Annotated in this window: 69 protein-coding genes and 2 pseudogenes (1 of these 71 cut by a window edge); 15 read left to right on the forward strand and 56 right to left on the reverse strand. The window is 37.8% G+C overall.

Features of this window, described 5'->3' with window-relative positions; genetic code table 11:
* The 8 genes from ADICYQ_RS23195 to ADICYQ_RS23230 all read right to left on the reverse strand — a co-directional run.
* Positions 1-129 carry the 5' portion of a SusC/RagA family TonB-linked outer membrane protein gene (locus tag ADICYQ_RS23195; RefSeq protein WP_081652425.1) on the reverse strand. Its footprint begins 3,321 nt before the window's first position, so 129 of the gene's 3,450 nt are visible here — the first part of the coding sequence; the start codon lies at positions 127-129; its stop codon lies off the left edge, out of view.
* 147 nt (positions 130-276) lie between these two features.
* Complete coding sequence (locus tag ADICYQ_RS23200) at positions 277-1,299, reverse strand: FecR family protein (RefSeq protein WP_020889319.1); 1,023 nt, start codon at positions 1,297-1,299, stop codon at positions 277-279.
* Between the two features lie 23 nt (positions 1,300-1,322).
* Positions 1,323-1,961, reverse strand: a complete 639-nt coding sequence (locus tag ADICYQ_RS23205) for an RNA polymerase sigma factor (RefSeq protein WP_020889320.1) — start codon at positions 1,959-1,961, stop codon at positions 1,323-1,325.
* Between the two features lie 444 nt (positions 1,962-2,405).
* Positions 2,406-3,851: a sulfatase family protein gene (locus ADICYQ_RS23210; RefSeq protein WP_040417944.1), complete on the reverse strand. Its 1,446-nt coding sequence runs from the start codon at positions 3,849-3,851 to the stop codon at positions 2,406-2,408.
* Between the two features lie 340 nt (positions 3,852-4,191).
* Positions 4,192-4,938: a hypothetical protein gene (locus ADICYQ_RS23215; protein WP_040417856.1), complete on the reverse strand. Its 747-nt coding sequence runs from the start codon at positions 4,936-4,938 to the stop codon at positions 4,192-4,194.
* Entirely contained in the window at positions 4,871-5,584 is a 714-nt protein-coding gene (locus ADICYQ_RS23220; protein ID WP_040417858.1) for a hypothetical protein, read from the reverse strand. The genes ADICYQ_RS23215 and ADICYQ_RS23220 overlap by 68 nt, the downstream gene beginning before the upstream one ends.
* Positions 5,585-5,586: 2 nt before the next feature.
* Positions 5,587-6,993 (reverse strand): sulfatase family protein, encoded by a 1,407-nt coding sequence (locus ADICYQ_RS23225; RefSeq protein WP_020889324.1) that lies wholly within the window; start codon positions 6,991-6,993, stop codon positions 5,587-5,589.
* Between the two features lie 44 nt (positions 6,994-7,037).
* Positions 7,038-8,516 carry a sulfatase gene (locus tag ADICYQ_RS23230; protein WP_020889325.1) on the reverse strand — a complete coding sequence of 493 codons (1,479 nt, stop codon included), beginning with the start codon at positions 8,514-8,516 and terminating at the stop codon, positions 7,038-7,040.
* 654 nt (positions 8,517-9,170) lie between these two features.
* On the opposite strand from ADICYQ_RS23230, the gene ADICYQ_RS23240 reads away from it, so the two are divergent.
* The 4 genes from ADICYQ_RS23240 (at position 9,171) to ADICYQ_RS23255 (ending at position 16,008) form a co-directional block, all read left to right on the forward strand.
* Entirely contained in the window at positions 9,171-10,436 is a 1,266-nt protein-coding gene (locus ADICYQ_RS23240; protein WP_020889327.1) for an exo-alpha-sialidase, read from the forward strand.
* 180 nt (positions 10,437-10,616) lie between these two features.
* Entirely contained in the window at positions 10,617-12,641 is a 2,025-nt protein-coding gene (locus tag ADICYQ_RS23245; RefSeq protein WP_020889328.1) for an FAD-dependent oxidoreductase, read from the forward strand.
* Positions 12,642-12,973: 332 nt separating this feature from the next.
* Positions 12,974-14,392 carry a Gfo/Idh/MocA family protein gene (locus tag ADICYQ_RS23250; protein ID WP_020889329.1) on the forward strand — a complete coding sequence of 473 codons (1,419 nt, stop codon included), beginning with the start codon at positions 12,974-12,976 and terminating at the stop codon, positions 14,390-14,392.
* 20 nt (positions 14,393-14,412) lie between these two features.
* The gene (locus tag ADICYQ_RS23255; protein WP_020889330.1) at positions 14,413-16,008 is read left to right on the forward strand and encodes an FG-GAP repeat domain-containing protein; all 1,596 of its coding nucleotides are present in this window, start codon (positions 14,413-14,415) and stop codon (positions 16,006-16,008) included.
* An 85-nt stretch (positions 16,009-16,093) separates the two neighbouring features.
* On the opposite strand, the gene ADICYQ_RS23260 is transcribed toward ADICYQ_RS23255, so the two are convergent.
* The 3 genes from ADICYQ_RS23260 to ADICYQ_RS23270 form a co-directional block, all read right to left on the reverse strand.
* Entirely contained in the window at positions 16,094-17,158 is a 1,065-nt protein-coding gene (locus ADICYQ_RS23260; RefSeq protein WP_040417864.1) for a zinc-binding metallopeptidase family protein, read from the reverse strand.
* A 143-nt stretch (positions 17,159-17,301) separates the two neighbouring features.
* The gene (locus ADICYQ_RS23265; protein ID WP_040417867.1) at positions 17,302-18,360 is read right to left on the reverse strand and encodes a BF3164 family lipoprotein; all 1,059 of its coding nucleotides are present in this window, start codon (positions 18,358-18,360) and stop codon (positions 17,302-17,304) included.
* A gap of 551 nt (positions 18,361-18,911) precedes the next feature.
* Positions 18,912-20,321 carry a Gfo/Idh/MocA family protein gene (locus tag ADICYQ_RS23270; protein WP_020889334.1) on the reverse strand — a complete coding sequence of 470 codons (1,410 nt, stop codon included), beginning with the start codon at positions 20,319-20,321 and terminating at the stop codon, positions 18,912-18,914.
* Positions 20,322-20,840: 519 nt separating this feature from the next.
* Here ADICYQ_RS23270 and ADICYQ_RS23275 point away from each other — a divergent pair.
* The gene (locus ADICYQ_RS23275) at positions 20,841-23,780 is read left to right on the forward strand and encodes a PVC-type heme-binding CxxCH protein (RefSeq protein ID WP_020889335.1); all 2,940 of its coding nucleotides are present in this window, start codon (positions 20,841-20,843) and stop codon (positions 23,778-23,780) included.
* A 150-nt stretch (positions 23,781-23,930) separates the two neighbouring features.
* Here ADICYQ_RS23275 and ADICYQ_RS23280 read toward each other — a convergent pair whose 3' ends face one another.
* The 12 genes from ADICYQ_RS23280 to ADICYQ_RS23330 all read right to left on the reverse strand — a co-directional run bounded on the left by ADICYQ_RS23280 (position 23,931) and on the right by ADICYQ_RS23330 (position 41,648).
* Positions 23,931-25,430 (reverse strand): BNR-4 repeat-containing protein, encoded by a 1,500-nt coding sequence (locus ADICYQ_RS23280; protein ID WP_020889336.1) that lies wholly within the window; start codon positions 25,428-25,430, stop codon positions 23,931-23,933.
* 49 nt (positions 25,431-25,479) lie between these two features.
* Positions 25,480-26,898: a SusD/RagB family nutrient-binding outer membrane lipoprotein gene (locus tag ADICYQ_RS23285; RefSeq protein ID WP_040417870.1), complete on the reverse strand. Its 1,419-nt coding sequence runs from the start codon at positions 26,896-26,898 to the stop codon at positions 25,480-25,482.
* Between the two features lie 20 nt (positions 26,899-26,918).
* Positions 26,919-30,314 carry a SusC/RagA family TonB-linked outer membrane protein gene (locus ADICYQ_RS23290; RefSeq protein WP_020889338.1) on the reverse strand — a complete coding sequence of 1,132 codons (3,396 nt, stop codon included), beginning with the start codon at positions 30,312-30,314 and terminating at the stop codon, positions 26,919-26,921.
* 158 nt (positions 30,315-30,472) lie between these two features.
* Complete coding sequence (locus ADICYQ_RS23295; protein ID WP_020889339.1) at positions 30,473-31,564, reverse strand: FecR family protein; 1,092 nt, start codon at positions 31,562-31,564, stop codon at positions 30,473-30,475.
* Positions 31,565-31,710: 146 nt separating this feature from the next.
* Positions 31,711-31,887: a sigma-70 family RNA polymerase sigma factor gene (locus tag ADICYQ_RS30515; RefSeq protein ID WP_020889340.1), complete on the reverse strand. Its 177-nt coding sequence runs from the start codon at positions 31,885-31,887 to the stop codon at positions 31,711-31,713.
* A gap of 14 nt (positions 31,888-31,901) precedes the next feature.
* Positions 31,902-32,312, reverse strand: coding sequence for an RNA polymerase sigma factor (locus ADICYQ_RS23300; protein WP_020889341.1), 411 nt, complete (start codon positions 32,310-32,312; stop codon positions 31,902-31,904).
* A 402-nt stretch (positions 32,313-32,714) separates the two neighbouring features.
* A complete protein-coding gene (locus tag ADICYQ_RS23305; protein WP_020889342.1) occupies positions 32,715-34,406 on the reverse strand; it encodes a RagB/SusD family nutrient uptake outer membrane protein in 1,692 nt (563 codons plus the stop codon).
* 30 nt (positions 34,407-34,436) lie between these two features.
* A complete protein-coding gene (locus ADICYQ_RS23310) occupies positions 34,437-37,520 on the reverse strand; it encodes a SusC/RagA family TonB-linked outer membrane protein (protein WP_020889343.1) in 3,084 nt (1,027 codons plus the stop codon).
* A gap of 614 nt (positions 37,521-38,134) precedes the next feature.
* Positions 38,135-39,004, reverse strand: a complete 870-nt coding sequence (locus ADICYQ_RS23315; RefSeq protein WP_020889345.1) for an aldo/keto reductase — start codon at positions 39,002-39,004, stop codon at positions 38,135-38,137.
* A gap of 255 nt (positions 39,005-39,259) precedes the next feature.
* Positions 39,260-39,952, reverse strand: coding sequence for an SGNH/GDSL hydrolase family protein (locus ADICYQ_RS23320; RefSeq protein WP_020889346.1), 693 nt, complete (start codon positions 39,950-39,952; stop codon positions 39,260-39,262).
* Positions 39,953-39,965: 13 nt separating this feature from the next.
* The gene (locus ADICYQ_RS23325) at positions 39,966-40,889 is read right to left on the reverse strand and encodes a patatin-like phospholipase family protein (RefSeq protein WP_020889347.1); all 924 of its coding nucleotides are present in this window, start codon (positions 40,887-40,889) and stop codon (positions 39,966-39,968) included.
* Between the two features lie 21 nt (positions 40,890-40,910).
* The gene (locus ADICYQ_RS23330) at positions 40,911-41,648 is read right to left on the reverse strand and encodes a DUF6503 family protein (protein WP_040417959.1); all 738 of its coding nucleotides are present in this window, start codon (positions 41,646-41,648) and stop codon (positions 40,911-40,913) included.
* 1,055 nt (positions 41,649-42,703) lie between these two features.
* Here ADICYQ_RS23330 and ADICYQ_RS23335 point away from each other — a divergent pair.
* From ADICYQ_RS23335 to ADICYQ_RS23345, 3 genes are all read left to right on the forward strand, one after another.
* Entirely contained in the window at positions 42,704-44,062 is a 1,359-nt protein-coding gene (locus ADICYQ_RS23335) for a NarK family nitrate/nitrite MFS transporter (protein ID WP_020889349.1), read from the forward strand.
* Between the two features lie 89 nt (positions 44,063-44,151).
* Complete coding sequence (locus tag ADICYQ_RS23340) at positions 44,152-47,673, forward strand: nitrate reductase (RefSeq protein WP_020889350.1); 3,522 nt, start codon at positions 44,152-44,154, stop codon at positions 47,671-47,673.
* A 162-nt stretch (positions 47,674-47,835) separates the two neighbouring features.
* Positions 47,836-49,266 carry a rubredoxin gene (locus ADICYQ_RS23345; RefSeq protein ID WP_020889351.1) on the forward strand — a complete coding sequence of 477 codons (1,431 nt, stop codon included), beginning with the start codon at positions 47,836-47,838 and terminating at the stop codon, positions 49,264-49,266.
* A gap of 282 nt (positions 49,267-49,548) precedes the next feature.
* Here the strand turns inward: ADICYQ_RS23345 and cobA are convergent, their stop codons facing one another.
* The gene (cobA, locus tag ADICYQ_RS23350) at positions 49,549-50,328 is read right to left on the reverse strand and encodes a uroporphyrinogen-III C-methyltransferase (RefSeq protein ID WP_020889352.1); all 780 of its coding nucleotides are present in this window, start codon (positions 50,326-50,328) and stop codon (positions 49,549-49,551) included.
* A gap of 156 nt (positions 50,329-50,484) precedes the next feature.
* Here cobA and nirB point away from each other — a divergent pair, with 156 nt between their 5' ends.
* The 5 genes from nirB to ADICYQ_RS23370 all read left to right on the forward strand — a co-directional run bounded on the left by nirB (position 50,485) and on the right by ADICYQ_RS23370 (position 56,164).
* Entirely contained in the window at positions 50,485-52,983 is a 2,499-nt protein-coding gene (nirB, locus tag ADICYQ_RS23355; protein WP_020889353.1) for a nitrite reductase large subunit NirB, read from the forward strand.
* Positions 52,984-53,138: 155 nt separating this feature from the next.
* Positions 53,139-53,516, forward strand: a complete 378-nt coding sequence (gene nirD, locus ADICYQ_RS23360; RefSeq protein ID WP_020889354.1) for a nitrite reductase small subunit NirD — start codon at positions 53,139-53,141, stop codon at positions 53,514-53,516.
* 135 nt (positions 53,517-53,651) lie between these two features.
* Positions 53,652-54,323, forward strand: coding sequence for a type IV pili methyl-accepting chemotaxis transducer N-terminal domain-containing protein (locus ADICYQ_RS29130; protein WP_020889355.1), 672 nt, complete (start codon positions 53,652-53,654; stop codon positions 54,321-54,323).
* Positions 54,324-54,357: 34 nt separating this feature from the next.
* Positions 54,358-55,467 (forward strand): PAS domain-containing sensor histidine kinase, encoded by a 1,110-nt coding sequence (locus tag ADICYQ_RS29135; RefSeq protein WP_020889356.1) that lies wholly within the window; start codon positions 54,358-54,360, stop codon positions 55,465-55,467.
* A gap of 19 nt (positions 55,468-55,486) precedes the next feature.
* Positions 55,487-56,164, forward strand: coding sequence for a response regulator transcription factor (locus ADICYQ_RS23370; protein ID WP_020889357.1), 678 nt, complete (start codon positions 55,487-55,489; stop codon positions 56,162-56,164).
* Between the two features lie 116 nt (positions 56,165-56,280).
* On the opposite strand, the gene ADICYQ_RS23375 is transcribed toward ADICYQ_RS23370, so the two are convergent.
* From ADICYQ_RS23375 to ADICYQ_RS23415, 10 genes are all read right to left on the reverse strand, one after another.
* Entirely contained in the window at positions 56,281-57,615 is a 1,335-nt protein-coding gene (locus ADICYQ_RS23375) for an MptA/MptB family glycosyltransferase (protein WP_174779575.1), read from the reverse strand.
* A 10-nt stretch (positions 57,616-57,625) separates the two neighbouring features.
* A complete protein-coding gene (locus ADICYQ_RS23380; RefSeq protein ID WP_020889359.1) occupies positions 57,626-58,510 on the reverse strand; it encodes a hypothetical protein in 885 nt (294 codons plus the stop codon).
* A 76-nt stretch (positions 58,511-58,586) separates the two neighbouring features.
* The gene (locus ADICYQ_RS23385) at positions 58,587-59,267 is read right to left on the reverse strand and encodes a glycosyltransferase family 2 protein (protein WP_020889360.1); all 681 of its coding nucleotides are present in this window, start codon (positions 59,265-59,267) and stop codon (positions 58,587-58,589) included.
* 275 nt (positions 59,268-59,542) lie between these two features.
* Entirely contained in the window at positions 59,543-60,787 is a 1,245-nt protein-coding gene (locus ADICYQ_RS23390; protein ID WP_316929337.1) for a cellulose synthase family protein, read from the reverse strand.
* Positions 60,788-60,801: 14 nt separating this feature from the next.
* A complete protein-coding gene (locus ADICYQ_RS23395; RefSeq protein WP_020889362.1) occupies positions 60,802-62,346 on the reverse strand; it encodes a 4Fe-4S binding protein in 1,545 nt (514 codons plus the stop codon).
* Positions 62,343-63,695: an NAD(P)/FAD-dependent oxidoreductase gene (locus ADICYQ_RS23400; protein WP_020889363.1), complete on the reverse strand. Its 1,353-nt coding sequence runs from the start codon at positions 63,693-63,695 to the stop codon at positions 62,343-62,345. Before ADICYQ_RS23400 ends, ADICYQ_RS23395 begins: the two co-directional genes overlap by 4 nt.
* Before the next feature lie 325 nt (positions 63,696-64,020).
* Positions 64,021-64,767 carry a sensor histidine kinase gene (locus ADICYQ_RS23405; RefSeq protein WP_152520520.1) on the reverse strand — a complete coding sequence of 249 codons (747 nt, stop codon included), beginning with the start codon at positions 64,765-64,767 and terminating at the stop codon, positions 64,021-64,023.
* Between the two features lie 95 nt (positions 64,768-64,862).
* Positions 64,863-65,063 carry a PAS domain-containing protein gene (locus tag ADICYQ_RS30520; RefSeq protein WP_161625626.1) on the reverse strand — a complete coding sequence of 67 codons (201 nt, stop codon included), beginning with the start codon at positions 65,061-65,063 and terminating at the stop codon, positions 64,863-64,865.
* A gap of 254 nt (positions 65,064-65,317) precedes the next feature.
* Entirely contained in the window at positions 65,318-66,874 is a 1,557-nt protein-coding gene (locus ADICYQ_RS23410) for a sialidase family protein (RefSeq protein ID WP_040417873.1), read from the reverse strand.
* Between the two features lie 587 nt (positions 66,875-67,461).
* Complete coding sequence (locus tag ADICYQ_RS23415) at positions 67,462-67,905, reverse strand: hypothetical protein (RefSeq protein WP_146946857.1); 444 nt, start codon at positions 67,903-67,905, stop codon at positions 67,462-67,464.
* Between the two features lie 385 nt (positions 67,906-68,290).
* Here ADICYQ_RS23415 and msrA point away from each other — a divergent pair, with 385 nt between their 5' ends.
* Entirely contained in the window at positions 68,291-69,385 is a 1,095-nt protein-coding gene (gene msrA / locus ADICYQ_RS23420; RefSeq protein ID WP_020889371.1) for a peptide-methionine (S)-S-oxide reductase MsrA, read from the forward strand.
* A gap of 260 nt (positions 69,386-69,645) precedes the next feature.
* Here the strand turns inward: msrA and ADICYQ_RS23425 are convergent.
* Together ADICYQ_RS23425 and ADICYQ_RS23430 are read right to left on the reverse strand one after the other, a co-directional pair.
* A pseudogene (locus ADICYQ_RS23425) lies at positions 69,646-70,370 on the reverse strand (LytR/AlgR family response regulator transcription factor).
* Positions 70,367-71,440, reverse strand: a complete 1,074-nt coding sequence (locus ADICYQ_RS23430; protein ID WP_020889374.1) for a sensor histidine kinase — start codon at positions 71,438-71,440, stop codon at positions 70,367-70,369. Before ADICYQ_RS23430 ends, ADICYQ_RS23425 begins: the two are co-directional and overlap by 4 nt.
* A gap of 293 nt (positions 71,441-71,733) precedes the next feature.
* Between ADICYQ_RS23430 and ADICYQ_RS23435 the strand changes: the two genes are divergently transcribed.
* The gene (locus ADICYQ_RS23435; RefSeq protein ID WP_020889375.1) at positions 71,734-74,241 is read left to right on the forward strand and encodes a TonB-dependent receptor; all 2,508 of its coding nucleotides are present in this window, start codon (positions 71,734-71,736) and stop codon (positions 74,239-74,241) included.
* A gap of 187 nt (positions 74,242-74,428) precedes the next feature.
* Here ADICYQ_RS23435 and ADICYQ_RS23440 read toward each other — a convergent pair whose 3' ends face one another.
* The 20 genes and pseudogenes from ADICYQ_RS23440 to ADICYQ_RS23540 all read right to left on the reverse strand — a co-directional run.
* On the reverse strand, positions 74,429-75,556 hold the full coding sequence (locus tag ADICYQ_RS23440) for a glycoside hydrolase family 130 protein (protein WP_020889377.1): 1,128 nt from the start codon (positions 75,554-75,556) through the stop codon (positions 74,429-74,431).
* A gap of 4 nt (positions 75,557-75,560) precedes the next feature.
* Positions 75,561-76,979: an OmpA family protein gene (locus ADICYQ_RS23445; protein ID WP_020889378.1), complete on the reverse strand. Its 1,419-nt coding sequence runs from the start codon at positions 76,977-76,979 to the stop codon at positions 75,561-75,563.
* Between the two features lie 10 nt (positions 76,980-76,989).
* Complete coding sequence (locus ADICYQ_RS23450; protein WP_020889379.1) at positions 76,990-77,961, reverse strand: deoxyhypusine synthase family protein; 972 nt, start codon at positions 77,959-77,961, stop codon at positions 76,990-76,992.
* Positions 77,962-78,119: 158 nt separating this feature from the next.
* Positions 78,120-78,746: an OmpH/Skp family outer membrane protein gene (locus tag ADICYQ_RS23455; RefSeq protein WP_020889380.1), complete on the reverse strand. Its 627-nt coding sequence runs from the start codon at positions 78,744-78,746 to the stop codon at positions 78,120-78,122.
* Between the two features lie 184 nt (positions 78,747-78,930).
* On the reverse strand, positions 78,931-79,833 hold the full coding sequence (locus ADICYQ_RS23460) for a histone deacetylase family protein (RefSeq protein WP_020889381.1): 903 nt from the start codon (positions 79,831-79,833) through the stop codon (positions 78,931-78,933).
* A 44-nt stretch (positions 79,834-79,877) separates the two neighbouring features.
* A complete protein-coding gene (locus ADICYQ_RS23465) occupies positions 79,878-80,438 on the reverse strand; it encodes a hypothetical protein (RefSeq protein WP_020889382.1) in 561 nt (186 codons plus the stop codon).
* Positions 80,439-80,703: 265 nt separating this feature from the next.
* Positions 80,704-81,072: a phage holin family protein gene (locus ADICYQ_RS23470; RefSeq protein WP_040417877.1), complete on the reverse strand. Its 369-nt coding sequence runs from the start codon at positions 81,070-81,072 to the stop codon at positions 80,704-80,706.
* A 236-nt stretch (positions 81,073-81,308) separates the two neighbouring features.
* Positions 81,309-82,691: a mandelate racemase/muconate lactonizing enzyme family protein gene (locus ADICYQ_RS23475; RefSeq protein WP_040417879.1), complete on the reverse strand. Its 1,383-nt coding sequence runs from the start codon at positions 82,689-82,691 to the stop codon at positions 81,309-81,311.
* 387 nt (positions 82,692-83,078) lie between these two features.
* Positions 83,079-84,071, reverse strand: coding sequence for a 6-phosphofructokinase (pfkA, locus tag ADICYQ_RS23480; RefSeq protein ID WP_020889386.1), 993 nt, complete (start codon positions 84,069-84,071; stop codon positions 83,079-83,081).
* 24 nt (positions 84,072-84,095) lie between these two features.
* Complete coding sequence (locus tag ADICYQ_RS23485; protein ID WP_020889387.1) at positions 84,096-84,458, reverse strand: methylglyoxal synthase; 363 nt, start codon at positions 84,456-84,458, stop codon at positions 84,096-84,098.
* A gap of 86 nt (positions 84,459-84,544) precedes the next feature.
* Positions 84,545-84,844, reverse strand: a complete 300-nt coding sequence (locus ADICYQ_RS23490) for a hypothetical protein (RefSeq protein WP_020889388.1) — start codon at positions 84,842-84,844, stop codon at positions 84,545-84,547.
* Positions 84,845-85,192: 348 nt separating this feature from the next.
* Positions 85,193-86,161: a polysaccharide deacetylase family protein gene (locus ADICYQ_RS23495; protein WP_020889389.1), complete on the reverse strand. Its 969-nt coding sequence runs from the start codon at positions 86,159-86,161 to the stop codon at positions 85,193-85,195.
* On the reverse strand, positions 86,158-87,213 hold the full coding sequence (locus ADICYQ_RS23500; protein WP_040417881.1) for a hypothetical protein: 1,056 nt from the start codon (positions 87,211-87,213) through the stop codon (positions 86,158-86,160). Before ADICYQ_RS23500 ends, ADICYQ_RS23495 begins: the two co-directional genes overlap by 4 nt.
* Positions 87,214-87,333: 120 nt before the next feature.
* Positions 87,334-88,524, reverse strand: coding sequence for a glycosyltransferase family protein (locus tag ADICYQ_RS23505; RefSeq protein WP_020889391.1), 1,191 nt, complete (start codon positions 88,522-88,524; stop codon positions 87,334-87,336).
* A 49-nt stretch (positions 88,525-88,573) separates the two neighbouring features.
* Positions 88,574-89,644: a glycosyltransferase family 4 protein gene (locus ADICYQ_RS23510; RefSeq protein WP_040417885.1), complete on the reverse strand. Its 1,071-nt coding sequence runs from the start codon at positions 89,642-89,644 to the stop codon at positions 88,574-88,576.
* Between the two features lie 120 nt (positions 89,645-89,764).
* Positions 89,765-90,703 (reverse strand): hypothetical protein, encoded by a 939-nt coding sequence (locus ADICYQ_RS23515; protein ID WP_020889393.1) that lies wholly within the window; start codon positions 90,701-90,703, stop codon positions 89,765-89,767.
* A gap of 210 nt (positions 90,704-90,913) precedes the next feature.
* Positions 90,914-92,032 carry a glycosyltransferase gene (locus tag ADICYQ_RS23520; protein WP_020889394.1) on the reverse strand — a complete coding sequence of 373 codons (1,119 nt, stop codon included), beginning with the start codon at positions 92,030-92,032 and terminating at the stop codon, positions 90,914-90,916.
* Positions 92,029-92,688, reverse strand: a pseudogene (locus ADICYQ_RS29140) (glycosyltransferase). Before ADICYQ_RS29140 ends, ADICYQ_RS23520 begins: the two are co-directional and overlap by 4 nt.
* Entirely contained in the window at positions 92,637-93,134 is a 498-nt protein-coding gene (locus tag ADICYQ_RS23535) for a glycosyltransferase family 4 protein (RefSeq protein ID WP_020889397.1), read from the reverse strand. The pseudogene ADICYQ_RS29140 and the gene ADICYQ_RS23535 overlap by 52 nt, the downstream one beginning before the upstream one ends.
* Positions 93,135-93,157: 23 nt before the next feature.
* The coding region (locus tag ADICYQ_RS23540; RefSeq protein ID WP_235114875.1) for a TDP-N-acetylfucosamine:lipid II N-acetylfucosaminyltransferase family protein at positions 93,158-93,914 on the reverse strand (757 nt) is incomplete at its 5' end.

Raw genomic sequence — 93,914 nt, forward strand, 5'->3', positions numbered from 1 at the left:
ATCAATTGTTTTCCTTTGTGCATTACCGGTATTGGCTAGCAGTACAGTACAGAAAATCAATTGGATGGCAAAGCCATAAAACAATCTCTTGGACACCATAATAAGTTGTCTCAGTATATATTTATTCATAATATTGTATGGTTTAAGTTTTAGACGACTTAACTATTGCCTTCCTCTTTTGGTGGAAGGCTGTTCAAAGCAGGGTCTCATTCCCCCCAGAATGGGCCCTGCAATTGGCACTGCTAACTTGAATCAATGTTTGCCATGTTATTCGTTTTAATTGTACAGTTCAACTTTTCTATTTTCGATCCTGAAATTCAGACCTGAAGTAAGGTTTACTCCCCTCAATACATTTTCAAGGGATTCATTTTGATAGGTGCCAGAATAGACCCAACTTTTTCGAATCTTCCCCGATAATATTAATTCTACACCAAACCAGTTTTCAATTTTTTTTCTGCAAATCTCAAAATTGTCGGAATTAAAAACGAGTACATTGTTTTTCCATCCTGTCACCTCAAGGTTGTCAAATTCGCTTTTATATAAGTCTCCACTTTTTTCCATGATCAGCATCTCCTCTGGATGTAAAGCCACTTGATTCCCCTTTTCATCTTTTACCATTACTTTCCCCGTCAATAAGGCTACTGACAGTTTATCCTCTTCTACCTTTACATTAAAGGAAGTTCCCAGAACTTCTATTTTGGTATTCTCTATTAAAACAGTAAATGGTTTTCCATTTTTCTTTATTTCAAAAAATCCTTCCCCTTTTAATTTTACCCATCGATCTGCAGTAGCAAGGTTGGATGAGTAAGTGATTTCACTGGAAGAATTGAGATAAACCTTGCTACTGTCTGCCAAAGTAATGACTGAACGATTCCCTAAGCTCGTACCCCTTTTAATTATAAAAGCCTCGTTCAATTCAGTAGTAGGTAATGAATAAATGAAAGCATGGTAATACCCCATCCAGGCACAAAAGCCAAAGATGAAAATGGCTGCAATATTTTTTAAAAAGTTATTTTTTTTTGGATGTATAAACGTTCTACTTTTTTGCGAGTGGTCTATATCCGCATTCATTACATTCTCGAAAACATCTATATAGGTGCTATCACTCATATTTTCACCTTCCTCGTAACCTACTGCCCTAATTATGGCAATTGCTTTTAATACAATGGCTCGCTTCTCAGGATGTTCTGAAAGCCATTTTTCCCAAAAATGTTGGGTATTCTTATCAGGGTTTTTTACCCAAAGGATAAAAAATTCATCTGTAAGAAAATCTACTAACTCAAAGTCTTTATACCTCATCCTATTACTATCGCTCTTCCGAATTATTTTTGATCAACAAAGATCTCTTTTAAAGTCGCCATTGCCCTATAAACAATTTTTCTGGCAGATTTAACGTCTGTAAACTCCATCGTTTCAGCCACTTCTTTATAGCTCATCCCCTCTTCATATAATAATAATATGGCTTGACGTTGCCTTGCCGTTAATTTTTGGAGCGCTTCTCTAACCATTTCCTTATTAGCTAACTCACTTTCTCTCTGAATTAAAATAGATTCAGGGCAAATTGAAATGGGGAAAAATTGCTCATTAATATCATCATACCTCGCTTCAGAAAGTTTTTCAACTTTTAAATTTTTAACAATTTCTCTTGTTAAAATTTTAAACAAATAAGCTTTAATACACAATATCTCTCCCAAAGAACCCCTTCTACGCCTTAGGTATATAAAGATATTCTGAACGCAATCTTTTATCAATTCACCATCTTTGGTTATCTGTGAACCGTAATGAAACATCCTCTTGACATAAGTGCGATAAATAAAATTAAAAGCCAATTCATCCCCCTTATCAAAAGCCATCCATATCTCTCTGTCAGGTTTTCCTTTTATGGCTTCGAGAGGTTCTAGATGATTAGCGGGTAACTTAGGCTGAACGGAATAATTATTTTTATTAACTATTGATTTCATTTCTAGTTAGTGGTAAAGGTTGATCATAGTCCTCTATAAAAGAAGAGCATTAAAACGCTAAAAACAACCCCATTGAAAAATTATTTTTTTCATAAATGAATAAAATAAGTACATTACCCATGCTAAATTTAAAATAGCCAAATTTTATATAATTTTACGTAAAATAATGAAATATTATAGGGTACGTGCCCGAAAAATTTTATGTTAACTATAAAGTTATTGGTAAAAAATAAATAAAACTTGACATATTGCTAAAAAGTATTAAGTCCTAAAAACCGGTTTTGGGAATAAGTAATTTCAAAAAGAGTACGTTTTCAACAATTATACACCGGACTACAACACAGCAGTTGTTAATAAACCCATGGTTTTAAACAACACTAGAGACCTGAGATTAACAACAATCCATAATTCTTTTATAAGAGCGCTGCTTTCCTTATAAAAGAATTATTGTAAAATCATCTCCTGAGGAACCGGATGATCCACCCTTCCTACTGGCCTTTGCCCGGCACCAATACGATTTTCAATTCCATCGCTATCTCCCAAATCTATCCTTGCCTTTTCTGCATAGGCCATCATTTCAGATTTGAGGTGAGAATGGGATACAATCACATTATTTGTTTCTCCTGGATCATTTTCTACATTGAAAAGTTGTATATCCTGCCCTCCTTTGGTGAAGATTTTCTTCTCTAAGGGTAAGTAAAGTTTCCATGGGCCTTTCCGTACGGCTTGTAATTGTGGACCATCATAATAATAAAAGGCTTCATAAAGTGATTTGGCATCCCTTGATCCCAGCAAAAGTTCTTTGATGTCTTTACCGTCAATAATTCGGTCATTTGGAATGTCTCCACCAGCCCATTTGGTAAACGTAACATACAAATCCATGGTAGTGGCCAATTCCTTATTCACTCGCCCCTGAGGTATTACCCCTGGGCACCAGGCAATCATAGGAACCCTTTGTCCTCCTTCGGCTGTCGTATATCCCCAGCCTCCCAATGGTAAATTACTTCCCTGAACTGGATCCCTTTTAGGTGCTCCATTGTCACTTGTCCAAATAACTATCGTTTTTTCATCCAAACCCAACTGCTTCAGGGTATTGATGATTTCTCCTGCACTCCAATCCAGTTCTTCCACAGCATCCCCCCATGCTGCATTTTTACTTTTTCCTTTAAACCCAGGGCTTGAAAAAGGGGCTAAAGTCGAACCTGGCATGGATTGAGGTAGGTACAAGAAGAAGGGTTGACTTTTGTTATCTTGAATAAATTTAATGGCTTCTCCAGTTTCTCTTTGAGTCATATAATCTCGGTCAACAGGAGCCTCAATGACTTTATCGTTCCTCATAAGAGGCAATTTAGGAGCATTTGGAATCCGCTCTTTTTCGTGTTCCTGGGTCATGTCATCCGAATAGGGAATTCCAAAATAAAAATCAAAGCCATGACTGGTTGGTAAAAATGGTTTTTGATCTCCCAAATGCCATTTTCCTATGATTCCTGTTACGTATCCTAAATTCTTAAGCGATCGTGCAATGGAAATTTCATCAGGATTTAACCCCACAGGCTCTACAGGCCTCAACACTCTTCCTCCATTTCCTGAAAGGTGCAGATTGACCCTCCTGGGATAGCATCCAGTCATTAAACTGGATCTGCTAGGTGAACAGACACCTGAGGTGGAGTAAAAGTGGGTAAATAAGGTTCCTTCTTTGCCCAATTGATCCAGGTTAGGCGTTCGATTTAATACCGATCCAAATGGACCAATATCACCATACCCCAAATTATCCACATAAAACACAATGAAGTTAGGCTTTTCGGGTAGTTCTTCAGCGCTACCGAATTTTGAGCCAATAAACAAAAACATAAAAATTAAACTAGCTATTAAGTATTTTACGCTGATCATATTTTCTTGGGTTTCAAAATTGTATATAGTAGCGTGATTGATTTTGTGAATTAAACTTGAATCTTTCCTAAGACTACTCCCACAGAAATCATGATTTTTTATTTTCTTCTCAGATAATTCTTTTTTAACATAATCCAATTAACATTTCCTGTTCGGATAAGGTATCTGGTCTATCGAAGTTCTTGGTAATTTATCAGTTAGGTGTTTGTCTAACTATTGGCCAATTTGAAGTATCCACACCCAGAGAAAGTACAGAATTTATTATTTAGTCTTGCTCATAGGCAATCCTTAAATCAATACCGTAACCCTTTGATTTTGATTTTCATTTTACGAACCTTATCTATTTTGCCCAAACCTTGTTGAGTAATATCGCTGAGGTTTCTACAATTTTATATCCAGCCTCGGGCTCCAATCGTGTCCAACTGATAGGAGATCCGGAATAACCACCTCCTAAAAGTCCATAAATTGTGGGGCAATAGCCATTGTATCCATCAGTCATTCCCACTACAATGGTGCTTTTACCAGGGCTTCTCCTTTTGATATCCAAGCCGAATTGGCTAAACAATTCACATGGCTGAGTAACTATGGCAAGATCTCCTATCCTGATGCCATGCACCGGTAAAATATCAAAAGGGTTCTCTCCAAATGTTTCTTGCAGATGCACAGACCCGAAAGCCATGATCATCTCCATTCCCCGAATATTCTCCCCTTCATCGATTCTCTTTAAGATTTCTTTGGACCTGATCAGGGTTCCAGTTTCAGGTAATCGAACTTTCACTTTTAAATCATGGTATTGATGTTCCAATACTGGGTCCGTCTGGTATTCAATGTTTTTATAAAGTCTCATCGTCTCCCCAACAACCAAATTCGTGATTTTCTTCATCTTTTCTTCATCAGATTCGGATTTTCTATCCAGCATATTTTCCATACTGATATCGCCCTGGGCCCCATTTAAAAAAAGCACTGGAAGACTTTTCTTAAATTCCTTTCGAAAGGTTTTTCTTACTTCTCCAGGAAAATCAGCTGAAAAAACACCATCTGCATAAAAAATTGTGGGATGGGTAGTATTGTGGTAAAGTATAGACAAAAGGTTTCCCTTTAAAATCAGCGGCAAACATAGCCAAATGTTGCGGATCATCAGGGCCTTCCAGGCCTGCAAAGTCTTTTCTGCTTGCATCTCCATGCATAGAATGGCTACCATCTGCCCAAGTCAAACGGCGATTATAGCCTATTTGGGTCTCCCCTTCCGCCCAGCCAATTTTTCCCGGTTGTGCTGCAGCAACGGCTTCTTTGGCCAGTGCTACCATCCAGGGCAACAAGTCTTTCATATAAGCCGTATCCAGAGGCATAAGGTAATTGGTCTTAAGCAAAGAGGGACCACCATGTGTATGGGTAGATGAAATCAGGATATCTCTTGGCAAAATTCCCGTCGCAGCTCCCATGGCTTCACGCAAACGCACATTAAGATCAGGCTCAATTCCTGCAAAATCACAACTCACCATAAGCAATTGAAAATCGCCTTTTGAAAAATAGAGCCCGTTGGCTTCAAGTTCATCTCTGACGGAAGAAGCCTTTTTAGGAACTCCTGCCCCTTGAACCCAACTGTCTAATTCAGGTGTGATAATTTTAGTGGCAGCTCCTATTTTAAGTCCCTCAGATTGTGCTTTAGTGAGTATTGGATTATAAAAAGCAATGGTCCAAAGGGCCATTAGCATAAAGGCAATTCTAGTCATATTTAATGGTTTTTTAGATTGAGTTTCATTTCTTCCAACACTACTTGGTAGTCAGGATGATTTATAATATTTTTCATTTCAAATGGATCCACTTCCAAGTCGTACAATTCATCCATGTTTTCAAGGTCTGTGTATTGAATGTATTTATAGCGAGTTGACCTAATTCCCTGATAACCCATATTGACCATTCTAGGCCATACCTTATCGGAATAGTATTCCATGAAAAAAGAGGTCCTCCATCCTATTGGATCCTCCCTCTTAATCAAAGGCAATAAAGATTCTCCGTCCATCAAACTGTCCTTTCTTAGCCCTGCAAATTCAAGTAAGGTGGGTGCCAAATCTATATTAAGTGTCATTTGGTCAATTTCAAAACCTTTATTTGTAAGTGGTGGATACTGTATAAGTAACGGGATCCGTAAGGACTCTTCATAAGCCAGCCTCCTTTCTTCATTCAAACCATGTTCTCCATAAAAATACCCATGATCACTGGCAAAGACCACAACGGTATTGTTGACCAATTTTTTATTTTCCAGCCTATTAAGAATCTCTCCCAGGCCTTCATCAATAGCCATTAACATTGCTGCACGGTCCCTTATCACCCTTTCCGGCGTACCCGTTTCTTTCCCCAATTCTGGTAAATCATTAATCTCTCGCATTAAAGCAGGCTTGTCTTTCGGGGTGACAAAGGCATTGGGGCGGCGATTGAATGTGTCTTTTTCATACTTGCCCTTATGCCTTTCTGCTGGTACAAAACCTCCACCTCCAATAGTGGTCACCTTACCAGTCGCATCCTGATGCAAGTTGGGGTGCAATCCTTTATGAGAGAGGTACAATAAAAAAGGTTTAGTTCTTTCTTTACTTATGAAATCAAGGGAGTATTGGGTTAAAATATCGGTTACATAACCCTCTTTTTGAATTTCTTCTCCATTCGCATTAAAGTCTGGATCATTGGCTTTCCCCTGTCCTTTTAAAGCTACCCATTGGTCAAAACCTGGTCTTGGCGTATTGTCATTTCCCATGTGCCATTTTCCAATAAATGCGGTTTCATACCCCTCTGCTTGCAGTTTTGCGGGGAATGTTTTCAATTGGTGGCTTAAAGCACTTCTATCTGTATTGTCTATGATACCATGGGAATAAGCATATTTTCCCGTCAAAAAACTGGCCCTACTAGGTGAGCAAAGTGGTGTAGTAGCAAAAGCATTTTTAAAATAAGCAGCCTTTTCTACTAAACGATCAATATTGGGCGTTTTGATGTAATTGTGGCCGGCCAACCCAAATTCATCCCATCGTAAATCATCCACCAAAACCACGACAATATTGGGAGGCTGATTTACCAATTCGCTCTTATCTTCAACTTTACAGCCAAAAAGCATTAGCAATAGGACACTAAAAGAGTAAAATTTAATCATTGATGTTCTATAATTCAAATGGTGGCGATTCATTTTGTAGCGCTTTAAGGTAAAGAGATGCTATTTCTATTCACCATGTGATTTCTCAATAACTCAGTCATTTCGGCTACAACAGCTTTGTTTTTGGGCTTGTCCACTGTATTTTCATTTTCATCAGGATCATTGACTAGATCAAATAACATATTTGATTTTAATTGACCGTCTTTGTCATAAAACTCAGTGTAAGCATGTGTTTTAGTGATAACTGTTTCGCCTCCTAGGTTTGACCTACTGAATATTGCTTTTTTGCCTTCTGCCATTGGGTCGTCCAATATTGCAGCAAAACTTTTTCCTTGTGCATGAATCGGTGTATTGATGCCAGCCAATTCACAAAGTGTAGGATAAATGTCAACCGTCTCGACCAAGGACTGCTGTTTCACATCGGATATTTTACCCGGTATTTTGAAAATAAGCGGGATACGCGTAGAGGTATTAAAATTGGAGTGTTTACACCAAAGTTCATGTTCCCCTAGTTGCCAACCATGGTCCCCCCATAAAACCACAATGGTATTTTCATCCAGACCCAGGTTCTCCAATTCATCTAAAACCCTTCCCACCTGGGAATCTACATAGCTCACACTGGCATAATATCCATGAATGAGAGCTTTGGAAAGTTCCTCAGAAAATGGGCCTTCATTTGGGATATTGGAATAAGCCCGGAGTTCACTGTAGTTATGAAGGGATTCTTTTGGGGCGTTTTTAGGAGGATAAAAATTAGCCGGTAATTCAATGGCTTCCCTATCATAAAGGTCCCAATACCTTTTGGGCGCATTGAATGGTAAATGGGGTTTTTTAAAGCCAACAGCCATAAAGAACGCTTCTCCAGTGCTCTTAAATTTTTGCAATTTCTCCATGGCTTTGGTGGCTATTCTACCATCTTCGTAAGCCACATCTTCTATTTCCGGGTTTTCAAAAGCTGGCCCTCTGTTTGGCAGGTTTTGATTGTTCCTGGGTTTGGTATTGTATTGCCTGTCTTCATTCAGACTTTTAAAAATACTAATCCCCTCCTCGGATTGGTAATCCCATGCCGTGGTGGTCAAGGCAGGTCTCCATATATCATCCCAACTACCTTTTCCATCTTCAAAATTGTTATAAACTTTCCCTAAGGAAACAGTAGAATAATTGTTGTTTTTGAAATGCATGGGTAAACTTACCAGTCCTGGCACATCTTTGTCCTGAGAACAGTTCCAGCCATTGAAACGATTGGTACTCCCATATAAACCAGAAAGAAGAATGGCCCTACTGGGACCACAAACTGGATAGTTGACATAGGCTTGGGTAAATAATTGCCCCATTCTGGCCAGTCTGTCAATGTTTGGTGATTTAATATGCGGTTGATCATAACAGCCCAGTTCTGGCCTGAGATCGTCAACCATTATAAACAAGATATTAGGTGGTTTTAAAGATTTATTCGCCGACTGACCTTGAGCCTTTAAGTATATCCCTCCAATGATTAAAATAAGGATGATATTTCTTTTCATCATTATAGTATAAGTGTTAAATTTTTAAAATTGAGATAAGTTTTACAATATTTTTCATTTTCATAACCACCGATGACTTGACTCGAATCAAGTTGTTGCAAGGATATATCATTACCACGCCCCCTATGAAAGAAGAGTGACAAAAGATGAAATATACCCCCACAATAAATTATATTTTTTAATAATAGCTCAATAAAAAACATAAAATTTGTCATAAAACATTTATTTCAGAATTATACACTGATTTATTCGAGATATTAAAATTATAATTCATGAAGTCGATTAAATTTAAACCTCCTGGGAAATCGTAAATAATGATTAAAAGAAACCACCACTCTAATCTACCAAAACTATTGAGTTGTGGTAGTAAAAAGCTATAAGTTGTCGTCACGAAAGCCCTTGATGTCAACTAATTGATGACCACAATGACTTATACCTTTTGACAAGGTATAGGCGAAAACCAATCTACTGCTCCTGGTGCTATCATCAAATAACCCGGAAGAAATATTGTATTGTAATTTCTATATAGATTAGCTATTTTGTGACCTCCAAACACAAAATAGCAATAATATTATTGGTAAAACTTTGACATCTATACCAATAATGTTTACCCCAAAGCGCTCATTCGTGAAAAATATTAAAGTAACAACGTTAAACATGAAAAGCATAAAAAAGCATTATTTGAAAGTATTTATTGTATTGTTTTTTTTCCAAATTATTGGCTGTTCTCAGAAAAATGAAAACATTAAACCAGCGGATTACCCTGACCCGGAAAGCAACCCAACGTCCCATCTAATGTTGATGGGAGACTGGTTTGAGCATCCCCACGATATTGATTTTGATAAGCTCCCAAAAATCCCATCCGAACATGCGCTCGTAAGTGATGTGACGGCTGAAGGAGTAAACCACCCTACTTTCTCGGAAGCAAAAACAAGTGGTGGTGTCAACCAACATTCCTATATCACTTTTTACAATGACAAGTACTGGCTGATGTGGAGTGATGGCCCTGGTGTCGAAGACAGGGTTGGGCAGGTAGTGAAATATGCGACAAGTACGGATGGACTCAACTGGTCTGAACCTGATTTTCTCACTTCCTACCCAGAAGGATCCGGTCCAGAATCAGAACATTACAATACCCGAACTGAAAAAGGGAAGCGTTGGATTTCCCGCGGTTTCTGGCAAAGGGATGGAGAACTACTGGCCCTGGCATCCCTTGATGAAGCCGCAGGTTTTTTTGGACCGAGTCTGGAACTTTGGGCTTATAAATGGAATGGCACATCCAATTCCTGGGAAGAAAAAGGAGTTGTTTATAAAAATGCCATCAACAATTTCCCTCCAAAACTTCTGCCATCAGGAGAGTGGCTAATGTCCAGGAGAGCTTATGATTATAAAGAATCTGGCATTGAATTTTTGCTCGGTGGAATTAAGGGCTTTGACCAATGGGAATCCTATCCCGTAACAGGTTCTACCACTGAAATGGATCCTGAAGAGCCCTACTGGTGGGTGCTTCCTGACGGAAAAAACCTGATGGCACTCTTTAGAGACAACAGGAAAAGTGGTTACCTCTACAGGGCATTCTCCATTGATAATGGCCGGACATGGAGCAATCCTGTGAAAACAAATTTCCCTGATGCCAGGTCAAAATTTAATGGTTTAAGAATGAGTGATGGCAGGTATGTGCTGGTTTCTAACCCTCACCCTGAACGACGGGATCCGCTCACATTGGCCATTAGCGATGATGGAATGGTATTTACCAAGATGGGTTACCTGACTGGTGGCCGACACATCGATTATCCGCATGTGATAGAGCAGGATGGCCATTTACTGATTGCCTTTGCTGGTTCTGTAAAGCAAAAAATCGAAGTTTTAAAGGTAAAAATTTCCGATTTGGATAAGCTGGAAATGCCTCCTTTGAAAAAGTAAAAGGTTATTCAGTGCATGTGTATGAATAAACGGAAATTAAACAAATAACCTGGATTGCCTCGTTTTAATTCTTGGCCTGGATCGAATTATTCGAATCCTTATTGCAGATTCAAACTTGAACCAAAAATGCCTCTAATGAACACATCAAGTTTCGCTGCTTGTTAAAACATTGATTTAAAAATGAATAGAAGAAATTTCATAAGAATAAGTTCATTAGGAACCTTAATTACGGGTAGTGGAATAGCTGCTTCATGCGTAAATAAAAACGCTGATTCGGAGGGGGAAGATTATGCTGATATTGTTGTGGTAGGTGGAACGCCAGCAGGAATAATGGCGGCAATTGCAGCGGCAAGAATGGGATCTAAAGTAATTCTCACAGAATACCATTCTCACTTAGGCGGGATGACCACAAGTGGATTAGGTAAAAGTGATATAGAAAACAAAGAGGCCATTGCAGGTCTTTTTAAGGAATTCACCGAAAAGGTGCTGCAATACTATACAGAGAAATACGGAGATAACTCCAAAGAGGTCCTCCTTTGCAAAGAAGGCTATTATTATGAACCGTCGGTTGCCGAACTGGTATTTAACCAAATGATAGCGGAAGAGAAAAACATCAAGGTGTTATTCAATTACCAAATAGAGGAAGCCGAGCTGGAAGCCGGAAAGATTTCTAAGTTAAGATTTAAAGACCGTAGCAGTGGAGCCGATAAATCCCTAAAAGCTGAAGTATTTGTAGATGCTACCTATGAAGGGGATGTTTTTGCACTTGCTGGTGCCGCATTCCGATTGGGAAGGGAAGGAAAAGAGGAATTTGATGAAGCGCATGCAGGTCAAATATTCTTTGATTTCAATGAAAAGGCGTTTCTGGAAGGAGGCAGCGGAAAAGGGGATGACAGGTTGCCTGCCTATACTTACCGGCTGTGTATGACAGATGACCCCGAAAATAGTTATGTACTTTCTGAACCTCCTCATGGCTATGATAGGAACAACTATTTGGAATATTTTAACGATTTAAAGGACGGAAGATTAAGTGCTCCCAAGGTGTTTAAGGAAGGGCATGGTTATTATTCAGATCACTTTGATACAATGGTTAGGGTTTTTTCCTTCACCGAAATACCAAACCGAAAGTATGATGTCAACATCAACCCAAGACCATTGGGATTTCCATTTGTGGGAGAAAACTACTCCTATCCTGAATCCGATTGGGCTGCTCGAGAAAGAATATTCCAGAAGCATAGAGAACTGACCTTAGGCCTGATTTATTTTGTTCAAAATGATCCGGAAATCCCGGAAGCTCACAGAAATCTGGCCATGAAATACCACTTGCCGAAGGATGAATTTACAGACAACGAACATTTCCCATGGCAATTGTATATCCGCGAGGCAAGGCGACTAAAAGGGATGTACACCCTCACCGAAAATGATGTTACCCTGCGCGAGGATGCCCAAAGAACCACTGTTTTTGAAGACACTATTATTACAGGTGAATTTCCAATTGATAGCTTCCCTGTTTCCAAAGTTCCATCAAAGGACAATAAGGTATTGGAAGGCTATATAGGGATGTATGAAATATCTCCTTACCAGATTCCATACAGGATTCTGGTTCCTGAAAAAGTCCTGGGATTGATTGTTCCGGTGGCGGCATCCACTACACATGTTGCCTATTCTACCGTAAGAATGGAACCCTTATGGATGGGAATTGGCCAGGTTGCAGGCATCGCCGCTCACTTGTCCAGAGAAATGCAGGTCGAAATTAAGGATGTTCCTGTGCTACAACTCCAGAACATTCTTATCGAGAACCGTCAGATTTTGACGTACTTTAAGGACCTAGACAGAGCCGACAAGGCTTTTGATGCCGTACAGTTTTGGGGTACCAAAGGATTTTTTGATTCCTATTCGGCAAGGCCACAGGAAGATCTCTCCACCGAGGATTATAAACTTTGGCTTAGCATTTTTAAAGAATTGACGGACACTACAGGAATTATCTCTGAAACCAATTTGAAGACTACCGGTCATACTGTTAAGATTACAGCCATTAATGAAATCATTCAAACCCTAAATATGGCAGATGAAGCAGGCCTTAAGCCGGATTCCTGGCTGTATGAAAAAAGGGATACCAATTCTTTTGTATTGAGAGGTGAAGCGAGCATGGCATTGTATCAACTCTACAGAAAAGCCAAGTTAAATGTAAATCAAAACGCTTAAACGAAAAGTCTATTAATTTAGAGTTTGTTGTTCCTAATAGCATTCTATTCTAATGGCAGTATTTCTTAATTATTCAAACAATTAGCAATTGCTCTTAACCAAAGCTTGTAGTACTCAGGGGAAATTTAATCATGAAATAATGAAGTTTTGTGAAAAAAAATGGTTTCGATAACGTTTCCGGTATTATTATTAGATTTTCATTTCATTATTCTTTCTGTATTGACTATATAGTAAAAGGAATAATGTAACCATTGAAATTTCGACGAACCAAGTAACCAACATTAACCCTTCAATTTTTCTAACCTTATTTTTGACCATTAAAACTTTAAAGAATGAAAAATAACCGCAGAGAATTCATCAAAATTGCCGGAATGGCAGGTGCAGGGATAGTTGTAGGATCGGGAAGATCTCAGGCTGAAACCCAAAAGAAGCAGTTACACAAGCAATCTTTTAACATGCATGGTTATGCCGCTCCAAAAATGGACAGGGTACGGATTGGATTGATTGGAGTGGGTAGTCGTGGTTCAGGAACATTAAACCGTTTTGCAAGTATAGATAATGTGGATATTATGGCTTTGTGTGATATCCTCCCAGGCAATATTGAAAAAGCACTTAAAACAATAGAAGGTTATGGACACAACCCTGACACCTATTCAGACGGGGAAGAAGCTTACAAAGCGCTTTGTGACCGCAATGACATAGACTTGATTTACATTGCTACCCCTTGGAAATTCCATGCTCCCATCGCTGTTTATGCCATGGAAAGAGACAAACACGTCTATACTGAATTACCTGTAGGTATTACCCTCGAGGAATGCTGGCAGGTGGTGGAAACTTCCGAAAGGACAAAAAAGCATTGCTTTATGGGATGTGGCTCATGTCATGACCCCATGTCGGCTACCGTTTTGAATATGGCTAGAGATGGCTTTTTTGGTGAATTGATTCATGGAGAAGGAAACTATGTTCATGATAGGGTAAATGGTCCAGATAGGTGGGAAAGAGATGCCGACAATTGGTTCGGTTACCGACCTTGGCGCTTAAAAGAAAATGTTGGTAGGAATGGCAACCTTTACCCGCAACATGGTCTGGGACCAGCTGCCCAGATGATGGATCTCAATTATGGAGATCAAATGGAATATTTGGTTTCCATTTCTAGTGGTGATTTTACCATGGCGCCTAAAATGAAAGAGCTGGCTGAAAAAGACCCTTATTTCGAACCTTATGATGGACTTAAATTCCGTGGAAACATGAATACTACCCTTATTCGTACTTTTAAAGGGAGAACCATCATGTTGCAACATGACATAAGCTCACCTAGACCTGGTTCCAGGTTCCAAATGATCAGTGGCTCCAAAGGCATCTATGAAGCCCGACCACCAAGAATAGCGATTAGTGAGGATTATATGGAAGAAAGTGAATTCAAAGCACTTGTGGAAAAATACACCCCAAAGATGACGAGAACGTTCCAAGAGAAGGTATCACAAGCTGGAGGAATTAAGGGAAGCAGATCCTACGAAAGGGTTACAGCAAGTGATTGGCGCCTGATTGATTGCCTCAGAAATGGATTGCCTTTGGAAATGGATGTGTACGATGCTGCCTTGTGGACAGCCGTTACTCCTTTGAGTGAACAATCAGTAGCCCAACAAGGCAAAACAATGAAGGTTCCTGACTTTACTTCTGGTGCATGGAAAACAAATAAAAGAGGAATGGACATTGATTTAAAAGAAGGTGGCACAACCAATTTAATTTAAGGGTTGGAAAGTGAATTTTCATGAACAATAAAAGCATCCTACCACTGAAGTTTATTTTCTTTTGCCTCTTGCTCAACTTTTCCTGCAATGGTTCTGGGGAAAAGAAAGTTATCCAAAAGCTTGAGTCTGAAAATGCCATCTCCGGGAAGGAACTGTCAGAAAACCATTGCCAAAGCTGTCATTTGTATCCAGATCCATCTGAACTGGATAAAAAAACCTGGGAACGGTCGGTATTGCCGCTGATGGGAAGGTTGTTTGGAATTTATGAAGCAGAGGTGCCAAGAATTAAAATCCTAGAAGGCGCTATTAACAAAAAGGCCGTTGAGGAGCTTCATATGTTTCCTGAAAAACCCAGCATTTCTGCTGTCCACTGGGAAAAGATAAAAGCTTTTTATTTAGCGGAAGCACCTGAGGCGTTAGACCAAACCCTTTGGGAAGAAAGTAAAATTGGCCATTTGGAAGGTTTTGAAATGGTGGAGCCTAAAGAAAATGGGAAGCTTCAGAACATAACGTTCTTAAAAACAGATTCCAATCTTAAGGGCATCTATGTAGGTGGTGCTTCTGGGGAGCGGGGTTCTCTGGCCATTTTAAATAATGACAACAGGATTTCTCAAATGATCCCTCTTCCTTCTGCCCCGACAGATGTAGCGTTTGGAAAGGACGAGCTCTCCATCACACTGGCTGGTTCGCTCAGGCTTTCCCCAGGGAAAAACAAATTTGGAGATTTGATCACCTTGTTCAGAAATCCTGGAGACCTTCAATATTCGTCTTTCAGGAAGTTTTTGAGTCAATTGAACCGTCCTGTTCAAACAGTTTTTGAAGATATAAATGGCAATGGGCTAACCGATATTCTGATAGCAGAATTTGGGTATTATACCGGAGCCCTTACTTTGTTTCAAAACACAGGAAAACCGGAACAACCTTATAAAAAAACTACCTTGAAAAATGTCTCAGGGGCAATTCATACCGATGTTCAGGACATGAACGGAGATGGAAAAAAGGACATCATCACGCTTTTTGCTCAAGGGGATGAAGGAATATCTATCTTTTACAATGAGGGAGAAGGTCAATTTAAAGAAGAAAGAGTATTGAGGTTTCCTCCTACTTACGGTTCCGTATCTTTTGATTTGGTGGATTTCAACCAGGATGGACATCTGGACATCCTTTATGGGAATGGAGACAATGGGGATTATCCACCCATTTCAAAACCCTACCATGGGCTAAGAATATTTGAAAATGATGGAGAAAATAACTTTAAGCAGGTTTATTTTTTCCCTATGAATGGAGTCAATAAATGTGCCGCTGCAGATTTTGACCAGGATGGCCAACTTGAAATTGTTGCGGTAGCCTATTTTCCTGATTTTGATTTACCAGGCAGGCAGGATTTTGTTTACCTGAAGCAGGAAGCCCCCTATGCTTATCAGCCCCAGGTTTTAAAAACAAAACTAGATGCACGGTGGATTACTTTTGAAATCGGAGATATAGACAAAGATGGCGACTTGGATTTGCTACTTGGATCTAATGGCAAATACGACAATAAAGCAAATCCTTCAGAAAAACTTAAAAAGCTAAATGGCCCTTTGTTGATATTGAAAAACTTAAAAACACAGAAATAAATTAAGATGAAGCTTCTCCCCATTGGCCTCAGAAATAGGTGGAATTATTTCTGGTACCATTGTAGCGAAAAATGGCTTAAGACTTTTATTGAGTATTCAAATCCAAACTATGAATGAGTTCATGAATAAATGCAAGCTTTTTGCTAACTGGTGATGAAATGACAAAAGGATAAGTATCTGGAAGGCCCATGCTCCTATTCAAGCTGTTCAACGCCAAAGACAAAGAAGTCCATTGATTGAGGAGCATTGAAAAATCAACATAACTATAGGCATCCTCCGAAAACTGAGTGGAAACATTATCTGTAACTCCAGTAAGTTTTGGGTTTATAGACAAGCCAAAAGCATATGCAGTCTCCAAAGTGTCCACCATGTGAAGGTAATGTGCCCATGACTCCGCCCAGTCTTCCCATGGATGTGCACTGGAATAAGAAGAAATATAGTTCTCCTGCCAGTTGTCTGGTGCCCCATTACTGTAATGTTTGTCAAGCGCATCAGAGTAGGACATGCTTTCATCTCCAAAAACAGACCGGAATTTTGCTAGCCATTCCGTTTCTGCGATCAATACTTCCCAATAATAATGACCGATTTCATGCCTGAAATGTCCCAAGACAGTTCTGTAGACTTCGTCCATTTGTTTTCTAGCCATGGCCCGTTCTACATCGTCCGCCTCTGCTATGTTCATGGTAATAATTCCGGAAGCATGTCCAGTCAATACCTTTTTCTGATTTTGGCTGGCCTTAAACTCAAAGCCCAGTCCTTTACCAGAAGATTCATCCCATGGAAAAAAAGGGAGTTTCCATCTCAAAAGCGCATAAACCAGCCTGTGTTTGGCTTGTTCGATTTTTATCCACCTTTTCCTATAAGCAGGGTTAACCAAATCCGGTATAATCCGATTTAAGGAACAGGCCTTACAGTACTTTTCGGTGGATGCATGGGGTATCAACCAGTTGCAGGCGTCAAGCTTATTGTTTTCGCAAAAGCGAAAGGCAACTTTGGCTTCATCCTTTGTAATAAAATAGCCATTGGATTTTTCAAGAGCCAGCAGGTCAAGACTATTTGGGTCAAAACCCAATGAGGACTGGCAATGGCTACAATGGGTATTTTCAAAAAATGTCAGCTGACGGCAATGGCCACATTGGAAAAGTTTCATGGTTAACGTTTTAGGAAATATAAGGAAAATTCAGTGATATAGGCCACTAAAATTTAACCCTTTCGAGGTTTTTTTGGATTCTTAAAAATTTCCAACCATCAACATATTAAGTATTGTTCAGTTATAAAAGTTAGATGAAATCATTATAGGCTATATTTAATCAGCCTTATAACTCCCTCTTCAAAACTTAAGCCCATTAGATTCTCCTGATCATCAATAACAAAAGAAAACAACTGTCTATCTAAATTAAACTCATTTATTAACTGGCCTTCAAAATCGAATTGCAGCACTTTAAAGGAGTTATTTTCATCAGCCTCTTCCTGAAACATTTTACCTGTTTCCACATTTGCATACAGAAGGTAAATAAAATTATCGCTTAGAAACATATCCACAGTAAAGGTGATCACCCCACCGGGTATCAACAAATTGGTATCAGTCGAAAAATCCGGCATTACTTCATCACCAATCAATATGGAATTCCTGAACACTCCCTCCAAATCATAAAAATTCAATCTATTAAAATATTTCATGGATTGAACAATTACACCGACTTCTTCATTTATGCTTAAAAAGCTGTCATAGGCTATGGGTTTCTTTGTATTAAAATTGACATCTGGCAGGTCTGGAAAATAATTAGTCCAATGTTTTGTTTGGGAATCTTCATTAAAAATGAAAAAATTACCTTCTCCATTTATATGGTCTTTTCCAATAATAGTATTGTTTGGTAAAAAAGACAGTTCAAATCCTCCCAATATTTTTTCATTTACACGATAGGTTTCTTTTGGAACATCATTATTTTGAAATATATCCTTTAGTGAATACTCCTTTATAACCCTTTTATTTACATCATGCACTGTAAATCCAAACCCATCCTTCCCATAATTTTTGATACTGCTGGGAATTATATCCGGCATGCTTCCGAATTCTTCTGGCCCCTCTCCGAATTTGCCAAAACTGAATGTCTTTTTAAAGCCTTTATTGCTGTAAAATTGAAAGATTCCCTCAGCTGTCCGATCATGAAGAACGACCATAGAATCTATAGAATATATTTCAACAAGTCCGTTGTCATCATTTATTGCACTTATTCTCTCCCCTTTAATTTTTTCTGTAGTATCACTTATGTATACTTTATTTTTATTTGACTTTTCACTGCAAGAGAATAATGTAAGGAGGAAGCCAATTGAAATCGCAAGTGTTCTCATTTTTCTAACAATAATATTTTTATCATACGCCTAATGGCACCTATAATTTCCGGCACCTTCACCTAAACTTTACATTTACCAAATCTATCCTATTTTTGGCAAAAAACTATATTGACAAACAGGAAATCCTGACTATTCACACTATCATTAAAGTAGTGATCATTCATTTATTAAGGCTTTATGCATATGTGAAGCTATTTCTATTGAGCCTTCCTTAGTTGCAATGAATAATCCATATTATAAATACCATGTTGACAACCTTATTTTTCAATATGGTAATCTGGAGGTTTTATAAAATGCTTGAGTGTACTTTATATACTAAGTTTTAAAGTATGACGGAGGACAAGCGCTCGAAAGCAAACCTTAAAAAAAATTGTACGGCCTCATTGTATTCTTATAGCGAATAAATTAATCCTGGAAGAAAACAGTACTGCTGGCAATAGACTTCAATGAATTAATAAAAAAGGAACAAGCCATGTATTGTAAACCACATAGACTTGTTCCCATTATCTTTCTCAACCAATGCATTTGATAAGGAAAATTTCTTTCTTTTATATTTGATCTGGAACAGCAAAAGGCTCTCTATAAACCCTTGAAAGCATGGTATCCGCTTCAGGATCGTTGGCGAATTTCTCATAATCTCCCATAAACTTCAGTTCCCGTTTGACACGGTAGGAAATATTGGCCAATAAAGGTAAGGCTGAAGAGTAAAAGCCATCTCGCATATCACATTGGAGCATGGTATGGTCACCGGAACGAATTGTTTCGATAAAATTAGAAAAGAGCGTGGCTTTTTGTTCCGCTCCACCCTCTTCGGAACTTGCAAAAGGTTTCGTATCCCGATGATGAAAAGCCCTCCAGGTAGTGCCGCTAATCTCTAACCATCCATCTTCACCATAAAACAAATTGCCTACTTCCTTGCCATCACTCCCTTCATGGTTGGTATACCTTCCACGGGCTTCATATTCAAGCATGGTTCCATCGGCATATTTAAATAAGCCAGATTGAATATTAGGGGTTTCCTGACCTGACTTGTCATGACCATAAGTGTTTACATCTCCATAAACCATGGTGCCTGGGGTACAGTTTTCAGTTTGGCAATCATCCTGTTTGAAGCCATAAATTCCTCCCATAGAGTAAATGGTTTCAGGGTGTTCGTTCTTCTGAAGTCCCCAACGGGCAATATCCAATTGATGGGATCCAGTATTACCTGAGTCACCATTTCCAGTATCCCAGTACCAATGCCAATTGTAGTGACTTCTCTTCTCATTGTAAGGACGGTAACCTGCTGGACCTAACCATTGGTTGTAGTGGAAACCCGCTGGTGGTGTACCATTTTCTGCTGTACCATAAGAGTTTCTAAATTTATAGGTAAGAGCCTTGGCCATGTAAAGCTTGCCTATTCCACCTTCATGTAAAAATTGCATCGCATCTCTGACGTTATTGAAGGCACGGTTTGTTAAACCAACTTGCACCGTCAACCCACTTTTCTGCGCCGCCTGAATCATTTTCCTTCCTTCCCATATATTATGTGAAGCTGGTTTCTCAACGTAAACGTGCTTACCTGCCTGGCAAGCCCAAATTGAAGCCAAGGCATGCCAATGGTTTGGCGTTGCAATTGAAACTGCATCTATTTCTTTATTGTCCAGCACTTTTCTTAAATCCCATTCCAATTCCGGTTTTACACCCGTTTTGTCACTTACTATTTTGGATTTGGCATCAAAAAGATTTTCATCTGTGTCGCAAAGAACTTTCAAGACAACGTTATGGCTGTTCTTGATATCACAATAATTATTTATGTGTACGGTACCTTGATTTCTTATACCAATTTGAGCAAGGTTTATACGTTCATTTGAACCTATGATTGATCCATAACTTTTGGCACTGAACGCCATACCTCCTACAGCTATTCCAGCAGAGCCTAAAGCTGCTTTTTTAATAAAATCTCTTCTTTTAGTCATATTGTTTTATGTGATAATTGGGTAATTAGAATAATAACCATTAATTCTAATTAAATAAAATTTAAACTGATATTTTTTAGCATTCACCCAAGTCTTATTTATGGTTTTAAATCAATATTTGGGAATTAAATACAGAATAATTCGAGAGAAAACAACTCTTCTACTGGACTCAAAAAGCAGGTTTCATTAGTTGCAGTGGTATTTTAGAAAAAAGATCAAAATAGGCAATTATCTTCTATTTCATTAGGGGTTCACTTCTTGAAAAATGCCAGGATAGGCTACTAAAAAAGCTGTTTCTTCATCTGATTTTACCCAATTAATGGATTAATTTTTCTCTCAAACCATTTAAGCTTCATCTATTTCCGTTCATCAACAAAAATTAAAATATGTTTTATGTAGCTTGACAAAACTTTCGATTGATAACTTTTTTTTATACTTTTAGTGTATTCTGTAAAATATCATATAATCAAAAGAATACATCAATAGAAGTAACAAAATAACCCATAATTTTAAATTAAAATGCAAAAAATATTGTTAAATCTAACTCCTGTCATTTTACGAAAAGGACTTTTTGGTATGACAATCCTCAGCCTCTCTTTGTTTACAATAGCTTGTAAAGAAGAGGTAAAGGAAGAACCATTTTCTCTTGGTGAGAAATATTTCTCAGAAAGCACCCAGCTTTATTTACCCAATGATTTGGAAGCAACGCTATGGGCGGAATCTCCTCAATTTTTCAATCCTACCAATATGGATGTGGATGCAAAAGGGAGAATTTGGGTAACTGAAGCACTTAATTACCGAATGTTTCGGAATGACCCGAACATATTCAAACACCACGAAGAAGGTGATAGAGTAATGATACTGGAGGACAAAGACGGAGATGGCGTGGCAGAAAGCTCCAAGGTTTTTGTTCAAGACAAGGATTTGACTGCGCCTCTTGGTATTTCAGTGATTGGAAACAAGGTAATCGTTTCAAGTGGCCCTTCCGTAATCATTTATACGGATGAGGACGGAGACGACAAGCCAGATAACAAAGAGGTGTTTTTAACAGGTTTTGGTGGATTTGACCATGACCATGGTTTGCATGCTATGATAGCAGGACCCGATGGAAAATATTATTTTAACGCAGGAAATGCTGGACCGCATATAGTAACCGACAAAAGTGGCTGGACCTTGCGTTCGGGTAGTCTTTACAATGGAGGTTCTCCCCATATGATTGACAACGAACCGGGCATGGTCAGTGATGATGGCAAAGTATGGGTTGGCGGAATTGCCATGCGGATTAATCCTGATGGCACCGGCCTCAAAGTATTGGGTCATAACTTTAGGAATTCTTACGAATTGGCACTGGACTCTTACGGGAATATGTGGCAGAATGACAATGATGACGATGGCAACAAAGGCGTCAGGGTTTCTTGGCTAATGGAAGGTGGAAATATGGGTTACTTCAATCCTGATGGATCAAGAAAATGGCAAGCAGATCGTCGTCCTGGTCAAACTACTGCAATGGCCCATTGGCATCAAGAGGACCCGGGAGTAATACCTTTTGGGGACAATACAGGTTCAGGTTCTCCAACAGGAATCACCTTTTATGAAAGTGATTTAATGGGAGAAAAATACCAGGGAACACTCCTGGCAAGTGAAGCAGGTAGAAATGTAATACTGGCTTACAAACCAGAACCTACGGGTGCTGGCTTTGCCATGAACCGACATAATTTAATCACTTCTCTAAAGGAAGAGGATGTAGAAGATGCAAAAAGCAGGGCTACAGACGAGGACAAAACCAAATGGTTTCGCCCTAGTGATGTGCTAGTAGGAACAGATGGTGCCATCTATGTTGCAGATTGGTACGATGGTATGGTGGGTGGCCATCGAATGATCGACAGTACTGGATATGGAAGAATTTACAGAATTACTCCTAAAGGAAAGAATTTACCTAAACCTACCATCGACCTATCCACTACACAGGGACAAATAGCTGCTTTGATAAACCCTGCTGTCAATATACGTAATGCGGGCTTTGCCTTACTGGCAAAACAAGGCAGCCAGGCCGTTGAAGAAGTGAAAGAAGTATTGAATGATAAAAACCCTTACCATCAGGCAAGAGCCATCTGGCTGTTGTCCAATATGGGTACTGAAGGCATTCAAGCTGTAGAAGACCAATTGGAAGCAAACAATCCTGACTTGCGATTAACCGCTTTCAGGGCATTGAGACAGGTTAAAACGGATATCTTACCTTATGCTAGCAAATTGAGTTCTGACCCCTCTGCAGCGGTACGTCGGGAGGTGGCTGTGGCCATGCGGGACATGCCTATGAATGAGGTGAAAGACATTTTAATTGAATTGGCATCTCAGCATAAAGGCGAGGATCGTTTTTATGTTGAAGCGCTTGGTTTAGCCATGGATGGAAAAGAAGAAGAAATCTATACTGTCCTTAGTCAGGAATTGGGAGCAGAACCACTAGACTGGAGCGCAGGATTTGAAGACCTTACCTGGCGTTTGCATCCAAATCAAGCGATTAATGGTTTAAAAGACAGGGCTATATCTCAACAGTTAACAGATGCACAGCGCAAAAAAGCTGTAACTGCACTTGGGTTTATCAATGACCAAGCGGCCGTGAATGCCATGCAAGAAATTGCCGCCAGCGATATCGCAGGTGTTAAAGACCAGGCTTTGTGGTGGTTGAGATACAGAAGAAACAATGATTGGAATGAATTTGCCATAGACATCCCTGAATTGAAAGCCAATCTCAGTCCGGAAATCCAGAAAGATATGTTGGCATTCAAAGCCACACTGGAAAATACGAGTAGCTCAAAAGCAGATAAAGTCAAAGCTGCCGTAGCCATGGCCAAAGACAAAACCGGAGGCTTTATGTTGCTTGGGCTGGCAGAAAAAGAAGCCCTTTCTGCAGATTTAACAGCAGAAATCAGTACAGTGATTTTCCAAAATCCAGAACAAGCCATCCGAGTGTTGGCAGGAGATTACTTTACTAATCCTACTGAATCCAGCCCATTGGCATTGTCCGATATTAGTGCTATAGAAGGAGATGCTGCCAAAGGGAAACAGGTTTTTATGGGCAAATGTGCTACCTGCCATCAAGTTGGCGAGGAAGGCCGAAACATTGGACCTAACTTGAGCATGATTGGCGCAAAATTAGATCAAAACGGCTTATTTGATGCCATCACCAACCCTAGTGCTGGAGTAGCATTTGGTTATGAAATGTGGTTGATCACCTTAAAGGATGGCACAGTAGCTTCTGGATTCCTTCAGGCAGATGGGCCAATCGTGGTATTAGAAGGATTGCAAAATGAAGTATACAATATACAAGCAAGTGATATTGCTTCAAGGAAAAGATTTGCAACCAGCATCATGCCAAAACCTTCTGAATTAAAGATGAACGAAACAGATATTTCAAACCTTACTGCTTATCTAGTAGGCTTGAATTCTGAGACCAATTAAGTTTCACAATCACTTATATATTAGCAGTTTAATAATAAAAAATCACCAATCTTTCCAAAGTCATTTGACTTATAGAAAGGTTGGTGATTTTTATTTGTTAGTCTATTCTGAAATAGCTGAATGAAACCTTATCGTAATCTTTTTAAAGGTTTATTTACCCAACTTTATCTTTTTTGCGTCCATCTTTTGAGGTAGCATAGACACATTCCCTTCTTTGTCACTAATAAACAAACGTGATTCTGAAGATTGTCTTCCATGACCATCTGCCCAAATCGCATAGAAATCAGGATGCACATTTATAGGCCTTCTGGCATAGGTATGATTATAAGGGCTATCCTTTGTTAGCTGTTTTTCCATTGTCCATGATTTACCTTGATCAACGCTTTTCCATAAAGCAATTTCTCCACCAGGATTAAAAGGTTGCGGACCAACTTCTGTAGGAGCTATCAAACGCCAGGTACCATCTTCCTCAATAAATAGAGAACCCATGTCATAATTATTATCAGAAGTGGTTACATCATTGATCAGCCATTTTGAACCATCCCATCTGGCAGTTCTCCAGGTTCTTGGTCCATTCTGAGGTCCTGCTTCAAATCCCTTAGAGGTAATGTATAGAATTACGGGTCTGTTGTCCTTATCATACGTAATGTCCTTCATGTAAACATTAAGGTCTTCATCATAATAATTATGAATCAAGGCAGCATTTTCAATTGTCGTCAGCGGTAAGTCCAGAGAAGTACCATCTGCTGCCCTCCACGTTTCACCCAAATCAGGAGATTCCACATAATAAAGATTGGTTCGCCAATTTAACCCCATTTTCTCCTCTGTATCTGGGTGGAAGTTAAAAGCGGAACCCACTACCCCATCTCCTACAGCACTTATTTGGTAATGCCCCTTTTTAATGGCTGCAATGCGTTTCCATTCTGACCAATTCTCCCCGTCAGGACTGGACATAAAACAAATGGTACGGTCAGCTGGATAATTGTAGCGCGTAAAAAAACTTACGAATCCCTTGTCAGGAATATTCCAGGTTTGCATATAAGAGAAATTATCCAAGGGTACTTTTTTACCATCCTCTAACTTAGTCGCGTCCACCACTTCAAACGCATCAATATTATAAGGCTCCAGGCTTTTATGAATATAAGATGGCCTTGAGGTACCATGTGAGGTGGAGAACAAATAGATGTACCCATCCTTATCTATTGAAATTATTGGATTGTCATGCGCATCAATTGTTTGTTTGTCCAATACCAAGGTTGGTTGGGGTATCTCTCCCGTTGCATGATCATAATAGGAAATCATATGGTATAAGGTAGAGTTTTCCGTATCTGTACCCCCATAACAAAAGAAGGTTTTGTCCACCTCTTTGCGATAAATAGCAATAGGATTATGTTTGGCAGTATAAGTTCCTAGTCCACCACTGTATTTGAATTTATACTCATTGTCTAATGGTTGGTTCATGTACCAAATACCTCTGTAACCGTCCATTTTTTTATTGATCAATACACCTTCATGGTGTTGCAAATCAGTGTGTAATTTGGCGTTGTCTTTCTCTTCTTGTTGGTCATTTGCCTTGATCTTCTTTTGTCCCGTACAATGGATAAATACCAAAGAAACCAAGATCAAAAGGAAAATTGATGGGTTTTTCATGTGTTTTTTATTAATAAATTATACAATATAATGCTGTGTTTAAAATAATTTAAGGTTTTGCCCACCATACTGGCAATTCATAAATCGTCTGATCATTGATTTCTGATGGGGTATTTGCATTCCTATTCACCTCAGAAGGTGGATAGGGCAACCTTAAAGGTGTTCCTCTTGGGTCATTCATTTCAGGAATACCTGTCCTCCTATAATCGTTATAAGCTTCGATGGATTGGAACATCCAAAAGGAAATATTCTTCTGTCCAATAATATGGTTCAGTGTTAAATCACTTGCGCCAGGAAAAACCGAACCCTGACTTAAATAGGAATCAATTTCATCTTCTGAAATACCTGATCTTCTGCAGGAGGCCTCTACCGCTTCCTGATAGGCGGCATAGGCTTCATCCTGCATTCCTAATCTTAATTTTGCTTCCGCTTCTAAGAACTTCATTTCATCATAAGTAATCATTGGCTGAGGGGCTTCGTCAAAGAGAACAGTAACCGTAGATGGTGCTGAATATACGGCGTGTGATTGATCTGATTGCGATGCTCCAGTTGGAGCACCAACAAATTCACCATTTATTCTGGTAAACCACCTGTTTGCCCTGGGGTCAGTAAATCCGGGATCGTTAAAACTGTTTACCAAGTCAAGAAATGTTTGGCTAATAGCATAAGTTTGCTCGGATTTTTGCCAACCTGCCCAAGGATTATCATTCGTATTTCCAGAAAGGTAACCGTCAAAAATCATCCCTTCATCCTCAGATTCAAAAGCATTTTCCAGTGCATTCAAGACTTCTTGTGCAGAAGCTTCAGGTTGAATATTACTCAATCTGTTGTGAAAACGAGCTTTCAAGGCATAGGCGGCTTTTTTCCACATTTCAGCATTTCCACCATAGACCAAATCAAACCTTGAAATATTCCCTATGGATTCCCTATCCAAGTCAACAATGGCCTCATCCAGTAAGTTTTGCAAAAACGCATATATGGTTTCCTGTTCATCAAAAATAGGTGAACGATTCAGGCTTCCCTGATTGGCCTGAGAATGAGGCATCTCACCAAAAAAATCAGTCCCTACACTTAGCGTATAGGCATACAATACTTTTGCTATACCCACGGCCTGGTATTGACCTTCCTCATTACCTCCAACTGAGCCCTTTGCGATAATGGTTTTTAAATCCTTCAGTGTATAAAAAGTACTGTTCCATACATTGTCATTTACATTGAAGGGCATTCTTGGGTTCAAATGCACATTGGTATTGTGCTCTACAAAGAAACAAGCATATTCTCCCCCTCCATCTCCGGCAACTCCATGAATGGTACTTATCGTAGCCTGTGGTAAAAGTAGGCTGATCGGGACATCGACTGAGGCATTCGGATTCGTATTGATCTCATCCAAAATATCCTCACTGCAAGAAACCAGTAGTCCTGCAACCAAAACAACTAATGTGAATTTAATTTGATTTATATATTTCATGACAATTCTGTTTTTTGGGTTTAAAAATCAACTCTTATACCACCACCGAAACTCTTGGTCTGAGGATATGAATTGTAAGATTCAGCTTCTGAAGTATTGAACATCTCCGGATCAAAATGGGGCATGGCTGCACTCAATAACAAGTTCCTACCAATTGCAAATACAGAAGCGTTACGGATAAAGGTATTCTCCAACCAGCTGACAGGTAACCTGTAGTCCAATCTTAATTCCCTTAATCGAACAAAGGTTGCATCATACACATTCGCTTCGCTTATTGGATCATCGTTTACTCTGTAAAAATCGAAACCTTTTTGTATAGTCACATTATTATCCCCTTCTACAACAAGGTTTCCTTGGTCATAATATCCCATTTTACCAGGAAACACTTGGTCAGCTTCTCTATTTTCTGTCTCACTGAGAATGCCGTATAATTTTCCTAATCGGTTATAACCTGAAGAAACTTTACCGCCCTGTCTCCAGTCCAATTGTGCCGAAACGGAGAAGTTTTTAAAGGTGAAACTATTGATGAAACTCATGTCAAAATCTGGCTGCGCACTCCCCAAAATGATTTGACTAGTAGACCTTAATGGCATGCCATAAAGTGGATTAACATTTCCATTCGAAAGGGTGGGTCGGCTATCAACCACTATTTCTCCACTAGCAGGGTCCCTAGCATATCCAAAACCTCTCAGGGAAGGGTATTCTTCGCCTTCAACAGCGACCGAAGTAACCCTAAAACCTCCCAATTCTAGCTGGTCGATACCTTCTGCCAAACTTACAACTCTATTGGTGTATGTGGTGAAGTTCGTGGTTAAATTCCAGGTGAAATTTTCAGTGGAAACAGGCGTTATATTAAGCATGATTTCATGGCCCTTTACACTCATCTCTCCAGCATTTCTCAATTCACTGGAATAACCAGTAGAAATAGCAATCGGTACCCTGTAAATCTGGCCATCAGATTTGGAATCATAATAGGTGTAATCCAATCCTACCCTATCATTGAAAAACCTCAAATCAACACCAATTTCAAATGTTCTGGTATTCTCTGGTTTTAGGTCAGAACTATTTAGGGCGTTACTAAGTGTAAAAGCATTCATTCCCTGGTAAGGAAAGGTGAAACCTCCTGTCGCTGAACCTGGGACGAAAAGAGTAGAGGTAGAAAAAATCGGACCTGCTTGCCCTACTTCTGCTACACTTGCACGAAACTTTCCAAAAGTGAGGACTTTCTCCGAGCCTGGTATAAACTCAGTAAACACTACTCCTGTACCGATAGAAGGGTAGAAAAAGGAACGATTCCCACGAGGCATGTTGGAGACTATGTCATTCCTACCTGTTGCATTTAAAAAGATCGAGTTTAGCCATGATAATGAAAGGTTACCGTAAAAACCAACTACCCTGCTTCTGGACAGGTATTCATTGGTCGTTTGAACAGCAGTATTTGAAATATGATGAAAACCCCCGATCACCAAATCAGAACCGTTACTAGAGATAGAATTACTTCTAATATCATATATTTCATTCCCTACCAGGAAATCCATATTAAAATCATTCCCAAAATCCTTTTTAATATTTAGGTTTAAATTTGAATTGATCTGCCTTTGGTTGGACATACTGTTTGAGATACTTCCTCCACTTGGTGGATCGGTTCTACCACTACCTGAACCTTTCTCAACTACGTTTTTATATTGAGTAGTAAACTCATCTAATCCAACCCTATAATTGATCGATAACCAATCCAGTGGTTCGTAATTGAAGCTAAGGTTACCAAAAGTCCTTGAGGTTCTATTTTCAGAATAATTATTTTCCAAAGCCCAATAAAAATTATCATGTTGGCCCCTGAAATTGATTTGTTTGTAAGGATCTCCAGGTTCATGAGTAGGTTTACCCTTTAAATTATAGGACGGTGGAATGGCAAAGGTTCCCCACCAAGGTAAATCTGTGCCTTCAATCAAATTGTTTGAGTAATTAAAAGAAGTGCTAACTTTTAGCTTATCTGTCAAGTCGTATCCACCAGCCGCTTTTATGTTCATCCTTTGCATTCCCGTATTTTTCAATATCCCATCTTGGTTGGCGATACCCATATTGATGGCATAATGCCCTTTATCCAAGGCATTGGAAATTGAAAGATTGGTATTAGAAGTTCCTCCTGTTCTGAACAAATCTCCTACATTATCATAAACTGCGGCCTCCTCTAATTCTCCCAACTGATTTGTATAGGTTCCCATTTCATCAATTCTAGGGCCCCAGGAAAATGCAGAAAATGGACTGAATACACCTCTCTCACCTTGCCCATAAGTGCTTTGAATATCAGGGACTCTTGAAAGTTGGTCAAAATTAAAATTGCTTTCCAGAGTGACCGTCGGAACTCCTTTAAGTCCACCTTCGCCTTTCTTTGTCTCGATTACAACCACTCCATTTGAGGCCCTCAATCCGTATAATGCCGCTGCTGTTGGTCCTTTGAGCACATTCATGGATTTAATATCATTTGGATTGATATCAATGGTTCTACTTCCGCTTGAAATGGGGAGCCCATCTACTACATAAAGTGGTTCATTGTTCCCAACAAATGATCGGCTGCCTCTGATGTTGATTTTAGAAGTACTTCCTGGTGCGCCAGAACTTTGTTTAACGATGACCCCTGCAATTTTTCCTTGAATACTATTGACCAGATTGGTATTTCCAACAGCAGAAAGTTTATCCCCTTCTATTTCTTGAACAGCATAACTCAACGATTTTTTCTCTTTCTTTATTCCAAATGCAGTTACCACCACTTCTTCCAAAGAACTTTGGTCTTCCTTCATCTGCACATTTATAGCATTTGAATTCCCTACAGTTATGCGCTGACTTTCAAATCCCACAAATGAATAAATCAATACAGACCCTTCCTCTACATCCAGAGAATAATCCCCATTGAGATCAGATACGGTACCAATACTCGAGCCTTCGATAAGAATAGTGACACCAGGCATTGGCAGTCCTTTTTCATCGGTCACCTTGCCTGTAATTTCCGCATATAACTCAGCTACCGCTACTTTATGGCTGAACTGATTGCTATTTGATTTCTGAACATGGATATTTTGATTGATCTGTTTAAATTCCAAACCGGTCTGGGTGGAAACCCCTACCAGGAAGTCGTAAATACTTTGGTTGGATTGCTCGATAAAAACTTCAGGAAGATTTCTGATTTCTTTATGCAGATAAACAAAATTAAATTCCGAGGCCGCTTCTATTTTGGAAAATGCTTCCTTTACAGAAACCCCATTCAAGGATAACTGAACTTTGACTTCCTCAATACTTTTAACTTGTGCGCTTCCTTCTCTTGCTGAAAGCAGCCCTAAAGACAAGCATTGCAAAAGAAAGGCAAAAGCAAATAGTTTGGTCATGCGAATTACATGGCTTAGTATAAGATTTTTCATACATTTTTGGGTTTATTATGACTTTGTTAATTGTTTGGATAAATGGAAATAATGGTCAAATTACTTCACATCACTACTTTTTTCCCATTTGGAACATTCTGAGTAGCTCCAATTGTAATTGTTTTTATCACACATTTTTTTTTATTATTTAATTGATTTTAGAATGTAACTTTTACAATTTCTCCTGCTATAGTGTATTCAAGTTGCATGGTATGCATCAATCCGTCCATTACATTTTTAAGGGTCTCGTTCTGAAATTTACCCGAGATATAAAGGTCTGGACCTGGTTCATTTTCAAATTTAAAAGATACCCCGTACCAATTCTCCAATGTCCTGATGGCTTCCGGTAATGAAGTGTTATCAAACACAATCATTTTTCTGGTCCACCCAAGCACTTCATCATCGTCAAATTCAATTCTATTGATAGCTCCTTCCTTTAGTGGGATACTTAATATCTCCCTTTCATTTAGAAAAATGCTGTCTCGACCTATCATTGGAGTCCCTACCGCTACTTTTCCGGTGATCAAGGAAATAATTAAATCCTCCTCTTCATAAGCCTTAATATTAAAAGTGGTACCAATTGCAGTGGTACTTATCTCCCTAGTGGTTACTGTAAAGGGCTTTTCCGGGTCTGGATGAACATCAAAAAATGCTTCTCCTTTCAGGTATACTTCTCGCCTGTTTTCAGAAGGGTTTTCTTTGTACTTTAAAATACTACCCGCATTGAGCAAAACCTTTGTACCATCATGAAGCTTAATGCTGGACTTCACGCCAGGAGGGGTCTGATAGGTCTTATATGAAATAGCATTTAATGGATCAGTAGCCTTATCAACCAGAATGGTCTTAAACAAAATAAATCCCACCCCAATTGAGACCAATAAAATAGCGGCAATTTTAAATAAGAATTGAATTGACAGTGTGAGGTGCCTGTTTTTATTTTTTGAATTGTCTTCAGCAAGAGAAGAATTTTCGGGTATATTGCTCCCTTCCAATGGATTTAAATCAGCTAAACTGCTCTGCGTATTGATATTGTCCCACATCTCTTTGAACTCAGAGGACTGAAGAGGATATCGATCAGAAAACAATTCTATAAGTATTTCTTTGGCCTGATCTACCCCTTTGCTCAAAGTTGGGTTTTCAAAAAGGTAATTTTTCCAAATCCTATCAGCGTCAGGATTAGGTTTCAGCACCCATTCCCTGAATTCAGGATTCAAGATTAATTCTTTTACGGTCTCGTTAAAATTGTTCATCCCAGTACATTTTCAAAGACATGTGTCAGCAAATGCACTTTTCTATCCTTCTTTAATAAAAAATTTTATGTTTTTTTTAAAAAATGTTTATTCCACAGATTAATGATAAGGACAGATGGGGAATAAAATGATAAATTAAAGGGGTATCAAAGCATTAAAAAAAACAATAGAAGGGCAAAGTATTTTCGAAGATTCCCAATGGCCTTCCATGTAAGTGTATAAACAGATTGCACCGTGATTCCCATAATCTTTGAGACTTGTTTATGAGAAAGGTTTTCAAAAAAAACATGTGTAATTACTTCTTTCTGCCTGGTAGGAAGCAAATTTAAAGCAGCCTTTAACCTAGAGCTGTTTTTTCCTCAATAAAAAATTCTTCATCAACTTGATCATCATGGCCCTGAGTGTACAATGCATCAAAACCGATTAACTGTTCCTCTTGCTTTCTTTTAATAGTTCTATTTATTTCTTTCCTGACCTTATTGGATAGAGATCTAAAAATATACATTTTAACATGATTTACCTCTCTCTTATTGTCCCTGTATTTCCAAATGTCAATAAAAAGGTCCTGAATACAATCCTTAACTAAATCCCTATCTGGCTTAATGCTCAATCCAAAGGCCATTAACTCGTAAGCAAACAGGCTGAATAATCCTTCTAAAGCTGATTTATCACCGGCCATTATCCTAACCCAATATTCCTCTTCTTCAGTTTTATTATTAGACCGATTATTTTCATTGAATCCGGTCATATATAAGTTGGTTAAATCTTTTTTTGAACATAAAAACCTAATTTAATTTATTTTTTTCCAAAAAAAATCATAATATATGATCGGAATATTTCAAGTTTTATTTGCCATAAACAGAAGATAACTTTGAATAGCTCCCCTCTTACTCCTTCTTTTTCAAGGTTAATCTTTTATTCTATTCATTACGAACATGTATCAAAAACAAATCAGGACAGCTAATCAACTTCCTATTTTCCCTATCAGCATTCTGATTATTTACAGGTAAGCAGATCATGTTTCATTCTAGCTATAAACCATTAATTCCCCACAATTCTGGTTTAATTTACTTAGCCAGAATTATGGGGAATTGGATAAAACAATTGGATCAAGGTACTTTTCCCTTTGAATTCAAAATACAAACTACTTCTAGTAACCCGGATTCTGTTCAATCAATGAATTTTGATCAATGACAATCTGTGGGATTGGAGCCAGGTAGTTCCAATCGTTGAATTGAGCAGGCTGAAAGAATTCTACAGAATAGGATTTCTCACCCGTGTCAAGATTTCTGGTTACATTCATCCTCATCCTGTCTTGACTTAAAACCTCTGTAGCAGTTTTCCAACGGCGGACATCAAAAAACCTAAACTCTTCAAAAACCAATTCTACTCTTCTTTCCTGCATTATTCGCTCCCATAGCTCATTCCCGCTTTCTGTGATCAAAGGCATTTCAACCCCTGGTCGTGATCTAACCATATTTACGTATTCTCTGGCAGTGGCTTCATCCCCCAACATAAACATCGTTTCGGCATAGTTCAATAATGTTTCACCATACCTAAACCAAATCCATGTTGGAGAACTGCTCCCTGCCTCATTGCTGGTACATCCACATTGCGACTCATCTATGAATTTCCTGATATAATAACTGGTTTCACTGGCATTCCAAGCTGATTCGAAACCATCAGGTGAATCTTGTCCGCCCGGAGTGAACGTTTCTATGGTTCGTTCTTTAAAGGGTGCCCCATCATATAAAATGGTATTATAAAAGCGAGGATCACGGTTTACATAAGGATCCTGTGGATCATATCCCGACCCCTCTTCTTCAATGTTTAACCCATTTTCCATCTCGAAATCATCTATTAGATTTTGCAAAGGATGAGAGTGTCCAAATCCTAACCAACCATTGGGGTACAGCAATCTTTCGACCAAGGCTTCAATGTCCACGTTGATGTTTTGGGGTCTTCCCCAAATAATCTCCTCCGTGTTGTACCCGCCTTCAACTGTAAACAAAGCCTTGTAATCATCATGCAATGAATACATGCCCATGTCAATAATGGCCTTAGAAGCATCCGCCGCTGCCTGCCATTTTTGTTGGTTATTTTCGGGATTATTCAATGGGCTTGCTGCATACAATAATGCCCTTGCTTTAATGGCCATGGCCGCCCCTTTTGTAACCTTACCGTCATTGGATGCATCATAATCCAGAGGCAAATCCGGAATAGCTTCATCTAATTCAGCGACAATGAAATCCATTATCTCATCATAGGTATTCCTTGCAACCCTGAATTCATCTCCCAAATTGAAAGGGGTAGTTATCAAAGGTACTCCGCCATAGTGGCTTATGAATTTGAAATAAGCATAAGCCCTTACCGCCTTCATCTCAGCCGATAATTCGGATTTAAGGTCTTCACTTATGGAAGACTCCTGGATTTTATCCAGGAAAATATTAGCCTGGTTAATGGGTTTCCAATAGGTCCAATCATTAGGTCCGGTCCAAACATCCATCGGCCCTAAATAGGATGATGAGGCATTGCCATTTATTATAATTTGAATATTGGAGGCAGAATTTCTAGAATTGGCCTCGTCGGTCATGTTTGCATAGGGCATAAACCGCCAACCATTCACGTTTTGAAAACCAAAAGGAATGTCTTTATAAGCTGCATTGGCAAATGCTTGGATCAAGGCGGCATCGTCCCAAACAGCTGCATCAGAATAGCTGTCTATGGGGGTCTTTTCAAGGACTTCAGTACAGGCACTTAAAATAACCGCAGAAATAATGCTTGTCAAATATATTGTCCTTCTTAATCTATTGTAGATGCTGGGTAGGATGGTATTTTTCATAACTTTTCTATTTAGAAATACAAAGGAGATTTAAAAAGTAACATTCAGACCAATATTGAAAACTCTTGTTTGTGGGTAAAAATTTCCCGTAGAGTAACTGAACCCCGCATGGGAACTCGCTTCTGGAGTACCTTCAGGGTCAAACCATTTAATGTCCGAAAGGGTAAAAAGGTTACTTCCATTCACAAATAGCATAAGGCTGCTCAATTTGAACTTACTCAGTAACTCCTCTGGCACTGAATAATCTACCTGTAAAGTTTTCAGGCGAAGAAAGGAAGCATTTTGCAACCAAAAGGTACTTGGCATTCCACTGACCTCACCTTCACCTGCGCCATCTTCCTGAGGAAGAATGGGATATTTAGAATCCATACTTCCTGGTGTATACCTATTCAGCAGTAATTCTCTCAAACTATTTTGGGTTGTTCTGGCATGTTTGTGAAAATAGGTCCAGGCCCTGGTTTGGCCAGCAAAATTGGCGAATAAGGAAAACCTTTTGTAGGCAAATGTTGTGTTAAAACCGAAGGTGATTTCCGGAATCACACCTCTATTTTGCCTGACCCTATCGGCGGCGTTAATGGTGCCATCTTCATTGACATCCCTGTATTGCAAATCGCCCACCTGGGTATTGGCCATGATGGGATTGGAATCTACCTCTTCCTGGGTTCTGAATATTCCAATGGACTCATAAAGCAATTGGGTGCCTATCATGGTACCTTCAGCTTTCTGATAATCTGGCATATCCTGTGGTTCACTGATGTCAACAATCGTATTTTTGGCATAGCCCATATTTCCTGACAAGGTATAGGAAAAACCATTGGAAGGGGAAACATTATTTCCATGCGTAAGAATTACTTCAAACCCTTGATTCTCTATAATTCCGATGTTTTCATCTGGAAGCACTAGTCCTGTATAAATGGGAACCTCTGTACTTCTTGCCGTTAAGATATTGGATCTTCTTTGTTTGAAAAAATCGACGCTTAGATCTAAAGCTCCACGCCACAAGGTGGCATCAAGCCCTATGTTAGCATTCTCCGACACTTCCCATGTAATGGCCTCATTGGGTGCCACGCCAGGCAATAAGACGGCCTGAGTTCCACCTCCAAAATGAGTACCTATTGGATTGAGGTTGTACATGGACATAAACTGAAATGGATTGATTTGATCATTTCCCATTTGCCCATAGGACACCCTTAATTTTAGATTGTCAATATTGGGGGAGCTTTTAAGAAATTCCTCTTCTGAAATTCTCCATCCTGCAGAAAAACCGGGGAAAAATCCCCACCTTCCACTTTGTGGAAAGGCATAAGAGCCATCATATCTCAAATTGGTTTCGAAAAGGTATTTTTCTTTGTAATTATAATTGATCCTTCCAAAAACATTTTGTCGCCCCCACTGTCTTCTGGTCCCATCAGCCACCATGTTTTCTCCACTACCTGCAAACAGTTCCTCTATTGAAGATGAAATAAATCCCCTTCTATAAGCCGTCATCGTTCTAAATTCCCCTTCCGCTTGTTCAAATGCCGCAAAAGTTTCTACCAGATGGTCTCCAAAGGCTTTTGAATATTTGATTTTAAAATGCATCAAATAATCCTTTTGCTTATTGAACACCTCCTGTAAGTCTGGCTGACTAACCTGACCTCCCTGCTTCTCCAAAAACACATCGTTTTCTGCATCATAATTATAAACCAGCCAAGTATCTCTCCATCGCTTACTTTCTGTGTACTCTTGTCTATAAGAAACGTAACCGTCCAAGCTTAATCCTTCTACCTGAGGAATGTTTAAATTAAAAGAAGGCTTTACGAATGTCCTGAATATATTATCTGAATAGTACCCACCTTCGCCTGCAAGATTAATAACAGGGTTTTCACCTGCATCACCGGGAAGAGAAGCAGGCAATCCGTTGGGATAAAATGCGGGAATCAAAGGACTTCCTTCTGTACCGAAACCTCCCAATACTGGTCTTTCTCTATTGTCCATCTCTCCGTTCAGATCAAGCCCAAAACGGAAATTATCAGTAATATCAACGTCTACATTGGTTCGCAAGGTAAAGGCATTGCTATCGTGAGCACCATTTTTTACAATACTGTTTTCATCAATATAAGATCCAGACATGGAATATCTGGCCTTTTCTGTACCTCCACGAACATTTAGATTGTGCATGCTTTGCGGTGTAAAGTCCTTAAATATGGTGCCTACCCAATCGGTATTGGGATAATTTAATGGATCTGTACCGTCCCTCATGGTCTGTATTTCCTGATCGGAATATAATGCTGGCAAATTCTGAATGGTGGTCCTGTATTGGTTTACATAATCTGCAAATTCCCATGAATTGGCCATTTCAGGAAGTCTGGTAGGTTGAGTGACTCCCTGATTAAAAGTATAACTGAAAACAGGTTTCCCAACGGCTCCTCGCTTAGTTGTGATTAAAATAACGCCATTAGCGGCCCTTGCTCCATATATTGAGGCCGAGGCATCTTTCAAAATAGAAACCTGTTCAATGTCATTTTGGTTTATCCTCTGCCAGGCACCTGTTTCATCAGGTACACCATCAATCACAATCAAAGGACTGGTATTGCCCGTAGTACTACGGCCTCTTATGAAAATTTGAGCATTGTTTTGCCCTGGCTCACCTGAACGGTTTAAGGTAGTAAGGCCAGGTAATAAACCTGATAATGAATTGGAAAGACTGGTTACCGGGGCTTTTTTGAGCATTTTTTCATCAGTACTGGCAATAGCACCAGTTAAAGTTGCTTTTCTTTGCTCACCATACCCTACGACTACCACTTCTTCCAAATCAGCGGTGTCCCCATCAAGGGAAACGTTGATTTTACTTAAGTTGCCAATAGTTACTTCCTTGGTTTCCATTCCTACAAATGAAAAAACCAAGGTCACTGCATTTTGGCTTACTGTAAATGAATAGTTTCCATCTACATCCGTAACAGTACCATTTGTTGTTCCTTTTTCCAGTATCGTCACTCCAGGCATTGTGATTCCTTCGCCGTTGGTGACATTTCCAGAAATTCCCCTGGAGCTTTGGGCTCTTAATCCTGCTGTAATCATTATGGTCATTACAAACAGTAAGAGGATCATCTTTTTGGTAATTGTGTTTTCCATATCATGATTGATTAAAGGTGAATAAAAATTTAGATACTTAAAGTAGAACTTATCTCTATTTCATTAATTTTAATTGGATTAGAAAGTGGTATTACAAATAAAATAGCGATAACGTTCTCGAAAACATAGCTAATACATTGTATAAGTTAAATTATTAGCACAGCATTTTTATATAATTGCATAATTACTTTTGTAATATGTCATATTTTAATAACTAAATGGCACCATAAAACAAAAGGACTTGATGGCGGATATTGAAACTGGCTAATTTAGTACCACAAAGAATCCTTTAATGAGCAAGAGGGTGGTAATCTTTACGCCAATTTGCGGGAACAATTAAAAAATGTATTTATCTAAATTAGGTTGCAAGAAATAAGGATAGTTGTGACCTATCCTTTGACTAAGAATTAACGGGCTTAAAAAAAACTGGTCAATAAAACCCAAAAAGGGTTCTTATTGACCAGTTAAAATATTCAATTCTGTATCGGGAAATTAGATTACACGACCACCTGTTTGCCACAAGTCAGCATTGCTACCTAACTTTTCTTTTAAAGGCAAAGTGATTTCATTCAAGTGATTTACCATGTCAGCAGTAAGCTTAACCTCCATGGTTTTTAAGTTTTCCTTACTTGATCCGCATTTCTACCACCAACAATTGGTGCAGCAACGCCTTTCTGTGCCAATAGCCAGGCAAGGCTCAAATTGCCCATATTGACATTGGACTCCTCAGCAAACTTCTTGATTTTATCAATGGTTTGGAAAGTCAATGCTTCGCAGCCTTCTTCCTGATGTCTTGACTGAGAGCGACCTTTATTGAAGTGTCGGGTTCTTGCCCTGTCATCAGGAACCTGCTCGGCAGAATCAAATTTACCGGTTAACAAACCTTGCATGATTGGTGAGTAACATAAAATCGGCACATTGTCTTCTACACATTGAGGAAGTATGCTAAATTCTATCGCTCTAAAAATCAAATTATAGGCCATCTGATTGCTACTAATGGTAAAGCCAGACTCCTTGCAAATGTCCAGGCTTTTGTTTCCGAAATTCGAAACGCCATAAGCCCTTATTTTTCCATCGTCTTTTAATTTTTGAAGTGCACCCATGGTATCCTCTAAAGGGATCTCAGGATTTGGCCAATGAAGCTGATAAAGATCAATATAATCTGTTTTAAGATTTTTTAATCCTCTTTCGCATGCCTTGATCACATCGTCGGGAAGAAAATCCTGAGGACCAACCTTAGAAGCGATAATCATATCTGATCTTTTGTCTCCTAAAGCTTCCGCTAAAAGATTTTCCGAAGCTCCGTTCCCATAAGCCTCAGCAGTGTCAAAGGTGGTAATACCATTGTCAAATGCTTCGCGCATGGCGTCCAATGAGTCCTTTTTATCCTGATGTCCCCAATTAAAACCTCCAACTACGGCCCAACAACCAAAAATCAATCTTGAAATTTCAAAATCAGTGTGGGGCAACTTATAATTTTCCATAATAACTAAAATTAATTTATTGTTGAAATAATATATCTTAATCAATCCACTCAGTAGTTTCGGGGTATTCTTACCTCTTATTAAAAAGATACAACTCAGCTACAGAGTGGTTCTTGTACAATTATTTTTGAGTTTTATGATTAACTTGAAACATGCTATTTTGAAGGTAAAACCTAATCAAAGAAACAGCATGAAATTAATGCTTCACAAGTTAGGCTTTATTTGAATTAGACTAAAAGAATTATGTGAATTTGCTTAATTCTTAGAAGCCATTCCCTGAATAAATCCCCCAATAAAAGCAGCTTGTTTCTTTCTCGTAGCTTCCCCAAAATGAACATGGTCAGCAAAGAGGTCATCACCAAGATTAAGTGTAAATTGATGTAAATCAATTATGGGAACATTTAATGCTTCGAAAACATTGTCTGCCACTTCATTATAGCTGGCCAAATCAGCTGCATACCTGTGAAAGGTTTGCTGTTTTGAATTGTGTTGAACATCGTCCACAGGAGTCGTTCTTACCCAAACCATAGGAATCCCTCTATCGGCGAGTAGATGATGAATCTGCTTCAGATTTTCTTTGTAGACTTCAATTTCTACCTGCTTTTTACCCGTTTCTATATCGGTTTTGATATCATGTAAACCACAATTGATTAACATGATATCTGGCTGAAATTCTTTCGATTTAAGCTTAGTTTTCAAATATGCCAAAACCATACCAGAATCTCCCCCATTGGCAAACTTTGGCCTTTCCCCATCCCCAGAATCATCTCCGGTTTCCCTTTTCCTATCATAGGAAAACTTACCTTTAAGGTATTGTTCCAGATAGGGGCCATATTGCATAGAAATACTGTCTCCAACAACAAATAGCTTAGGCTTAGATTCAAAACCATTGAAAAACAGACCTAGCCCCAATACTAAAACGAAAGAAATTTTAGATAACAACATCATAATTATAAAGGATTTACTTTTCCTGCCCCACTTCAATGCATTTGCAAACGGGGTTTTGCTCTCTGGCAAAATTCTTTCCCTGACGCCACCACTTCTTCATTTGATAGGGGTCAAAAATAAGTGAGTTCTCAGTAAGGGCTGCAGGAGGATAATAAAAATTCAATTTCACTTCCCGCTTATGGCTCAGCAACTCCCCTATTTTAATGTCATCACTACTGATCTGATCAAGCATAAAATCAAATGCCCTGGTAGTTAATTCCAAAGCATTTCGCACAGGTCTTTTAAGTTCTCTACCAGCCCGGGCTTTTAAAACGATTACATCTATCTCAGTTGCACCGCGATAAATGGCTTCAGAAATGGGGACCAAATCTGCAAAGCCTCCATCTGCATACTCACAACCATCCTTCTCCAACAAACTCATAAATGGAACAATATTGGAAGAAGCCCAAATCCATTCACAAAAATCTATATAAGAGCAATCTTTTAACCTTTTGTACTCTACGGTATTGGTACTTAAGTTGGATACAGTTACATAAACTTCTGCTTTGTTGTTTTGCATTCTTTCAAAATCCGCGGGAGTTATGATCTTTTTTATCAACTTGAAAAGATTTTTACTCTCTCCAAAAGTCTTCTTACCCTTTAAAAACATTTTGATCGTCCCAAAATGGTTGATTCGTGTCTTAAACACACCGCCATCCTTATAAACTATAAAAGGATTGGTACTAAAAATGGAGTCTTGTGTTACAGAGGTATATATCGCTCTAATTTTCTCAATCTCATTAATCGAAAGCAAAGGCACCAGTAAACTACCGGTGGATGTTCCTACAAATATGTCATAGTCAAAATTGCATTCTCTGATTAGGTATTCAGCAATCCCGCCTCCAAAAGCACCTTTGCTTCCTCCTCCGGATATTACCAATGCTCTTTTTTTATCCATTCTTTAAATTCTTGAAATAAATCATTTAACAAATTGAACCTCGATATCTTCTAATAGAATTTCAGACAAAAGCTCCAAGTTTCCATTTTTAAATAATTCGGCTAAATCCTCAACAGCAATGGACTCGTCTTCAGGTTTATAATTTTCATAATCCTGCAATATTAGACCTGAAACTTCGTGGGTATTGATCGCCTTTCTAAACCTTAAACCGCCACCATCTGTGTGGTAAGAATAAGCCAGGTAACCAATAAGGTGTGTCTCCTCATGGAACCAATATAAAAACTCGTCCTCAAAATCCTCACCCCCACCATTTTTTTTGAATGTCACTTTTACCAAGTGGTAATTGTTCCCTTCAAGCTCGTCCATGCCCATGTATTCCTTTATGACAGCTTCATCATTTAAACCGTATGGCAAAAATGCGAAATACGCTACAGAATTTACTGAATTGGTATAAGCGAGGCTATTTTTTTCAGAAAGATTAACTTTCTCTCCATCTATAGTCCGCGAAAAACCTTCCTGATTTAAAACATCCATTACACTGCCGCCATCTTCTACAAAAGAGCGTGAATACCTGAATGAATTTGGTGATTTGAATATTTCGTATTGCCTTTCTCTAAAGGTGAAATTTATTTGGGCAGATTTAAAGAGCTCTCCTCCATGCGCTTCAATCGACTGATTGATGATTTTATCTGATTCATTAGGGGCGCTACACCCCACAACTAAAGCGATGAAAAGCAGTGGATACAGATATTTTCTCATAGGTGGGAAACTCATTTTTTCAATTCCTGCAATTAATCTTAATATTAAACTTTTACGGTCAATTTTCATAACGATTCTTTATTTTAGAAAGGTTTGGTACCTGGCTTTAATGGTGATTTTGGTTAACGTGATGCAATTAGAATTGTTACCATTACCTATTCTTTCATTACAATACAAGTGACATCTTTCAGGTTTAAAGCTCGAAAAAGCTAGCTATTAAGTTTACACTCTTGATAAACCACACATAAAGGAATGAATTGTGGCTACCGATCTTTGCCCTATCTAAATACATGGCAAAATTGAAATGCCAGACCCAGAGATATAATTAAGCGATGGAAGCAGTACAAACAATCCGCCGATCGGGAATGCGAGTTCTTTAGCCTGTGCTTAAATTCCCTTAAGTTTCGCTTGCCAAATTACATCATTTTTTAATTAGCTAGTCTCGGACCTGGTTGGTGGTTAACCATGGATTACAGACACTCCATTTACAATTCTCCACAAGTACAATCTCTTTGCTAAGGTTCTCGACAAATTTCTTGAGCTCCACCTTAATTGAGCTTGGACCAAATAAATTCGAATGGTAATAAATTTTTTACGTATTTTTTTACGTATTTATACTTAATTTAAAAAACATGACTTATCTTAGTACTTTCTAAAACAAAAGTATTTAAGTATGTATCAAACCTTAGACACCAACAAGACCTCAAATTTATGGGGGAAATCTGAAGCAATTAGTGCTAATGGCATTATTAAATCAATAATCCCTAATGCATTGTGATTAGCAAATAAGAAAAATAAATTTCACGTATTTATACGTAAAATAGGGAAATTGTCATCTTTTTATTAGAAAGCCTTCAATTTCCATTATAAGTAAAGGGAGGTTGGAGTAATTCAGACAGAAGTTTGATCCCACCAATGCATTTAGTTATTCACTTTAAAGAAACCAAAAGGTTTAAATCAATTTGTGTAAGGAAATTCAATTTCTATTTCCGTTCCTCATAAACAGTCAATAAACCCTGCTACTACAATATTACCGGGCTTTTAAAAAACAAAATATGAAACCACAAACTAATAAAGCAACATCCATCAACCTATTAGATTTCAAGACACCTCAGATGCGTGCATTCCACCTTTCCTGGTTTGCCTTTTTTCTTTGTTTTTTTGGATGGTTTGGTATAGCCCCATTGATGGCCATAGTTAGGGATGAATTGAATTTGACTAAATCCCAAATAGGCAACATCATTATTGCCTCAGTATCAATTACAGTAGTAGCAAGGTTATTTATAGGTTGGTTGGTAGATCGTATTGGGCCACGAATAACCTATACTTACCTTCTGGTAATTGGAGCAATTCCTGTGATCTTAATTGGGTTGAGCAATAGTTATGAAAGCTTTTTGCTTTTTCGATTGGCCATTGGCGTCATCGGTGCTTCTTTTGTCATTACCCAATACCACACTTCCGTGATGTTTGCACCGAATATTGTAGGAACAGCCAATGCCACCTCCGCGGGATGGGGAAATATGGGCGGAGGTGTCACACAAATAATCATGCCGATCATTTTCGGTCTTTTCGTTTCCCTTGGCTTTATGGAAGCAAGTGCCTGGAGATATGCAATGATGGTTCCAGGTTTCTTTATGATTCTTACCGCCTTCGCTTATTACAATTGGACAACAGATTTTCCTGAAGGCAATATTAAGGACCTAAGAGAAAAGGATCCAGAATTTAATCTTAAAAAGAAAAACAATCAAAAAGGCAGTCTCAAAGAAGCCGTTTCAGACAAAAGAGTTTGGGCATTGTTCCTAATATATGGTGCATGTTTCGGTATTGAGCTTACCATAAATAACATCGCTGCCATCTATTACCATGACTTTTTTGATCTTGATTTGAAAACGGCAGGATTGATTGCTGGGTTGTTTGGATTGATGAATTTGTTTGCAAGGTCATTAGGCGGTTTTTTTGGTGATAAAGCAGGTATCAAATTTGGGCTTAGAGGCAGAGTAGCATTTCTAGGAATTGTATTGCTAATAGAGGGTATTGCTTTGGTAATTTTTTCTCAAATGACCATTTTGCCTTTGGCCATAGGCACCATGATTCTATTTAGTCTTTTTGTTCAAATGGCAGAAGGAGCCACCTTTTCAGTCGTTCCTTTTATCAATAAAAAGTCAATAGGGATGGTCTCTGGAATTGTGGGTGCCGGTGGTAATGTGGGAGCAGTAATGGCTGGTTTTTTGTTTAAAATGGAAGGCCTAAGCTACAGTGAATCTCTTTCCATTATGGGAATTGCAGTAACTGCTGTGAGTGCTTGCACCCTATTAATCAGGTTCTCCAAAGTAGATGAAAAAATTGCCCAGGAAGAGTTAGAAATGTCACTGGTACAGAAAGCAGCACTACAAGCGGAAATGGTAAACAGTTAAACCCAGCCCATGCAATGGCTCTTCTATTGCATAAACTAGATTAGGAATACCCATTTCTGACCAAAGTTAAATCTCAATCAAAAATAGCGATGTCATCAGCAGATATAAAATCTTATAAAAGCACCTGTTCATACTGTGGCGTAGGCTGTGGGGTTATTGTCAGTAAAGATAAAAAAGGGAAAATCAGTCTTAAAGGAGATCCTGATCATCCTGTCAATAAAGGAATGCTCTGCTCCAAAGGCATGAACTTACACTATGTAGTAGAAGACAAGTCAGACCGCCTTCTTCATCCTCAAATGCGCTGGGGAAAAACACATCCTTTGGAAAGGGTGGATTGGGATACTGCTTTGGATAGAGCTAGCGCCGTTTTTTCATCCATTATAGAAAAACACGGACCTGACTCAGTAGCGTTTTATGTTTCAGGGCAATGCCTGACTGAAGAATACTACCTTGTAAATAAGTTGACAAAAGGTTTTCTTAAAACCAATAATGTAGATACCAATTCCAGGCTTTGCATGAGTTCTGCAGTGATGGGCTATATTAAAACCCTCGGGGAAGACAGTGTTCCTATCTCTTATGATGACATTGAGCTGGCAGACTGCTTTTTTGTGGCTGGAGCAAATCCTGCCTGGTGCCATCCCATCCTTTGGAGAAGAATAGAAAAGCACAAAGAAGAAAACCCTCATGTAAAGATCATAGTAGTAGATCCCCGTGCCACTCAAAGTTGTTCCATTGCTGACCTCCACCTGCAACTGCATCCTGGCACCGATGAAGTTCTTTTTCTTGCTATGGGCAGATGCCTTATTGAGCAAGGTGATATCGATCTGCCATTCATAAAAAAACACACTGACGGATTTGAAGCCTATAAGGAATTGGTTATGAAAACCACCTTGCAGGAAGCTGCCGAAATATGTGGGCTATCTGAGGAAGATATAAAAACTGCTGCTTCTTTTATAGGCAATGCTAAAGGGTTTTTATCGCTTTGGACCATGGGCCTTAACCAAAGTGCTGATGGTGTCAATAAAAACCTGGCTTTAATAGACCTTAACTTGATCACAGGACACATAGGAAAACCTGGCTCAGGTCCTTTTAGCCTGACTGGTCAGCCGAATGCCATGGGTGGTCGTGAAGTGGGAGGCATGGCTACTTTGTTGGCCTGCCATCGAAACTTAAACAATCCTGAACACCGCTCAGAAGTTGCTGATTTTTGGGGAGTTGATGAAATTTCAGCTACCCCCGGTAAAACAGCTACTCAAATTTTTGAAGGGATTGAGGAAGGTTCAATTAAAGCCATCTGGGTCATTTGCACCAATCCCCTGGTAAGTATGCCAGACGCCCGAAAGGTAGAAGCGGCACTTAAAAAGGCAAGATTTGTAGTCGTTCAGGATATTTCCAATAAAAATGAAACCATTCCTTATGCCGATCTGGTGCTTCCTGCTGCCGGTTGGGGCGAAAAGGAAGGAACGATGACCAATTCAGAACGGAGAATTAGTTACCTGGATCAATTTAAACCTGCCCCGGGAGAGGCTTTATCTGATGCTGAAATTCTGATGCGTTTTGCCAAAAAAATGCAATTTTCAGGTTTTAATTTCAACAATATGGCTGAAGTTTATTCAGAATATTGTCAATTGACCAAAAACACAAACATTGACATTTCCGGCTTGGATTATGACTATTTAAAAAACCATGGATCAGTGCAATGGCCTTTTCTCAATAAAGATCAAGGAGGTACAAAACGGTTATTTACAGATCATAAATTTTATACCGCAAATGGTAAGGCGCAAATTATGGCTTCAGGTCTAAAGAGCGATTATGAAAAAACATCGGCAGATTTCCCACTTGTTCTAACGACAGGAAGAATAAGGGACCAATGGCACACCATGACCCGTACAGGTAAAGTCAATAAACTCAACACTCACATTCCAACACCATTTTTAGAAATCCATCCCGAGGATGCTTTGGAAAGAGGAATAATACAAGGCAAAACGGTGCTGGTTTCCGGCATTAGAGGAGAAGTTAGGCTTCATGCACAAGTAACAGATAAAATTAAAAAAGGCACTGTTTTTATGCCCATGCATTGGGGCAAAATCTTAGGAAATGATTTCGCCCGAGCCAATAACCTTACTGGCAATACGATCGATCCGGTTTCTAAACAACCCGATTTCAAGTATTCTGTTGTACAAGTTGCCCTATACAAAAACCCAAAGCAGAAAATAGTAATTGTGGGTGCAGGAGCAGCCGCCTATCGATTTATTAATTCTTACCGCGAATTCAACCAAGAAGATGAAATTCATGTTTTTTCTAAAGAAAAGTACCCTTTTTATAATCGGGTATTGCTACCAGATTATGTTAATGCGCATAAGAGCTGGGAAGACTTGTTAAAATTCAAATCACCAGCAGCAATGAATAAGCTAAATATAAGGCTGTTTGTTGAAAATGGAATAGAATCAATTGACCGCTCCAATAAGACTGTGACGGATGAAAATGGGAAAGTTCATCACTATGGCACCCTTATATTGGCTACCGGTAGCAGGGCTTTTATCCCAGGAGATGCTCCCATGCATCTACCAGGGGTATTTACCATGCGAAATCGGGAAAATGCAGATGATCTAAAGGAGTACCTAAACTATAAAGGACACGTCCTGATAGCTGGAGGCGGTTTGCTTGGTTTGGAACTGGCCGCTGCGCTGAGGGACATTGACATGAAAGTAACCATTGTCCAATTGGGATCACGATTAATGGAAAGGCAATTGGATCCTTTGGCTAGCTCTCTGCTGAGAGAGAGACTGGAAGAAATGGGAGTACAATTATTTATGAACAATCAATTGTCCCTGCTGGAATCCCACGGAGACAATAAAAACATCACCGCCAGCCTTAAAAGTGGGCAAAGTATTAATTGTAATGCAGTAGTTTATGCCATTGGAACACGCCCAAATATTGAATTGGGGAAATCCGCTGGATTAGTTTGTGGTCGAGGTATTAAAGTCAACGATTACCTTCAGACAAGTGACCCTGATATTTTTGCCATGGGAGAAATTGCTGAGCACAAAGGGAAATTAAATGGGATCACTGCAGCAGCTGAAATACAAGCTGATACAGCTTCCCGATTCATCACAGGAGATTTGCTTAGTAGCTATAAAGGAAGTGTCCCCATGAATATTTTGAAAATTGCAGACCTTGATCTATGCTCTATTGGAATACCAGAGGTACCTGCTCATGCGGAAGGTTATGAAGAAATCCTTTTGATAGATTCGGCTCAAACGTACTATAAAAAATGTATCGTATTTAAGGATCGTTTGGTAGGAGCCATTTTAATGGGAGACAAGTCTGAATTTGCAGAATTTAAAAAATTAATCGAAGAAAAGACCGAATTATCCAGCAAACGACAAGAACTCCTTAGAGGCAAATCAACGAAAGAAGAGATCATAGGAGAAGTGGTTTGTTCTTGTGGTCAGGTTGGTAAGGGAAACATTACCAAAGCCATCCAGTCTGGATGCAAGGAATTTAGAGCCCTTTGCCAACAAACCGGTGCAGGAATGGGATGTGGAAGTTGCAAACCAGAGGTCAAGGAAATTTTGGATGAAGAACTGCTTTCTATACTTCAGGTATAAACAAATATTAAACATGGGATTTTCGAAAATCAGAATGACTTAGCAATTAGTCATAACCTTGTTAAATAGATAAAACCCAATAAATTTACTAAGTGGGAAAGTTGTGTAGTGATTGTATGGCCTAATTACCGCTATACTATTTCGCAAAAATTAGAAAAAAGCATGAAAAAAGCAGATTTAGTCAGGGTATTTGTCAAAGGAGGAATTATTTCTCCTGGAGATTTTCTAAAAATGGTTCAAACCGTTGAGGCTTTAGGTACTAGTTATATTCATCTTGGCTCACGTCAAGATGTACTTTTTCCTTTGAAGGATAAAAACCTTGAATCCCTTAATAACACCTTTAACAGTATCGATACGGCATATGATACGGACGGAGAAGAATTTCATAATATCGTCTCCTCCTACCCTACTATAGATGTAATGCCAACGACGCATTGGCTGGCTTCTCATACCTACCACTATGTCCTGGACACATTTGATTACCGGCCCAAACTAAAAATCAACATTACCGACCCAGTTCAAAGCTTGGTACCTCTATTTACAGGTAACATTAACTTTGTAGCTTCCTCCATCGAAAACTATTGGTACCTGTATTTAAGTTTTCCAGAAATTGATACGAAGCCATGGTGTGCTCCTGACCTCATCTACAGCTATGATTTATCCAAAATCGCAAAAGAAATAGAGGAAATTAACCCTATAAAATGCGGCCTAAAATACAATGAGATTTATCAAAAAGTTCTCGAAACAATATCCCCCAATATTCAAAAAGTAGAGCAAGAACTGGATTATCCTGAAGGCACAACCCCGTACTATGAAGGCATGAACCGTATCGTTGGGGGAAAATATTGGCTGGGACTTTATTGGCGAAACAACAAGTTTTCCATTACATTTTTAATCGCCTTGTGTGAACTTTGTATCAAGACCAATATCGGGAAAATATGCTTAACTCCGTGGAAATCTATAATTGTCAAGGGAATTGCAGAAAAGGACCGGCTTAGTTGGGAGAAACTTCTTGGCAAATACGGTATCAATATCAGGCACAGTTCAATTGAACTAAACTGGCACTTGCCGGTCTTGGATGAAGAAGCGCTCGATTTAAAAAACTACCTTGTAAGGGCACTTGACAAGCAAGACATTAGCACTTATGGACTAAGCTTCTCTGTCAAAACCAGGCCCATGTCCCTATTCACTACTGTAGCCATAGAACGAGCGGAAAAAGACAAAGAAGATGATCCTGATTCTTTTAATATTCTTTATTCAAAGGATTTTAACCCAAACCTTTCTGAGTATTTTTACTTCGTGAAGAAAGTACCTTTAGAAACAATTCCGCCTTTATTAATCGAATTAAGTTATAAATATTACGATCAACTGGAGTCAGAAAAAACGCCAGAAAATTCTGATTTTAAAACTACTGATGTTAAGAAAAATCACAAGAAATACCAATGTACCAGTTGTCTCACCGTATTTGATGAAAAATATGGTGATCCTGAATCGAATATTGAACCTTACACCTCTTTTATAAAACTCCCTGAAAGCTATTCCTGCCCCGTGTGCGAGAGTCCTAAATCAGCTTATAAATTAATTGAAAATTGAGTTAACTACTTATAAAAGACAATATGAATAATTCCGGTAGTAACCTATTTTCAAAAACTGAACAGTTTGGTCGAGTTGCCTATCACAATCTTCGTTCTTAAGTTTAATAATGGTTGTGATAGGTAAAAAAAATAAGGCTTCTCTGCAAATTGTTACTGCCCACCTCTCTTCAACGGCATCACTTCTTCACATTATTCGAAGTGATGATTTTGGTAGGCTATTAAGATGATTTTATTTTAAAATCAGGTTAATGGCATTTGTGTTGCCTCATTTTAGGTTAAATCACTGAAGACTTTTCGCACTATTCATTCTTTCATCCTCTTGCAAAAACTCCTTTACTTGCTTTTCCCTTACCACTTTTCCTATAACGATTACAGCAGGAGAGGAAAGTGCAGCCTTCTCTTGTAAAGGTAGAATACTATTTAAATCACCGGAAATGAATCGTTCATTTGCTTTACTCCCATTTTGGATCATACAAATTGACTCCTTTTCTCCACGATACTTTGTGAATAAACTTACAATTTCAGAAAGCTTATTCATTCCCATAAGGATCACCACGGTTGCAGAAGATTGAGCAGCAAAATATAAATCTCTGGCTGAACTATGGTCTTTTAAAGTACCTGTCACAACCCAAAAACTCTCATTTACACCTCTTTTTGTTAAAGGAACGCCGCATATACCTGGGACTGACATGGCACTACTTATCCCTGGAATGTAAGTAGTTGGGACACCATGCTTTTCCGCATATTCTAATTCTTCATGGCCACGACCAAATACGTAGGGATCTCCTCCTTTAAGACGGACGACATGACCACAGGTATTGGCCCAATTTACAATCATCTCATTAATCTCATCCTGGCGAAAGGAATGTGAACCGGCCCTTTTGCCTACAAAGATCTTTAAGGAAGTTGCGGGAGCATAATCTAACAATACCTCATTTGCCAAGGCATCATATAAAACAATGTCAGCACTTTCCAGTGCTTTAATAGCCTTAAGGGTGATCAACTCGGGATCTCCAGGGCCTGCTCCTACTATGGATAATCTTGCTGCTGTACTTTTCATTCCGTCATATTACTTATTTTCAAAACAAATTTAAGTAATTTTTTACGTATTTATACGTATTTTAAAAATTATATTTTAACTTAGCACTCGATTTAAAGGACAATTATTAAACAGAATACTTAGAAAGGCAATCATCCAACCATAATAAAACTCAGTATGACAAAGATAGTAGTAATCGGAAATGGAATGGTAGGTTACAAATTTTGTGAAAAACTACGACAAGCCTCTCCTATAAGTGACTTTGAAATCACTGTTTTTGGAGAAGAACCTTGGCCTGCTTATGACAGGGTTCATTTAAGTGATTATTTTACAGGGTCCACTGCTGATGATTTGATTATGGCTCCCCTTACCTGGTATGATGAAAACAAAATTGACCTGAGAAGAAATGAACTCGTAATAGAGATCAACCGAGAGCAAAAAAAGGTCATTAGTCATACTGGTAGGGAGGTACACTACGACAAGTTGATTCTAGCAACTGGATCGGCGGCTATGGTGCCTCCTATCGAAGGGGTTGAAAAAAAGGGTGTTTTTGTGTACAGGACTTTAGAAGACCTGGATGCGATAATTAATTTTGGTAAAAATGTTAAATCAGCGGCAGTAATTGGAGGTGGGCTTCTTGGGCTTGAGGCGGCGAAAGCTGTTCGTGACTTGGGGCTAAAAACCCATGTAGTTGAATTTGCCCCAAGATTGATGCCAAGGCAGTTGGATGAAGAAGGTTCTTCAATTCTTAAATCAAAATTGGAAGATTTAGGACTTTCCATCCACCTCAACAAGAACACCCAAAGAATTAAAGGAAACGGAAAGCTAAGTGGATTGGACTTTAAAGATGGCTCTGATTTACCTGTGGACATGTTGGTTATTTCTGCCGGAATAAAACCCCGGGACGAACTGGCAAAAAGCAGCGGACTTTCATATGCTGCCCGTGGAGGGGTGGTTGTGAATGAATTTCTTCAAACTATGGAGGACAAAGATATCTTTGCCATTGGTGAAGTAGCATCCTACCAAAGCATGGTTTACGGGCTTGTAGCACCAGGTTATGAGATGGCTACCCAAGTGGTAAATCAACTTACTGGAAAGGAAGTTAGGCCATTCCTCGGGTATGACATGTCTACGAAATTAAAACTTATAGGAGTAGATGTAGCCAGCTTTGGTGATTCCTTTGGAACCCTGGAACCATCAATTCCAATAGTTTATCAAAACAAAAATTCAGGACAATACAAAAGAATAAATATATCAATGGACGGCAAACGTCTATTGGGAGGAATATTGGTAGGAGATGCTTCCGCCTATGGCATGCTTTTGCAGATGACGCAAAACAAAATGCCCTTACCTCCTAATCCTGAAGACCTGATCCTTGGTGCAAGAGGTGGTAAAGAATCTTCTGGCGCAGGAGTGGATGACCTTCCATCAGAGGCACAAATCTGTTCCTGCGAAAATGTAAGCAAAGGAGCAATTTGTAAAATTATTGAAGAGGATGGCGTTACCAAATTAGATGAAATAAAAACCTGTACTAAAGCAGGGACTGGATGTGGTGGCTGTATACCTATGGTCAACGACTTGTTGAAAAGTCAACTCAAAGCCATGGGAAAACAGGTCAAAAACAACCTTTGCGAGCATTTTCTTTATTCCCGACAAGAGCTTTTGGACCTGGTAAAAATAAAAAGCATCAAAACATACGATGAACTACTTAACCAATATGGCAATGGGGATGGCTGCGAAATATGCAAACCTGCGGTAGCCTCTATTCTTTCCAGTACCTGGAATGAGCTCATTACCAAACAGGATACCATTCAAGACTCCAATGACCGATATTTGGCCAATATTCAAAAAGGAGGAACCTATTCGGTCGTTCCACGAATACCTGGAGGAGAAATCAGCCCTTCAAAATTAATTGTTATCGCTCAGGTAGCTGAAAAATACGGCCTATATACAAAGATCACAGGAGGGCAAAGAATAGATATGTTCGGCGCAAGAGTAGACCAGCTTCCTGATATTTGGGAAGAATTAATTCTTGAGGGCTTTGAAAGTGGCCATGCCTACGGTAAATCCCTTAGAACTGTTAAAAGCTGCGTGGGGTCAACATGGTGTCGTTACGGCGTACAGGATGCTGTTTCCTTTGCCATCCAGGTAGAAGAAAGGTACCGGGGCTTACGTTCTCCCCATAAATTAAAAGGAGCCGTATCCGGCTGTATCCGTGAATGTGCTGAAGCACAAAGCAAAGACTTTGGTATCATCGCCACTGAAAAAGGCTGGAACCTATATGTAGGAGGCAATGGAGGCTCAAAACCTCAGCATGCCAAATTACTTATCAATGATATAGACAGTGCCACCTGTTTGAAATACATAGACCGTTACCTAATGTTTTATATCCGAACAGCAGACCCTTTAACAAGAACTTCAACCTGGCTCAACAAACTGGAAGGTGGTGTAGACTACCTTCGAGATGTCGTGGTGAATGATTGTCTCAATATCGGAGAAGAACTGGAAAAAGAGATGGAATTTACGATTCAAACCTATTCCTGTGAATGGAAAGAAGTAGTAAACAACCCTAAATTAAGGGCTAAATTCAAACATTTCTTAAATGATGATCATGGGGATCCACAGGTGAAATTCAAAACCATGCGAGATCAAAAAATCCCTGCTACATGGGGATAGTGATTGAGCCAAAAACACATGTAATGAAAAAGCTATTATTGTGCGCAAATACTTCTTGCATAAATTTTAGACAATCCATTCATTACTTATACTAATATTAAACCGGATATAGGCATACCATATCACCTATTTCTTTCATTTTAAACACTAATAAGATGACAACATTACAGGAAATGTACAAAACAGCAGACCATTCCAAGATCACCACATGGTTCAAAGCCGCCCCTGTATCCGCTCTTCCCGAAAATGGTGGTGCATGTGTGAAATACAAAGATCTGCAGATTGCCATTTACAATTTTACGAGAAGAAAAGAATGGTATGCATGTCAAAACCTGTGTCCACATAAAATGCAAATGGCACTGTCTAGAGGCATGATTGGGTCTGATGGAGATGAGCCAAAAGTAGCATGTCCTTTCCATAAAAAAACATTTTCATTGCGATCTGGGAAAAATTTAAATGGCGACAGTTGTGATATCGCCACCTACCCCATCAAGGTTGAGGATGGGTATGTTTACATAGGCTTTGAAGAATAAAGCATCTTTAGCATGTCATAAAGAAATAGGTAAGCAGGGTTTAAACAATAAATCCTGCTTACCTATTTTTATTTATTCTTCCTCAGATGGGAATATTAAGTGGTTTTACGTATTTTTAACCAGCCAAAACCACGAATGGAAAGTCAATTATTGTCAAAAAAACCTAAATTCAATAAGCTGGGCAAGTATTATCTTGTAGCGTTATGTGCTATTGCCCTAAGTATCATCTTAAGTCAAATTCTGATTCAAAAATTCATTAGTGAACAGGAGAACGATTCCAGGGTTATTAACCTTTCTGGCCGACAACGAATGCTTAGCCAAAAGATCAGCAAATGTGTTCTATTATTGGCTGACACTTCCTACACATCAAAAGATAAATCAACACTAAAAGAACTTGATGGGGCCTTAGAGGAATGGAAAGAAGTCCATCATTTATTACAATGGGGGAACAATTCATTAGGAGAAGAAACCCAAAACAGTAAAAGAATTACGGCACTTTTTAGTTCAATCAAACAAGACTATGAAATCATAGTAAATGCTACCGAGGAAATTGTTCGTTTGCTAAAAAACGACATTAACACACCTAAAAGCAAGATATTAAAAGGCACTGAAATAGTTATCTCACAGGAGGCTAGTTTTCTGAAGAAAATGGACCAGATCGTTTATCAGTTTGATAATGAAGCGAAAACCAGGGTAATGAACCTTAAGAACATAGAAGCCTTTTTTTTGGCACTATCGTTAGGGGTCATCTTATTTGAAATATTTTTGTTTTATTCCATCTGCCAAAACCATCAAAAAGACATTTGAAATTCAAGAACGGTCTCAAAAGAAGTCCAAAAAAATGACCCTTGAATTGGGCTCCTTATACAGTTCACTCGAGCAGGCCTATCAGGATCTTCTAGAGGTAGATGTAGCAGTGGATGATTTCACAGTATATGGAAAATGTGAAGTAAACGGTGATTTTATAAATTTTTCACCGAAGTTCATCTCACTGATGGAATTTGAAGATAACAGGCCCAAAAACTTTTTTGATTGGATTCAATACCATGGATATGATGCCGATTATTTAAAAAACATAAAAAAAATGATTCTGAATGGCAATCCATGGAATGGAGAGATCAAAGTAGTCAATGAGGCGGGTGACTTTGTATGGCTAAAGGTAAATTTAATCCCAACCCAGAATGAACAGGGCCAACCAGACAGCGTCCTAATGATTACAACCGACAAGACCGAGAAAAAAGAAGCCGAGATCATTTCCCATGAAATAAATAAAGAAAAGATAGAAAAAAAGGTGAAAGAGCAACAGTTCCGTTCCGCTTTAATACTAGAAGGACAGGAGGAAGAACGAAAAAGAATTTCCAGAGACATGCACGATGGCGTTGGTCAAATTCTATCGGCAATGAAATTTAACTTGGAAGCCATTCATAATGTTGGTTTAGAATTTGAAAAGGAGAAGCTTAAAACCGTTAAGGATTTACTAAAAAATGTCATTCAAGAGGTTAGGCGAATTTCCTTTAACCTTACCCCAAGTGTTCTCTCCGATTATGGGATTGTGCCTGTACTTAATAAGTTTGCCCGAGAAATCACAAAAATCTCCAACCTTGAAGTAACCTTTGAAAATAAAACCGGCTTTCTTACCAGATTAGAGGGAAAAACGGAAAACAATATTTATCGGATTTGCCAGGAAGCAGTAAACAATGCCATCAAATACTCGGAAGCAAAAGAAGTGAAAATAACCGTTTCTCACAATTCACAATTTCTGAACCTGGAAATTGCGGACAATGGAAAAGGATTCGATATTAAAAAACTTGAAGAAAAAGGGCATTTCTCTACTTCTGGACATGGTATTTTCAATATTCGTGAGAGAGCAAATTTGATAAATGGGAATTGTCAAATTCACTCTGAGAAAGGCAAAGGCACCACCATTAGCATAAATGTACCCTTGGATTAAATGATTTATATTTCAGATAATGGAAAAGATTAAAGTTGTATTAGCAGATGACCACGTAGTTGTTCGAAGCGGCATCAAAAACCTTTTGGAAAATGAGGGCGATATAGTAGTAGTGGGAGAAGCCTCAAATGGAAAAGAGGCCTTGGAGGTTGTTGAGAAACTAAAACCGGACATGCTTATTATAGATATCCGCATGCCAGAAATGAATGGACTGGAGGCCACTAGAGAACTAAAAAATAACGGGACATCAATAAAGATTCTCATTTTATCGATGCACGACGATGAAGATTATATTTTACAATCTATCGAATGCGGTGCTTCTGGATACTTATTAAAGGACACCAGTAAGGAGGAGTTTTTAAAAGCAATCAAAGCCATACATCAGGGAGGGAAATATTTTAGTGGTGACATTAGCCAGGTATTGGTGAATAATTATTTAAATGGAAAAGATAGAAAAAACATTAAAAAAACCTCACCTGTCAATCATTATGATGTTACCAAAAGAGAAAAACAAATTCTTAAAATGATTGCTAGTGGCATAGGAAATAAAGAAATAGCTGAAAAATTAGGGAAAAGCATTCGTACGATAGAAACACATCGTTTTAATATTATGAAAAAACTTAAAGTCAATAATGTGGTTGAGCTTCTCAAAAGAATAGACGAAGACCCTGGATTAAAAGACCATATTGAGACCTAGTTAAATGATTTCACCAACTAAACTGATTTATTTCAAACATACAATGAGGCGCATCTAACGAAAAAAACCTTTCGACATATGAAAGGAATCTAACACAGTTTTCTTAGGCTAAATTGTTATACTTTAGTTGGTAGTGAATAAACTGTTGATTTATTTTTATAATGCCGGTATCCAGTAAGCACCAAAGCAATGAATAACAAGAGGTACTCCAAAGCGATAATTCGAAAATCTTCCACGAATTCCGGGTGAGAATAAGCATGATAGGACAGAAAAACCAAACCACTCCAAACAATAAACAGGTAATTGGCAGTAAATAGACTGATCCCCAGGGCTGGAATCAAGTACCATGGATGAACAGTTGTCTGAAGCAGCAAAAAAACCAAATACATCCAAACCATTTTTGCCGCCAAACTGGAAGTATTCCTATTCTTTTTAATCAACCCTATTCCCAACAGCAAGGCAGCTGCTATAAAGTTGAGGCTAGGGCCTAGTGAACCAATGGGATTATAATCTATAAAAAATCCAGAAAGCCATCTTAATTCATAATATATGGAGGCGTTGAACTCAAAAGTACTTTGGTAAAGGCGGAAACTGGAATAGAAATTTGTCAATCCACCCCCAACTATAAGCGGAGCAAAGAAAACCAATAGGGCTAAAATCGTAACCAATGTGAATTTAATGAAATCAGGTTTTTTCCAGGTATTTAGCCAGACAGGTGCTGTAAGCAATGGGCTTAATTTGAGCCCTACAGCCAAGCTCCAACCTAAGGCTGTTTTCTTTTCATTTTGCCGACTATAATAAAATAAGGCAATTAACAGCCCTGTCAATACTATTCCTTCAAAATGAAGATTTCCCGTCACCTCCATAATAACGAGTGGGTTGAACGCATACCAAGCCAATCTGTAACTGGGGAGTTTTAAACTGATTAATATCTCTTTGATCAACCACAGGTTGATCATTTCAAAAATCAGTACAATACATCTTAACGAAACGATATTGAGGAAAACATCCTCCCCTACCCAAGTAGAGATCCAAAAAAACAACTGATGTAAAGGTGGATATACTGAAAAATAATTGGGCGAGTTCATTTTATTTAGCAATGTTTCCCAGTAAACATTTTTGGGTATAGCACCATTTGCTAGCACTTCTCCTGGTAAGGCCGCATAAGGGTTAATTCCATTGCCAATTAATTGCCCATCAAAAAAATACCTGTAAAAGTCATCCGAGAGAACCGGCCAAGCTCCCATCAATAGCAATCTCAATACGAGTGCACTTAGGACGATAAAGCCAAAAGAATACTTGTGCTTTTTAGAAGAATGAACTAAAAACAGATAGGCACCAAAGCATAGCGAAAACAAAGTCAATTGCGGAATAAATGCAGAACGAGGTAAAAAATACCCCATCCCCACTATTGCTAAAGCATATAATAAAAGACCGAAATAAGTTTTCAATAATCTGTGCTTAATTGTTAAGTTTCAGTTCATCACGAAGGAATTCATCTTCCAATGCTTTTCTATCCCAGTAATCGATGACTTTAGTTCCTTTACGCACAGCTTTGGTCAACTCTTTTTTACCATTTTTATTTGTTTGTTCTTCTTCCCAGCCCAATATTTGGTAAGGGAACTCCTTTTCATAATTGATCCGTAGTATTCGGTTACCGGAGCTATAGGTCACTTCAAGTTGGCTTCTGTTTTCACTTATGTCAATGGCTCTAATAAAAGCTTCCTCTGCAATAAAATCCTGGTGGGTAAAACGTTGTTGAATTAAGGATGGCCACATCATTACGCTGCCAATTGGTACCTGATTAGGGTTAATTCTGATTAGATTCCACAGGTCATCTTCTGCGACACCCTCTATAGAAAATGACTTTTCACCTTCTTCTTCAAAATAAGAAAACAATTCCCCACTATAGTTATCCCCACTTTTCAAGTTTAGTTGGGTAAAGGATTGTCCACACCATTCCTGCGAGGTAGAGGTGAATTTAAGACCCTGAGTGGCCTCTTTGGTAGGGGTAAACGCAGAAAGCATCATGTGGTAGGGGTAAATACCCGTGACAAACTCCCTTGTTTGATTCATTTTGAGGACTGAAATTTTATCTCTTCCAGCTCCATCGGGATCATCAAGTTTTAAATGCTTTTTTCTGGAAAAATCCTCGGTAACGAAAATAAGTACTGCTTCACCCTCTCTTTCTTCTCCATACCGATATTGGCTAAGGTCATAGCTGTTGATTTCTGCTTTGCCTTGAAACCAAAAATCGCCCCATTCTTTAAAATCAACATTTTCCCTTTGAGGCCTATTACAAGAAAAACCTAGCAATACTATAAGTAAACCTATTAAACTTCTCATAACCTTTAATTTAATGTTTAATTTAAAGAAAATAATCGAAATTGACACCTGTATTTAAGGAAGTTATTCACAGGTATTATCTATACTTCCATATGGTGTAAAGTATTTTATACCCAGCACCAAAAACGCCCTTAACCGTTCCGCTAACTTTAGACACACCTATTCTTTTTCTATAATTGACTGGCACTTCGGTGTAAGAAAATCCACTTTTCACCGCTTTGATCTGCATCTCTATGGTCCACCCGTAATCAACATCCTGCATGTTTAGGGCTTGCAATTTATCCCAACGAATAGCACGAAATGGGCCCAAATCCGAAAATTCTGCATCAAATAACTTACACATTAATTTCGTTGCCAACCAGTTTCCAAAAACCTGAGGCACCGTCATCGACCCATTTTCTCTACTACCTTTAGCCCTAGAACCTATGACCATGTCCATGTCTTCGTGAAGAATAGGTTGAATGAGTTTTTCCATTTCTTCAGGAAAGTCACTGTAATCGGCATCCAGAAATACGACCAGTTCGGGAGGTGTATCCATCTGCTCCAAATAAGACAAACCTTTAAGGCAAGCTTTGCCATACCCTTTTTGAGGTTCATCCAACACTATAGCTCCTGCATCAAGCCCTACCTTTCTGGTATCATCGTTGGAATTGTTGTTCACCACGATGATGTTTCTCACAAACTCAGGAATATCAGCAATTACTTTACCAATGGCATTGGCTTCATTAAAAGCTGGAATGATTACATCTATCAACATAAATTGAATCTAAAAATCTATTTTAAGACTTCTTTAACAAACTGTTTATTAATAATAAGGCTATCTGGCGCTAGCCAAATAACTTCTAAAGGAAGTGATGCTTACTAAAGTAAAACCCACCGCTAGCATACTGTGAAATACTAGCATTTCATAGGTTGCTGTAAAAAAGCGAGAAAATGACCATCGCACTAAAAACTATCGCAAGAATAGCTTCCAGGTAAGCAGTAGGTGGTATCTTTAATTGATTGTAGGTATTGCCTACCCAGTTCTTCCCTTTACCTGTTAAGTTGTATTTGGGTGTACGAATAAAAGGAGATTTTTTTTCCTGTCAAACCTTCCCATACAGCCTGTGCATTGTGAACGGAAAGTCCCATTGAAACGGCTAGAAAAACAGGAAGTTCCCATAAAAATCTAAAGAAACTTCTTAAAGTGAATTTCTTTAGATTCAGATTGGCAAAAAAGTATACCGAGGCAATGATCACAAAACCAAAGAGAAAAAAAGCGGCAAGCTTAAAGTATTCTAATGGAATCATGCCTTTGTAAAAGCCCCACCAAACTGGAATACTAGACAAACTTACCAATAGTATCGCTATGAAAATCGTTGAATTCAGTAAGTGGGCTGCTGCATGTAATTTCACTGTCATAGGAAAAGACCCCGTCAATACATGGCCCAAATGCTTCTTCGCACATTCAGCCCCACCTTTTGTCCAGCGAAATTGTTGGGATTTTATCGCTGACATTACCGGTGGCAACTCAGCTGGAGAAACCACATCCGGTCTGTATACAAATTCCCAGCCTTTTTGCTGTGCCCTGTAGCTAAGGTCAAGATCTTCTGTAAGGGTGTCTGCATGCCAGTTACCAGCATCAAGGATACATGACTTTCTCCAAATGCCCCCCGTTCCATTAAAGTTTATAAAGGCTTTCTGTGCATTCCTCCCCATTTGCTCCACCATAAAATGGGCATCTAAAGCAAAAGCCTGAAGGCGGGTAAAAAGCGAGTAATCCTCATTCAGATGTCCCCACCTGGATTGAACCATACCTACTTTTTCATTTTCAAAATGGGAAACTGTTTTTAACAAGAATTGAGGATCTGGGACAAAATCTGCATCAAAAATGGCTATAAGCTCTCCTTTCGCAATTTCCAACCCTTCTTTTAACGCTCCGGCTTTAAACCCAGCTCTATCAACCCTGTGAATGTACTTAAAGTCAACCTCGGGATACGTTTTCAAACATTCTTTAATAATGTCTGAAGTTTCATCAGTGCTATCATCCAACAGCTGAATCTCAAGCTTGTTCATCGGGTATTGCATTTTTGCAATGGCATGAATAAGCCTTTCCACTACATATTTTTCATTGAAAATAGGCAACTGGATCGTCACAAAAGGGAGTGCTTTGTTTTCGACCGTAGCCATGGGCATTTTATTGTCTTTAAATCTAAAAAAATGCCATAATAAATTCGCTTGCGCAAAACTGTAAAATAAAATAAAACACATGGCAAGGCCATATATTACTAAAAACACATTCATCAACATTTCTATAATTTTGCTTTAACTGAGTCATTGCCTATAATAATCGGCATATCATTGATTCGGCCTTCCTCGTCACCATTTTCTAACTTCAATACTCCTCTTGGGCAAACTGCAGAACAGACCCCACAACCTACGCAAGAAGAACGTACAATGTTTTGGCCTCTTTGGGCATACCACCTAACGTCAATTCCCATTTCACAATAGGTGGAGCAATTGCCACAGGAAATACACTGACCTCCATTGGTAGTAATCCTAAACCTTGATTTAAATCTTTGGACCAATCCAAGATAGGCAGCCAAAGGACAACCAAATCTACACCATACTCGGTTCCCCATGAATGGATAAAAACCAGTACCAACCACACCCGCAAAAATAGAACCTATTGCAAATCCGTAAATGGAATGCAATTGATCGGTTGCCTGGCCTAATAGCTCAAAGCCCATGAAATAATTCGTAATGGTCAGTCCTGTCATTACAACAGCAAAAACCAGGACACCATGAATAAGGTATCTTTCTATTTGCCAAGATTTTACAGACTTATCGGACAATTGGCGGTAAGGGTCACCCAAGGTTTCTGCCAGGCCACCACAGCCACAAACCCAGCTACAATACCATCTCTTACCATAAAAATAGGTAAACAATGGTACACCTATAACTATTAGTAGAATTCCAAAAATAAGCATAAACATTCCCAGTGCACCGGAATTAATCATTCCATCCAACCGGTATTCGTAGAAAAAAGAATAATCTAGTGGCCAAATGTTTTTGAAATCATGCCAAGGTTTATTAAATAAAACCAAAATTTCGGGTAGGATAAAGGCAAATGACAATTGGAAAAACATTACAGAAGTCGTTCGAATCAACTGGTAATTATTCCCTTTGTATTTCCTGAACATCCTAAGGCCCATTACCACAATAGCAAATGAATAAATAAAACCATATAAAAACCATTGGCTGGCAGGCCCTCCTGATAGAAATATGCTTATAGGGTCTACCATTAAAACCAGATTTGTAAGGTATTCAGGAAACCAATATAGTAGGATGTAAAAAAGGATAAGGTAGGCACCGGTAATCATACCCAGCCATCCCCTGGCCATCATGGACGAAAAGAATATTCCGTCATTCTTTATCCCATCCGGAACCCCGCGATACAAAGGCAATATGTATAAAAGGCCTCCCAAAATTGTAAGCCCAATGGATAAGGACAAGAAAATTAGGGGATGCTCTTTGACAGGTCCTATGGAAGATGCTTTGGTGATTGAGAAGGAATAATCATCCCAGATAACCTTATCCCATTCCTGGTTACTCTTTAAAGTCTCATTGTAGGAATTGAAATAATCTTTGAATGAAGAAATAAAAGCAAAGTTAGAAGTATACAGTTTCCCAAACATGGGTCTAAGCACTTCAACCATTGCTTCGTTATGAATGTCTTTTGTGGCTGCAATAGTAGTTGCTTCATCCAGTTGGTAGCTGCCCAAAAAAGGTGTAACAGTGAAAATCACCAAACCAACTATGGTAAGTAACACCCCAATTTTTTGTAGAATTTTCATGAGTTGTATCCAAATATTTTTTGAAAAATAGATTTTTTAGAAAGCTGTACATCTCTGCCCTTCTCTTGATTGTATTTATTAACCACCTCCATATGGTAGTCTTTATAGAATTCCGGATTAAAACTGGCTTCTCGCAGTTGTTTCATAAGCCTATCGGCTTTCCATCCTTCCTTAATTGCGGTATCAAAAAACTCGTGTCTCATCCTCCAACCGAATACATTGGTGGCTAGAATGCGGTCTTCTGCGTCAAATAACAATCTTATTGCCATTTTCCCTTTATCATCCTCCCAATAAAACGACCACTTATCTTCGCCCCATGAAGTTGGTAAAAACCCATAGGTTTGGTACTCAATGTCAAAAAACTTCGCAGAATTAAACCAAATCCCTGGTTTATAATCTACTTGGTTGTCATGCGTAAGGTTGTAAGCCAGCGTTTCGCCATGCATCCTTCCCGTATACCACACTTGTTCAATATTTTTTCTATCAGGCCCAGGAGCTTCAGTAAATTCAACACAATCTCCTATGGAGTAAACTTCAGGAATATTGGTTTGAAATTTTTTGTTGACGACTATACCTCTATTGGTTTTTAAGCCTGAATTTTTCAGAAAATCTATATTTGGACTGACTCCAGCAGTTAAACCAACAAACTCACAAGGTATAATTTCTCCAGTCGAAGTTTTCACAGCTTTGACCTCTCCATTGCCATCATCTAAAATTTCTGATAATTCGGTAGACAACCTTAAATCTATATGGTGTTCTTTAATATGCCTGGCGACTAATTGAGCCTCTTCTGGAGGCAGTACATTGTCCCAAAAACATTTACCTCTCACCAAAAAAGTAACGGGTATTTTTCGCGTGGCGAACATTTCAGCCATTTCAACGCCTATCAGGCCACCACCTACAATTACAGCTCGGGTGATGGCACTTGTACGCTTTTCCATGCTATTCAAATCTTGCATGCTGTACAATCCCTGAACTCCCAAAAGATCCTGCCCTGGCCATCCAAATTTATTGGGTTTGGAGCCAGTAGCTAAAATCAATCTATCATAGGAAAGCTTTTCCCCATTTTCAAACGATAAAGACTTAAGGTCAAAATCCACTTGTTTCACCCAGCCAGATTTTAGGTCAATTCGGTTTTTACTCCAAAAATCATCCGCATAAGGTTTGGTATGTTCATACTTCATATGCCCCATGTAGATATACATCAAGGCTGTACGTGAGAAAAAATAATCCGTTTCACCAGAAACAATTGTGATTTTCACTTGACTGTCTACTTTTCTAATATGTCGTGCACAAGTAACTCCTGAAATACCATTTCCTACAATAACAATCTGATTAGATGCTTCCATAAATCAATTTATGACAAAATTTCCATTTGACCCCAAAATGAACAATATTGGTTTTATTACATGATAGAATTACTTTCTGAGAAGACTCAGAAAACTCCATGACAAAATCCCAGTTTAAACTTAGCTGCTTGGATGCTATTTTCTATTGCTTCAAAATAACCCTTCCACTTGCATAATTGTGGTGATATTATACAAATTGCCCTTCTAGTATAGTTAGGTAACGGATCAAAGGAGAAAAAAAATCATTTTGATCCAAATAAATTCAAAAAAAAAATTACTCGTCTCAAATATAATAGGAAAACTGATTCTCCAACCGAAGTCTCAATTATTGGTTTTTAAAATAAATAACAAACTCAGTTCCTTTATCTGGTTTGCTCTTGACCTCTATTCTACCACCAAGGGCAGTAACATAATTGTGAACCAAATACAATCCTATACCCTGGCTTTCTTCATTGTTATGAAACTTCTGATCAAATCCAAAAATCCTCTTTTCCACTTTCTCCATATCGAACCCTATGCCGTTGTCTTTCACTGAAAGACCGGTAATACCGGCTTTAGAAAACGAAAATATTTTAATTACTGGATCTATATCAGGTCTGGTATACTTAATGGAATTAGAAATAAGATTTAAAAAAAGACTTTCTAAATACGATTTATTGAAATCAACCGTGGGTACTTCAGAAAAATCCGAAATAATATTTGCGTTGGAGTTTTTAATTAATGACTTGATGGCGCTTGTTGATTGATTCAACAACTCTTGAAAAGATAGCGTTTCAACCTTAATAACCAGTAATTCTTCTTTCTTAAGAGAGGTAAGAAATTCATCAAGATGGGTTTTTAGCCCTTTCGTAGATTTCTGGAGCATGTCCACTATTTCTAGATTCTCCTGGTCTTTTATTTTCTCAAGGTCTAAAAGTTCTATAAGAGCCATTAAATTATTGACAGGAGACCTCAGATCATGAGAAATAGTGATGGTCAATCTTTTAAGCTTTTCATTTGTACTAGAAAGCTCTTTGATCAACTCATTTCTTTTGACCTCCATCTCCTTTTTGGGATTTACAAGCCTCGCCATTCCAAAAATTAACTTTTTTTCAGGTACGAGTTTTGAAGTCCATGAAAGCCATAATATTTCTCCCGACTTGGACAAATACCGATTTTCAAAATTGTTTAACGAAGTGCCTTTTTTAAATTTTCTCTGATTTGATGAGTAGACTCCTTGTCATTAATATGAATAAAATCATTAAGCGGTTTATTTACCAATTCCTGCTCTGAATAGCCTAGAACCTTTTGAAATGCAGGATTAATTTTTACAAAACATCCATCAAACCCCACCAAGCAAAGTAATTCGGGCGATAAATTAAAAAACACATTAAAATCAAAAATCTGCGTTCTGCACAATTTCCTAAATAATACCTATTGAATTTAAATCATTACCCTTTACATAAAGAAGGCATGACTATCAAATATAACTATTTATAAAAAAAAGAAACAGAATTTTATTTTTTTCTATAATTAAAACAATTAATTCTAGAAAAATTCTGTTTTCAATGTTTTTATGTTTAATAAAATTATCAAAATTTACAACGTGTTATTTTAAAATGAGATAGGATTAAAGGTACTTTTTATTGCTGTTCTAATGAAACAATTTCAGAAATCGGTAAAATCTGAAAAGTCATATGTGCTTGACTACTTTCATATATTATACCCAGATTATCCTCATCTATCATGGTCATACAACTATAACCCCAACCCTTTTGAGCATCCAATAAAACTTGATTGGCATACGGCCAGGTAAGCCCCTCATCATGGCTTGCTTTCACAGTGATATTATACCTACCATCGGTGGCTGATGGGTTAGAAAAAAGCAACCAATTCTGGTTGTACCTGATAAGACTTGCCATGCAAATTGGCTCAATTAAAGCACTTCTGTTGGAAGGGTGTTCTTGCCAGGTTTTACCCATGTCTGACGTCGTTAAAACTGCTCTTGAACCACCTCGGTCATCTCTCATATTTAACATTAAATCGCCATTCAACAATTCTACAACCTGAGCTTCAGTGGTTTTTGATCTCGCGCCAGTCCCTACCTGCCAGGTTTCTCCTTGATCTTGACTATAGATAATGGTACTATGTGGTATTTGTTCGTTGTCTTTATATTGTGCGGCAAAGACAAGGGTGCCATCTTTCATGCTAATGCCCTTTCCAGGCCCATTGAAAAACAATTGCCAGGAAGAATCCTTCATCGGTTGTGTAATATTTAAGGGCTTGGTCCAAGTCAGGCCATCATCTTCAGATTTAACAATCATCAGTTGCCCTGTTTCCTTAGGGGTCAGACCAGGTTCTGAACTTCTCCATGCTGCTGTCCCAGGCTTACCATGTAGCCAGAGAGCCACAACATAAATGTCCCCGCTAGCTTCATCTACTAAAATGGAAGGATCCCCTATACCATTTTGGTTCTGTGGTAACCCTCCCCATTCTACCATATCCATAATAATCTGCATCGGTTCCCAATTATTGCCTCCATCTACACTTCTACTCAAACCTACATCTATGTCACCCTGCAAATCAGAAGAGTCATCATACCTAACATCATAAACAGCCATTATCGTCCCAGACGTGCTCGTAGCGAGGCCAGGGATTCTAAATGCTGCTACCCCATCGTCCCCTTCATTTCGTAGTGCTTTACCTATTCTGTAAGCAAATGTATTTTGCTGCCCAGCAGGTCTTACTTTTTCCCCAGAAACTTCAATCATGGGTATTTGAAGGGAAAACCTGCTTTTAAGAGGTGTATCTTCAGGAATGGTCACTTTAACAATTAGCTCTATTGTTCCAGGCAGTAAGCTTTTGTCCTCGAATAACCTCCACCTATTTTCTCCTTTGAGAAATTCACCTTGAAGTGATTCCTCTATCCCTTCCTTATTGACCATATCTATTGACAAATCTGTAAATTCGGCATCAGATAGTATTGCGATTTCAAGGCTATTTAGAATATCCTCATTTTTTGATTCCAATTTAAGCCTTGCTATAGGCGTCGTTTTCCCTTGTATTACAGGAACATAAATCTGTTCAAAAGTAATGTTATCAGAGATGGGAAAATCCTTTTCTCCACCACAAGAAATAAAATTCATCAGAAGAGTGCAAACCAATAAAATTTTGAGTTTAAAAACATTCTTTACTTTCATAACACTGATTTTTCTGCGAAAACGATTTGAATTGCTTATATTGATATAAGTTTAATAAGAAAGATGCAATGGCCAATCTATTATTTGATGGAATTACTTCCTTTGAAAGATCATGAAACCCTATCACATTCTTCGAATTTAAAGATAATCCAAATTTTTTGTAAAAATTGAATATTGGCACATGGCCCGAAGGTAATTTTAATCATTCTCACTCTCTTGGGACAGGCGTTAGCTTTTGGTTTTCTTGAGTTGATATACTTAATGACTATCATGAAAAAATAAAAAGTGAAACTTTTGCTCAATTATTGAAAGTGCTAAATAATTGGGGGAAAGTGGTTATCATTTCCACAACCTTTTGTGATATAATTCCACTAACACTTTTTCTATATGATTTAAAGAAGTCCGAATTGAGTTTACTATTTATTGATGCTGTCATTGATCAAATTGATTTTCGTGCTTTTTAGGATAGACAATATCTTGGGGATTTCTCCATGGAAAACACAAGCTTAATGGTTAAATAAAAAAGGCTATTCCCCTAAATATATTAAGAGAATAGCCTAGCAGGTGTTATTTAAAGCAACAAAAACTTATATATCATTAAGTTCATCTTTTAATTTTTCAAGGCTTTTTTCTGCCTCTTTTTCTAACATTTCAAATTCTGATTTAATTTGAACTTTGCGTTTATCTGAAGCTTTTTCGAATTCTCTGGCCTTCACTTCGAGGTTTCTCATATTTTTATCTGCTGTTGCCAGAAATTCATTAATCGTGGAATTGGCCGGTTCAATCTGGTTTTCTTGAATCTCCTGCTTCAAATTTTCCAGCTCTTCCTTTAATTCCGTTTGCTCTTCAGCAATCTCATCCTTAAAGGAATTCATGGTCTCACTCAATTCTCTATCGGCTTCGGCGCTTTCTTCTTTCACCTCATTCTTAGTGTTTTCTAAATGATTCTCAGCAGTTTTGTTTTCACTACATGAGGTAAACATTAAGGATAACGCTACTCCGGTACTGAAATAAATTGCATTAAATTTCATAATTGTTGTTGGTTTAATTTCAATAATGATATTTACTTTAGCTCTCCACAATTAGAATGAGCCAAAGTAGTTAACTGCTTTAAATTGTTCAAAAACGATGCCATTACCCGTAATGCAAAAGAACAGTTGATCTCGATCAAATTTAAAATAGCCAGCATTTATACCTTACCAGAAATTACTGCGCTTATAAAGCCGTAAAAGCATATTTATCTGATGGCTTAAACCTAAATAGTATTGATTTACGTATGTTAAAAAGTGAATGCCAGGGGTGATTTAAGGTGAAAAAAAATCAAAACGATAGTCCTGCTCTAATTTCCTGGCAAATCTAAATTGAACAATTCTTGTGTATATCCCGTTTTTACTCTGGATTAAAAAATATTAATTTATGAATTATCCTATGAAATCAATGGTAGCGGCCTTTGCGCTACTTTTAGTCGCTATTACTTCGTGTAATGGCTCGGAGAAATCCGATGAAAATAATAAAACAGTTAATTTAGCCTCTTATCCTGGAAACACTGAAAAAGCTACTTTTGCTGGTGGCTGTTTTTGGTGTATCGAATCTCCATTTGAAGGCATCGATGGTATTCTTTCCGTAGTTTCCGGATATGCAGGTGGCAAAGAGAAAAACCCTACCTACCAGCAGGTTTCTTCAGGCAAAACAAGCCACAAGGAAGCCGTTCAGGTAACTTATGATCCGGATGTTATCAGTTATAGTGAAGTTATCGATATCTTCTGGCAACAATATGACCCTACTGATGATGGAGGTAGTTTTTATGATCGAGGAAGCCAATATCAATCAGCGATTTTTTATCACGACAACAAACAAAAGAAAGTAGCAGAATCACTAAAAGAGGGAATTGATGATTCTGGAATCTTTGATAAACCTGTAGCTACTCCTATTGTCAAGTTTACCAATTTTTATCCTGCTGAAGAATACCACCAGGACTACTATAAAAAAGAGCCTGCCGCATACAAATCTTACAGGGTAGGTTCAGGCAGAGACCGTTTTATTAGTGATCATTGGGAAATTCCAAAAGAAGGCAAGTATCCAAAACCTTCGAACAAAGATCTGAAAGAAAGGTTAACCAAGCTACAATATCAGGTTACCATGGAAGATGCTACAGAACGCTCATTTGATAATGTTTACAATGGGAATAAGGAGTCTGGTATTTATGTATGCATTGTCTCAGGCGCTCCGCTATTTAGTTCAACTGATAAATATGAATCTGGATCAGGATGGCCAAGCTTTTCTAAACCTATAGACGCAAGGTACCTGGAAAAACCTACCGATAGAGGCCATGGAATGGTAAGAGTAGAAGTAAGAAGTAAATTTGGTGATTCCCACCTTGGGCATGTATTCAACGATGGTCCCGATCCTACAGGTTTGAGGTATTGTATGAATTCTGCCGCAATGAAATTTATTGCTAAGGATGACATGAAAGCTGCTGGATACGAGCAATTCATGTGGAAAATAAAGTAGAAGACTAAACCAACAACTACCATAAAAAGGCTTGAAAAATAAATTTCAAGCCTTTTTCAATTTAAACTGAAATAGAAATACACTTTCTTGAAACCTCATACCGATCAAATCCCATAATGAAATTGTAATCAATAGGCATTGGAGGGACTTGTAGCAGAATTAGTTGCTGAAATCCACGGACAAGAAGCCTGTCACCCATTTCGCCACATCAATTGCCCTCAATGAAGGTCTAGCAGTGACAATTTATATTTGGTCAATTATCAGTTGATCCATTTATTAATAAACTGCAAAAAACCTTCTTTATAACCTTCGCTAACACTAATATTCATAATACCCATATTCACAGTACTTTTACTAATACTGATAATTTGGTCAAGTGAAATAATAAAGGAGCGATGAACCCGCATAAACTGTCCTTCTGGAAGTAATTCTTCCATGCTTTTTAATGTCGTTAAGGAAAGCAATGGTGCATTTTTTCCTACCAAATGGACTTTGACATAATCTTTATACCCTTCTACCAGTACAATGTCTTTTAACATTACTTTCACCAGTTGGTATTCGACCTTTAAAAAAATGTAATCTTCTGCCGTTGTCTGGTTGGTAACCGTTTGTTTTTCAAAATATTTAAGGGCTTTTTGACTGGCATTTAAAAACTCTTCATAGCCAAACGGCTTCAGCAAATAATCCAGTGCATCTACCTTATATCCTTCTATGGCAAATTGATTGTAGGCGGTGGTGAAAATAATTTTAGGAGATTGCTTTCCTTTTCTTCCTTCCAAGACTCTAGCCAATTCCATCCCTGTTAAATCAGCCATCTGTATGTCTAAAAACATGAGGTCAACTTCATGTCCATTGATATAGGACAAGGCATCCAAAGCACTATCAAATTTTTCTTCCAAAACCAAAATCCGGTTTTGTTCACAAAGTTGCATACTAGATCCAATGCCAGTGGCTCATCATCTACGACAACACATTTGATTTTCATGCCAAATCTATTTTTAATTGCGTTCGGTATTCGTTTTCAGGATTGTCCTCATCAATCGTCAATTTACATTTATTTCCATAAATCAAATCCAATCTTCTTCTGGTATTGGTAAGTCCTATTCCACTACCCAACTCTTCTTTGCTTTTAGGGTTTGCTGGAAATTTCAAATTTACAGTTTTAAGTTCAAGAACTTTTCCTTTTTGGCTTACAAAAATCTCTATTTTACTCTCTAATTTGGCACTGACACCATGTTTAAAACAATTCTCTATAAATGGCAGTAAAAGCATCGGTGCTATTGGTATGTCTTCCGTCTTTTCCTGAATTTCTAAATTCAACTTCACTTTATCAGATAACCTTAAGCGCATCAACTCCACGTAATCTCTTATAAAATCAAGTTCTTTACTCAAATACGTTGTATCCTTGTCTGTTTCATAGAGCACATAACGCATCATTCTGGAAAGCTTTAAAATCGCTTTCTGGGCTCTCTCGACATCAATATTTGTTAATGAGTAGATGTTGTTAAGCGTATTAAAAAAGAAATGTGGGTTTATCTGTGCTTTTAAGTAGGACAACTCAGAGGTAACTTTTTCTTGCTCCATTTGTCTTCTAAGACCGGCATCTATTTGCCATTTTTCAATGACTACCACACTTGTGCTTATTCCTAAACCAAACAATATCAGTAGTATGGTAAACAAATCATAACTAAAATTCCTTGGCTTAGGCAAATAGGGTTTTTCAGGCCTGAAAGAATTGTGCATCAATTCAGGCAGATTAACAAGGTTTTCAAATTGTATGATTATAAGCAAAAACAAAAGGGTAATTGATATGCCCACACCAACAAAGGCCCAGGTTTTCCCCTTAAAAAGCAGCCTGGGCACCATCAAGTACATGTTGAGGTAAAAGCCAACCATAAGAAAAAAGAGCGTCAGGCCTTGTTTGAACCAGTATTCAATTGGTAAGTCTACCTTCCACGATAGCGGGCTTACTACAAAAATCACAATGGCTATAAATACCCAGACCAAAACGTGGATAAGTAGCGTAATTTTTCTAGGCTTAATTGAATTTGTCATAATGAATAAATTTGGAGTTTGGCTACTCCGAAATGTAATAATCCGATATAAACATAAAAGAAAGATATTAAAAGAAATTTTTAAATCTACCAAATGGGATAGAATACCGCTCAATAGCGTAAATCAATCTATAAACAACATACAAAATACCCCAATTTAATTTAGTCTGATGATATGCGGTATTTGTCGATGGAAAAACCTTACCTATCTATTGCGTTTTTTAATTTGATAAGAAAAAATTTTCTTTGTTAAGGTATTTAACGACTTATATCTAATTGGAAAAATATATACAAATGAAAGGGTTAACCAAACTATTATTAATTTCGATTATATTCCTGGCTGTGGGATCTTTAGACAGCTTTGGCCAAAAGGCTACTGAGAAAAAAGAATTTAAAATCTCAGGTAAAGTCATAGACAAGGCGACAGGAGAACCTATCCCATATGCAACCGCATTTTTGAAAGAAGCAGCAACTGATGCTTCAGTTGCTGGAGGGGTTGCCGATGACAATGGCGAATTCTTTTTCAATGTAAAAACAGCTGGGAAATATAAGGTAGAACTTAGTTTTGTTGGCTATGACTCCTTTGTGAGAGGAGATGTGGAAGTAGGGCCAAATACACCATCTTTATTTTTAGGCAATCTTGGTCTTAACGAGTCTGCTGTTTCTCTTGAAGAAGTTACCGTACAAGGCCAACGGAATTTGATAGAAGAAAAAGTAGATCGAACCATTTACAATGCCGAGAATGATAAAACTACTGCTGGTGGCGATGCTTCCGATGTTTTACGAAGGGTACCAATGCTGACAGTAGATTTGGATGGAAATGTCTCCATGCGTGGTAGTAGTAATATTTTGGTGCTGATTGACAACAAGCAGTCTGCTATTGTCGCCAACAATATTGCAGATGCTTTAAAACAAATCCCTGCTGAAGAGATTAAATCTGTAGAAGTAATTACTTCTCCATCTGCCAAATATGATGCTGAAGGCACCGGCGGTGTAATCAATATAGTTACCAAGAAGAACAAATTACAAGGAGCTTCTTTGAACATCAACACTAGTGCCGGTTTGAGAGGATCAAATCTTGGTTTAAACGCAGCATTGAAAAAAGGTAAAATGGGTTTTTCATTAGGTGGGTTTGGCCGTATGGGTTACAATATTTTGGGTAGCTTCGAAAATGAGCAAACACTTCTTTCTACAGATGGTCCTGCCACCAAAATTCTTCAAGGTGCAGACACAAGAAATAACATGATGTTTGGAAGGTATAATTTTGGCTGGGATTATGAGATCAACACCTATAATTTCATGACCACATCTGTTAGTTTCGGTCTAAGAAATATGAGAATGAATCAAGATGGTCTTTATACAGAGACTTATATAGAGGACATGCTGGACAATGTTTTATTAAGGGACGTAAAAACAGACAACCTTTCAAACAATGTAGATGTCAGTTACAATTACACTAAATCGTTTGAAAAGAAAGGAAAAGAAATTAGTTTCTCAGGCCTCTATTCAAGAAGCAATCGTACCAACGACTTTGTCAATAGTCTATACAATGATTCCTTTGATCAAATCATTAGTAGAATAAAAAATGACAATGACAACCTAAACGAAGAGTTTACAGTCCAGGTAGATTATGTAACACCTCTTGGGTCAAAAGATGAACAAATCATTGAATATGGTGCTAAAAACATCCTTAGAAAAGCGACCAGTGATTTTGCTTATTTCCGTGCGGAAGGTGCTGATGGGGAATACATAGAAGATGAGGATGTTGACTTATCCAATCAGTTTAATTACAACCAAAATGTTACTGCTGGATACCTGTCTTATACCTTGGGATTTTTAGAACATTATACCTTGAAAACCGGTATTCGATATGAATACACAAATATAGATGCGGACTTTCTTGCTTCGGACTCACCTACTGACATTCCTTCCTATGGAACAGTAGTACCTAACATGAACTTTGGAAGAAAATTAGACAATGGCAATATGTTAAAAGCCGCCTATAACAGAAGAATTCAAAGACCTTCTTTGAATTACCTTAATCCAAATATAGAAGCTGCCAACCCACAGCAAATTACTCAGGGTAACCCATTATTGGACCCTGAAATGACTGACAATTATGAATTGTCCTACAGTACGTTTATCAAAGGGACTTCACTCAATTTCACCTCCTATCTAAGGAATACTACAGGTTCAATTCAGCCAGTAAGGACGATCCAGGATGATGACGTTATCTTTACTACTTACGATAATATTGGTAATGAAAGGGCCTATGGTTTGGGCATTTTTTCAAATGTTAATATTTCAGGTAAATTTTCTTTGAACGGATCCATTGATGGGTATTTTTCTCAATTGGACAATGGATTAACAGATCCCCAATTAAGAGCCCAAAATGATGGTTTTGTAATAAGTGGAAGGTTGTTTGGTAATTACACCTTGCCGAGAGATTGGCAAATTCAAGCCTTTAGTTTTTACCGTGGAAGGAGAGTACAACTTCAAGGTTCAGCAGGGGGTTTCGGTATCTATAGCTTAAGTTTGAACAAGCAATTTGCCGAAAAGCGTGGAAGCATAGGTTTTGGAGCTGAAAACTTCTTCACTCCTGAGTTTAAAATGAGAAATGAGTTAGTAACGCCTACCATCACCCAAAGCAGTGTGACGGGAATGAAATTCATGAATTTCAAAATAAACTTCTCTTACCGAATAGGCAAATTGAGTGTTGATGGTGGAAGGAAGAAAAAAAGAGGTGTTACCAATGAAGATTTAAAAGAAAGTGAAGGTGGATCACCAGCTATGATGAATTAATCACGTTCATTTTAATAAGAACTAATCATAAAAAAAGGGAGGGTTTCCAATAGGAAGCCTTCCCTTTTTTTATGATTAAAAATGTCAGAAAACTAAAACCGAAATTGGCAATAATCCTTCTATGTGGCGATAAAATCAATAACCATGGTTTTAATAAAGTAAAATGAAGTACGTTGAGTTTTAGGGATCAATTTCCCTCATAAACAGCTACTGCAATTTTGGAATCTGCCGTGCCATAGTATAAAAACCATTTCCCTTGATAAGGAACCATGCCCTCGATAAAACATACCAAATTAACCTGTCCCTCTGTTTCATAGGGCTTTTCTGGCGTCAAAAAATAAGTTTCAGACCTATCGATTAATTTACCTGGATTGTCACTTGCAAACAAAGCCTGGCCTGCTGAATAAGTACCAGGAGCAAGTGTTGTATCTCGTTTCTCATTCTCTCCCAGATTCATTCCATTGTACAAGAGTAGAATCCCTTCCTCTCTTAGTAGCGCATATGGACCAGCCTCAACTAATCTGCTATCAAAATATCCAGGTCTGGGTTTAAGCACTGATTTGAGACCGCCTTCTTCTAATAATGGACTCCAATTGATCAGGTCTTCAGAATAGGCCAGAAAAAGGTCTGTATCCCCAAAATACATCCAGTACTTCTCATTGATTTTCTTTGCAATTACCTTGTCCCCTTTTCTCTCAGCCACTATAGCACCTGCTTTACTCCAGGTATCTTTCCATTTTCCTTTCAAAACCCGACCATGTTTTTTCCAGTTTTTTAAGTCTACCGAAGTAGCTAACATAAGCCGAGCGACTTCCCCATCATAACTTGTATAAGTCAAGATATACCTACCGTCTTCAGCCTCTACTATCCTTGGGTCTTCTACTCCACCATCCCACTCCAATGCTTTTAGGCTGTCGTTATCAGGGTAAAAAATTGGCTCAGGTAATTTTTTAAAGGTTAGGCCGTCATCACTTAATGCAAGGCCAATTCTGGAAGTTCCATTATTGCTTCCAATACTGTCCTCTGCCCGATACAGAAGGTTAATCAGACCATCTTTAACTACTGCGGCAGGATTGAAAACATCCTTTTCTTCCCATTTTACAGGCATTCCTAAAATAGGACAGGTAAAGGTCAGGTCTCCTGGATTAAGAACGGGGTTTTCTTCATCCGCTTTTACAAATGGTCGCATTTCCCAAGACTTTGTGTTCAAGTGGGCAGCGATGTCATCATTGTTCCCCTTCTCCTTGCAGGATAGAGTAAAGATAAAAATTAATACTATCCATGCGGATAAATAAGCTTTTTTAATATCAGTCATTTTCCTAATCCTTAGTAAGCACAAATATCTCAACTCTTCGATTCTTTATTCTACCAGCCAAATTAGAATTGGTTGCAATTGGTTTTTTCCCTCCCCAACCTTTCGTTAACAACCTGACCTCAGGAATTCCTTTTTCTAACAAGAGGTCCTTTATTTTATTTGCCCGCGCCAATGACAATCTCGCATTAACTCCTTCATTGCCATAACTATCCGTATGCCCTTCTATAGAAATAATCTTTTCAGGATTTTCCATCAAATAGACAGATAACTCATCCAAAATCGTCAAAGATTCTTTATTAACCAACTCAACGGAACCTCTTTGAAACAATAAATCTTCTAATACAAGCCCTTTCCCTGCCGCGAGGGTATCCAAATTCTTCGATAAGGTTCCACCAATAGATTTTTCCAATGGTGATTCAGTGTTGCTATTTACACCATTATTAGTGGGAATTACGGCCTCATTTTTAGCAAAAGCGGAACTATCAATAATTATTGTTTCGGGCTCATTGCCCAGATTGTTACGCTGTTCGAGGAAGGAATTGGTGCTTTGCATGGAAGCTTTTCCATTAAAATAAATATTCCCAAAACCATCACTTGTTTGGGTATTGGTGTAAAAAAAACCTCCGTTTTTTCTATCAGGAAGGTAATACATATCCATTCCAGCCATTTCTGAAAACCCTAATAATTCAGGTTTACTCCAATTTCCCCATGAATCATCCAATCGCTTACTGAAGTATATCTCAATGCTTTTTTCGCTATCAGAAGCATTGGTAGAAAAATAAAGCGTATCACCATTTAATGTAATTGCCGGGCTTAGTTCCTGGCTAGCTGTATTTAAAGTGGTTCCAAGGTTTAATGGTCTAGTCCAGGAATTGCCATTTCTCTTAGAAACATAGATGTCTTCATTCCCATAACTTCCATAGGAGTCCATTGATAAAACCATATAGGATCCACTTGGATCCAAGGCTGCACTAAAGTAATCGCCTTTGGTTTTAAACCCGGGCAATTGCATTGGCTCATCTCTACTCCATCGAACACCGCTCCATTTGTATCGCTGAATTACCTGTTGATTGTTAAGATTGGCATGGTAAACAAGCGCAATATTTTCGTCTATAAACCCAATAAGCAAGTCATAATATGGAGTAGATATCTCAGGAACTGACTGAGGTGACATAAAGACTCCTTCCTTTTTTGGTGCAAACCAAATATCACCTGAGTCTCTTTTACCTCCTTTATTATTTGGGTGAAAGGCCAAGGTAAAATATAGGCTTCCATCAGGCGCTAAAAGTGGTTGTTGCTCGTCGTATTCAAGGGAAAAAATGCGTTTTAATTCCGTGGTTTGTCCCTCAGATTTATGGATAACAAAAAGAGCAAGCACTAAAATAGTGCTTGCTCTTAATAATATAACAAAGGTTTTATTCATCTTAAACTGTTCATTGTCCTAATACAATAGCAAAAATCAGCGGAGCAACAATAGTAGCATCTGACTCAATTATATATTTTGGGGTGTCAATGCCAAGTTTTCCCCAAGTAATTTTCTCATTGGGTACTGCTCCAGAATAGGAACCATAGGAGGTTGTACTATCTGAGATTTGACAGAAATAACCCCATAAAGGTATACCATCACGTTGCAAATCCTGATGAAGCATCGGTACTACACAGATTGGAAAATCACCTGCTATTCCTCCACCTATTTGAAAGAAACCAACAGTGCTTTCTTCTTTTGCATTCTCTGTGTACCAATCTGCCAGGTACATCATGTATTGAATACCTCCTTTTACAGTATGCACATCATTTATGTCTCCCGCTATCACATGCCCAGCAAACATATTGCCAAGTGTTGAATCTTCCCATCCTGGAACTACTATGGGTATATTTTTCTTTGCAGCCTCTAGCAACCAGCTATTTTTAGGGTCGATTTGGTATTCACTTTCCAGCTTTCCTGACAACAAGATTTTATAAAAAAACTCGTGAGGAAAAAAATGTTCGCCTGCTTTGTCTGCTTTTTGCCACTCTTCAAGAATTACATGCTCAATTCTCCTCATGGCTTCCATTTCTGGAATACAGGTATCTGTTACCCTGTTCATGTGCCTATCAACCAGGTCTTGTTCCTGCTGAGGAGACAAGTCCCTATAGTTTGGGATTCGCTCATAATAATCATGAGCTACCAAGTTAAACACATCTTCCTCCAAATTTGCCCCAGTACAGGTTATGATATGTACTTTATCCTGACGGATCATTTCAGCCAAAGAGATACCTAGCTCGGCAGTAGACATGGCTCCGGCTAGCGTAATCATCATTTTCCCATTGTCATCTAAATGAGATTTATACCCTTCGGCAGCATCAATTAGAGCCGCCGCATTAAAATGTCTAAAATGATGCTTTAGAAAATTGGTAATTTCCATTTTAATTAAATTAATTGGCCGTTAAATAGGTACTAATAATTCCGAATATAAACATCACAGCATTGAATAGCAAAGTACTCTTATATGCTAATGGGACAAAATTTCAATAAAAAAGCCCGGAAACCCGGGCTTTTTAAAATATATCAGTGTAAATACCCTTATTTTTCTTCTGCAGGTGCTTCTACTTTTTCTTCAGAGCTACTGTTTCCTTTATTTTTGTAATCCTCATTGATACCGGATATAACGTCATCGGTAACATCAAAGTTTTTCTTTGCATACCAAACGCCACCACCTCTAGTGTAGGACAATATCATTTCAAGATCGTTTGCAGCAGCATAATCATTCAGGTAAACCTGGATTTTATCGTATACTTCATTGTATAAAGTAGTTTCATCCGCAGACAATTCAGCCATTATATTCTGTCTGTAAGTCATTAGATTTTCTTCTTTTTTCATTAACTCTTCCTGCTTTGCTTGAGCTTGATTTCTAGTCATATTACCACCAGTGCTCTGGAAACTAGCAACTTCCTGCTCAAATCCTTTGGCTCTGTTGGTCAATTCACTTTGGTATTTATTGCCTTTTTCAGCAATTTCAGCAGACCTTTCTTTAAAATATTCAAAGTTATTAATTACGCTATCTGTAACGATATATGCGATTTTTATATCCGCGATATCTGTTTTACTTTCTCCTCCTGAAACTGTTTCGTCGGTGGCAGAAGGATTACAAGCTCCGATAAGGAGTCCTAAAAACGCAATTGCACTGAATAATGTCGTATTTTTTCTCACTTGATATGAATTTTAAAATTGAATGAGGCAAATATAAGAATTCTAAATCTTTTACAAATTCTAAGGACAGTAATAAATACAAAATAGCTAAATTTCTATAAACAAGGTAATTTAAATCCTGAAATCCTTATTCAAATCAAACACCTTTCTCAGCTATTAATTTAAAAACACTCTTTTCTAGTCTTTAAAAAAATATCTGCTGCGCCAATCGAAAAGTATTGGCATGCGCTTCTACAATGTCCCCTATCTTATGGGAATAGCCACCACCCATGCAACACATCACCGGAATTTTATTTGATTGTGCAGCGGACAAAACCATCCGGTCTCTTTCTTTACAACCCTGAGTGGTTAAGCCCAGCCTTCCAAGTTTATCTGTGGCCAATACATCTACCCCTGATTGATAAATCATAAAATCTGGGCCAATCTCGTCCAACAGTCTTTTGAGATGATTGTCCAATAGGTTAAGATAACTTTTATCATCTATTTTATCCTCCAAAGGAACATCTAAGTTAGACTGTTCTTTGTGCATGGGATAATTGTGTTTTCCATGCATACTAAAAGTGAAAACTTCTAGGTCATTTTTAAATATTGAAGCGGTACCATTGCCTTGATGAACATCGAGGTCAACCACCAATATTTTCGTTGCCCTCTGTTGTGATAATAAGCACTTAGCAGTAATCGCAATATCATTAAGCAAGCAAAATCCTTCACCCCGATCCTTAAACGCATGGTGTGTTCCTCCAGCAATATTCATCCCAATCCCATCATCAAGGGCATAAAATGCGGCCATCACTGAGCCGTTCATAATCTGAATTTCCCTTTCTACTAATTCATTGCTCAATGGGAAGCCTGTTTTTCTGATCTCTGCTTTGCTTAATGTGAGCTGCTTTAATTTTTGAAGATATTCAGGATCGTGCACAGAAGTGATGAAAGACTCTTCAAGAAGCTCCGGCTCGAAGAAATTCTCACTTGTTAAAGTACCCTCATAGACCAATTGCTCAGGAAGCAACTCATATTTTTCCATAGGAAACCTATGCCCCTCTGGAAAATGGTGCGCATATTTGGTAGACCAAGCTACTTTTAACATAAACGGATTGTGTTTTTAAATAGGTAATGCCCTATTCGCGACGCTTAGTCCTCTTCTTCTTCCTCGGATTCGAAAGTGTAAAAGGTATCATCTAATTTAAGAGTATCGTCATTGAATGATACAATAAATTTTTCGAGGGCCTCCTCGTCAATTGATTCTATGTTTAGCGCTGCATCCAAGCCAATACCGAAATCATGATTGGTATCCAAACCTAAAAATTCCTGAACCCTGACAGAACCCTCTTCTTCCATATCCATTATCATTTCTGTAATGAACCAACCTATTTCTTCTTCCTCGGTTTTCAATGGAATAAGGTTTCCATTCTCATCCTCCTCATATTTAATTCCTTTATAATTCGGGAATTTTTTAGCTACCTCATGTTCTGCCAATTCGTAGAGCTCACTCTGGTAATGTAGCTTTAGGGTATAAAGTACAGCGTCATAAATCACATCCTTGCCTTCATATTTCCCAATGAAGTGAAAATTGACATACTCATCTGTATTGTCCTCACTTGGGATTATTTTAAAGCTTTTATTGCTAGAAATTAATTCTTGCTTTAGATCATCTATATTTTCAGGTAAAAAACCATCGTTTGGGTATTTCATTTTTTGAAGGGTGGGTTAATAAAATTGGTTCTGCTGTGTTTAAGTTACAATAAAATAAAATTAAATACTACATCATAGTATCTACTCAATAATTTACAATCTTTTACATTTTAAAAAAAATGCTCTCATTCAAAAAAAATCGGTCAATGGGCTTAATAAGTACCTACTTCACATGAAAATCATTCGAAATGACAGTACTTACTGCTAATAAACTATAAAATGCAAATTATTATTTGTTAATGCAAATTCAAGAGGTAATTAAAATTCACTTTCCTAAGCGACTCCCTAAGGAAATTCCTAGAATAGAATTCACAAGGGAAAGCACCAAACTGAATAGAAGTGCCCACCAGAAGTTCCCCACTGAAAATCCACTTACAATATCGGCTGCAAGCATCACCATTAAGGCGTTAATGACCAATAAAAACAAGCCTAAAGTAAGTATAGTAATTGGGATTGTGAAAAATATCAAGATTGGTTTAACGGTAACATTCAACAAAGCCAATAGGGCTGCGATTAGAACCCCTGTAAAAAAATCCTCAACTATTATCCCTGGAAGTAAATAGGCCGTGAAAATAATTACCAGACCAGCAACGGCCAATTGTAAGAGTATTGAAAGAATTTGGTTTGATCTCATTTTACTTTATCAACTATTTAAATTTAACTTTTTAAAAACAAGTACTATACGGTTCAAAAACCTCAATACCAACAAACTACATAGCAGTAACTAAACCCAACAAAGTCGACGGTTTACGATTGTATCCACAAGCAATTTTCTTTATACAAGTTTAGCAAAACTTATTTGAGATTAAAAAACCAAATGACTTAAATAAAAGCAACCCGGTAAAATTTACCGGGTTGTTATTTATGGTCTTAGCTCCACGTTCTGTCCCACGATTTTATTTCATTCCAATCGTCAGTGGGTGCAAAAAACTTTTCTCCTTCTCTTAACCTTTTTTTAACTTCATCTTCATTAAGTTCCAAACCTATTCCAGGTGATTCAGGCACCGTTACGTATCCATCTTTCACAAATGGTTTATCAACGCCAGTAACTAAATCTTCCCACCAGGGGTTGTCCACTGAATGGTGCTCAAGCCCAATGAAATTATAGGTTGCCGCAGCCGCATGTACTGTCCCCATAAATGTAATGGGTGAAGCTGCATGATGAAGTGCCATTCCAATTTGGAATTCTTCAGCATAATCCCCAATTTTTTTGGTTTGAAGATAACCCCCAGCACTTCCCGGATCAGGGTGAACCAAATCTACAGCTCGCGTCTCTATGAGGTCCTTAAAGTTCTTCTTGTGATATGCATCTTCACCTGTAAGTGTGGGCGTAGATATGGATTCTGTGATTCTTTTCCATTGTTCAGTATTTTGCCATGGTATCAAATCCTCCAGCCAGGCAATATTATAGGGTTCAAATGCCTTGGCCAATTTAATCATCTCATTGTATCCCATATGGCCAAAGTGGTCGATTGCTAAAGGTATCTCAAAGCCTACCTTTTCCCGAACCTTTGCTGCATATTCCACCATTTTTTCCAATCCTTTGGGGGTAATTTGAACATGCGTAAACTGATGAGGCGTTTGGGTATAACTCATTACATCTTTGTCAGACCAACCTCTCATTGGGCCCCATGGTGATTTATTGGTCAAAGTATCTTTCTGATCCTTGATCAGGCCTATTCCAATATCCATTTTCAACATGGTGTACCCCATGTCAACCCTACCTTTCATCTTATTGGCAAATTCGTCTGGGTCTTGTACTGTAGGAGTATCCACATAAATCCTAACCTTATCCCTAAATTTACCGCCCAATAATTGATACAAAGGAACGCCGTAAGCTTTACCTGCAAGGTCCCAAAGGGCCATTTCTACACCTGAAACACCACCTCCTTGTCTACCATGCCAGCCAAACTGTTCTATACTTTTAAATATCTTTTCAATATTACAGGGATTCTCTCCCAAAATCCTACTCTTTAACATCAGCGCATAACGCTTATCAGCACCATCCCTTACATCTCCCAAGCCATGAATACCCTGATTGGTATAGATTTTAAGTAGGGGAACATTGCCATATTGGGCAATGCGCATATCCGTAATCCTTAAGTCGGAGGGATTGGATGAACGATTCACTTTAGAGGTGGTGTGCGCTAGGGTATCTTCTATGGGTAAAGCCATCATTCCCCCTAAACTCAACCCACCTAAAGCAGCTTTCTTAAAGAACGACCGTCTCTCATTTTTAGGTTCTTCAAACAATGACTGAGACTGTTCAGGACTGCCTATTTTAGCACTTTTCTCATCATGATACCGTTGCTGTAGGTGTTGGGTACTTTTTTTTCATATTTGATAAGTTAATTTTGGGTATTGTTTAAATATAATTACATATTAACTTACAATATGCCTAAAAAATGATAGAAAATGAAAATTTCCTCCTACCAAAACAGCCACTGAAAATTCAGTGGCTGTTTTAACTTATAAAAACCTGTACTACAAGGTGTATCAATAATAACTTACGCTAGATATTTAATTTACTTAATAAGCCATTTTAGTATCATTCAATCGCTAATATTTATTTATCCTACAATTAAAATAGAAAAGACGATTTTAACTTAAGGGCGCTTAAACAATATAATAAACTTAAAATCAGGTAGATAGTATCCCCGCAATTCGCAAATCCTCTTCATCAACCTTTTTATCATCGATAATAGCCCTTTTTATAGGGGTAAAGACAATTTTATTATTTATAATACCTACCATCACATCATACTTCCCTTGTAGAAGCCCTTCAACGGCAGATACGCCTAATTTACTGGACAAAATGCGGTCAAAAGACGAAGGTGCTCCACCACGTTGGAGGTGCCCTAAAATAGTCACTTTGATATCATAGGATGGTAAGATTTTTTTCACCTTCTCTGCAATCTCTTGCGCTCCACCACTTTTTCCTCCTTCGGCTACAATAACGATATTACTCTCTTTTTTTGCCTTTTCCCTGAATTTTAGTCTGTCAATTAATTTCTCAACAGGGAATTTCTTTTCGGGAATCAAAATAGCTGCTGCTGCGCTACCTATACCTGAATTGATGGCGATAAACCCAGCATCTCTACCCATTACTTCTACGAAGAACAATCGGTCATGAGAGGTGGCAGTATCCCTAATCTTGTCGATTGCTTGGATCGCAGTATTACAGGCAGTATCAAAACCGATTGTTAAATCAGTTCCAAACAAATCATTATCTATGGTTCCTGGAAGACCAACAGCAGGAATCCCAAACTCTTTGTAAAACAAGTGAGCGCCTGTAAGCGAGCCATCCCCACCTATCACCACCAAAGCATCAATGCCATGGCTTTTGAGGTTTTCGTAAGCTTTCTTCCTACCTTCAGGCGTGCGAAATTCCACACTTCTCGCAGATTTTAAAAAGGTACCTCCCCTTTCCAGCACATGAGCAATTGATCGGCTATCCAACTTCCGGATATCGTTATTGATCATACCTTCATAGCCACGGTAAATACCATAAACTTCTAAATTATAATAAAATCCTGCTCGTACCACGGCACGAATGGCTGCATTCATCCCTGGAGCATCACCACCTGAGGTTAGTACTCCAATTTTTTTTATGTTGATAGGTTGGTCTTGCATGTTACTATTCTATGAATTCGTCGCTTATCTATCGAAATATTTTATCATTAGCTCAGCCCCGGCTAGGTTGGTGGCCAAAGGAATATTGTGAACATCACAAATTCTCATTAACATTTGAACATCTGGTTCATGGGGATGCTTTCCTAAAGGATCTCTAAAGAAAATCACCATATCCAACTCTTTTTGTGCCACCATTGCACCGATTTGTGCATCACCACCTAAAGGCCCAGAAAGCAATTTTTCAACTACGAAACCTGCTTTCTCAATATGTGATCCCGTTGTACCTGTGGCAACAAGTGTAATTCCTTCCAGCGCTTTTTTTGATCCACCAATAAAATGAACCATATCTGCTTTTTTCCCATCGTGGGCAATTAATGCTATTTTCATTCTTTAATTCTAATTTGAATGCTTCTATTATGCGAATAACAAAAAAAAGACGAACAAAAGTTTACCCGTCAAAAAATTAATCTTCTTTATTTAGCCTTTTTTTCCAAAAAATACAAAACCATCTGCTCCCATTCTTCATCTAAGCCTATGTTTGGTCTTGTTTTACCTGCCCTATTGTACCAATAGGAAGCATTTCCCAAATCTCCTTCCTTCCTGTGAAGATAAGCATGCAAAAATGCTGCATCAGCATCTTCCATTTGATCTATTAGTGCATGGGCCTTATTCCAGTCGCCATTGCCATCCAACCACAATGCATGCAAATACACAGTCAAATCCTCTGGAATTTGACCTTTTTGGATACTTGTCTTGAATGCTGATAGGTTCATAGTGCTTTGTTTTTAAAGATGGCCAAAATAAATACATATTAGTCAAGCCTACAAATTATAAGCTTAATTAAACACATATTATGAATTAGAAATTGTAATAGCCCACCCGTAGTACTCGGTGAAAGGGTATTAGTTTTGAAAAATCAAAGACATTTAATTCTGTGATTAATTCATAAGGCAAGAGCCTATAAATAAACCGAAAAAGCAATGCTTAATTATTTTCTCATAATCTACATTACTTACAAGTATTACAATGATTTTACTGACTCAAGTTGAGATTTTAATTTACCAAATTTCGAAGAAAATATAGTTAAATAATTAAAAAGTTCGCAAAAAATTTATACTATATCAATGGGATGGAATTAAGCTATGAGCGATGCCTTTCATGGATTGGGCCTGCATTCCATATTGGTCTCTGCAGGCAGAAAAATGTTCCAGAATTTGTTTCACTTCATTTAAGCTTTGGTCGGGATAGTGACCATGATTGTGGGGGTGCCACCAAATATGATAAACTTCATTGTTTTTGGCAGCAGTAGTAATTTCGTTGATTATACGGTCAATTTTTAATTTATTGAATCTACCTAACTTTGGATGGAAAGGTCTCAAAAAACGTGATGCGGGAAGTGAAATAGGATTGGAGACAATTTCTTTTTCAAGCTGATAAGATGTTTTTTTGCCTAAGGAAAGCACTGAATCCGAAGTCCTCCAGATTTTTTTTAGTAATTCTCTTTTTTCAGGGGTTTTCCAAAACCAATCTACAGGATTTGTCCTAACTGCGGTAAATCCCAAATCTCTTGCGACCTGTATAGCATTTGAATTGTATTGATTTCTAGGAAAAACAAGGGAAGTAAGGTCTACTCCATACTTTTCATGAGCAATCTTCTTGGATGCCGACAAATCTTCTCGGAAGACATGATCAAGATGCCCTTTTTCCATTGTGTAATAATGTGAAAAAGTATGACTGCCTAATTCCTGACCAGGGGTTTCAAGAATATTTTGAACCAATTCTGGTGCAAATAGGCAACTTTTATTTTTAGGTCCTTCATTAAACCAATTATAGGCAGACAGTCTTGGGTCCTTATATTCTGGCTTTGATGTGGGGCAATAATGTAACCATTCATCGGGGCTCTCCGCCATTAACATCCCTACAGTAGCCCATGTTACTTCAACTTCATATTGGCTAAATAAAGAAAGTAATTTAGGAACCACCTCTCTTGTGATCTGATAGTAAGTTTCCCAATTCTGAAGAGAAACTTTATCAAACCGACCCCAGTGAAGTTCAAAATCTAATGAGATAACTAAAGTTGGACGATTCATTTCTCTAGCTTTACCTTGGCTACTTCATAATATAAATGAAGCGCAATAATACTAAAAAAAGGAAAGTAAATACTCTTCATTCTCATAATGATGCCTAAATTATTTAAGGTAAGACTAAATAGGAAGGATAAAAGTATCCCATATACCAGTACTGTCCAAAGATACAAAGGTATTTTAAATTGGAACTTTAACTGATATAAGCTCCAAAATCCAAGAATAGAAAAAGCCAGTATAAAAATATTTTCTACTCCAGCTGCGAATGTCCAAAAGTCTTTAACTTCCCAAATAAAAGGCCTAAAAAGGATTGTACTAAACTTTTCAACCCAATTATAATCATTCATATTTATAGAGCTTGCTCCACCAAATGAAGCAAGGTATTGGTTTTGCCATTCCAAAATATCACCTATCCATTTTAAGTTAAAACCATAAACTAGACTTCCCAGGATGAAGCGATAGGCAAATATTGAGAAGATTAAAAAAATAGCAATAGGAATTATTTTCTTACGGTAGGGAATTAAGGTTTTATGAAAAGGTAGCACCATCAATGCTGAAATAGTCAATACCAAACCCTGAATAGGCCTAACCATAAGGGTTAACAAAAGGCCAATGCCTATAAAAATGATTTTATTAGGAAATTGTTGAACGCCCAGCAGCACCAACATTAATCCCAGCCATAACATAGCCTCTTTTCCAACTCCTGCAGTCCAGAAATGAACATTTGGTAAAAATAAAATTAATAACGCAACATGTGGGATGTATTTCTTAGTGGATTTGGCAAAGGTTGAATTCAATAAATCAAAAGCCAATAAAAAACCAATATAAGAAAGAGAACCATAAAGCAAGGTTCCTGACAAATATCCCAATCCTGCTATTTGAGACAAAGGATAATTGATCCAATACATGAAGTAAGTCCCAGTACCAAAGTAGTTCAACCAATGATAAGATGTACCCTCTCCGATTAGAGGAATGTTCCAATACCTCCAACTATCTCCACCATATATTATAATATAACGGTAAAAAACAAGGCAAATCGCCAGGTGGTAAACCCACAAAGCAAATAACCATTTGACTTGTAACGCTGAATAAGCACGAGACTTAGCCCATTTTTATTAATTAAAAAAAAGCTATTAATAAAAACCCTATAAAAGCGATGTCTTGTACCAATCAGATTACTAGTTAGTAGCCTTAATAGCCAACTCATATTCCTTTAGGCTATTTTCTAAATCAAATATAGGGATGGCTTTGGACCGAATTTCATCCCTGGAAATATTTTTCGCTGCAGTCAACCAATTAAAAAAGCTGTCTTCTTCATAATCATGGTGCATAAAGCAAAAACTTTCGCGACCAATTGACTCCTCCAGATCACCTATCCCACCAGATAACAAAATCGGCAAGCCAGAAAGTAAATATTCACTAACTTTAATGGGAGCTATTCCAGCAAGGCTGGGAGCACGCTTCCTCAGACTAACCCCAAAGTCTGCGGCTGCATAATAGGCTGGAAGTAAATTGTAATCTACAGATTTAACTATAACATCTGTCACCAAATGATCAGGAACAGCGGATCTTACACCCGATTCATTTCTAATAAGAAAAAGAAATTTGCTGTCTCTATTCCGATTGTGATAGGTCTCAAACAAATGCAACATTTCGTCTAAAAGGTACTGTGGCCCCAAACTACCGGAATACAACCAAAGAACAGTTGATGGCATTATTGAAAGTTCCTTCCTGATCCTCTCCCTTAATACCAAATCGGGTTTGAAAAAGGCTTTATTGCGACCATTACTTACTTTAAAAATTTTATTATTGAATTGAAATCCGATGTTTTTCAAATGAATTTGTTTTGCTAAATCGGAGCGGACTAATACAACGGTCGATTGCTGTAATAATTTATTTTCAACATGTTTAAACCACTTATACTGCAAACTGTTTTGTTTTAAACCTGCATAATCTACTCTTTCTTGTAATGGAAATCCATCAGCGTCAAAGATTGTTTTAATATCACGTGCTTTAAGCCATCCTAAAATTGGGTTAACCATCATAGCCGGCATGGTAGATCGTGGCATTAAGTGTGTAATCCCATAGCTCTTGACTAACTTTTTAATGGCTTTTTGCCCTTTTATGGTTGTCAGTATACTTCCAATAACAGGATGTGGTTTACGACATACGAGATGGTGTTCGTATGTAATGTTCAATTGAATTGCTAAGCTTGAAATTCTTTCAACTTCAGTAGCATTGGCCCAGGAAAATTGAAGGACATAAAACTGGCAATCCAATCTCTCTTCCAGTCCTTTAAAGATCGGAAAAAAAAGATTTTCAAGATAATTGGTTTGGTCAGAATCCCAGGAAATAAATAGAATTTTCATTGAGGAGGTATTCATAAAAAAATTATAGCAGGCGTTTTTAAAACAGTTTTTATTTGGTCGATTCTTGGTCAACCAATTTTTTATATCTTTCAAAATTCCCTTCCAAGGTAAACTCCTTTAATACTTTCTTTCTTCCCGCTTCCCCAAAACCCTTCCTTAATTTAGGATCCTGAATTAACTTTCCCAAAGCACTGATCCATTCTTCATTTGAATTGGCCAAAAAACCATTTTCCCCATGAATTACAACATCATTATTCATTCCTATCGGTGAAGCAACCACAGGTAGGCCACAGGCCATGTATTGAATTAGTTTATAGGCACATTTACCCCTTTCCCAAGGATTATCTGGCAAAGGCATGATGCCAATATCCATTTTTAATATTGCATCCACCTCACCTTCTTCTGTCCAGATTATTGATTCAAGATCACCTTTAAATTTAATTTTACTGGTTCCGTTTACCAACAAAAACTTTATTGAATAATGCTCATGGAGCCAATTTAAAATCGGCACCATTGGATCCAGGTATTTTAGCGTACTTGGAGAGCCAATCCACCCAATTGTGATGATTTTGCTTTCAACTGAATTCCTTGCCTTGTATTTTATAGGATCAATAACTGTAGGGAAAACCTCTATTTTTCGGGCTCCAGCCAATTCAGCCCTGGTTTTTAGGTAAGTATTGCCAGCAATTACCATATCAGCCATTTTCATTACATGATCAATTTTTTTAGGCATTAATAGATTTACCATAAAATTGTCTTTTTGATCATAATTATGAAAAACAGCATCATCATAATCTACCCAGTACCTATTCACTTTGGATAGAAACCATTCAGCAAATGCCGGTAAATAAGGAAAAATTTCCTTTTCAATAATTATCAAATCATATTTCCTGACCGTAAAAAGAACGAAAAATCTCCGGAAATAACACTTCAGCACATGAAGATAACCAGGAGACTGGTGACTATAAATTTTATACAGATACTCCTCTGTGAAAAATGGAATAACAGAAACAGCATATCCTTCCTTTTCCCACAGCGGTAAAAACTGAAAAGTCCTCAGACGACTACTTGCTCCTTTTCTGGGGTATTTCGGGAGAAATAAAAGTTTCTTTTTACTCAATTTAAAATAGCCTAGCCATTATCAACTTATTCAACATTTTTCTTTTTCGCATCAATAATTGCTTGTCTTCGCTGAAAGAATTTTTTTCTGTCCAAACTTCTTAGATGAAGCGTATATTTTTTATGTACAATTAAATACAAACAAAAAGTAAAAATAAATCATAAGCATGTTTTTCATGCGCATAGCTATTCCCAAGTTGCTTAAAGCATTCATAAAGGCAAAAGTCACCGGAATAAAAGTCACCATGGCCGCTTTCAAGAATAGGGGCATATCCCTCAAAGCTTCAACGGACCAGTTTTTATAAATAAAGAGACTTAACCACAAATAAAGTAAGTTCTCAAAAGAACTGATAAAACTAACAATATTATGGGCATCAAAGAACAAAGGTCTAAATAGATAAGTAAATAATTTCATAGGAATTGAATAGGAAGAAATATTTACACCAGACCCAACGTTAACTGTATTTAAATTTCCTGATTTACTTGAAGAAAAAGCTTCCAAAGTTGCCAAATCAAAATCTTCCAATTTAAGTGCGTCCAAGGTATAAGAGCTCATGAAGATGGAGCCGATAACTGCCAATGTTGCCAAACCAAATTTATAGGATCTTTTAATATCAGTCCCCATCAGAATGGCAACCGCTGCCCCTCCTATAAGGGCCTGCCCCATATGTGGTCTAGCCATATAAACAAAAAAGAAGGCAATGGTAGCTTGCCACCATTTTTCTTTGTATTGCTGTATGGAAAATAAAAACCAGGAAATGGCCCAAAAAGTTATGGAATCTTTACCTACACCTGAAGTCCAAAAGTGTAAATTGCTTATATAAAAAACCGTAGGAAAAAGTGGAATCCCTAAAATATCATGATTAGTCGGGAAGTAATTATAGACCAATAGGAAAATATAACGGATTCCAATAAATCCCAAAAAACCAAACAAAAGATTTCCAGTAGTATAAGATAATCCAAGTATCTTACTGGGAAAGTAGGTTAACCAAAGTATAAAGGTTGTTCCCTCTCCAAAATATTTCATCCAGGTGGGATCCAATATTTTCACTTGTTCCATGGTTAATAACCAATAACCATGTGAATCACCTCCAAAATTTAAAATATACCAACCATAAACCAGACTAAAAATAATATGATAAACAAAAAGGTAATGTAAATGGAACAAATATTTTTTGGGCAGATTGTATTTTGAACTAAAAGTAATATTGGATTTATATATCAATATTAGCAGTAATAATATGATGAAAACGTCTAACAAATTCTTATATTAATTAACATTTTTTGTTAAAAGAGTAAGATAAAGCTTCTCAAGCGAACTGGTGTAAGTTCCAATACCATACAATTTTAAAGCCCTTAAATAACCTTCTTTCCCCATATTCAAACTACTTTCAGGATTATTAAATAAAAAATTTATGCTATTTGCGATGCTTTGAGGATCGGATGGAGGAACCAAAATACCAGTTACCTCATTTTGAACTACATCTTTCAATCCACCTACTGCAGTTGCAATAACTGGCAATTGATGGAACATAGCTTCAACGGCTACCAATCCAAATCCCTCTTGGGCACTTGGAATACAGAAGCAGTCCATTAGCTTATAGTAGGTTGCTGTATCCTCTTTAAACCCTAACGATATGAATTGTTTTTCAATACCCAACTCTAAAGCAAGACCTTTCAAATAAACTAGATCTGGTCCATCGCCAATCAGTAAAAACTTTATATGAGAATAGTTCAGGATTTTTATTGCCTTTATAATATCAGAATACTTTTTAACATGGTCATGTACCCGTCCCACCGAACCCAATATGTAATCTGACCCACTAAGGCCGATATCCTCCCTTTTAAAATTTCCCCCTTTAGATATAAAATTCTGGTTATCAACTGCATTATTTAGCAGGTACACCTTGTCGGCAGGTATTCTTGCTTTCTTTATCAAATACTGAGTAACCGAAGGAGAAATACCAATAACAAGGTCCGCTAATTTTGCTAATTGCCTTTGAAGCCAAATGGCCTTAAGGGATCGTATTTGAGGATCTGAAGTTTCCTCTAAAATGATAACTGGAACTTTCCCAAGAAAACCACAGATACTTGCCATACACATACCTTCAAAAACCGCTCCATGGATAATATCTGGGGAGTACTCCTTAATAACGGTTAATACCTTTCTATATTTCCCAATTTCAAAAGGACTTTTAAAAGACCCAACCTGATATACCTGAATACCTTCTTTTTCTAAAGCAGATTTAATCGGCCCTTTTGCATTGGTACAGACAATCCGTAAATCAAAACGATCTTTATTATAATGTCTTGCAAAGCCTAGACGCAATACCTCTACCCCACCAGATGAAATTGTTTCAATGCAATGCAATATTTTTATTCTTTTCAAAATTTCTTTTGCTTAACTGGACAAGGATGTAATTTAAAATATAGTTTCAATAAACTATTTCCATATTTTGAAACTGTAAAATCAGAACCTCTTTCAATTGCATTTTTCTTTAATCTATCCTTATTCTCTTGCGTCATATGACAAACCAGCTGCATTAAAAAAAGTAATTGGGAACCATCTTTTGGATCAAACAAAAATCCATTTTTTTCAGAAGTAATAATTTCTGAAGGTCCTCCTATTTGGGTAGAAATAACGGGTAAACCACAAAGCATGGCCTCAACCAAAGATATTGAAAACCCTTCAGACAAAGAGGGTAAAATAAAAATATCGGATTTCATTAAAAAGGGATGACATTTTTATAAAACCAAAAACACAACCTTTTCAGAAATTTCATACTGTTCAGCTAATTTTACTAATTCATCCCTTTCAGGTCCTTCGCCAATAATCCAAAGAACAGAATTTCCGTTGCCTTGAACATTTAAGAATTTATGAAAAACCTGGATTAAAAGTTGAATATTTTTGATTGGGACAAGTCGGCAAGTTGTAACAAATATTGTGCTATTTAATGGTTTCAATAAAAACTTACTAGATAAATCTTCATTAATTAAATCCTTGTCATAATTAGAAATAGAAACAGGATTATAAATAAGCGTAATTTTTTATTATTCACCTCCTTTAATTCAATTAATCGCTTTGCAACCGCTTTGGAAATAGCAATTACTTGGTGAGAACTAATATAAGTAAACTTGAAAATTTTACGGAAAATAAATCCATGATTAGGAAAACCAATTTCCTCACCAATTCTAACAGGTATTTGAACCAAAAAACCAGCAAATAACCCATGAAAATTGGCCTCAGCACCAGAAGTATGAATGACGTCGGGATTATGAAACCGCAAAAATTTACATATCTTAGAAATCAATTTAACATTTGGAATTTTAACCTTTTCATTTAATACTTTTACATAAATACCCATAAACTCAATTTCTCGACAAACCTTTCCACCATTTCCTAAAACAAGAATGATTAATTCATGATCGGTATTGTCAATGAAAAAGCTAGAGGTTAATTTCAGTCTTTGTTCAACTCCTCCAAAATTCAATTGACTGACTATTCTACAAATTTTCAAAGGTTAATAATCTTTTGAATCCTATCAAATGACTTTTCTTTGGAATAATGGATATTAATAATTATTCGATTTTTCTCCATTTCATCTTGTGTTAAAGGGGACTCTAAAAGTCGAGTGTTGGACATTAATTCCTCTATAGAGTGAAAATAAACACCCATATCTTTCAAAAAATTATATACTGGATTCTTTTTAAATAGAAATAATTTGGTTCCTGAATACAATAATGAATAAATATTACCCATTCCTTGTTGACGTAAATGAGGCATGATAGCGAAACCACATTGATTAAGTATTTGGTTGTACTCATTTAAGGGAAGGAATTTCCCGAGAATTTCAAAATTTAGATTATTGTAATTTTTAGGAATATAATCAATTAGAAAGTCCCTATATTTACCATTGCCGTAACTAAGAGGAATTACAATTTTATTTGAAAATTTTAAATGATTAATGGATTCTAATATATCTAAATGATTACAGGAAAAAGTGGCACTATTTCCTAATAGAATATTCTCACCATTTTGAAAATTACTATTTTGAATAAGAAAACTAACATCACCAAAAGTAAAGTCTAAATAATCAAATTTTAAAGAAGGATACTTGTCTTTAATAATTGAAAATTCGTTAGGTATAATTGGTGCAAAATAATTCAAAGTTTTAAGTGCAGGCATAACTTTAATTAAAAAGAATATCTTTTGATAAAAAGTCAAAGCTATGCGTTTAAAAGTAATGCCCATTAAATGAATAAAATAATTC

Source organism: Cyclobacterium qasimii M12-11B (assembly GCF_000427295.1).
Lineage (GTDB): Bacteria > Bacteroidota > Bacteroidia > Cytophagales > Cyclobacteriaceae > Cyclobacterium > Cyclobacterium qasimii.

Excerpts from the sequence above, each read along its gene's own strand:
- ADICYQ_RS23200 (WP_020889319.1), bottom strand. The coding sequence starts at position 1,299 with ATGAGGTATAAAGACTTTGAGTTAGTAGATTTTCTTACAGATGAATTT.
- ADICYQ_RS23205 (WP_020889320.1), bottom strand. The coding sequence starts at position 1,961 with ATGAAATCAATAGTTAATAAAAATAATTATTCCGTTCAGCCTAAGTTA.
- ADICYQ_RS23210 (WP_040417944.1), bottom strand. The coding sequence starts at position 3,851 with ATGATCAGCGTAAAATACTTAATAGCTAGTTTAATTTTTATGTTTTTG.
- ADICYQ_RS23220 (WP_040417858.1), bottom strand. The coding sequence starts at position 5,584 with ATGACTAGAATTGCCTTTATGCTAATGGCCCTTTGGACCATTGCTTTT.
- ADICYQ_RS23225 (WP_020889324.1), bottom strand. The coding sequence starts at position 6,993 with ATGATTAAATTTTACTCTTTTAGTGTCCTATTGCTAATGCTTTTTGGC.
- ADICYQ_RS23230 (WP_020889325.1), bottom strand. The coding sequence starts at position 8,516 with ATGATGAAAAGAAATATCATCCTTATTTTAATCATTGGAGGGATATAC.
- ADICYQ_RS23240 (WP_020889327.1), top strand. The coding sequence starts at position 9,171 with ATGAAAAGCATAAAAAAGCATTATTTGAAAGTATTTATTGTATTGTTT.
- ADICYQ_RS23245 (WP_020889328.1), top strand. The coding sequence starts at position 10,617 with ATGAATAGAAGAAATTTCATAAGAATAAGTTCATTAGGAACCTTAATT.
- ADICYQ_RS23250 (WP_020889329.1), top strand. The coding sequence starts at position 12,974 with ATGAAAAATAACCGCAGAGAATTCATCAAAATTGCCGGAATGGCAGGT.
- ADICYQ_RS23255 (WP_020889330.1), top strand. The coding sequence starts at position 14,413 with ATGAACAATAAAAGCATCCTACCACTGAAGTTTATTTTCTTTTGCCTC.
- ADICYQ_RS23260 (WP_040417864.1), bottom strand. The coding sequence starts at position 17,158 with ATGAAACTTTTCCAATGTGGCCATTGCCGTCAGCTGACATTTTTTGAA.
- ADICYQ_RS23265 (WP_040417867.1), bottom strand. The coding sequence starts at position 18,360 with ATGAGAACACTTGCGATTTCAATTGGCTTCCTCCTTACATTATTCTCT.
- ADICYQ_RS23270 (WP_020889334.1), bottom strand. The coding sequence starts at position 20,321 with ATGACTAAAAGAAGAGATTTTATTAAAAAAGCAGCTTTAGGCTCTGCT.
- ADICYQ_RS23275 (WP_020889335.1), top strand. The coding sequence starts at position 20,841 with ATGCAAAAAATATTGTTAAATCTAACTCCTGTCATTTTACGAAAAGGA.
- ADICYQ_RS23280 (WP_020889336.1), bottom strand. The coding sequence starts at position 25,430 with ATGAAAAACCCATCAATTTTCCTTTTGATCTTGGTTTCTTTGGTATTT.
- ADICYQ_RS23285 (WP_040417870.1), bottom strand. The coding sequence starts at position 26,898 with ATGAAATATATAAATCAAATTAAATTCACATTAGTTGTTTTGGTTGCA.
- ADICYQ_RS23290 (WP_020889338.1), bottom strand. The coding sequence starts at position 30,314 with ATGAAAAATCTTATACTAAGCCATGTAATTCGCATGACCAAACTATTT.
- ADICYQ_RS23295 (WP_020889339.1), bottom strand. The coding sequence starts at position 31,564 with ATGAACAATTTTAACGAGACCGTAAAAGAATTAATCTTGAATCCTGAA.
- ADICYQ_RS23300 (WP_020889341.1), bottom strand. The coding sequence starts at position 32,312 with ATGACCGGATTCAATGAAAATAATCGGTCTAATAATAAAACTGAAGAA.
- ADICYQ_RS23305 (WP_020889342.1), bottom strand. The coding sequence starts at position 34,406 with ATGAAAAATACCATCCTACCCAGCATCTACAATAGATTAAGAAGGACA.
- ADICYQ_RS23310 (WP_020889343.1), bottom strand. The coding sequence starts at position 37,520 with ATGGAAAACACAATTACCAAAAAGATGATCCTCTTACTGTTTGTAATG.
- ADICYQ_RS23315 (WP_020889345.1), bottom strand. The coding sequence starts at position 39,004 with ATGGAAAATTATAAGTTGCCCCACACTGATTTTGAAATTTCAAGATTG.
- ADICYQ_RS23320 (WP_020889346.1), bottom strand. The coding sequence starts at position 39,952 with ATGATGTTGTTATCTAAAATTTCTTTCGTTTTAGTATTGGGGCTAGGT.
- ADICYQ_RS23325 (WP_020889347.1), bottom strand. The coding sequence starts at position 40,889 with ATGGATAAAAAAAGAGCATTGGTAATATCCGGAGGAGGAAGCAAAGGT.
- ADICYQ_RS23330 (WP_040417959.1), bottom strand. The coding sequence starts at position 41,648 with ATGAGAAAATATCTGTATCCACTGCTTTTCATCGCTTTAGTTGTGGGG.
- ADICYQ_RS23335 (WP_020889349.1), top strand. The coding sequence starts at position 42,704 with ATGAAACCACAAACTAATAAAGCAACATCCATCAACCTATTAGATTTC.
- ADICYQ_RS23340 (WP_020889350.1), top strand. The coding sequence starts at position 44,152 with ATGTCATCAGCAGATATAAAATCTTATAAAAGCACCTGTTCATACTGT.
- ADICYQ_RS23345 (WP_020889351.1), top strand. The coding sequence starts at position 47,836 with ATGAAAAAAGCAGATTTAGTCAGGGTATTTGTCAAAGGAGGAATTATT.
- cobA (WP_020889352.1), bottom strand. The coding sequence starts at position 50,328 with ATGAAAAGTACAGCAGCAAGATTATCCATAGTAGGAGCAGGCCCTGGA.
- nirB (WP_020889353.1), top strand. The coding sequence starts at position 50,485 with ATGACAAAGATAGTAGTAATCGGAAATGGAATGGTAGGTTACAAATTT.
- nirD (WP_020889354.1), top strand. The coding sequence starts at position 53,139 with ATGACAACATTACAGGAAATGTACAAAACAGCAGACCATTCCAAGATC.
- ADICYQ_RS29130 (WP_020889355.1), top strand. The coding sequence starts at position 53,652 with ATGGAAAGTCAATTATTGTCAAAAAAACCTAAATTCAATAAGCTGGGC.
- ADICYQ_RS29135 (WP_020889356.1), top strand. The coding sequence starts at position 54,358 with ATGACCCTTGAATTGGGCTCCTTATACAGTTCACTCGAGCAGGCCTAT.
- ADICYQ_RS23370 (WP_020889357.1), top strand. The coding sequence starts at position 55,487 with ATGGAAAAGATTAAAGTTGTATTAGCAGATGACCACGTAGTTGTTCGA.
- ADICYQ_RS23380 (WP_020889359.1), bottom strand. The coding sequence starts at position 58,510 with ATGAGAAGTTTAATAGGTTTACTTATAGTATTGCTAGGTTTTTCTTGT.
- ADICYQ_RS23385 (WP_020889360.1), bottom strand. The coding sequence starts at position 59,267 with ATGTTGATAGATGTAATCATTCCAGCTTTTAATGAAGCCAATGCCATT.
- ADICYQ_RS23395 (WP_020889362.1), bottom strand. The coding sequence starts at position 62,346 with ATGAAAATTCTACAAAAAATTGGGGTGTTACTTACCATAGTTGGTTTG.
- ADICYQ_RS23400 (WP_020889363.1), bottom strand. The coding sequence starts at position 63,695 with ATGGAAGCATCTAATCAGATTGTTATTGTAGGAAATGGTATTTCAGGA.
- ADICYQ_RS23405 (WP_152520520.1), bottom strand. The coding sequence starts at position 64,767 with ATGGCGAGGCTTGTAAATCCCAAAAAGGAGATGGAGGTCAAAAGAAAT.
- ADICYQ_RS23410 (WP_040417873.1), bottom strand. The coding sequence starts at position 66,874 with ATGAAAGTAAAGAATGTTTTTAAACTCAAAATTTTATTGGTTTGCACT.
- ADICYQ_RS23415 (WP_146946857.1), bottom strand. The coding sequence starts at position 67,905 with ATGAAATTTAATGCAATTTATTTCAGTACCGGAGTAGCGTTATCCTTA.
- msrA (WP_020889371.1), top strand. The coding sequence starts at position 68,291 with ATGAATTATCCTATGAAATCAATGGTAGCGGCCTTTGCGCTACTTTTA.
- ADICYQ_RS23430 (WP_020889374.1), bottom strand. The coding sequence starts at position 71,440 with ATGACAAATTCAATTAAGCCTAGAAAAATTACGCTACTTATCCACGTT.
- ADICYQ_RS23435 (WP_020889375.1), top strand. The coding sequence starts at position 71,734 with ATGAAAGGGTTAACCAAACTATTATTAATTTCGATTATATTCCTGGCT.
- ADICYQ_RS23440 (WP_020889377.1), bottom strand. The coding sequence starts at position 75,556 with ATGACTGATATTAAAAAAGCTTATTTATCCGCATGGATAGTATTAATT.
- ADICYQ_RS23445 (WP_020889378.1), bottom strand. The coding sequence starts at position 76,979 with ATGAATAAAACCTTTGTTATATTATTAAGAGCAAGCACTATTTTAGTG.
- ADICYQ_RS23450 (WP_020889379.1), bottom strand. The coding sequence starts at position 77,961 with ATGGAAATTACCAATTTTCTAAAGCATCATTTTAGACATTTTAATGCG.
- ADICYQ_RS23460 (WP_020889381.1), bottom strand. The coding sequence starts at position 79,833 with ATGTTAAAAGTAGCTTGGTCTACCAAATATGCGCACCATTTTCCAGAG.
- ADICYQ_RS23465 (WP_020889382.1), bottom strand. The coding sequence starts at position 80,438 with ATGAAATACCCAAACGATGGTTTTTTACCTGAAAATATAGATGATCTA.
- ADICYQ_RS23470 (WP_040417877.1), bottom strand. The coding sequence starts at position 81,072 with ATGAGATCAAACCAAATTCTTTCAATACTCTTACAATTGGCCGTTGCT.
- pfkA (WP_020889386.1), bottom strand. The coding sequence starts at position 84,071 with ATGCAAGACCAACCTATCAACATAAAAAAAATTGGAGTACTAACCTCA.
- ADICYQ_RS23485 (WP_020889387.1), bottom strand. The coding sequence starts at position 84,458 with ATGAAAATAGCATTAATTGCCCACGATGGGAAAAAAGCAGATATGGTT.
- ADICYQ_RS23490 (WP_020889388.1), bottom strand. The coding sequence starts at position 84,844 with ATGAACCTATCAGCATTCAAGACAAGTATCCAAAAAGGTCAAATTCCA.
- ADICYQ_RS23495 (WP_020889389.1), bottom strand. The coding sequence starts at position 86,161 with ATGAATCGTCCAACTTTAGTTATCTCATTAGATTTTGAACTTCACTGG.
- ADICYQ_RS23505 (WP_020889391.1), bottom strand. The coding sequence starts at position 88,524 with ATGAAAATTCTATTTATTTCCTGGGATTCTGACCAAACCAATTATCTT.
- ADICYQ_RS23515 (WP_020889393.1), bottom strand. The coding sequence starts at position 90,703 with ATGGAACAAGTGAAAATATTGGATCCCACCTGGATGAAATATTTTGGA.